79 protein-coding genes and 2 pseudogenes are annotated in these 87664 nt (G+C 65.9%); 52 read left to right on the top strand and 29 right to left on the bottom strand.

The annotated features are described in order from the left end of the window. Positions 1-110: 110 nt before the first annotated feature. The 11 genes and pseudogenes from ACYCAX_RS23060 to ACYCAX_RS23010 form a co-directional block, all read right to left on the bottom strand. A complete protein-coding gene (locus ACYCAX_RS23060; RefSeq protein ID WP_294976488.1) occupies positions 111-458 on the bottom strand; it encodes a copper-binding protein in 348 nt (115 codons plus the stop codon). Beyond that, positions 455-3607, bottom strand: coding sequence for an efflux RND transporter permease subunit (locus ACYCAX_RS23055; protein WP_294976485.1), 3153 nt, complete (start codon positions 3605-3607; stop codon positions 455-457). Before ACYCAX_RS23055 ends, ACYCAX_RS23060 begins: the two co-directional genes overlap by 4 nt. After that, positions 3604-5079 carry an efflux RND transporter periplasmic adaptor subunit gene (locus ACYCAX_RS23050; protein ID WP_294976483.1) on the bottom strand — a complete coding sequence of 492 codons (1476 nt, stop codon included), beginning with the start codon at positions 5077-5079 and terminating at the stop codon, positions 3604-3606. Before ACYCAX_RS23050 ends, ACYCAX_RS23055 begins: the two co-directional genes overlap by 4 nt. After that, positions 5076-6320: a TolC family protein gene (locus tag ACYCAX_RS23045; RefSeq protein WP_294976481.1), complete on the bottom strand. Its 1245-nt coding sequence runs from the start codon at positions 6318-6320 to the stop codon at positions 5076-5078. The genes ACYCAX_RS23050 and ACYCAX_RS23045 overlap by 4 nt, the downstream gene beginning before the upstream one ends. Before the next feature lie 690 nt (positions 6321-7010). Further along, positions 7011-7533 (bottom strand): annotated as a pseudogene (locus ACYCAX_RS23040) (transposase). A gap of 88 nt (positions 7534-7621) precedes the next feature. After that, positions 7622-8128 carry a GNAT family N-acetyltransferase gene (locus ACYCAX_RS23035; RefSeq protein ID WP_460248920.1) on the bottom strand — a complete coding sequence of 169 codons (507 nt, stop codon included), beginning with the start codon at positions 8126-8128 and terminating at the stop codon, positions 7622-7624. A gap of 222 nt (positions 8129-8350) precedes the next feature. Then, complete coding sequence (gene tssA, locus ACYCAX_RS23030; protein ID WP_460248919.1) at positions 8351-9409, bottom strand: type VI secretion system protein TssA; 1059 nt, start codon at positions 9407-9409, stop codon at positions 8351-8353. Then, positions 9406-13230 (bottom strand): type VI secretion protein IcmF/TssM N-terminal domain-containing protein, encoded by a 3825-nt coding sequence (locus tag ACYCAX_RS23025; protein WP_460248918.1) that lies wholly within the window; start codon positions 13228-13230, stop codon positions 9406-9408. Before ACYCAX_RS23025 ends, tssA begins: the two co-directional genes overlap by 4 nt. Next, entirely contained in the window at positions 13227-13997 is a 771-nt protein-coding gene (locus ACYCAX_RS23020; RefSeq protein ID WP_015477697.1) for a DotU family type IV/VI secretion system protein, read from the bottom strand. Before ACYCAX_RS23020 ends, ACYCAX_RS23025 begins: the two co-directional genes overlap by 4 nt. 12 nt (positions 13998-14009) lie before the next feature. Beyond that, entirely contained in the window at positions 14010-15338 is a 1329-nt protein-coding gene (tssK, locus tag ACYCAX_RS23015; RefSeq protein WP_294976464.1) for a type VI secretion system baseplate subunit TssK, read from the bottom strand. 56 nt (positions 15339-15394) lie between these two features. After that, entirely contained in the window at positions 15395-15850 is a 456-nt protein-coding gene (locus tag ACYCAX_RS23010; RefSeq protein WP_041712046.1) for a type VI secretion protein, read from the bottom strand. 227 nt (positions 15851-16077) lie between these two features. Here ACYCAX_RS23010 and tssB point away from each other — a divergent pair, with 227 nt between their 5' ends. The 11 genes from tssB (at position 16078) to ACYCAX_RS22955 (ending at position 28779) form a co-directional block, all read left to right on the top strand. Further along, positions 16078-16650 (top strand): type VI secretion system contractile sheath small subunit, encoded by a 573-nt coding sequence (gene tssB, locus ACYCAX_RS23005; protein ID WP_294976458.1) that lies wholly within the window; start codon positions 16078-16080, stop codon positions 16648-16650. Positions 16651-16674: 24 nt separating this feature from the next. Further along, positions 16675-18162 carry a type VI secretion system contractile sheath large subunit gene (tssC, locus tag ACYCAX_RS23000; RefSeq protein ID WP_294976455.1) on the top strand — a complete coding sequence of 496 codons (1488 nt, stop codon included), beginning with the start codon at positions 16675-16677 and terminating at the stop codon, positions 18160-18162. 73 nt (positions 18163-18235) lie between these two features. Then, positions 18236-18733: an Hcp family type VI secretion system effector gene (locus tag ACYCAX_RS22995; RefSeq protein WP_015477702.1), complete on the top strand. Its 498-nt coding sequence runs from the start codon at positions 18236-18238 to the stop codon at positions 18731-18733. 12 nt (positions 18734-18745) lie between these two features. Beyond that, positions 18746-19174 (top strand): type VI secretion system baseplate subunit TssE, encoded by a 429-nt coding sequence (gene tssE / locus ACYCAX_RS22990; RefSeq protein WP_294976452.1) that lies wholly within the window; start codon positions 18746-18748, stop codon positions 19172-19174. Then, complete coding sequence (tssF, locus tag ACYCAX_RS22985; RefSeq protein ID WP_460248917.1) at positions 19158-20984, top strand: type VI secretion system baseplate subunit TssF; 1827 nt, start codon at positions 19158-19160, stop codon at positions 20982-20984. The genes tssE and tssF overlap by 17 nt, the downstream gene beginning before the upstream one ends. Continuing rightward, positions 20948-21961 (top strand): type VI secretion system baseplate subunit TssG, encoded by a 1014-nt coding sequence (gene tssG / locus ACYCAX_RS22980; protein WP_460248915.1) that lies wholly within the window; start codon positions 20948-20950, stop codon positions 21959-21961. The genes tssF and tssG overlap by 37 nt, the downstream gene beginning before the upstream one ends. Then, positions 21961-24510, top strand: coding sequence for a type VI secretion system ATPase TssH (gene tssH / locus ACYCAX_RS22975; protein WP_460248914.1), 2550 nt, complete (start codon positions 21961-21963; stop codon positions 24508-24510). The genes tssG and tssH overlap by 1 nt, the downstream gene beginning before the upstream one ends. A 24-nt stretch (positions 24511-24534) precedes the next feature. After that, entirely contained in the window at positions 24535-25170 is a 636-nt protein-coding gene (locus ACYCAX_RS22970; RefSeq protein ID WP_294976440.1) for a hypothetical protein, read from the top strand. A gap of 86 nt (positions 25171-25256) precedes the next feature. Continuing rightward, entirely contained in the window at positions 25257-27263 is a 2007-nt protein-coding gene (locus tag ACYCAX_RS22965) for a type VI secretion system Vgr family protein (RefSeq protein ID WP_460248912.1), read from the top strand. A 10-nt stretch (positions 27264-27273) separates the two neighbouring features. Then, entirely contained in the window at positions 27274-27813 is a 540-nt protein-coding gene (locus ACYCAX_RS22960; protein ID WP_460248910.1) for a toxin-antitoxin system YwqK family antitoxin, read from the top strand. A gap of 63 nt (positions 27814-27876) precedes the next feature. Further along, positions 27877-28779 carry a hypothetical protein gene (locus ACYCAX_RS22955; RefSeq protein ID WP_460248909.1) on the top strand — a complete coding sequence of 301 codons (903 nt, stop codon included), beginning with the start codon at positions 27877-27879 and terminating at the stop codon, positions 28777-28779. 36 nt (positions 28780-28815) lie between these two features. Here ACYCAX_RS22955 and ACYCAX_RS22950 read toward each other — a convergent pair whose 3' ends face one another. Together ACYCAX_RS22950 and ACYCAX_RS22945 are read right to left on the bottom strand one after the other, a co-directional pair. After that, positions 28816-29211, bottom strand: a complete 396-nt coding sequence (locus tag ACYCAX_RS22950; RefSeq protein ID WP_015477710.1) for a DUF4280 domain-containing protein — start codon at positions 29209-29211, stop codon at positions 28816-28818. Between the two features lie 378 nt (positions 29212-29589). Further along, on the bottom strand, positions 29590-30228 hold the full coding sequence (locus tag ACYCAX_RS22945; protein WP_157883332.1) for a DUF2268 domain-containing putative Zn-dependent protease: 639 nt from the start codon (positions 30226-30228) through the stop codon (positions 29590-29592). 426 nt (positions 30229-30654) lie between these two features. On the opposite strand from ACYCAX_RS22945, the gene ACYCAX_RS22940 reads away from it, so the two are divergent. Then, positions 30655-32202, top strand: coding sequence for a GGDEF domain-containing protein (locus ACYCAX_RS22940; RefSeq protein ID WP_460248908.1), 1548 nt, complete (start codon positions 30655-30657; stop codon positions 32200-32202). Positions 32203-32321: 119 nt separating this feature from the next. Here ACYCAX_RS22940 and ycaC read toward each other — a convergent pair whose 3' ends face one another. From ycaC to ACYCAX_RS22925, 3 genes are all read right to left on the bottom strand, one after another. After that, a complete protein-coding gene (ycaC, locus tag ACYCAX_RS22935) occupies positions 32322-32948 on the bottom strand; it encodes an isochorismate family cysteine hydrolase YcaC (protein WP_015477713.1) in 627 nt (208 codons plus the stop codon). Between the two features lie 58 nt (positions 32949-33006). Next, positions 33007-33693, bottom strand: coding sequence for a hydrolase (locus ACYCAX_RS22930; RefSeq protein ID WP_015477714.1), 687 nt, complete (start codon positions 33691-33693; stop codon positions 33007-33009). A 111-nt stretch (positions 33694-33804) separates the two neighbouring features. Next, entirely contained in the window at positions 33805-34671 is an 867-nt protein-coding gene (locus ACYCAX_RS22925; RefSeq protein WP_460248907.1) for a pirin family protein, read from the bottom strand. Positions 34672-34772: 101 nt separating this feature from the next. Here ACYCAX_RS22925 and ACYCAX_RS22920 point away from each other — a divergent pair, with 101 nt between their 5' ends. The 9 genes from ACYCAX_RS22920 to ACYCAX_RS22880 all read left to right on the top strand — a co-directional run bounded on the left by ACYCAX_RS22920 (position 34773) and on the right by ACYCAX_RS22880 (position 42917). Continuing rightward, positions 34773-35678, top strand: a complete 906-nt coding sequence (locus ACYCAX_RS22920) for a LysR family transcriptional regulator (RefSeq protein WP_460248906.1) — start codon at positions 34773-34775, stop codon at positions 35676-35678. A 77-nt stretch (positions 35679-35755) separates the two neighbouring features. Beyond that, positions 35756-36439: a thermostable hemolysin gene (locus tag ACYCAX_RS22915; RefSeq protein ID WP_460248905.1), complete on the top strand. Its 684-nt coding sequence runs from the start codon at positions 35756-35758 to the stop codon at positions 36437-36439. Further along, positions 36429-37895 carry an AMP-binding protein gene (locus ACYCAX_RS22910; protein ID WP_460248904.1) on the top strand — a complete coding sequence of 489 codons (1467 nt, stop codon included), beginning with the start codon at positions 36429-36431 and terminating at the stop codon, positions 37893-37895. Before ACYCAX_RS22915 ends, ACYCAX_RS22910 begins: the two co-directional genes overlap by 11 nt. A gap of 10 nt (positions 37896-37905) precedes the next feature. Continuing rightward, positions 37906-38592, top strand: coding sequence for a TenA family transcriptional regulator (locus tag ACYCAX_RS22905; protein ID WP_015477719.1), 687 nt, complete (start codon positions 37906-37908; stop codon positions 38590-38592). Beyond that, positions 38579-39376 (top strand): SDR family oxidoreductase, encoded by a 798-nt coding sequence (locus ACYCAX_RS22900; RefSeq protein WP_460248903.1) that lies wholly within the window; start codon positions 38579-38581, stop codon positions 39374-39376. The genes ACYCAX_RS22905 and ACYCAX_RS22900 overlap by 14 nt, the downstream gene beginning before the upstream one ends. A gap of 89 nt (positions 39377-39465) precedes the next feature. Further along, entirely contained in the window at positions 39466-40122 is a 657-nt protein-coding gene (locus ACYCAX_RS22895; RefSeq protein WP_460248902.1) for a response regulator, read from the top strand. Next, complete coding sequence (locus ACYCAX_RS22890; RefSeq protein ID WP_460248901.1) at positions 40122-41501, top strand: ATP-binding protein; 1380 nt, start codon at positions 40122-40124, stop codon at positions 41499-41501. The genes ACYCAX_RS22895 and ACYCAX_RS22890 overlap by 1 nt, the downstream gene beginning before the upstream one ends. Positions 41502-41861: 360 nt before the next feature. After that, positions 41862-42239, top strand: a complete 378-nt coding sequence (locus tag ACYCAX_RS22885; protein ID WP_460248900.1) for an NUDIX hydrolase — start codon at positions 41862-41864, stop codon at positions 42237-42239. A 105-nt stretch (positions 42240-42344) separates the two neighbouring features. Continuing rightward, a complete protein-coding gene (locus ACYCAX_RS22880) occupies positions 42345-42917 on the top strand; it encodes a COG3904 family protein (RefSeq protein WP_015477724.1) in 573 nt (190 codons plus the stop codon). Here the strand turns inward: ACYCAX_RS22880 and ACYCAX_RS22875 are convergent. Together ACYCAX_RS22875 and pmrG are read right to left on the bottom strand one after the other, a co-directional pair. After that, positions 42904-43740 carry a phosphatase PAP2 family protein gene (locus ACYCAX_RS22875; RefSeq protein ID WP_294980602.1) on the bottom strand — a complete coding sequence of 279 codons (837 nt, stop codon included), beginning with the start codon at positions 43738-43740 and terminating at the stop codon, positions 42904-42906. The two genes, ACYCAX_RS22880 and ACYCAX_RS22875, sit on opposite strands and share 14 nt — an antisense overlap. Positions 43741-43757: 17 nt before the next feature. Beyond that, positions 43758-44414, bottom strand: coding sequence for a lipopolysaccharide core heptose(II)-phosphate phosphatase PmrG (pmrG, locus tag ACYCAX_RS22870; protein WP_294980605.1), 657 nt, complete (start codon positions 44412-44414; stop codon positions 43758-43760). A gap of 349 nt (positions 44415-44763) precedes the next feature. Between pmrG and ACYCAX_RS22865 the strand changes: the two genes are divergently transcribed. The 3 genes from ACYCAX_RS22865 to aceF all read left to right on the top strand — a co-directional run bounded on the left by ACYCAX_RS22865 (position 44764) and on the right by aceF (position 50532). After that, positions 44764-45735, top strand: a complete 972-nt coding sequence (locus ACYCAX_RS22865; protein WP_460248898.1) for a GGDEF domain-containing protein — start codon at positions 44764-44766, stop codon at positions 45733-45735. Positions 45736-45937: 202 nt separating this feature from the next. Continuing rightward, positions 45938-48586 (top strand): pyruvate dehydrogenase (acetyl-transferring), homodimeric type, encoded by a 2649-nt coding sequence (aceE, locus tag ACYCAX_RS22860; RefSeq protein ID WP_015477728.1) that lies wholly within the window; start codon positions 45938-45940, stop codon positions 48584-48586. Positions 48587-48597: 11 nt separating this feature from the next. Continuing rightward, positions 48598-50532, top strand: a complete 1935-nt coding sequence (gene aceF / locus ACYCAX_RS22855; protein ID WP_460248897.1) for a dihydrolipoyllysine-residue acetyltransferase — start codon at positions 48598-48600, stop codon at positions 50530-50532. A gap of 91 nt (positions 50533-50623) precedes the next feature. Here the strand turns inward: aceF and ACYCAX_RS22850 are convergent, their stop codons facing one another. From ACYCAX_RS22850 to ACYCAX_RS22830, 5 genes are all read right to left on the bottom strand, one after another. Then, complete coding sequence (locus tag ACYCAX_RS22850; RefSeq protein WP_015477730.1) at positions 50624-51487, bottom strand: MBL fold metallo-hydrolase; 864 nt, start codon at positions 51485-51487, stop codon at positions 50624-50626. Continuing rightward, a complete protein-coding gene (locus ACYCAX_RS22845) occupies positions 51484-51918 on the bottom strand; it encodes a DUF6691 family protein (RefSeq protein WP_015477731.1) in 435 nt (144 codons plus the stop codon). The genes ACYCAX_RS22850 and ACYCAX_RS22845 overlap by 4 nt, the downstream gene beginning before the upstream one ends. 3 nt (positions 51919-51921) lie before the next feature. Further along, a complete protein-coding gene (locus ACYCAX_RS22840; RefSeq protein WP_015477732.1) occupies positions 51922-52350 on the bottom strand; it encodes a YeeE/YedE family protein in 429 nt (142 codons plus the stop codon). After that, positions 52347-52676 (bottom strand): ArsR/SmtB family transcription factor, encoded by a 330-nt coding sequence (locus tag ACYCAX_RS22835; RefSeq protein WP_294980146.1) that lies wholly within the window; start codon positions 52674-52676, stop codon positions 52347-52349. Before ACYCAX_RS22835 ends, ACYCAX_RS22840 begins: the two co-directional genes overlap by 4 nt. 76 nt (positions 52677-52752) lie before the next feature. Continuing rightward, entirely contained in the window at positions 52753-52968 is a 216-nt protein-coding gene (locus ACYCAX_RS22830) for a GNAT family N-acetyltransferase (protein WP_460248896.1), read from the bottom strand. Between the two features lie 4 nt (positions 52969-52972). On the opposite strand from ACYCAX_RS22830, the pseudogene ACYCAX_RS22825 reads away from it, so the two are divergent. Continuing rightward, positions 52973-53197 (top strand): annotated as a pseudogene (locus ACYCAX_RS22825) (RimK-like ATPgrasp N-terminal domain-containing protein); the annotation flags it as partial. 89 nt (positions 53198-53286) lie between these two features. On the opposite strand, the gene ACYCAX_RS22820 reads toward ACYCAX_RS22825, so the two are convergent. Together ACYCAX_RS22820 and ACYCAX_RS22815 are read right to left on the bottom strand one after the other, a co-directional pair. After that, the gene (locus ACYCAX_RS22820; RefSeq protein WP_294980142.1) at positions 53287-54390 is read right to left on the bottom strand and encodes a WD40/YVTN/BNR-like repeat-containing protein; all 1104 of its coding nucleotides are present in this window, start codon (positions 54388-54390) and stop codon (positions 53287-53289) included. Positions 54391-54399: 9 nt separating this feature from the next. Further along, positions 54400-54669 (bottom strand): ubiquitin family protein, encoded by a 270-nt coding sequence (locus ACYCAX_RS22815; protein WP_015477735.1) that lies wholly within the window; start codon positions 54667-54669, stop codon positions 54400-54402. A 233-nt stretch (positions 54670-54902) separates the two neighbouring features. Between ACYCAX_RS22815 and ACYCAX_RS22810 the strand changes: the two genes are divergently transcribed. The 8 genes from ACYCAX_RS22810 (at position 54903) to ACYCAX_RS22775 (ending at position 63412) form a co-directional block, all read left to right on the top strand. Beyond that, positions 54903-55091, top strand: a complete 189-nt coding sequence (locus ACYCAX_RS22810) for a hypothetical protein (protein WP_015477736.1) — start codon at positions 54903-54905, stop codon at positions 55089-55091. 174 nt (positions 55092-55265) lie between these two features. Then, positions 55266-56630, top strand: coding sequence for a glutamine synthetase family protein (locus tag ACYCAX_RS22805; protein ID WP_294980139.1), 1365 nt, complete (start codon positions 55266-55268; stop codon positions 56628-56630). Between the two features lie 216 nt (positions 56631-56846). After that, entirely contained in the window at positions 56847-58160 is a 1314-nt protein-coding gene (locus tag ACYCAX_RS22800) for an NAD(P)/FAD-dependent oxidoreductase (RefSeq protein WP_294980137.1), read from the top strand. A gap of 235 nt (positions 58161-58395) precedes the next feature. Continuing rightward, the gene (locus ACYCAX_RS22795; protein ID WP_294979413.1) at positions 58396-59319 is read left to right on the top strand and encodes a LysR substrate-binding domain-containing protein; all 924 of its coding nucleotides are present in this window, start codon (positions 58396-58398) and stop codon (positions 59317-59319) included. Positions 59320-59459: 140 nt separating this feature from the next. Beyond that, a complete protein-coding gene (locus ACYCAX_RS22790; RefSeq protein WP_015477740.1) occupies positions 59460-60545 on the top strand; it encodes an ABC transporter ATP-binding protein in 1086 nt (361 codons plus the stop codon). A 56-nt stretch (positions 60546-60601) separates the two neighbouring features. Further along, complete coding sequence (locus ACYCAX_RS22785) at positions 60602-61732, top strand: ABC transporter substrate-binding protein (RefSeq protein ID WP_460248894.1); 1131 nt, start codon at positions 60602-60604, stop codon at positions 61730-61732. A 15-nt stretch (positions 61733-61747) separates the two neighbouring features. Further along, positions 61748-62584: an ABC transporter permease gene (locus ACYCAX_RS22780; RefSeq protein ID WP_460248893.1), complete on the top strand. Its 837-nt coding sequence runs from the start codon at positions 61748-61750 to the stop codon at positions 62582-62584. Between the two features lie 12 nt (positions 62585-62596). Further along, positions 62597-63412: an ABC transporter permease gene (locus ACYCAX_RS22775; protein ID WP_015477743.1), complete on the top strand. Its 816-nt coding sequence runs from the start codon at positions 62597-62599 to the stop codon at positions 63410-63412. A 109-nt stretch (positions 63413-63521) separates the two neighbouring features. Here ACYCAX_RS22775 and tusA read toward each other — a convergent pair whose 3' ends face one another. After that, positions 63522-63761: a sulfurtransferase TusA gene (gene tusA, locus ACYCAX_RS22770; RefSeq protein WP_015477744.1), complete on the bottom strand. Its 240-nt coding sequence runs from the start codon at positions 63759-63761 to the stop codon at positions 63522-63524. Between the two features lie 158 nt (positions 63762-63919). Here tusA and ACYCAX_RS22765 point away from each other — a divergent pair, with 158 nt between their 5' ends. Further along, a complete protein-coding gene (locus ACYCAX_RS22765; RefSeq protein ID WP_460248892.1) occupies positions 63920-65476 on the top strand; it encodes an alpha/beta hydrolase in 1557 nt (518 codons plus the stop codon). 113 nt (positions 65477-65589) lie between these two features. On the opposite strand, the gene ACYCAX_RS22760 is transcribed toward ACYCAX_RS22765, so the two are convergent. Together ACYCAX_RS22760 and rlmM are read right to left on the bottom strand one after the other, a co-directional pair. Beyond that, a complete protein-coding gene (locus tag ACYCAX_RS22760; protein ID WP_015477746.1) occupies positions 65590-66468 on the bottom strand; it encodes a MaoC family dehydratase in 879 nt (292 codons plus the stop codon). A 101-nt stretch (positions 66469-66569) separates the two neighbouring features. Then, a complete protein-coding gene (rlmM, locus tag ACYCAX_RS22755) occupies positions 66570-67637 on the bottom strand; it encodes a 23S rRNA (cytidine(2498)-2'-O)-methyltransferase RlmM (RefSeq protein WP_460248891.1) in 1068 nt (355 codons plus the stop codon). A gap of 316 nt (positions 67638-67953) precedes the next feature. Here rlmM and acnA point away from each other — a divergent pair, with 316 nt between their 5' ends. Next, the gene (gene acnA, locus ACYCAX_RS22750; RefSeq protein ID WP_294979390.1) at positions 67954-70686 is read left to right on the top strand and encodes an aconitate hydratase AcnA; all 2733 of its coding nucleotides are present in this window, start codon (positions 67954-67956) and stop codon (positions 70684-70686) included. 162 nt (positions 70687-70848) lie between these two features. After that, the gene (locus ACYCAX_RS22745; RefSeq protein WP_294979387.1) at positions 70849-70992 is read left to right on the top strand and encodes a hypothetical protein; all 144 of its coding nucleotides are present in this window, start codon (positions 70849-70851) and stop codon (positions 70990-70992) included. A gap of 227 nt (positions 70993-71219) precedes the next feature. Here the strand turns inward: ACYCAX_RS22745 and ACYCAX_RS22740 are convergent, their stop codons facing one another. After that, positions 71220-71927, bottom strand: a complete 708-nt coding sequence (locus ACYCAX_RS22740; RefSeq protein ID WP_367276026.1) for an alpha/beta family hydrolase — start codon at positions 71925-71927, stop codon at positions 71220-71222. Positions 71928-72049: 122 nt separating this feature from the next. Here ACYCAX_RS22740 and ccoN (ACYCAX_RS22735) point away from each other — a divergent pair, with 122 nt between their 5' ends. The 16 genes from ccoN (ACYCAX_RS22735) to ACYCAX_RS22660 all read left to right on the top strand — a co-directional run bounded on the left by ccoN (ACYCAX_RS22735) (position 72050) and on the right by ACYCAX_RS22660 (position 87565). After that, complete coding sequence (ccoN, locus tag ACYCAX_RS22735; protein ID WP_015477750.1) at positions 72050-73474, top strand: cytochrome-c oxidase, cbb3-type subunit I; 1425 nt, start codon at positions 72050-72052, stop codon at positions 73472-73474. A gap of 10 nt (positions 73475-73484) precedes the next feature. Beyond that, positions 73485-74093: a cytochrome-c oxidase, cbb3-type subunit II gene (gene ccoO, locus ACYCAX_RS22730; protein WP_015477751.1), complete on the top strand. Its 609-nt coding sequence runs from the start codon at positions 73485-73487 to the stop codon at positions 74091-74093. A 4-nt stretch (positions 74094-74097) separates the two neighbouring features. Beyond that, positions 74098-74289: a CcoQ/FixQ family Cbb3-type cytochrome c oxidase assembly chaperone gene (locus tag ACYCAX_RS22725; protein ID WP_015477752.1), complete on the top strand. Its 192-nt coding sequence runs from the start codon at positions 74098-74100 to the stop codon at positions 74287-74289. Then, positions 74286-75209 (top strand): cytochrome-c oxidase, cbb3-type subunit III, encoded by a 924-nt coding sequence (gene ccoP, locus ACYCAX_RS22720; protein WP_015477753.1) that lies wholly within the window; start codon positions 74286-74288, stop codon positions 75207-75209. Before ACYCAX_RS22725 ends, ccoP (ACYCAX_RS22720) begins: the two co-directional genes overlap by 4 nt. A gap of 334 nt (positions 75210-75543) precedes the next feature. Continuing rightward, positions 75544-76986 (top strand): cytochrome-c oxidase, cbb3-type subunit I, encoded by a 1443-nt coding sequence (gene ccoN, locus ACYCAX_RS22715; protein WP_015477754.1) that lies wholly within the window; start codon positions 75544-75546, stop codon positions 76984-76986. Next, complete coding sequence (gene ccoO, locus ACYCAX_RS22710) at positions 76986-77594, top strand: cytochrome-c oxidase, cbb3-type subunit II (RefSeq protein WP_015477755.1); 609 nt, start codon at positions 76986-76988, stop codon at positions 77592-77594. The genes ccoN (ACYCAX_RS22715) and ccoO (ACYCAX_RS22710) overlap by 1 nt, the downstream gene beginning before the upstream one ends. A 5-nt stretch (positions 77595-77599) precedes the next feature. Then, positions 77600-77791: a CcoQ/FixQ family Cbb3-type cytochrome c oxidase assembly chaperone gene (locus tag ACYCAX_RS22705; protein WP_015477756.1), complete on the top strand. Its 192-nt coding sequence runs from the start codon at positions 77600-77602 to the stop codon at positions 77789-77791. Continuing rightward, on the top strand, positions 77788-78753 hold the full coding sequence (ccoP, locus tag ACYCAX_RS22700) for a cytochrome-c oxidase, cbb3-type subunit III (protein ID WP_015477757.1): 966 nt from the start codon (positions 77788-77790) through the stop codon (positions 78751-78753). Before ACYCAX_RS22705 ends, ccoP (ACYCAX_RS22700) begins: the two co-directional genes overlap by 4 nt. Before the next feature lie 212 nt (positions 78754-78965). Next, positions 78966-80381, top strand: a complete 1416-nt coding sequence (gene ccoG / locus ACYCAX_RS22695; protein ID WP_015477758.1) for a cytochrome c oxidase accessory protein CcoG — start codon at positions 78966-78968, stop codon at positions 80379-80381. Positions 80382-80513: 132 nt separating this feature from the next. Beyond that, positions 80514-81059, top strand: a complete 546-nt coding sequence (locus ACYCAX_RS22690) for a FixH family protein (protein ID WP_015477759.1) — start codon at positions 80514-80516, stop codon at positions 81057-81059. After that, positions 81056-83533: a heavy metal translocating P-type ATPase gene (locus tag ACYCAX_RS22685; protein ID WP_460248889.1), complete on the top strand. Its 2478-nt coding sequence runs from the start codon at positions 81056-81058 to the stop codon at positions 83531-83533. The genes ACYCAX_RS22690 and ACYCAX_RS22685 overlap by 4 nt, the downstream gene beginning before the upstream one ends. 1 nt (position 83534) lies before the next feature. Continuing rightward, a complete protein-coding gene (gene ccoS, locus ACYCAX_RS22680) occupies positions 83535-83756 on the top strand; it encodes a cbb3-type cytochrome oxidase assembly protein CcoS (RefSeq protein WP_460248888.1) in 222 nt (73 codons plus the stop codon). Beyond that, entirely contained in the window at positions 83749-84474 is a 726-nt protein-coding gene (locus ACYCAX_RS22675; RefSeq protein ID WP_015477762.1) for a sulfite exporter TauE/SafE family protein, read from the top strand. The genes ccoS and ACYCAX_RS22675 overlap by 8 nt, the downstream gene beginning before the upstream one ends. Before the next feature lie 71 nt (positions 84475-84545). Next, complete coding sequence (gene hemN, locus ACYCAX_RS22670) at positions 84546-85928, top strand: oxygen-independent coproporphyrinogen III oxidase (protein ID WP_015477763.1); 1383 nt, start codon at positions 84546-84548, stop codon at positions 85926-85928. 250 nt (positions 85929-86178) lie between these two features. Further along, positions 86179-86913: a transcriptional regulator Anr gene (gene anr, locus ACYCAX_RS22665; RefSeq protein ID WP_015477764.1), complete on the top strand. Its 735-nt coding sequence runs from the start codon at positions 86179-86181 to the stop codon at positions 86911-86913. 103 nt (positions 86914-87016) lie between these two features. Then, a complete protein-coding gene (locus tag ACYCAX_RS22660; protein ID WP_015477765.1) occupies positions 87017-87565 on the top strand; it encodes an adenine phosphoribosyltransferase in 549 nt (182 codons plus the stop codon). Positions 87566-87664: the final 99 nt, after the last annotated feature.

The following is an 87664-nucleotide window of genomic DNA, read 5'->3' as shown; positions in this document are numbered from 1 at the left end:
TCTGCCGGCGGCATCGGGTGGCAGCTACTTTTTCAACAGAATCGGTCGAAAGCGGACGTTTGGCCCCTTAGGGCAGCCCAGCCGGCATACCTGCTCGACTGGACCTCATTTCAGAGTTGCTTCTTCCGAATACTCACAATTTTCGAGGCTCCCCCTTCATAGAGGAACTCGAAATCCACCTTATCGCCGATCTGCAGCCCTTTCAGTTGCTCTTCGGTCACCTTGAAGCCCATCGTCATTGGCGGCCATTTCAGTGCTGCAACGGGGCCGTGAGCGAGCGTAACGGTATGTCGCTCGACGTCGATGGCCTTGATAGTGCCTTCCGCGCTGGCAGGTGCAGCCGCCTGGCTACTCTCCATGTTCATTCCATCCATCCTCATGCCGGGCATATCTTCGGCGATCGCGGAAAAAGACAGGGCGAACATCAGTGCGCCAGCGGTAATGAGTGGGGTGCTCATGCGGTAACTCCTTTGTGGGAATGAGCGGGCTCACTGGAATGACGACGGCGCATCAGCCAGTAAGCCGCAGGGATGACGAAAAGCGAGAGCAGAGGGGCGGTGATCATGCCGCCGACCATGGGTACGGCGATGCGGCTCATCACTTCGCTGCCCGTGCCACTGCCCCACAGGATCGGCAGCAACCCGGCAACGATCACGGCAACCGTCATAGCCTTTGGGCGTACACGCTGAACCGCGCCTTCGCGGATGGCCGCGAGCAGTTCATCAGGCCCACCGGCATCCGGGCGTTCGGCCCAGGCATTCTTCAGGTAGACCAGCATGATCACGCCGAACTCCGCTGCGACCCCCGCCAGGGCAATGAAGCCGACCCCGGTGGCTACCGACAGGTTGAAGCCCATCAGGTACAACAGCCATACGCCCCCAGTCAGGGCGAACGGTAGTGTGGCCATGATCAGCACAGCCTCATCGAAACGCCTGAAAGTCAGGTACAACAGCACGAAGATGATCGCAAGCGTCGCCGGCACCACCAGCTTGAGCCGGGCGTTGGCGCGCTCCAGATATTCGAACTGGCCGGAGTAGCTCAGGCTCATACCCGGCGCGAGCTTCACATCGCGCTCCACCGCTTGGCGCAGGTCCGCCACCACCGACGCTAGGTCACGGCCGCGCACATCGACATAGACCCAACCGGAAAGGCGAGCGTTCTCGCTTTTGAGCATCGGTGGACCTTCGCTGATACGCACCCGCGCCACACTGCCGAGGGTGATCTGCCCGCCCTGGGAGGTGTATATCGGCAATTGCTGCAGCGCATCAACGGAGTCGCGCCACTCGCGCGGATAGCGCACGTTGATCGGGTAGCGGGCGAGGCCTTCGACCGTTTCGCCAACGTTTTCGCCACCTATGGCGCTGCTGACGATGGCCTGCACGTCGGCGATGTTCATGCCGTAGCGGGCCGCCGCCTGGCGGTCGATGTCGACGTCGATGTAGCGCCCGCCGGTGAGGCGTTCGGCCAGAGCCGAACTCACACCGGGAATTCCCTTAGCCACCCGCTCCACTGCCTGGGTGGCGCGGTCGATCTCGGTCAGGTCGGTGCCGGCGACCTTGACCCCGATGGGGCTCTTGATGCCGGTGGCGAGCATATCGATGCGGTTGCGAATCGGCGGAATCCAGATGTTGGTCAGGCCCGGCACCTTCACCACGCGGTCCAGTTCCTCCACAAGTTTTTCGCTGGTCATGCCTGGCCGCCATTGCTCCTTTGGCTTGAAGCGGATGGTGGTTTCGAACATCTCCAGCGGCGCCGGGTCGGTGGCCGACTCGGCGCGACCGGCCTTGCCGAACACGCTGGCCACTTCCGGCACGCTTTTGATCAGCCGGTCGGTGCTCTGCAGCAGCTCCGAGGCTTTCTGCGCAGACAGGCCGGGCAGCGCGGAGGGCATGTACAGCAGGTCGCCCTCGTCCAGCGGCGGCAGGAACTCGCCCCCCAGATGGGAAAGCGGCCACAGGCCGGTGAGGAAGACCATTGCCGCGGCTGCGAGTGTCGTCCGGGGATAGCGCAGCACCGCATCCAGCGCAGGCTGGTAAAGGCGGATCAGCCAGCGGTTGAGCGGGTTGCGCTGTTCCGAGGGCAAGCGCCCCCGAATCCAGTACCCCATCAGCACCGGCACCAAGGTTACGGAAAGTCCGGCGGCGCCGGCCATGGCGTAGGTCTTGGTGAATGCGAGTGGGCCGAATAGCCGGCCTTCCTGCGCCTGCAGGGTGAACACCGGGATGAACGACAGGGTGATGATCAGCAGGCTGAAGAACAGTGCCGGTCCGACCTCCACGGCGGCCTCGGTCATCACCCTCCAGTGCTGTTCGCCCACCAGCGGCGTACCGGGGTGGCGCTCGTGCCAAGCCTCGATGCGCTTGTGTGCGTTCTCGATCATCACGACTGCCGCGTCGACCATCGCGCCGATGGCGATGGCGATGCCGCCCAGGGACATGATGTTGGCATTGATCCCCTGGTGACGCATGACGATCAGCGCGATGAGCACGCCCACGGGCAGCGAAACAATCGCTACCAGCGACGAGCGCAAGTGCCAGAGGAAGGCCGCGCAGACCAGCGCGACGACAATGAACTCCTCGATCAGCTTGCGGCTGAGATTGGACAAGGCACGGTCGATAAGCTGACTGCGGTCGTAGGTGGTGACGATCTCCACCCCCTCGGGCAGGCTCTTCTTCAGCGACTCCAGCTTGTCCTTCACCCGTGCGATGGCTTCGCGGGCGTTCTTGCCGCTGCGCAGGACGATCACTCCACCAACCGCTTCGCCTTCGCCGTCCAGTTCGCCGATGCCCCGGCGCATCTCCGGGCCGAGCTGGACTGTGGCGACATCACCCAGGGTTACTGGGCTGCCGTTGGCGGCCAGGCGCAAGGGGATGGCGCGGAAGTCGGAAAGAGTCTCGAGGTAACCCGAGGCACGCACCATGAACTCCGCCTCGCCGAGCTCGAGCACGCCGCCGCCGGTCTCCTGGTTTGCCTTGCCGATGGCCTCGATCACCTGGCCTTGAGTAATGCCGAGGCTGGCGAGGCGCACCGGGTCGAGCAACACCTGGTACTGCCGAACCATGCCGCCGACCGTGGCAACCTCGGCGACATCCGGCACCGTCTTGAGCTCGAACTTGAGGAACCAGTCCTGCAGAGCTCGCAATTGGGCCAGGTCATGCCGGCCCGTGCGGTCGACCAGGGCGTACTGGTAGATCCAGCCGACACCGGTGGCATCCGGGCCGAGCGCCGTCTTCGCCGTGGGCGGCAGGCGCGACTGCACCTGGTTCAGGTACTCCAGCACCCGCGATCGCGCCCAGTAGAGGTCCGTGCCGTCCTCGAACAGCACGTAGACGAAGCTGTCGCCGAAGGAGGAAAACCCGCGCACGGTCTTGGCGCCGGGCACCGACAGCATGGTGGTGGCCAGCGGGTAGGTGACCTGATTCTCGACGATCTGCGGCGCCTGCCCCGGGTAGCTGGTGCGGATGATCACCTGCACGTCGGAGAGGTCCGGCAGTGCATCGACAGGCGTGCTGCGCAGCGACCAGACGCCCCAAGCGACAATGAACAGGGTGGCCAGCAGTACCAGGAAACGATTGGCTACCGACCAGCGTATGAGCTTCGCGATCATGGCTGTTGCTCCTGCTTGCGCACCTGTTCGATTACCAGCCCTGCATCTCCCTGGCTGACGCCGAAGCGGATGCGATCGCCGGGGTTCAGGCCGGCTGCCAGCTCAGGACGAGCAAGGGCGAAGGTCATGGTCATGCCGGGCATGCCCAGCGTATTGAATGGGCCGTGGCTGATGGTCATGCCCTGTGCGGTGATGTCCACGATGCGGCCATCCGCCTCATGCACAGGAGGCATCGTCATCTGCGCCTTCGATTCATCCACCGTACGCGCCTCGATGCCTTTCAGGCTGGCCTCCGAATCGATGAGGAATTGTCCTGAGGCGACCACTCGCTGGCCTTCGTCCAGACCTTGCAGCACGGCTACCAGCCCATCGTTCTCCTGGCCGAGACGGACTTCCACCGGGCGGAACCGCCCCTGGTCTTCCGCCAGCATCACCAGGTTGCGCTTGCCGGTGCGGATCACCGCTTCACCAGGGATCTGCAGCACGGCGCTCTGCCCGGCCAGGCCGAGGCTGACCTGCGCGGTCATGCCGGGGCGCAGTTGCCCGTCCGGGTTGGGTAGCTCGATGCGCAGGCGCAAGGTGCGGCTCTGCTGGTCGTTCTCCGGCAGGATGCTGGTCAGGGTGCCGCTCACCGGGCGATCGGGAAAGGCCGGCAGGCGGGCATCGACCGACTGGCCGACCTTGAGGCCCGCAGCCTGCACCTCCGGTACAGCAGCCTCCAGCCAGACGTGCCCCAGGCCATTGATCCTGGCCAGGGGCGCACCGGCCGCCAGGGTCATCCCGGGGCGCACCTCCAGCTCACGGATCACCCCGGCAATCGGGGCGTTCAGAGTGGTCACGGCCTGGACCTTGCCGCTGCGTTCTACCTGCTGCACGAGTCCGGTCGGCATGCCTGCCAGCAGCAACCGCTGGCGCGCCGCCGCCAGCAATGCCGGTTCGCCAGCATGACGCAAGGCGAGGAACTCTTCCTGCGCCGCCGCCCATTCCGGCACCAGCACATCGACAATCGGGGCCCCGGCGGCCACCACATCGCCGGGCGCGCGGGAATAGGTACGCTCGACGAAACCGCCAGCGCGGGCTTGTAGCACAGCCACGTCGCGGTCGTTGAAGGCCAGTACGCCGGTGACTTGCAGCGTGCGGTCAAGCTTGCCGCGGGTGACGCTGGCCAGGCGCACGCCGAGGTTCTGCTGGATGCCCGGCTCGATGCGCACCGCTGGCGCGCTGTCGGCGGCAGGGGCAGCCTCGGCGTACTTGGGCACCAGCTGCATGTCCATGAATGGCGACTTGCCCGGCGCATCGAAGTGCTGCTGCGGAACCATCGGGTCGTACCAGTAGAGCGGTTTGCTCTCCGGGGTGACCGAAACTGCAGGTGACTGCGCCTGGTTCTGACGGGCCAACCAATAACCGCCAGCGCCCCCCACCGCCAGGGTGAGGATCAATAGCGCTGAAGTGTTCCAAGGGAAACGGCTCATATGCGCCCCTCCTCGTAGGTGAAGTAGAGACGCGCAGCGACCTGTGCCAGGGCGCCTTGCAGGTCGATCTGTTTGAGCCTGGCCTCGACCAGTTGCCCGCGGGCACTGACGACGCCATCGAGCCCGGCCTTACCGGCGCGGTAGCCGGCGCTGGCAAGGTGCACCTTCTCCTCAGCCAGCGGCACCAGGGTGGCAGCGCTGCGCTCGACGGCGCGTTGCAAGCGCAGGTATTCGGCTAGATCGTCCTCCAGCGCCTGTTCGTGCTCGCGAGCCAGTGCATCGCGCTCGGCTTCCAATTGGCGAACCTGGGCGCGCCGTGCGGCGATCTTCGGGTCTTGGCGGGTACCGGTGAACAACGGCAGGTCGAAGCTCACCTGCAGCGTCATCATGTCGCCGAATTCGCGGCCTCGCCGCTGATAGTCAACCTCCCAGCTCCAATCCGGCTTCTTCTCCGCTACGGCCTCGCGCACCAGGGCTTCAGCTTCTCGGGTCATTGGCTCGTAGGCAGCGAGCTCCGGGTGCTGATGCAGGTGCTGCAACGAGTGGGAGGCGTCGATGGACCAATGCGGGAAGTCACCACTCAGTTCTTGCGGCGCGTCCTGGCCAATCCAGCGCTTGAGCGCTGCGCGCGCCTGGGCGGATTGGCGCAGCAGATCGTCCTTCTGCTCGTCGAGCAGGGCTGCCTCCTGACGTGGGGCTACCGCATCGACTGTGCTTGCGCTACCCCCGGCCAGACGTGCGCGAACGGTGGTATCAAGGAGGCGATTCTCGCGATAGAAGTCGTCGAACATCGCCAACTTGCGTTGCAACGTATAGGCCGCGATCCAGGCCTGGGCCGAGGCGCTGCGGACTTTCAGCCGCTCTACTTCCGCTTCGGCATCAGCGCGAGCAACGGCGGCCAGCGCGGACTCTATGCGCGCTTTGCGCTTGTCGCCGTTGGGCATCTCCTGCATCAGACCGACCACCTGCATGGACATGTTGTCGCGCTGAGTGCTCCAGCGCTCATCACCCTCAATGGGAACATTCTGCAAACCCAGGTTGAGCTTGGGGTCGGGCAACTCCCCGGCGGGAATGGCGGCACTTTTGGCTGCGGAGACTTTCTCGCTCTGTGCGAGTAATGAAGGGGCGTTGCGTTCAGCCAGCAACAGGGCGTCGTCCAGTGACAGAGACGATGCCTGCGCCGACAGACCCGGCAACAGCGCGAGCAGCAGCCAGCCGGGATTTAGTCGGACGTGAGTCACGATGAGGATTCCTCTGGAAAACCAGCGCGTGAGCGCAAGCCACCCGGCAGCCGTTGGAACTGCGGGCAGGGTTCAGGTCGAGAGAGGAATCAGACGCAGGGAGGTCGCCAGAGGTCTGCAGGTGCCTGGCTAAGTACTACATCGGTGTATGGCAATGGGCGCGGGGGAGTAGCTACGGGATGAGGCGACTTCAGAACGCTAATCTGCAACAGGCTGCTGGTCTTGCACTCTTGCCCGCTCTTACAGTCCTTCTTGCCATGCTGGGTCATATTGCCCAAGTCCTGGCAGCAGTCCTGATCCATGCCTGCCATTTGGCCCATACCCACACTCTGCATCGGGCAAGGTTCAGTGGGCGCCGCGATTCCCGCCATCCCAGTGAGAGGAAGCGTAAGGCTTAGAAGCAAAACCATGAGCAATCGAAGGCGACGGATCATGCTGGGCAGTGTATTCACACCTTTCTGAGGCGGCAACTGAATCCCAAGCGGTGCGTATCAGTCTGTAGTCTGAATCTCCGAGGTCCGCTATTGGCCGATTCTTTTGAAAAAGGCGGTTCTGCAGCAGCCAGCCGCCCAGGTGCGCCAGCATTCGAAGTGGCTGCAAGTCACTTCAAGTTGCCTTTCGGCGATTAACTGAGCGTCCGGGCTCAGGTGTGATGGTTAATTCGAGGGTTTCTGCTCGCCGCAGGCGTACCTATCCCGTGAGCGGTGGCCCTTGAGGCAAGGGCTTGGCCATGCGGCGCAGGTTCTGTACGGTCGCGGCCAAGGTGAATTCGTCAGTCGCGCCTGTCAGGCCGCGCAGCCGCAAGCGGTCGAGTTTCATGATCCGTTTGAGGTGGGCGAAGAGCATCTCCACCTTCTTGCGCTCGCAGCGGAAGACGAGATATTCCGGTGTCTTGGCGATGCGTCGCGCTACGTCGCGGGCCGCTTCATGGATGCTGCGGACGATCTTCCGAGAGGTTCAGGTGCACCTCTTCGCACAATCGACGCTCGGAACGGATGCCATAGCAGTAGCCGACGACCAGCATGCGTACCATCAATTCGGGATCGATCGAGGGGCGCCCGATGGGGCTGTAGAAATCCGCCAGGTGGGCGTGCAGGTCACTGAGATCCAGGCACTGGTCGATGCTGCGCAGGAGGTGTTGGGGCGGGACGTGCTCTTCCAGATTGAACGAATAGAACAGGCGCGCCTGCCCTCCCGGTAACTGTCCCATCATGCTGCCTGCCCCCACGCCCGCTGAGCGTGCGATTTTGCCGGAGGCATCGGGTGGCAGCTACTTTTTCAACAAAATCGGCCAGAAGCAATCATCGCCTTAGCTCCGTTTCCTCCTGTTTGAAAATGCGGAACCCGCGCGCCTGATAATTTCCAAGCGCAGCAGGATGGTCGAATGTGCATGTATGTACCCACACCCTTTCCGTACCCTGCCATTCCCATGCGGATCGAATGGCATGACTCAAGAGTGCTCCGCCGAAGCCGCACCCTAGAAACTGAGATGCCAGCCCGAAGTAACGGATTTCACTGTTGCAACCGTCGGGGCGATACAGTTCGTAATAGCCGGCGATCGCACCACGGTGATAGGCGACCCAGGTACGGTGGCAGTCCTGCTCAACGAGTGCCTGCCAATCGGCATCGCTCCAGGCATCGAGATCGCCCCACTCCCAGGGCGTGCCAACCAGCTCATAGAGAAACCGGTTGAATGCGGCCTGAGGCACTTCACATTCGATAATTTGAAGGTCATGCGGTTGTGACTTTGCCTTCAACTCGTCTGCTGAGGTCATTTCCAAGTAATAAGTGGTGTAAGTCTGCTCCATCGGTAGATTCCTCGCGTGCGCTCTGGTAACCATCAAGCAAGCATGCCAGTTGCTGCTCAATCTCGACTACACCGGATTCGTCCGCGCAGAACAGCTCCAGGCCATAGGCGGCATCTCGCGTCCTGGCTGATCCCTGCGTTCCTGACGCCAGGCGCATGCCCCCGGCTCAAGGGGTTCGCTACTCCGGGTTGCCCGGAGCTCCCGTCCCGTTCGAAACCGACGTCAGCGCAACACTCCCAGCATGACCCAGACCCGACGAGCCTCGGGGTCGGCATGGACGAGTTCGTCCATCAGCGCGCTCAAGGGCATGGCGCCCCACTCCACGGCACGGCGGATGATGTACGGCACAGGGCTATGGGGTTCGGTGCGCGCCAGGTACTCGGCAATGGCGGTGAGCTGCCGGTAGGCCTCCTCACGACTCTGCGGAGGACCGCCGGCCGGCAGCGCGGCCGGCGCCACCGCAGCGATGGAGGCCGGCTCCGCGTGGTTGTCCGATGATGCGGCGGGTGCAAATTCTTGCGGTGCCATGATCTTGCATCCCTGAATGACATTGACGAAGGTATCGATGGACTCGGTGAGCAGGTGCAGGCTTGGCGCGGCATCGCCGAGCTGGCGATCGCACCAGGCGTCCAGCCGCTTGAGGTGTTCGACGGCCAGCCCCAGCGCCGTCAGCGTGGCGGACCAACCGCCCACCGCACCGCTGCGGACGGCTTCATCCAGTCGCTTCTGTTCCTGCCGGGCGCTTTCCGCAGCAGCCTTGTCAGCCTTGTTGTCGCCTCTCTGGACTTGCCGCCGTTGCAACTCCTGCCAGGCATGCAGGGTAGTCTGCGGCCAGTCGGCACAGAGCGGCACCCGGGTGAGCAGCAGTTCGTTGTAGCGACGGACCAGCCACGCCACCGGTGCAGCGCGCCACTCCTGATCGCTGTCGGCGGCCCGCGGATGCAATTGCTCGGGGTAGGCATCGCAGAGATCGGCCAGCAAGCCGAGCGCGGCGGCAAGCCCGGACGGTCCGTCCATGATGATCCAGGCCTCGCCCAGGTAGGCGGCAATGGTCAGGTCCTTGCTGTGCTCCACCAGCAGCTCTTCGGCCAGCGCTGCCAGCGCCACCCAATCGGCACGCTTGGGCTCGGCCTGCCAGACGCCGGTCGGTAGCTGCGTATCGTCCTCGCGGCGCAGCTCGCGCAAGCGGTCCATCCGCGGGTCATAGCGCAGCGATTCGCCGCACGGCGCGTCACCCGGCAAGGGGCGCAACAGCGCCTGTAGCGCCTGGTCGGAAATCATGGCAACTCCTGGGTGCCGGCAAAGGTCGCAATGCCAACACCGCTGAAGGGCGTGCGCGGCGCGCGCACCGGAAGCGGCTGGATCGAGAGTGGCTGCTTGGCGTCCGGGGTCATCAGGGAGACTCGCAGGAACATCCGCGCCTCGGGCTCGTGGCTGTTGGGAGAGCGGATCGGCACCCGCAGCGCCAACGGGAAGTCGGTGTAGTCGGCGCTGGGCTGGCGTTGCAGGATCAGGTGCGAGCGCAGCATACGGATCAGGGCCCAGGGACCACTGTACTCCCAGCCCACTTCCAGGTCGGCCACCGCCATGCTCGCCTGCTGCGGGTCGATGTCCGGCCGCTGCGGGCTGTCCTTGGCCCAGCGCAGCAGCACCTTCACCGGCTCGCCGACATTCCAGTGCAGGCGCTGGCCATCGCCGCCGGGGAAGCTCAGCGATCGGTCGGCGGCATAGAGCGTCCAGGCGATGACCTGGTCGGCGCCACGCTCGGCTTCGCGGTCGGTGCGCCAACGCACGTCGAGATCGACACCCCGCGCTCCGCCCTTGTCACGCAGGAACAGCGGGCCCATCCAGGCCCTGGCCAGTTGCAGGCGCTGGAGGAAATCCGTCGCCGCCGTGCGGTCCACCGACTGGCTGAGTTTCAGGCCCTCCTGGGCCCGCGCGAGGTTCTGGTCGAGCAGTTCCACCAGGTGCTGCACCCGTGCCGGATCCGCATCTTCGGCTTGCAGGCTGTAGGCGAAGGGGAAGCGGTTGGCCAGGTACTGGTTGAAGTAGTCGGCAATGGCGGACCAGGCCGCGGCAGCCCCCTTCTGCTGCAACTCCAGGCAACGCTGCTGCGCCTGGCTGTGAAGACCACGGGTGAACCGCGCCACGTCGCCCTGCCCAGGGACCAGCGCCGAGGTACGCAGGATATTGGCGCAACTTGCCGCGTCCATTTCCACGAAGTCGCGGGTGACCAGCTGATCCAGCAGCATGGGCGAGCTCGTCGGGTTCTGCGCCTTGTACTTGCTCAGCTCATCGCTGAGGTTGGCGAAGCGCCGCACCTTGTCCTGATCGGCGAAGCCGAGGTTGCCCCGGTCCCTGAGCCAGGTCAGCGCGGGCGCATGTTCCTCGCTCAGGGTGAGCATGCTTTCGAACTGCTGGGCTAGGCTGCGCTTGAGGTCCTGGGTGTCGGTGGAACGATAGAGCTGCAGGCCGAAATTGCGCGAGCCGTCCCAACCGGACAGCTCCGAACGCACGCGGAACAACGGCAATGCGTCGATCGACTTCAGTACGGTGTCGACGTCGGCCAGCGCGCCACGGGTCAGGTGGATATCCAGCGCATTGGCCAGATCGTTGCGCTGCAAGGATTCCAGTGCCTGGCGCACCTGCTGCGCCGGCTCCAGCGGGACGTCGAAGGTGATTTGCGCAGCAGCCCCGCTCGATGGCACGGATTGGCTCAGGCTGCTCCACATGGCGCTGGCCGTGGCGGCGGCGGCGCTTCCGGCGAGGGCGTCGCGGTACTCGGCCGGTATCCGCGCCTGCTCCTGTTCGCTGTACTTGCGATAGCTGTCGTAGTACGCAAGCGCGGCATTCAGGGCGTGGGCGTCCAGGTTGCCGAGGCGGCGCGGATCGATTTCCTGCTCCTGCTGACGCAGGGCGGTACCGGCGAAATCCTGGCGCATCAGCGACTCGATGGCGCTGCCCAGCGCCACCACATGCTCCTGTAGCGCCAGGGTTCCGCCGGGTTGAAGTTGCAGCAGGTTATCGCGGGAACCGGCGGCGGCGATCCACTGGTCGTGGAAGGTGCGCTGCAGCTTGCTCGCCTGGCTGGTCACCGTCGCTTCCGCCGCAGGCCCGAGCAGGTAGGACTGGCGCACGTCGTCCAGCAGCGCCCGATAACCGGGGACAATCTCCTGGGCATTGCCATGACTCCAGGCGGCGTTGGTCAATGCCACCATGTTGCGCAGGGCATCGATCTGCGCGGCGGTTTCCTCCAACTCCTCCAGGCTGTTGCCTTGCCGCGCCTTGAGCTCGTTCAGGTGCAGACGCAGGAAGCCGGCCGGGCGCACGAAGTTGTCGGAGAGGAAGAACTGGTCGAGCCAGAGCCCCATCAGGTCGTCGAAATTGCGCGCCAGAGGGCCATCCCGGGGGCCGGGGTCGACCGGCGCGGGTGCCTCGGGAATGCCCTTCCCGAGTACCGACTGCAAGTAGCGGGCGTTGCGCAACGTTCCTGGTTCGAGCGTCAGGCCATAGGCCTGCTCACCCAGCCTGGCGAGGCTTTCCAGGGGATTCTTCGAGGTGCCGGTACGCAGTTCGTTGTACCAGCGATTGCGCTGCTCGAACGCCAGAACGCCGCTGGCCAGCTCGCGCGCGGCGACGAAGTTGGGCCATTGCTCCGGGCTGTCGCTCTGCACGTTGGCGCGACGTTCGCTGCTGCGGATGGCGCGCAGCCGAACCAGGTCCGCGGCCTGGGTTTGCTGCAGAGGCGTCAGCACCTCGCGCCGGGTCAGATCCCTGAGCAGTTCGTCCATCTGGCTGTCGAAACCGGAGAACCAGGAACTCGGGTACACCAGCGACCGGTAATGCCAGCGCGGCGCCCCCTGCAGCAGTGCCCAGTACGCTTGCAGGCGCAGCCGCGCGGCATCGACCGGCGCCGTGGCGCTCGCCGAGCCCTCACTCGTCCCATGCTGCATGGCCTGGATACGCTGGCCGAGGGCTTGTGCTTCACGCGAATCCTCGTGCCAGACCCACAACATCCCCAGCAGCCAGCAGACTCCGACGACGCCGGCGACGGTGCCCAGCAGGCGCTGCGAACGCTGGCCCAGGCGCAGCAGCCGTGGCACCGCCTGGGCCAGCCCGCGCTCGGCCAGCAGACGCGATTGCCAGAGCTGCCGGGTGAACAGCAATTGTGCGGGAGCCCCTTCCCGAGCGGAGAGCGCCCACTCATCGTCACTGGCCACCACCCGGAACGCGCCGCTGAAGTACAGGCCCCGCAGGCGCGGCGCCTCGCCCAGCGCATTGCCCTGGAAGACCGGCTCCAGGCGTTGGCGCAGCCCATCGCGCAAGCTCTCCAGCGTCTGTGGGAAGCGATACAACTCCTCGCTCAACTGCCCCTTGAGCACCCCTGCCTCGAGAATCGCCGCCTGCAGCGCTTGCAGCACCTGGTCGAAGCCGCGCTCCAGATGCTCGCCCTGCCAGGCCGCGTCCGCCAGCAAGGGCGAAGCCCAGCCCAGCGGCCGCTCGCGAACGTCAGCGGGCAGTGCAGCACGCAGCTCGGTGAAACCGTCGAGTTCCTCCAGCCCGGTCACCACCACGTAGACCGGCAGGCTCAATCCCAGCCGTTGCAACAGGTCATTGAAGCGACGACGCAGCAGGACACTCTCCTGGGCCAGGCTGGCCGGGTCCAGCAGGCGCTCCGCCGACACGGTCCAGATCACCCCGTCCAGGGGGCGGCGCGGACGCATCCGCAACAGCAGGCCGAGCAGCCGTCGCCAGGGTTGCAGCGACGAGGGCGTACCCTCTTCCGGCAGGAACAACGCCTGCGGCACCGCCAGCACGGCGCCGTCCTGATCGGCCCACCAACGACCGAACCACGCCGGCCGGCCGGCCGGAGTCAGGCTCCAGTCGGCGGCGAGGCGTTCGCCCAGCAAGGGATCGCCCAGCAGGAGGAACCAGGGCACATCGTAGCGATCGGCGACGTCCTGGTCCTGCTCCATCTGCCGTACCGTCAGGTAGAAGGCGCGAACCGCCTCGCCACCCTTGCTGCGCAACCAGAGAAAGACTCCCGCCGCCAGCGCCGCCACCAGCAGCAGGAACAGCGCCAGTATCAGCCAGCTGCTCACCCCATCCGCTCCGTGGCGGTAACCGAGCAGGCGAGGTCCAGCAGCGGCGTCAGCTCGCCGCGCACGTCGCTCCACAGCCAGTGACCGAGGACGATGAGCAGCAGGGTGCCGGCCGCCACCATCAGCGTCAGCCGCAAACCATCGGGCAAGGTGCGGCGCAACGGCAGGCGCAGGGCCGCGGCGCTTGCCGGGCGCGCCAGGGTCTCCAGCAGCGCCGGTGCTTCGGCGTCGCGCTGCCAGGCATGGGCGAACAGCGCATGCCGCCACTTCTCATGCAGGGCTTCGCCCTTCGGGCCGCGCAGCCGTCCGTGGAACCCCAGCAACAGGCATTGCAGGTAGACATTGGCGAGATCGCGCGTACCCGGCGCGCGCGTTTCCAGCAACCGGTGGATGGCCTGGGGAACGCGCTCCCCGGCATTGCGCGTGCCGTACAGGCGGGACTCGAGCGGCCGCTCCTGCCAGGCCGCCTGACCGTTCCAGGGATCGAACAGCAGGTTCTCGTCGAGCAGTGCAACGAAGGCGTAGACCATGCCCTTGACCTGCTCGCCGGCGGCCTCGCCGACACTGCCGAAGGCGCTACGCCACAGGCGGCGCACGACCGCCTGGGCCTCCTCGGAAACCCGTTCGATGAGCGCGTCCTGCTCGCCGACCGAGTCCCGCAGGCTGTCCCAACGCTGCCGCCAGTCCAGCCAGGCGACCTGGAACGCGTGGCTCAACGGGGCTTCGCCGAACGATGGAGGATAGATCGCCTGATTCCCTTCGGGCATTTTCGTCTTGCCTCAGGCGCCGCCGGCGCCGTCCACGATGAACAGCACCACCTGCCAGGGGCCGTTGCCAGTGCCCAGGGCGGACGCCCGCAGGCACAGGCGCTGCGCGGGATCGAACCAGTCGCCCTCGGCCTGCACGACGAACAGGTGGGTGTCCTCGCCCACGCTGTAGGCGATCTGCTCAGCGCGGCTCATGGGCAGATGTTCGAGCCCCGACATGCGTTGCCGGCCCAGTATCGCCAGGCTCGCTTCGGAAGCGACGATGCAGCGCGATAACCACTCGTGCGCCTGCTCCTCACCGCAGCCCGGCGGCATGCGCAAGCCGATGACCAGGCGCTGGACCGGCGAGCTCAGGTCCGGCAGGGCCAGGGCGAAGTCATGCCCCGAACGTTCGAAGGCCAGGCTGCGGTAGCCTGCGCGCACCCGCCCGAGGGTCACTTCCAGCCACTCGATCACTGGAGTGAAAGTACGCAGCAGTTCGTTGAAATCGAAGGTCGGGAAAGCCGGCACGCCGCCCAGCGGGTCCAGCACGCTCCAACTGCCGGCCATGCCGCACAACAGCCCGTGCAGGTGCGCCGGGCTCGCCGCGCCGCTGTAGAGCGCCGCCTCAAGCTCCGGTAGCCGTGACCAGAGCGCAGCCAGCTGGCGGCGGATTTCCTGGCTGTCCTCGGTGTTCTCCGCCTGCTGCGCCTGGCGCAGGCGGCCGGCAAGGAACACGCACTTTTCCCGCGCACGGGCGCACAGCCCCACCAGCGCCTGGCCCAGCGGTGAAGCCGGCGCGATCCGCGGTGTCGGCGCGACATAAGGCAGGCAGACGAAACCGCCGGCATCCTTGCCGATGCGCAACAGCGGCAGGCACACCGAATCGGCGCGTTGCGCCTCGGTCACCAGGCGCGGCGCCGGGCGCCAGACCACGATGGGTTCGGGATTCTCGCCACTGGCCAGGTCCGGCACCGCCGGCCCGCTGGACGACTGCAGGCGCCCCTTCAGCGGCAACACCTGGCCGCCACGAGCCAGCGGACTGAGAGCCAGGTAGAGAGTGATGCCGGCATCGACGGAACCGGTGACGGCTGCCGTGGCATCGAAGACCAGCGTGTCGCCCTGCCCCAGGCTGACCGGCAAGCCATCGGGAAGGATCGCCTCCAGCGCCAGGATGCGCACCACGCCGCCACTCAGTGCGGAAGGGTCCAGCTCCAGGTGTTCGAGCCCCCAGAACCAGGGATTGGCCGCATGGGCCAGGCGCGCGGACAACACTTCGGCGCGCAACCCCTGCAACTGGAAGTGCTGGGGAAGCAGTTGCATCCCTTCGTGCCAACAAACTGCGTCAGGCAGAACTCTCACACCACTCCCCCTTCGACATCCTGGATTGTCATGAGCCCGCCCCGGGGGACGGCGGCTCAGTGCTCGTCGGCACTCAGCAGGCGCATTTCCCTGCTGTCGAAACGCAGCCAAACGTTGGGCTGCTGCTCCAGACGCATGCGATGAGCGCCGGGAGTGTTATAGCCAGCAAAGACCAAAAGTCCAGCCGCCGGCTTGCCGGCCAGGGGGAAATCCCTGGCCTCCATGAACTGCCCCGGTACCAGCTCCAGGCTCCACACGGAGAGCTGCTTCTGGTAGTCGCGACGGTACTGTTCGCGATCGCTGAACCACTGTTTGGCGCTCATTGCCGAGAGCAGCTTGAGCAGATCCGCATCCTGTACCGCGACGAAGTCCACGGCGATGGGCGAATCGCCATTGGCCTTGCTCGCGACATCCAGGGTCAGACGGTCGACATCGACCTTCGGGCCGAACAATGAACAACCGCTGATGACTGCCAGGAGCACAGCACAGAGACAGGCTTTCGTCGACTTCATGAAACATCCTTGTGAAATGTCTGTCAGAGATTATTTTCGCATTTGCGTTTTTATCAACCTGATCTAGCGTGCTTGGGGTAGCTCGTGGACAAACGAGCCCAGATGGGATCGCCAAGGACAGGCCTGAGTAGCATGCCCCTTCCTGTCGCGTGTGATCCTGCCAAGGAGCGCGACGACAGCGACACCGCTGCGGCGTGCCCGCCTCCTACGCAGCGGAGTTCGCCAGCATGGCAGAAAGCACACAGCACAAGCTGGACCGGGTGCGCCCACCCAGGGTCCAGATCACCTACGACGTCGAAATCGGCAACGCCATCGAGAAGAAGGAACTGCCCCTGGTGCTCGGCATCCTCTCCGACCTCTCGGGCAAGCCCGACACTCCCCTGCCCAAGCTCAGCGAACGCCGCTTCACCGAAATCGACCGCGACAACTTCAATGCCGTGCTGTCCTCCATCGGCCCGCGCGTGGCGCTGCAGGTGGATAACACCCTGGCCAACGACGGCAGCAAGCTCAACGTCGAGCTGAACTTCAAGCATATCGACGACTTCGACCCGGTGAGCATCGTCAACCAGGTGGTCCCCCTGCGACGGCTGTTCGAGGCCCGCCAGCGCCTGCGCGACCTGCTCACCAAGCTCGACGGCAACGATGAGCTGGACCAGTTGCTGCAGGACGTGGTGAGCAACACCGAGGGTCTGCAGGAAATCCGCGCGACCCACCCGGTGAGTGCCGAGGCCGGTGCCGCCGACGACGCTGCCCAGGCCGCCGACGACGACGGCGAAGCACCCGCCGAACCACAAGCCTGATTCCGCCGCCAGGAGAGCACAGCAATGGCCAAACCCAGTTCGGCTGCGGCGCAAGGCGCCGAAGGCAGCACCCAGACCCTCGACCTGCTCGACCACATCATCGCCGAAGGCCGTATGGCCCACGACGACAGCCAGCAGGAATATGCCCGCGACATGCTCGCGGAGTTCGCCACCCAGGTCCTCGACGAAGGCATGACCGTCAGCAAGGACACCGTGGCCATGATCAACGAGCGCATCGGCCGCATCGACGAGCTGATCAGCGCCCAGCTCAACCAGATCCTGCACCATCCCGAGGTGCAGCAACTCGAATCCTCCTGGCGCGGCCTGCACCAGTTGGTGCAGAACAGCGAGACCGGCGCGCGCCTCAAGCTGCGCCTGCTCAACGTCAGCCAGCAGGACCTGCAGAACGACCTGGAGAAGGCCGTCGAGTTCGACCAGAGCGCGCTGTTCAAGAAGATCTACGAAGAGGAATACGGCACCTTCGGCGGCCACCCCTTCAGCCTGCTGCTGGGCGACTACTCCTTCGGCCGTCACCCGCAGGACATCGCCCTGCTGGAGAAACTCTCCAACGTCGCCGCCGCCGCCCATGCGCCCTTCATCGCCGCCGCCAGCCCGCGCCTGTTCGACATGGGCAGCTTCACCGAACTGGCGGTGCCGCGCGACCTGAGCAAGGTCTTCGAGAGCCTGGAGCTGATCAAGTGGCGCTCGTTCCGCGAGAGCGAGGATTCACGCTACGTCTCCCTGGCGCTGCCGCGCTTCCTGGTGCGCCTGCCCTACGGCCCGGAAACCCTGCCGGTGGAAGGCATGAACTTCATCGAGGACGTGGACGGCAGCGACCACGCCAAATACCTCTGGGGCAACGCCGCCTGGGTCCTGGCCCAGCGCATCACCGATGCCTTCAGCAAGTACGGCTGGTGCGCGGCGATCCGCGGCAGCGAAGGTGGCGGCGCCGTCGAAGGCCTGCCGGCGCATACCTTCCGCACCCAGGCCGGCGACCTGTCGCTCAAGTGCCCGACCGAGGTGGCGATCACCGACCGCCGCGAGAAGGAGCTCAACGACCTGGGCTTCATCGCCCTGTGCCACAAGAAGAACACCGACCTCGCGGTGTTCTTCGGTGGCCAGTCCACCAACAAGCCGCGCCAGTACAACACCAACGAGGCCAACGCCAACGCGCGGCTCTCGGCGATGCTGCCGTACGTGCTGGCGGCCTCGCGCTTCGCCCACTACCTGAAGGTGATCATGCGCGACAAGGTGGGCAGCTTCATGACCCGCGACAACGTGCAGACCTACCTCAACAACTGGATCGCCGACTACGTGCTGATCAACGACAACGCCCCGCAGGAGATCAAGGCGCAGTACCCGCTGCGCGAAGCCCGCGTGGACGTCAGCGAGGTCGCCGGCAAGCCCGGGGTCTACCGCGCCACGGTGTTCCTGCGGCCGCACTTCCAGCTGGAAGAACTGACCGCCTCGATCCGCCTGGTAGCCAGCCTGCCGCCGCCGGTCGCCGCCTGACCCAGAGGGGTCGCCCGCGCGGGCGGCCCCCTTCACCTGATCCAACTTCTTTCATGCAGCGGAGTTTTCCAACATGGATGCGATACTTCTCGACCTGGGCGACGACATCAAGGGCGACAGCCTGCTGGCCGGCTTCGAAGACAAGATCGAAATCATGTCCTACAGCCACAACGTCGCCATGCAGGTGACCAACGATGTCAGCAACTCCGAGCGCACCTCCGGCAAGCCGCATATCGGCGAGTTCACCCTGACCAAGTTCGTCGACACCTCCACCCCGACGCTCAACGAATACTGCTGCTCCGGCAAAGCCATCCCCACCGCCATCCTCACCATCGGGCGCAACGCCGCCGAAGGCGACGGCAAGGTCATGCCCTTCATCACCTACACCCTGAACAACGTGGTGCTGTCCAACGTCAGCGTCAGCGGCGGCGCCGGCGGCAAGCCGGTGGAAACCCTGTCGCTGAACTTCACCAAGATCAAATGGGAGCTCACCGCGCAGAAGGACGACGGCAGCAAGGAAGGCACCGCCGCCTCGACCTGGGACATGGCCGCCAACAAGCTGGCCAGCTAAGGGCGCCGGACCTTGCAAAGCATCGGTCGGCCTCCGCTGCTGGACCGCCTCGCCGACTCCGGAGGGGCGGACCCGACCTTCGACAGCCGCGCATTGGCGGCCTCGGTCGCGCAGGAACTGTCGCGCCTGCTCAACAGCCGCAGCCCGGCCGGCAATGGCATCGGTATCCTCGCCTACGGCATCGCCGACTGGACCGCCCTGCAAGCCCGCCGCGAAGCCGACCGCCTGCACCTGGCACGGGAAATCCGTCGCGCGGTGACCCGCTTCGAACCACGCCTGGGGCTGAGCGAAGTGGTGGTCGACGCCGACCCGCTGCACCCGCAGCGCCTGCGCGTGCGCCTGCTCGGCAACCTGCGCCAGGACACCAGCCGCGCACCGCTGCTGTTCGAACTCATCCCCGTTGGCGGAACACTGGAAGTACGCCATGAGCGACTCGATTGACGCCGAACTGCTGGATTACTACCAGCGCGAACTGACCTGGCTGCGCCACGCCGGCGCCGGATTCGCCGCGCGCTATCCCAAGGTGGCGCGACGCCTGGAACTGGGCCCCGGCGAGTGTGGCGACCCGCACGTCGAGCGCCTGCTGGAAGGCTTCGCGCTGCTCGTCGCGCGCCTGCAACGGCGCCTGGACGACGATTACGCGCAGTTCAGCGACGCCCTGCTGGAACAGCTCTACCCCCTCGCCCTGCGGCCCCTGCCCTCCTGCGCCGTGGTGCGTTTCGAGCCGGACCCGGCCAAGGGCAAGCTGAACGCCGGCTACCGCCTGCCACGCGGCACGCCACTGTTCGTCAGCGTGCCGGGCCAGGAGCGCATCGAACTGCCCGACGAGCTGCGCGGCCAGACCCTGCACTGGCGCACCGCCGACGAAGTCACGCTGTGGCCGCTGCGCATCGCCGAGGCCGTGCTGCTGGGAGCCGAAGAAGCCCAGGCCGCCACCGGCGTCGCCGGCATCCGCTCCGCCCTGCGTCTCGACCTGCGCTGCCTCGACAAGGACGGCTGGGCGGCACTGGGCATCGACAGCCTGCGCATCCACCTGACCGCCAACGCCGTCGCCAAGGCCGCCCTCTACGACCTGCTCGGCGCCCATGCCTGCGGCCTCATCGCCAAGGTCGAGGGCGCCGAACCGCAACGCCTTGCCGGCCTGCCGCAACGGGTCGGCTTCGCCGCCGAACAGGCCCTGCTGCCCGAGGACGACCGCGTCCACCCCGGCTTGCGCCTGCTCGCCGAGTACTTCGCCTTCCCCGACAAGTTCGCCTTCTTCGACGTGCCGCTGCACGGCCTGCGCGCCAGCGGCGAGCAGCTGTATCTCTACATCCTCTTCGATCGCCCCGCCCCCGCCCGCCTGACCCTGCAGGCCAGCGACCTGGCGCTGGGCTGCGTGCCGGCGATCAACCTGTTCCCGCGCACCTCCGAGCCGCTGCGGCCGGACGGTACGCGCAGCGAATACCGGCTGGTCGCCGACGCCCACCGCGAGAACTCGGTGGAAATCCACAGCATCCGCTCGCTGCGCGCCAGCACCCCGCAGGGCGTGGTCGAGGTCGCGCCCTACCACGGCACCCAGCACCGCCCCGGCGCATTCGGCCTCTACTGGCACGCACGGCGAGTCGAGGGCATGACACCCAACCGGCGCGGCAGCGACCTGTTGCTGAGCCTGGTCGACGCCGGCCTGCAACCGCTGGAAGAGACTCCGCAGTACAGCCTCAGCGCCGAACTGCTGTGCACCAACCGCAGCCTGGCCGAATACCTGCCGGCGGGCACCGAACTGTCCTTCGAACGGCCCGGCCCGGTGGCCCGCGCCACCTTGCTGCGGGCGCCGAGCCGGCAATCCCAGCCAGCCCTGGACGGCCCCTCGCGCTGGCAACTGGTCTCGCAACTGACGCTCAACCACCTATCCCTGGTGGAGGGTCCGCAGGCCCTTGACGCCCTGCGGGAAATCCTCGCGCTGCACGATTTCAGCGAAGACAAACTCGCCTCGCGCCAGATCGAGGGACTGGTGGCGCTGGATTGCGAGCGCGTGGTCGACCATGTCGGCAGCGACGCCTGGCGCGGCTGGCGCAACGGCCTGGAAGTGCGCGTGCACCTTGAACGCCAGGCCTTCGTCGGCGCCAGCGCGGTGCTGTTCAGTGCCGTGCTCGCGCAGTTCTTCTCGCTGTACGCCAACGCCAACCGCTTCGTGCGCACGGTGCTGGTGCAATCGGACCAGGAGATTTGCCGATGGCAACCCCAGGCCGGCCAGCCCATCACTCTCTGAGCCGGCGCCTGCGCGCCGAGCCGCATCGTTTCGAGTGGCTGCAGGCCCTGCTCCTGCTGGAGCACGAACAACCCCAGGCAACGCCCCTGGGCCACGGTAGCCGTCCGGATGCCGAAGCGCTGCGCCTGCGCGGGCCGCTGACGCCGGTCTTCGCCCCCAGCCAGATCGATGCACTGGAAGACGAGGACGGCCGGCCGCTGCTGAGCACCTCCATCTTCGGCCTGGGCGGGGCCGACGGCGCCCTGCCCTACGCTTACCAGGAGTGGCTGCAGCAGCGCACACGGCAGAAGGATCATGCGCCTGGCGAGTTCCTCGACCTGTTCCAGCACCGCCTGCTCAGCCTGCTCTACCGGGTGCTGCGCAAGCACCGGCTGGCCGTGGGCTTCCAGGCACCGGCAGAGGCTCCCCTGCGGCAGCCGCTGCGCGCCCTGGTCGGCCTGCTGCCTGCGGCCCTGCACGAGCGCGGCCCGCTACCCGACGCCAGCATCCTCGCCCGCAGTGCGCACTTCGCCGGCAATCGCCGCTCACTGGTCGGCTTCGCCGTCATGCTCCGCGAACAGTTCGGCATTCCCGCCCAGTGCGAAGCCTATGCCGGCGCCTGGCGCGAGATCCCCCCGGCCAGGCGCAGCATGCTGAAGCGCGGCGGCGCCAACCTCGGGCTGGGCCGCGACGCCATCGCCGGTACCCGCGTCTGGGACGAGCACGCCGGCTTCCACCTGCGCCTCGGCCCGCTGGACGAAACCACCGCCCGGCACTTCCTCCCCGATGGTGCCGCCTATCCATTGCTGGCACATCTGTGCGCGCTGTACTTCGGCCCCGACCTCGACTGCCGGCTGCGCCTGCTGGTGCGCGCCAGCGGGCCGCTCGCCCTCGGTCGCGGCAATGCCCCACGGCTGAACTGGAACACCGGCCTGCGCCGCAGCGGCGGCGCCGTGCAGCCCATCGACCTGACCCTGCGCCACGCGGAGATGCCCTGATGGACCTCGCCAACCTGATCGGCCGCCTCAATCCCGAATCCCGACGCGCCCTGGAGCGCGCCGCGCAGCGCTGCCTGCAACGCACCCATCACTACGTCGAGATCGAGCACCTGCTGCTGGAACTGCTGGACATCGACGGCGGCGACCTCGCCCGGCTGCTGCCGCGCTTCGGCCTCGAGCGCGACCAATTGGTGGGCGAGATCAACACCGCGCTGGAGCTGTTCCGCATCGGCAGCACGCGCACCCCGGCACTCTCCACGCAAACCATCGGCCTGCTGGAAGACGCGGTGGTGCAGACCAGCGTGCTCGGCCAGCCGACGATCCGCTCCGGGCTGCTGCTGCTCGCCCTGCTCGACCGCGAGGAACGCCGCGCCCTGCTGCTCAACAGCGCCTCGTCGCTGCTGCGCATTCCCCACGAAACGCTGCGGGAAAAACTCCTGGAATGGACTGAAGGCTCCCGCGAACAGCCACCCGGCGCACGCACTCCGGACAAGACGAAACCCGCCAACGCGGCGGCCCAGGACAGCGTGCTCGACCAATACACCCAGGACCTCACCGCCGACGCCCACGCCGGGCGCATCGACCCCATCGTCGGGCGCGACGGCGAGATCCGCCAGTGCGTGGACATCCTCCTGCGCCGCCGGCAGAACAACCCGATCCTCGTCGGTGCGCCCGGCGTCGGCAAGACCGCCGTAGTGGAAGGCCTGGCCCTGCGCATCGCCGCCGGGGAAGTGCCACCTCCGCTGCAAGGCGTGATTCTGCGCGTACTCGACCTCGGCCTGCTGCAGGCCGGCGCCGGGGTCAAGGGCGAGTTCGAGCAGCGCCTGAAAGGCGTGATCGACGCAGTGCGCAGCAGCGAGCAGCCGATCATCCTGTTCATCGACGAGGCCCACACCCTGATCGGCGCCGGCGGCGCGGAAGGCGGCAGCGATGCCGCCAACCTGCTCAAGCCGGCGCTGGCCCGTGGCGAGCTGCGCACCCTCGCCGCCACCACCTGGCTGGAATACAAGAAGTACTTCGAGAAGGACCCGGCGCTGGCCCGGCGCTTCCAGCTGGTGCAGGTCGAGGAACCGGACGAGGCCACCGCCGTCGACATGCTGCGCGGCGTTGCCGCCAAGCTCGAACAGCACCACGGCGTGCAGGTGCTGGACGTGGCCATCCACGACGCGGTGAAGCTCTCGCACCGCTACATCTCCGGCCGCCAGTTGCCGGACAAGGCCATCAGCGTGCTGGACACCGCCTGTGCCCGCGTCGCCCTGGCCCAGCACGACGTCCCGCCGGCACTGGAAAACCTGCGCCACCGCGAACTGGCGGCAGAAGAAGAGCTGCAACGCCTGCGCCGCGAACAGGCCACCGGCCTGGACCACAGCACGCGCATCACCAGCCTGGAACAGGAATCGGTGGACAACCTCGCCGCCATCCGCGCCCTGGAAAAACGCTGGGGCGAGGAACGCGAGGCGGTGCGCGAGCTGCTGCAATCGCGCCGCGAACTACTGACCCTGAGCGAAAGCGCCGACGCCGCCAAGCCCGACGAGGAACTCGACGGCCGCATCGATCATCTGGCCGCCGAGCTGGCGCGCCTGGAAGCCGGCCTCGACGCCATTCGCGAGGACGACCCGCTGGTGCCCGAACAGGTCGACTCGAAGACCGTGGCCGCGGTGATCGCCGGCTGGACCGGCATCCCGGTGGGCAAGATGCTCGCCGACGAGGCCCACGCCATCCGCACCCTGGCGCAACGCATGAGCCAGCGGGTGATGGGCCAGGAAGCGTCGCTGGGCACCATCGCCCAGCGCATCCAGGCCTACCGCGCCGGTCTCACCGACCCGGCCAAGCCGGTGGGCGTGTTCCTCCTGCTCGGCCCCACCGGCGTGGGCAAGACCGAAACCGCCTACGCCCTGGCCGACGCCCTCTACGGCGGCGAGCGCAACCTCATCAGCATCAACCTTTCCGAATACCAGGAAGCCCACACCGTCAGCCAGCTCAAGGGCGCCCCGCCCGGCTACGTCGGCTACGGCAGCGGCGGCGTGCTCACCGAGGCCGTGCGCCGCCGGCCCTACTCGGTGGTGCTGCTGGACGAAATCGAGAAGGCCCACCCCGACGTGCTGGAAGCCTTCTACAACGTCTTCGACAAGGGCGTGATGGAGGACGGCACCGGCCTGGTGGTGGACTTCAAGAACACCGTGATCCTCGCCACCAGCAACGTCGGCGCCGAACTGCTGCTGGACACCCCTTCGGAACAGATCGCTACGCCCACCTTCGACGAACGCCTGCGCAAGGTGCTGCTGCAAGCCTTCCGCGCCGCCTTCCTGGCGCGCATGACGGTGGTGCCCTACCGGCCGCTGGAGGAAGCGACGCTGGAAGGAATCGTCGTCGCGAAGCTGGAGAAGCTGCGCGAGCGCTACAAGGCGGCTACCGGCAAGCAATTCGACTTCGACCCGGCGATCGTCAAGGCGGTGCTCGCCAAGTGCAGTTCGGCGGGGGCGCGGGATATTGAAAATGTGTTGATGGCGGAAGTGACGGGGAAGTTGGCGGAGTGGGTGCTGGGATAACTGAAAAGCATAAGGATACGTTAAATGTGCGACAACAAGGGCTGGTCCATTCAAAGCATAAACTCAAACGTAAAACGTTATTTCTGGTTCACCCCAGACTACTGGGCAAGCTTCAAAAATGGATTTCTCGCGCCAAAAATAATAACCATACAACATCTTCAAGAGATAAATAAAAACATATATCCCGGCTTCAAAAACATGTTCTGCGCAGGTATAGGATATGCCCTCGGAGGCCAAAACGCCCTGACTTATTCCGGGTTCGGATGGTATGTCTCCAAGGTTCCATATCTCGGCCAAACAACGATAAATCGAATGGATAATGAAATAAAATCCCAAATCGTCTATCAACTAGGCGGAATGGCTTCAGCCGTAGCGATCAAATATATGGCCATGAATCACCTGGGGACACTCACTCGAGCAGCCCTGCAATTCAGGCATCCCGCTGCTTGTGCAACCGCATTGGCAGCCATCAAGTTCACCAATTACCTCAACACTGCTGGCGGGACAGTTGCCGTCATTAATCAGTACAATTTAATCCGCGAACAGAAACTTGTTAAAAGCTGCATAAAAAGCTGTGAATCATACGGCCAGGGCGAACTGGAAAAAATTCTGGAAAATGCTATCGAGGGACTTTCAAAACCTGCTCCGGGAGAGGTCTGAGCGTGTTCCGCGCAGATAGGCTCAGCAAAAACACGCACATCTGGAGCTCGATAATCCAGCAACGACATGATTAGCCAAGGACTTCGATGCCCCGTCCCACCGATACCACCACCAGCTTCTTCCTGAACGCCTCGGCGCTGGCGGATCTCTACCCGCAGCGTATTACCGGGCAGGAGGCGCTGAACGATCTCACCCAGTTGAACCTGCTTGGCTTCAGCAGCAATCCACTGGCGCTGCCCGGCGCCATAGCCAGCCACCTCACCACCACCCTGCACAACGACGCCAATCAACGCCCCCTCGACGCCCTGCTCGCCGAAATCCACCAACTCCCCGCCGACGCCACCTCCGACCGCTATCAACTGGTCCTGCGCCCCTGGCTCTGGTGGCTGACCCTGGCCAGCAACAACCGTGTCTTCCAGAACCTCGCCACCAGCGACATCGTCACCACGATCTTCAAGTCCCACGGCTTCACCGACTTCAAGCTGTCGCTGACGGGCAGCTACGAGCCCCGCGAATACTGCGTGCAGTACGCCGAGAGTGATTTCGCCTTCGTCTCGCGGCTGCTGGAGGAGGAAGGCATCTTCTGGTTCTTCACCCACGAAGAGGGCAAGCACACCCTGGTGCTGGCGGACAGCAACGATGCCTTTCCACCCATTCCCAACGGACCGAAGGTGCCCTACCTGGGCCAGGAAATCGGCGTGCGCGAGGTGCACGGCATCCGTTCGGCGCAGTACTGTCTGCAGGCGGTGGCCGGGACCTACAGCGCCACCGACTACGAGTTCACCACGCCCACCACTTCACTCTACTCGCAAGCCCAGGCAGAAGCCGGGCCGCGCACGCAGTACGAGCACCCCGGCGGCTACACCGCCAAGGCCCGCGGCGATGCGCTGACCAAGCTGCGCGTGGACGGCCTGCGCAGCCAGGAGAAGCGCCTGATCGGCGAGAGCGACTGCCGCTGGCTGGTGCCGGGGCACTGGTTCACCCTCACCGGGCATGACGACGCCGCGCTGAACATCGACTGGGTGCTGACCTCGGTGACCCATGAGGCCGACCACGACCACTACTGCAATCGCTTCGAGGCCATCCCCAAGGCCACCGCCTACCGCCCTCCCCGCACCACGCCCAAGCCGCGCATGCACGCCCAGACGGCCAAGGTGGTGGGCAAGGCCGGCGAGGAAATCTGGACCGACCAGTACGGCCGCATCAAGATCCAGTTCCCCTGGGACCTGCAGGGCAAGAACGACGAGGCCTCGTCCTGCTGGGTGCGCGTGGTGCTGCCGTGGAGCGGCAAGGGCTTCGGCATGCAGTTCATCCCGCGCATCGGCCAGGAGGTGATCGTCACCTTCATCGACGGCGACCCGGACCGTCCGCTGGTCACCGGCTGCGTCTACAACGGCGACAACGCCTTGCCCTATGCGCTGCCGGACAACCAGACGCAGTCGGGTATCAAGACCAATTCCTCGAAAGGTGGCGGCGGCTTCAATGAACTGCGCTTCGAGGACAAGAAGGACGCCGAGGAAGTCTTCCTGCAGGCGCAGAAGGACATGAAGGTGAACGTGCTCAACGACAGCGCCGCCACCATCGGCCACGACGAGACGCTCACGGTGCAGAACGCCCGCACCCGCACGGTGAAGGAAGGCGACGAGACCGTCACCCTGGAAAAGGGCAAGCGCAGCGTGACCATCCAGACCGGCAGCGACACGCTGGACGTGAAGGACACCCGCACCGTGAAGGTCGGCGCCGACCAGACCCACAGCACCGGCGGCAACTACAGCCACCAGGTCAGCGGCAACTTCGAGCTGACGGTGGATGGCAACCTCACCATCAAGGTCAGCGGCACCCTTACCCTGCAGAGCGGCGGCAGCCTGACGCTCAAGACCGACGCCGATCTTGCCGCCCAGGCCGGCGCCTCGCTGACCAGCAAGGCCGGAACGTCACTCACCAACCAGGCGGGCACCTCCCTGACCAACAAGGCCGGCACCACCCTGACCAACGACGCCGGCGTCAGCCTCACCAACAAGGCCAGCGCCGAGCAGACGGTGGACGGCGGCGGCATGCTGACCCTCAAGGGCGGCCTGGTGAAGGTCAACTGAGGACAACGACATGGCCAACAGCGGAACCCTGGACCTCAAGCGCGGCAACAGCACCCTGCAGGGCCGCCTGCAGGACGGCGAACTGGAAGGTCCATTGCGCATCAGCGAGCACGGCCGCCCCCAGGCCAGCCTCGACTATCGCGACGGCGAACTGCACGGCACCGGCACGCTCTACCACCCCAACGGCCGCATCAGCGCGCAGCTGCCCTATGTCCGTGGGCGGCTGCACGGCGAGGCGCGCTTCTTCGTCGCCGAAGGCTGGCTACAGCGCAAGGTCAACTACCGCGACGGACTGATGCATGGCGAAGCCTGCAGCTACCTGGCCGACGGCACTCTCGCCGAACAGGCTTTTTACCGTGAAGGCGTACAGGACGGCCCCTTCCGTCGCTTCCACGGCAATGGCCAGTTAGCCCAGGAAACCCGCTACCTCAAGGGCGCACCACTGGAGCAGCCGCGCGCGTTCGCCGAAGACGGCCGGCCGCTGGACGACAACGGCAAGCCAATCTCGCGGCTGCGCTGGTGGTTCGAGCGCGGAGTGCCCGAAGGATAGGCACAGTGGCCCTCGGGTACGTAACAACACCGTTGGACGACACAATGTACACCGGAGGTCGGTATGCCCAAGTTCATCGACAATTTCTCATTCATCGATGGCGACGTTATCTACGGCGATCGCGAAGACCGGAAGAAGTACAAAAATGCAGCAGAGATTCTCTATGATGCCTCCAGCACCGGTAAGGCTGCGCTGAAAGCCGTCTTTGACGATGTATGGGTCACGATCGACCAGTACAACAACACCACCTTTCTACCTTTCGACGAGAGACCAGGGGTCTTGCAGACCATTGCCGGGATAGCGGAGACGTTGCCACGAGAGCGCGCCACCCGTTACGTCAATGCATTCTTTGATCATCCCTCCTCCAGCAAACCCACCACTCTGACTTCGCAGCAACGAACAAAGGAATCCAGCATCCCCACTGCGCGAGACTACGACCTGCTGGCCCTGCAAAGAATTCGCCGCTCCTGCAAGTTCGGTGTCCTGAACCTGGCCCAGGCCCTCGGTACGCGGGCGAAGATTCACTTCGTGCTGGACAGTCTGCAAGGCGATCGCATGCGCCAGATCGTTCACAAGGAAGCCTATAAGAGCAACGACATGATGCGTGGCGGAGGCACGGCCGTTCCGGTCACGACGTCTGAACTACGTGCGGTCTATCGTGAGCAGAAACGACTGAAGACACCGGTCCTGTTCTACCGCAACCTCGAGCAGGTACCGCCTCCTTGGGAGGAGGACGCTGCGCTCTGGCAGCAATACGCCAAGGCGCGCTACCTCAAGTACAAGACCCGCATGGAGGCTTCCATGCCCGTCAACCCGACAGCAAAGGCTGCCGCGCTGAGCATGTTGCAGCGAGCACAGATCCACGCCGATGCCGATGACTTTCTGGCGGCGGTGGATCTGATCAGGGAATTCCTGCGCTTCGGCCTGGCCGTAGCAACCCCACTTCCCGACGATGACGGCCTTTAAGCAAGCCGATTATCGCGACACATGTCCTCGATCAGGTCAGGGAATCAGCATCTGCACCTGCCCCGGCATCAGCACCTTGATCACCCCGCCCCAGTTGCACATCAAGGTACCGTTCGAGTCCAGCGCCGGCATGCCCCCCAGCAGCATCGTGGGCGGGCCGCCAGGTATCCAGGGCGACGCCGTGGCCGGTATGCAGGGCATGGGCGTCAGCACGCCAAGTGCCGCCGCCGTGGCCGCCGCCACCGTCGGGTTGGCGAGACTGCTGCACATGCCGAAGGGCAGGATGTTCACCAGGGGAATGTGATCCTGCAGATTGGCCGCCGGCATGCCGCTCGACAACGTACGGTTGACCGGCAACACGTTGAGCATCGACGGCGCCACGCCGAAGCTGCACTGCAGGGTTGCACCGCTACAAACCTGGGGACAGCCCATGAAAATCACCTCACGCGACGAAAGTCCGATGTCCGCGCCCCGACGCCATGCCACGCGCTCCGAACAGCACCTGGCTGCGCAGGCAGCCCGCACGCCCATCAGCCGGGGCTTTCGCCACTCAGCCCCAGCCCCAGCCCCCACCACCAGTAGTACATACGCCCACACTACACCACCGAGAGTCACGCTCGCGACGACAGAGACAGTCGCTGGCAAGCCATTTCCTGTCTCCGATCACCTGGTTCAGGCTGCAACACACCGTTCAGAAATCCCCGTGACCGATAAGGTCAAGACTGCCGCTCGCACATCCGGCCATATGCGGACTAACGATGAGGCTTTGCCCAGGTAAGGCCATCCCCCAAATCATCCCCACTGGGAACCTCAGACTCCTTGAAGATCCATCTGGTAGAGCGCAGCCAGTCCGCTCTCAAGCACCTCATTCGCCGATACCTGTATCCATCGATGTGGCTCGGACGGGCACACCTTCTCGATCCAGTGGGCGACGATCTGGTACCCAAGGCTGTATCCCAGCCATCGAGGCCGTTGGGGGCTCGTACCGAAGAACCACGACGCGTGATCGTAGTTGGTCGAATGCAGTTCTTCTGGGCGCGGAAGGTAGCGCAGCAGCTCAGTGAGCGATATCGCGCATTCCCAGAGTTCCGGGGCGCTGGCGAATGTCCTGCTCACGAATTGGCCGGCAAGCCCCTCGCTGACCAGCGCCTCTCCCAAGGTACGCCCATAACCGGGACCAGCCATTCGATAGCAGTGATGGGCCTCATGGGCGACATGGCGGCTCAATGTGCCGTCAACCAGAGAGCTGGCGAAATTCGGATTAAGTGTGTCGACAGACAAGCTGAACAGTGACTTACGCTGGGCGACTCCCAGGACTCCGATTTCCGGAATCACTTCCCCAGCTCGTTGCTGCACCAGAATGTCCAGCGGCTGGTGTCCTGCGTGCCTGCCCAGGACTTCCTGCGCGATTCCGACGGCAGCAGTGACATCCCCCTTGATGTCTTCCAAAGGCCCTTCCGCCTCAAGCCAGTGTATTTTCCACCTGGACACTTTCATCTCCTCCATGATTCTCGAAGCGACAGTTTTGCCCCCGAGCCAGGAGGCGTAAACCCTTTTCGCGAGCATCCGTCACAGAACATTTGGACCTTGCTCTCGACTAGTGACTTCAGGTTGAGAAGACTCAATGATCGCTCCGAGCCAAAATCCGGCAAGCATGAACAAGCACATCCCCCTCACTCGCCACGTTCTCTGAAACATCCCTCATGACCATCCGCCAACACTTGCCTATGCTCTGCAAGGCGTCCCCGCATGGCGGCGCCTCCCGACCCGACCGGATCCGAGCATTTCCATGACCCAACCCGCGAACAGCGCGACAGAGACACCCGTCACCGATTTCCCCAGACTCATCAGCGCTCCGCCGGAGTGGCGAGCGGCATGATCAGGCGCCGCTCCATCACCTTGCGCGGCCTGATCCTGGTCTTCGTGCTGCTGACGACCCTGGCCACGCTGTGCAACAGCCTGCTCGTCGCCTACCGGGTGCAACGCGAGGCGCTGATCCATTCTGCGCTGGAGGCCAACAATGCCTACGCCGCGAAAGTCGCCTCCGGCATCGGCGAGTTCTTCCAGTCGGCGCACCGTCACCTGCGCTACAGCACCGAGATCCTGTCCCGGAACATGGACGACCCGGCTGTCATCCGGGCCGAGGCCGTGCGACTGCAGGCGCAGGACTCGTACTTCAACTCCATCGCCATCGTCGACGCCGACGGCCGGGTGCTGCAGGCCTACCCGGACGCGCTGCAGATCGTCGGCACCACGCTGCGCTCGGTGGGCATCCTGCAGGCGCTGAAGGAGCGCCGGCCGCTGGTCAGCCAGGCCTACGTATCGGTGGCGGGAAACCTGGTGGTATTCATCTCCCAGCCGATCATCGGCCCCTCGGGGGAGTTCCTCGGCGTGGTGGGCGGTTCGGTGTACATCCTCAAGCCAAGCGTGCTGCACTCCATCATCAGCAGCCACTTCCACCACGACGGCACCTACGCCTTCGTCACCGACAGCAACCGGCGCCTGCTCTATCATCCCGAGCACTCCCGGCTCGGCGAGGTGCTGGGCAAGAGCGCCACGGTGGATGCCGCGCTGCGCGGCGAAAGCGGCACCGCGTCGATCATCAACTACCGGGGCGTCCCGATGCTCGCCGGCTATGCGCCGGTGCCCGACGCCAACTGGGCGGTAGTGGCACAGCAGCCGCGGGAACGCACGCTCGCGCCGCTGCACCAACTGATGATCGCCATGCTCCTCGACATCATCCCGGCGAGCCTGGTGGGCCTGGTGATCATCTGGCTGGGGGTGGCGCTGATCAGCCGGCCACTGCGGGAACTGGCCAAGAGCGCGAATCACCTGTCGGCCCCGGAGACTACCGGGCAGTTGCGCCAGGTGAATGCCTGGTATGCGGAGGCCTCCGCCATACGCCAGGCGCTGCTGACCAGCGTGCAGCTGCTGCAGCAGAAGCTGGGCCGGCTCAGCCATGAAGCGCAAAGCGACCCGCTGACCGGCCTGACCAACCGGCGGGCGCTGGACACGGCACTGGCGCTGCTGCAACAGACCCAGCGCCAGTATTCGGTGCTGGCGCTGGATATCGATCACTTCAAGCGGGTCAACGACACCTACGGCCACGACGCGGGGGATGAGGCGCTGAAGCAGGTCGCGGCGGTCCTCCAGCAGTATTCGCGCAGCGAGGACCTGGCCTGTCGATCGGGCGGCGAGGAGTTCATCCTGCTGCTGCCGGACACCCCGCTGGAAACCGCGGGCGGCATCGCCGAGCGCATTCGCGGGGCCGTCGAAGCCGCCGAGGTGCCGCAGATCGGGCACCTGACCCTCTCCATTGGCGTCGCCCAGGGTGACGGCGAGCCGGATGCCGTGCTGAAGACCGCCGACGAGCGCCTGTATCGCGCCAAGCAGATGGGCCGCAACCGGGTCGTCGCCGACTGAGCCGCAAGCGCCATGAGTGCGGGGTAATAAGCTCTGGCGCTCCGGCCGGCTCTGCACAGCCGGCCGGAGCGCCGGAACCGGGCACCGCACTTGCACGTGCGGCGCCCGGAAGGGCCGCCTTACTTGTTCGCGGTCAGCGTACTGTAGGCGGTGATCAGGTTGCGGTAGTCCGGGATGTGATTGGAGAACAGCGCGGCCAGCCCTTCGATGTCGTTGCGCCAGTCGCGGTGCAGCTCACAGGCCACGCCGAACCAGGTCATCATCTGCGCGCCAGCGGCTTCCATGCGGCGCCAGGCGGCGTCGCGGGTAACTTCGTTGAAGGTGCCCGAAGCGTCCGCCACGACGAACACATCGAAGCCTTCTTCCAGTGCCGAGAGCGCCGGGAAGGCCACGCACACCTCGGTGACCACGCCGGCGATGATCAGTTGCTTCTTGCCGGTGGCCTTGACCGCCTTGACGAAGTCTTCGTTGTCCCAGGCATTGATGTTGCCGGGGCGGGCGATATAGGGCGCATCGGGGAACATTTCCTTGAGCTCCGGCACCAGCGGGCCGTTGGGGCCGGTTTCGAAGCTGGTGGTAAGGACGGTCGGGAGCTTGAAGTACTTGGCCAGGTCGGCCAGGGCCAGGACGTTGTTCTTGAACTTGTCCGGTTCGATATCACGAACCAGCGAGAGCAGACCGGCCTGGTGATCGACCAGCAGTACGGCGGCCTGGGACTTGTCGAGACGGACGTAGGGCTTGCTCATGGCGACTCCTCGTTTACAGGTGGGAAGCCCGGCGTAAGCGCCGGGCCAGGGGTTGGACTCAGCGCTGCGAGTCCAGCACTTCGTGCTCGGTCACTACCTGCTGCGCCTTCGCGTAGCTTTCGATCAGCAGCTGGTAGTGAGGGAAGATTAGGCTATAGGCTTCGGCCCATTGGGCTGCATCGGGACGATTCCAGGTACGCTGGATCTCGGAAGCCACCGCGGCGGTGTCCATCGGCACCACGCCGGCCTGCACCACGCGGGCCAGGGTGATTTCCTGGGCCGCCTTGGAGTAGGTGCCGGACGCGTCGATCACGGCGAAAACCCGATAACCGGCATTGACCGCGGCGATGGCCGGGAACGCCATGCACACGCTGGTGATGGTGCCGGCGATGACCAGGGTCTTCTTGCCGGTCTTCTCGACCGCGGCGACGAACTCGGGGTTGTCCCAGGCGTTGATCTCGCCCTTGCGCGCCACGTACTGGGCGTGCGGCGCGGCTTCGTGGATCTCCGGGATCAGCGGGCCGTTAGGGCCCTGCGGCACCGAGGCGGTGGTGATGACCGGGATCTTCGCCAGGGTGGCGATCTTCGCCAGGGTGATGGCGTTGTTGCGCAACTCGGTCATCGGCATGTCCTTGACCGTCTGGAACAGACCGCTCTGGTGGTCGATGAGCAGCATGGCGGTGTCGTCGGGATCGATCACCGGACGCTGACCGTTGAAATTGGCGATCTGAGAGAAGTTGCTCATGTTGGTTTCTCCTCGAAGGGGCCCTTCCGGCCCGCTGTGGCCCGCGCATTGCGGCGCGGAAGATGACCCAGACTAGGCGCCCGCCAAGTCTGGGATATGACACTCAGTGACTCAGTGACTCAGTTGACCGAAGCGACCTTCGCGGAAGTCGTCGATGGCCTCGCGGATCTCGCTGTCGCTGTTCATCACGAAGGGCCCGTAGCCGACGATCGGCTCGTTCAGGGCCTCGCCGCTGAGCAGCAGGACCAGGGCGTCGCTGTCGGCTTCCAGCAGCAGGCTGTCGCCGCGCCGGTCGAACAGCGCCAGTTGCCCTTCACGCAGGCTTTCAGCGCCACCCAGGCGCACGCTGCCGCGCAGGACGACCAGGGCGGTGTTGCGTCCCGGCGTGACCCGCAGGTCCAGCGGGCGGCCCGGATTCAGGCGCATGTCCCAGACATCCAGCGGACTGAAGGTATGGGCCGGCCCCGCCGCGTTGCCATAGCGCCCGGCGATCACCCGCAGGGTGCCGGCGCCATCGGGCAGTTCGATCTGCGGGATGTCCGCCGCCAGCAGCGTCTGGTAGGCCGGCGCGGTACGCTTGTCGCTCGCCGGAAGGTTCACCCACAACTGCGCCATGTGCAGCGTACCGCCCGTGCGGCTGAAGTCCGGCGAGTGGAACTCCTCGTGGAGAATGCCGTCACCGGCCGTCATCCACTGCACGTCGCCGGGGCCGATGCGCCCGCCGCCGCCACTGGAGTCGCGGTGCTCCAGTTCGCCCTGGTAGACAATGGTCACCGTCTCGAAACCGCGGTGCGGGTGCTGGCCGACGCCGCGCGGGCTGCTGCTGGGGGTGAAGTGATGGGGACCGGCATGGTCCAGCAGCAGGAAGGGGCTAAGGTGTTCGCCCAGGTTGTCGTAGGAGAACAGCGAGCGGACCGGGAAGCCATCGCCGACCCAATGCGGGCGGGGTGCGCTGTAGATACCGAGAATCTGTTTCATGGGGTGCCTCCTGTAGTGCATGGGAGACACGATAGAACTGCAACAATATTGCCGGTAGACAGCGATAATTCACCTCAGAGTTCCATCTGGAGAACACTGAAATGGAAGACCTCAACGATCTCTACTACTTCGCCCAGGTCGTCGAGCACGGCGGATTCGCACCCGCCGGGCGCGCCCTGGACCAGCCCAAGTCGAAGCTCAGCCGGCGCATCGCCTCATTGGAAGAGCGCCTGGGCGTACGCCTGATCCAACGTTCCACCCGGCACTTCTCGGTGACCGAGATCGGCCAGGAGTACTACCGCCACTGCCTGGCGATGCTGGTGGAAGCCGAAGGCGCGGCCGAGGTGATCGAGCGTCACCGCTCCGAGCCGCAGGGCGTGGTACGGCTGAGCTGCCCCACCGCCCTGCTGAACTTCTGGGTCGGGCCGATGCTGGCGCGCTTCATGGTCGAGCACCCGCTGGTGGCGCTGCATGTCGAAGCCACCAACCGCCAGGTGGACATGATCCAGGAAGGAGTCGACATCGCCCTGCGGGTACGCTTCCCGCCGCTGGAGAGCAGCGACCTGGTCATGAAGGTGCTGGGCGAGAGCCGCCAGTGCGTGGTGGGCGCGCCGGCATTGCGCGAGCGGCTGACGGCGCGGCCGATCCCCGCCGACGTGGCGGCGCTGCCGACCCTGCACTGGGGCTCGGTGCAACGCGAATACCACTGGCAGCTGGACGGCCCCAAGGGCGCCAGCGCCCAGGTGCGCCACCATCCCCGGCTGGTCACCGACGACCTGCTGGCGCTGCGCCAGGCCGCGCTGGCCGGCGTCGGCGCGGCGCACCTGCCGGCGGTGGTGGTAAGCGACGACCTCAACGACGGCGGCCTGATCAACCTGCTGCCCGACTGGGCGCCGCGCACCGGGATAGTCCATGCCGTGTTCCCCTCGCGGCGCGGGCTGCTGCCATCGGTGCGGGCGCTGCTGGACTTCCTCGCGAACGCGTTCGAGCACAGCGACATGGCGTAGACCTCGCACATCTTCAGACTGCATTCAGATTCGCCGCGAATACTCTCCCCATGAATGAGCTCCAGAGGGGGGAAGCCATGACCCGATCCGAATGGGAGTCGCTGTTCCCGTTCCGTTTCGGCCCGCGCGACACGCACCTTGCGAGTCTGCGCCTGGTCGACGGTGACGACCCGCAGCGGCACGAGGTCGAAGCGTTCGTGCATGAGCGCTTCGACCGTGTCCACCATGCCGACGTGCACCAGTACCTGCCCGAACTGCTCAGCCTGCGCGACCGCCACGGCGCGCTGGTGGCGGTCGTCGGCATGCGCCTGGCGGCGCAGGAATCGCTGTTCCTCGAACACTACCTGGATGAGCCGCTGGAAGGCCCGGTGTCGCGCATCGCCGGTTACAACGTGCCACGCCACGAGCTGGTGGAAGTGGGCAACCTGGCCGCCCGCAACGCCGGCAGCGCGCGCCTGATCATCGCCGCGGTGACCTGGCTGCTGGCCGCGCGCGGGTTGCGCTGGGTCGCCTTCACCGGCGCGGCGACGCTGATCAACAGCTTCCACCGCCTGGGACTGGAACCGACGGTACTGGCGCAGGCGGACCCGCAGCGCCTGAACGGCGACCTGGCCGACTGGGGCAGCTACTACGAGCAGCATCCGCAGGTGTTCGCCGGCAGCATCCGCTACGGCCATGAACAACTGGAGAACAGCGGGACGTACCAGCGCCTGGGCTTCCCGGCGCTGCCCTACTGCGCGAGACACGAGCATGCGGCCTGAACTGGAAGACTTCCGGCATCACCTGCGCCACCTCGCCCGCGACCAGGGCGAACGCCTGGCGCTGCGCGGCGCGACGCAGCGCTACAGCTATGCGCAGTTGCTGGAAGCCGTGGAGCTGCGCACCGCGCACCTCGCCGCGCAGCCGACCGGCGCCCTCGCCCTGGCGCTGGACAACGGCCCGGATGCGCTGATCTGGGACCTGGCCGCGCTGTTCAGCGAACGCCCCTGCCTCCTCCTGCCGCCCTTCTTCAGCCCCGCCCAGCGTGCCCACTGCCTGATGCAGAGCCAGGCGAGCCTGGCTCTGGTCGAGCCGCGCCTGGAAGACGAACTGCGCGGCAACGGCTTCAGCCACGGCGAAACCTTCTGGTACCGCCCGGCCGTGGTGGACGCCGGCCTGCCCCTGGGAACGGCGAAGATCACCTACACTTCCGGCAGCACCGGCACGCCCAGGGGCGTATGCCTGGACGCCGGCGCCATGCTCCGCGTGGCCCGCGAACTGGAGACCGCCAGCCGGCCCACCGAGCCCAGCCACTACCTGGCGATCCTGCCGCTGGCGGTGCTGCTGGAAAATCTCGGGCTGTACGCCGCCCTCTGTGCCGGCGCCACCCTGACCCTGCTGCCCGGCGAACAGTTGGGCCTGGGGGGATCGAGCAGCGTGGACTGGAAGCGCCTGCTCGCCAGCATCGCCCTGAGCGGCGCGCAAAGCCTGATCCTGGTGCCGCAACTGCTGCTCGGCCTGGTGACCGCCATCGAGCGCGGCGTGATGCGTCCCGGCCCGCTGAAGTTCGTCGCCGTGGGCGGCGCGCGGGTGGCGCCCTCGCTGCTACGGCGCGCCGCTGCCGTAGGGCTGCCGGTATACGAGGGCTACGGGCTCTCCGAGTGCGCCTCGGTGGTCTGCCTGAACCGTCCCGGCGCGGTGCGTCCGGGCAGCGTGGGCCGCCCCCTGCCCCACGTCCAGGTAAAGCTGGCCGACGATGGAGAGGTCCTGGTCAGCGGCTCATCCCTGCTCGGCTACCTCGGCGAGCCGCCGCACCTCGGCCAGTGGTGGCCCACCGGCGACCTCGGCCGCTTCGACGAGGACGGCTACCTCTACCTCGCCGGGCGCAAGAAGAACCAGTTCATCACCAGCTTCGGACGCAACGTCAACCCGGAATGGATCGAAGCCGAGCTGACGCAGAACGGCGTGGTGCTCCAGGCCTTCGTCCACGGCGAAGGCCTGCACCAGAACCTGGCGCTGCTCTGGCCGGTCGACCCGGCCTGCACCGACCAGGTTCTGGAGCAGGCGGTGCGCCAGTGCAACGAGCAGTTGCCGGACTACGCCCGGGTACACCGCTGGGCGCGACTGCCCGAACCCTTCAGCAGCGCCAGCGGCCTGCTCACCGCCAACGGTCGTCCGCGCCGCATGGCCATCCTCGAGCAGTATCGCGAAATCCTTTCCGCAATGGTTACCGAGTGAGGTTTGCCCCATGTCCTTTTTCGACACCCTGCAGTCGACCACCGCCCAGGAGCGCGAGGCGCTGTTCAGCGTCCCGGTGATCCGCGAGGCGTTGTCCGGCAGCGTCAGCCTGGAGGGCTACGTCGCCTTCCTGTCCCAGGCCTACCACCACGTCCGCCACACCGTGCCGCTGATGATGGCCTGCGGCGCGCGCCTGCCCGCCCACCTGGAATGGCTGCGCGGCGCGGTGTGCGAGTACATCGACGAAGAATACGGCCACGAGCGCTGGATTCTCGACGACATCGCGGCCTGCGGCGGCGACCCGGAGGCCGTGCGCACCGGCCGCCCTTCGCTGGCCATCGAGCTGATGGTGGCCTTCCTCTATGACCTCATCCAGCGTGGCAACCCGGTGGGGCTGTTCGGCATGGTCAACGTGCTCGAAGGCACCAGCATCGCCCTCGCCACCCAGGCCGCCGACACCATCCGCGGCAGCCTCGGCCTGCCCCCGGAAGCCTTCAGCTATCTCAGTTCCCACGGCACGCTGGACCAGGATCACATGCAGACCTACCGGCGCCTGATGAACCGCCTGGAAGACCCGGCCGACCAGGACGCGGTGATCCATGCGGCGAAGGTCGTCTACCGCCTGTACGCCGACATGTTCCGTGGCCTGCCGCGCGCCCAGGCGCAGCAGGACGAGGTGCAGCATGCGCCTGCCTGAATGCCGCGTGGTACTCACCGGCGCCAGCGGCGGCATCGGCCTGCAACTGGCCGAACAGCTCTGCGCGGCCGGCGCCCAGGTGCTGGCGGTCAGCCGTCATGCCGGGGCGCTGGACGAACTGATGCGTCGCTACCCCGAGCGCCTGCGCTGGCAGGCCGCCGACCTGCGCCTGGGCGGCGATCGCCACGCGCTGCTGGACAGCCTGCGGCGCGGCGACGGGATCAACCTGCTGATCAACGCCGCCGGGGTCAACCAGTTCGCCATGCTCGACCAGTTGGACGAGTCGCGCCTGGACGACATGCTCGAGCTGAACATAGCTGCCACCCTGCACCTCACCCGCCTGCTGCTGCCGATACTGCGTGAACAGCCCCACGCGCTGGTGGTCAACGTCGGCTCCATCTACGGCTCCATCGGCTATCCGGGCTATGCGGTCTACTGCGCCAGCAAGTTCGCCCTGCGCGGATTCTCCGAGGCCTTGCGCCGCGAGCTGGCGGACACCTCGGTAGACGTGCTCTACGTCGCCCCGCGCGCCACCCGCACCGGCATGAACAGCGCGGCGGCGATGGCGCTGAACGAGGCGTTGAAGGCCAGCACCGACGATCCCCGCGACGTCGCCCGAGCCGTGCTCTCGGCCATCGAGCACAAGCGCAGCGAGCTGTACCTGGGCTGGCCGGAAAAACTCTTCGTACGCATCAACGGTATGCTGCCCGGCATCGTCGACCGCGCGCTGCGCAAGCAATTGCCGCTGATCCGCCGTCACAGCCGCCACGGGCAGCAGCCCTGACGGCAGCCGCGGCCGCTCGACCGTGAGCGGGCACGGCACGGCGAGTTCGATGCTTTACTCAGGGAAATTCAGGCAAGACAGGACTGACCATGCGTTTGCTGTTGGTGGAGGATGACCAGGCCCTGGGCGAAGGCGTACGCACCGGCCTGCGCCAGGAGGGCTACACCATCGACTGGCTGCAGGATGGCGCCAGCGCGCTGCACGCCCTGCAGACCGAAGAGTTCGACCTGGTGGTGCTCGACCTCGGGCTGCCGCGCCTCGACGGCCTGCACGTACTCGGTCGCGTGCGCGCGGCCGGCTCGACGGTCCCGGTGCTGATCCTCACCGCCCGCGACGCCACCGAGGATCGCATCGCCGGCCTGGACGCCGGCGCCGACGACTACCTGGTCAAACCCTTCGACCTCCACGAACTCCAGGCACGCCTGCGCGCGCTGCTGCGCCGCAGCAGCGGACGGGCGCGGGCGCTGATCGAGCACGCCGGGGTCAGCCTCGACCCGTCGACCCAGCAGGTCCGCTTCCAGGGGCAGCCCGTGGTCCTCACCCCCAAGGAATACCAACTGCTGCACGAACTGCTGGCGCAGCCGGGCAAGGTCTTCACCCGCGACCGCCTGACCCAGTTGCTCTACGGCTGGGATGAAAGCGCTGAAAGCAACACCCTGGAAGTCCACATCTCGCACCTGCGCAAGAAGCTGTTCAGCGGCCTGATCCGCACCGTACGGGGCATCGGCTACCTGGTGGAAGCCTGATGGGCTCGCTGCGCAGCCGCACCCTGTGGCGGGTGATGCTCCTGTTGCTGGCAGGCACCGGTCTGCTGGCGCTGTACAACTACCACGACAGCAGCCACGAGATCGCCGAAGTCTACGACGCCCACCTGGCGCAGAACGCCCGCCTGCTGCAGGGCGTGATGAGCCTGCCGCTGGCCGGCGCCGAGCGCCAGACGCTGTACCAGGCGTTCAACGAGGCACTCAGCCAGTCCGGCGCCGGCGGCCCCGGTCACCCCTACGAAAACAAGCTGGCCTTCGCCGTCTGGAGCGAAGACGGCCAATTGCGCGTGCGCTCGGCCAGCGCGCCGGGTTTCGACACGCCACCCAAGGCTCCCGGGTTCAGCACCGAGACCCGCGACGGCCGGCAATGGCGCGGCTTCGTCCTGCCGGTGCCGGCGCAGAAGCTGGTGATCTGGGTCGGCGAGCGCTACGACGTGCGCGACGACCTGGTGGGCCGCATCGTGCGCCATACCCTGATGCCCTTCCTGGCCGGCAGCCTGGCGCTGGCGCTGCTGGTCTGGCTGGCGATCGGCCGCGGGCTGGAGCCGCTGCAGAACATGGCACGGGTCATCCGCGGGCGGCACGCCGACTCGCTGGAGCCGCTGCAACTGGTGCCTCTGCCGCGCGAGCTGGAACCCATGCAGGCCGCCCTCAACCGCCTGCTCAGCCAGGTGGAATCCCTGCTTCAGCGCGAACACCGCTTCATCGCCGATGCCGCCCATGAGATGCGTACGCCCTTGGCAGTCCTGCGGCTGCACGCGCAGAACGCCGCCCAGGCCGACAACGAACAGGAGCGGGACAAGGCCCTGGACTTCCTGATCGACGGGGTCGACCGTCTCAGCCGGGTCGTCAACCAATTGCTGACCCTGGCGCGCCTGGAGCCGGCGTCCAACCGCAGCCGCTGGAAAGCACTGGACGTGCAGGCGCTGGTCACCGACAGCCTCGCCGAGCTGACCCCCTGGATGCTGCGCCAGCAGGTCGAGCCCGACCTGGAAATCGCCAGCGGCGACTACCGCACCCTGAGTGATCGCGGGGCATTGGAAGTGGTTCTGCAGAACCTGGTCAGCAACGCGGTGAACTTCTCCCCCGCCGGCGCCACCGTGCGGGTCACCCTCGAGCGCCAGGGCGGCGACCTGCTGCTGACCGTGCAGGACAGCGGTCCGGGGATCGAGGAAACCCGGCTGGATCGGGCGTTCGAGCGCTTCTACAGCGACGGAAACCCCAATGGCGCGGGCCTTGGCCTGTCCATCGTGAGCCGGGCGGTGCAGCGGCTGGGCGGCGACGTGCGGCTGGGCAACCGTCCCGAGGGTGGCCTGGAGGCACGCGTGCGCCTGCCGGTACAGGACCAATCCCCGTCCTGAACTTCAGTCCGTGTCGAGATCCTGCACATAACCCATTCGATCGATGGAGATTTTCCCCGGGCGTCTTATGCTTATGGAAAGCGCACCCGCGCTCTGCCGTAGGGAGGAAGGTGTCATGGGAAATATTCTCAATGAACGTGTGATGGCTATCTGGCGTCTCACTGACAAGACTCCGGGGCACTCAAGACTCAGGATCTCGAAGTATGGTGCCGGGAAATTCCCTACAGACGCCTCCGTCCCCCAACCACTACCATCCGCCGACTTCATGTCCGTAACTGACTACCCCACCAAGCAATTCTTCACCCGTGGCCGTGCGTCCGAGGTTTACAGAGTTACTGGTTTTGCCGCAGAGGTGCCGTCATGGGTAAATCGCTGAAGGAACGTGCAACGGTCATCTGCCGTCTCGACGACAAGATCCTCTTCGTGCGCAAGGCCAAGTCGAAATGGAACCTGCCCGGTGGGCGTATCGAGCGGGATGAGCGGCCAGGCCAGGCAGCCTTGCGCGAACTGAACGAGGAAACCGGCCTGCAGGCGGCACAGCTCAACTACCTGGCCCCGCTGGAGCTGTACCAGACGCTGCATTACGTCTTCGAAACGCCGGTCGATCCGGCCCAGCAACCGGTGCCGCTGAACGAGATCGCCGACTGCCGCTGGTTCGCCCCGGACGAAGTGGAGCGGCGCAAGGTCAACAAGTCGGTGCGCCGGCTGCTGCGCACCTGCCTGTCCAAGGCGAGCTGAACAGCGGGTCGCGCTTCCCACGCCGCTGAGAAAGGTGCAAGACCCAGGCGCTTCGCGGTATCTTCGGCGCCTTCCGAATGCACCTTTTGTCAGGACTCCCCGCCCATGCGCCGCGTCACCCTGCTCTGCGCCACCCTTCTGTGCTCCGCCAGCGTCCTGGCCAAGGTCGAGGTGAAGCCGGTGCAACACAGCAAGGTCGGTCCGGTGCTGGCGGTGCGTATTTCCGAGGACATCGCGCCGGGCGACTACGAACGCCTGCTCAAGGGGCTGATGGGCAATCCCGGCAAGTTCGCGCGCAAGGTGGCGCTGCTCGACAGCATCGGTGGCAGCGCGGCGGAATCGATCAAGATGGGCCGTCTTCTGCGCGAGTCCGGCTTCGAGACCCTGGTGCCGACCAACGGTCTGTGCCAGGGGTCGTGCGTCTACCTGCTGGCCGCCGGCCATCGCAAGACGGTGCGCGGCTACGTCGGCCTGCACCGCCCCTACTACCCCGGCGGCGACTCGTCCCAGGCCAGCGGCGGCTACAACGCGCGCAGCTACCTGCGCGACATGGACATCCCGCTCGCCCTGGCCGACGACATGCAGAGCATCGAGCCGCAGAAAATGCGCGTGCTCTCGCCGCAGGAGCTGGAGCGCTACCGCCTGGGCGGCGCGCCCCGCAGCCTCAGCGTCCGCTGACGGAAAGCCCTTCCGACAGTCCTGGCGCGGCCGTCTCCGGCGCGTGCCGGGGAGCATCGAGCGCCGGCTGGCTCAGGCGCTCACGCCCGTAGAACGCCAGGGCGGTGCCCAGCATCGACAGCCAGACGATGATGCCCGACCAGAAAGTGTGCGACACGAAGTGCCAGCCCTGCGGCACGCGGGTGCTGCCGTAGATCATGCCCAGCGTCATCACCGCGATGAACAGCGCGCGGGCATGCCGCCAGCGGTAGCGCCGCGCCACGAAATACAGCGCCAGCAGGGTGAAACCGCTGGAGGCATGCCCACCCGGCCAGCAGCGCCCCTCGCCCGCCTCGTGCAGCAGGCTGAAGTTCTCGAACCATTCGCGCTTCTCATGAATGCCGCCGTAGAGCGTGGTTTCCACCGGACACCAGACGCTGGTGTGGCTCTTGAAGTAATGGACCATGCCGGTGGTGATGGCGAACGACACCACCAGGAAGATGAAGTCCCGCCGGTGTGCGGTAAGCCAGCGCAGGGCCGGCGCGACCCGCACGCGTTCCAGCCAGGCGCTGAAGCGCCCCTTGGGCAGCAGCGTCCAGGCGAACGACAGCAGCATCCCGATCACCGCCAGTTCCCCCGTGGTGTCGGGCAGGATGCGCGGCAGCTTGTGGGTCAGCTTCTCGAACAGACGGTCGTGCTCCAGCACGAAGGTATGCGTCAACGGATCGTAGAACTGATTGCTGATCAGCACGTCGAGCTGGGTGAGATCGAACGCGCAGAACAGCACGACCGCCAGCAGCAGCGGTACGCCGAGATTGTGCAGATAGAAGTGGGGGGCAGACATGCAGGGTCCTTGCAGGGTCAACGGATCGGTGCGACGGCGGCCCATTGGTCGGCATCCAGGTAGCCGAGCAGCTTGGGTGCGGTGTGGCCGTCGCTGATGAGGAACAGCGACGACGCGTAATCGGGCGTCTGGGGATCGGCGATGCTCACGGTGGACTCCAGGTCCTCCATGCACTCGCTGTGGGTCACCAGGATCAGGTTGCGGTGAGGCTGCTTGTGTTGCCGGGCGTCGCGCAGCATCGAGCCGCGGCAATCGAACAGCCAGTCCTGCCGCGCCGGCGTCTGACCGAACATGGAGGTGGCGGTCTGTTCGGCGCGGACCTGCGGGCTGCTGAGAATGTCGCTGTCGGCGAGGCCGAGCATGCGGAAATGCCGACCCAGGTCATGGGCCGCGGCCTGGGCGCGAACCGTGATGCCTTCGGGGGCGGACAGGCAGGGGGCGCTGGAATGGTCGCAGCGCTCGGCATGACGCACCAGGACGATCAGATCGCCGTTGCGCCAGTGCTCGCGCAGCGCCTCGAGCCGGACCGGGTCATGGGCGATGCTCTGTGCGGTTGACGGGCGGATGAGCCAGAAGCCGCTGATCAGGCCGAACGCAAGCAGCGCCAGGGGAAACAGCAGCCAGCGGCTGGCAAGGGTTCGTCGCGCTTTCCGGACGAGCAGGGAAATCGACATTTCATTTCCAGTGACGGGCAAACAAGGCTGCATCCCTGCCCCGCCCGGAGCGCCGTGGCGCGCCTCCGAGGCCCGGCCCATCCGTGGGGCTCACACCGCACTGCGGGTTGTCAGATGTCGGGCGAGGGCAACCTAGCGCCGGGTTCGTGAAGAACCCGTCATGAATTGCTGAAGATGCCGTTAGCGTCCGCAACGTCCCCCAGCGCAGCCACCCGCGAGCGCTGGCGCCGGTGGCGCCGCGACCGTCCGTCGAGAAGGCGCCCCCTGTGCATCGAACTGGCGCCTGGCGGCGTACCGGGCGCCCCGTGGGTACGGTATAAGCAAGGCACTTTGACACTAGAGAGCCACCATGCTGCACGACGCCCCGACCGACAGCGCGGTCTACAAGACATTACTCGAATCGACCCGGGCCATCCCCTGGAAGATCGACTGGAAGACCATGACCTTCGCCTACATCGGCCCGCAGATCGAAACGCTGCTGGGCTGGAGCCAGTCCAGCTGGGTCAGCGCCAACGACTGGGCCGAGCGCATGCACCCCGAGGACCGCGAGCGCGTGGTGGACTTCTGCGTGTCGCAATCGCGCAACGGCACCGATCACGAGGCCGACTACCGCGCCCTCACCGCCTCCGGCGACTACATCTGGATTCGCGACGTGGTGCATGTGATGCGCGACGGCAACGGCGAGGTGGACGCCCTGATCGGCTTCATGTTCGACATCAGCGAACGCAAGCGCGCCGAAGAACAGCTGATCCAGCTGCAGCGCCAGCTGGAGGAGTACTCCTACAAGGACGGCCTGACCGGCGTGGCCAACCGGCGCATGTTCGATTCGGTGCTGGAAACCGAATGGGCCAGCGCCCAGCGCAGCGGCCAGCCGCTGTCGCTGATCCTCCTCGATATCGACTACTTCAAGCAGTACAACGACCATTACGGCCACATCCAGGGCGACGACTGCCTGCGCAGCGTCGGCAAGGCGCTGGCCGGCGCGTTGCACCGCCCGCGCGACTTCATCGCCCGCTTCGGCGGCGAGGAGTTCGTCCTGGTGCTGCCGGAAACCGACGGCGACGCCGCGCTCCAGGTGGCCGAGCGCTGCCGCCGCCTCATCCGCGAGCAACGCATTGCCCATGAGCAGTCGAGCGTCGCCCCGCTGCTGACCATCAGCCTCGGCGTCGGCACCGCCGTGCCCCGCGCGGGCGATCGTCCGCTGGACTTCGTGGCGGCGGTGGACCGGCTGCTCTACCAGGCCAAGCAGGGCGGACGCAACCGGCTGGCCGCGGCGCAATGGTCGCGTGACGAGGGCTCGATGCGGGACGGCACACGCTGATTTGCGGCGCTGCGACCTCCTGACACGACGATCTGCCCCGACAGTCTCGGCAAGGCTGTCTAAGCTCTATCCCACACGCGCGTGCCGGCGGCAGGCAACGAGGTCCGGAATCGGACCCTGGCCTATCCGCCAACCTGGCGGTGGGACTGGCCCCGGAGCCGGCATAGCGTAGAGCCGACCCCGTAAACCAGGACCCCTGACCATGCACGATATCGACCCCGTGGAAACCCAGGAATGGCTGGACGCGCTGGAATCCGTACTGGAAAAGGAAGGTGAGGAGCGCGCCCACTACCTGATGACCCGCCTCGGTGAGCTGGCCAGCCGCACCGGCACCCAACTGCCCTACGCCATCACTACGCCCTACCGCAACACCATCCCGGTCACCCATGAAGCCCGCATGCCCGGCGACCTGTTCATGGAGCGCCGCATCCGCTCGCTGGTGCGCTGGAATGCCCTGGCGATGGTGATGCGCGCCAACCACAAGGACTCGTCGCTGGGTGGACACATCTCCACCTTCGCCTCCTCGGCGACCCTCTACGACATCGGCTTCAACTACTTCTTCAACGGCCCCACCGACGAACACGCCGGCGACCTGATCTACTTCCAGGGCCACGCGTGCCCCGGCATCTACGCCCGCGCCTATATCGAAGGCCTGCTGACGGACGAGCAACTGGTGAACTTCCGCCAGGAGGTGGACGGCAAGGGTCTCCCCTCCTACCCGCACCCGCGCCTGATGTCGCACTTCTGGCAGTTCCCGACCGTGTCGATGGGCCTGGGGCCGATCCAGGCGATCTACCAGGCGCGCTTCATGAAATACCTGGAAAGCCGCGGCTTCATTCCCGCCGGCAAGCAGAAGGTCTGGTGCTTCCTCGGCGATGGCGAAACCGATGAACCGGAATCCCTGGGCGCGATCTCCCTCGCCGGGCGCGAGAGGCTGGACAACCTGATCTTCGTGGTGAACTGCAACCTGCAGCGCCTCGACGGTCCGGTACGCGGCAACGGCAAGATCATCCAGGAGCTGGAAGGCGTATTCCGCGGCGCCAACTGGAACGTGATCAAGGTGATCTGGGGCCGCTTCTGGGACCCACTCTTCGCCAAGGACACCACCGGCCTCTTGCAGGCACGGATGGATGCGGCGGTGGACGGCGACTACCAGAACTACAAGGCCAAGGACGGCGCCTACGTCCGCGAGCATTTCTTCGGTACCCGGCCGGAGCTGCTGGAGATGGTCAAGGACCTCTCCGACGAGGAAATCTGGAAGCTCAACCGGGGCGGGCACGACCCCTACAAGGTCTACGCCGCCTACCATGCTGCGGTGAACCACACCGGCCAGCCCAGCGTGGTGCTGGCCAAGACCATCAAGGGCTACGGCACCGGCACCGGCGAAGCGAAGAACATCGCGCACAACATCCACGAGGTCGACGTCGACAGCCTGCGCGCCTTCCGCGACCGTTTCGACATCCCGATCAAGGACGCGGACCTCGCCAAGCTGCCCTTCTACCGCCCCGACGAAGGCAGTGCCGAAGCACGCTACCTGAAGGAGCGCCGCGCCTCCCTGGGCGGCTTCATGCCCCATCGCCACGGCAACAGCCAGCGCATCCCGGCACCGCCGCTGGAAACCTTGAAAGCCATGCTCGACGGTACCGGCGATCGCGAGATTTCCACCACGATGGCCTTCGTGCGGATCATCTCGCAACTGGTCAAGGACAAGGAGCTGGGCCCGCGCATCGTGCCGATCATCCCTGACGAAGCACGCACCTTCGGCATGGAAGGCATGTTCCGCCAGCTCGGCATCTACTCCTCGGTGGGCCAGCTCTACGAGCCGGTCGACAAGGAACAGCTGATGTTCTATCGCGAGGACAAGAAGGGCCAGATTCTCGAGGAAGGCATCACCGAAGCCGGCGGCATGTCGTCGTTCATCGCCGCCGGCACCGCCTACAGCAACTACCGCCAGCCGATGCTGCCGTTCTACATCTTCTACTCGATGTTCGGCTTCCAGCGCATCGGCGACCTGGCCTGGGCCGCCGGCGACAGCCTGACGCGCGGCTTCCTGCTCGGCGGCACCGCCGGGCGCACCACGCTCAACGGCGAGGGCCTGCAGCACGAGGACGGCCACAGCCACGTGCTGGCCTCGGTCATCCCCAACTGCCGCACCTACGACCCGACCTACTCCTACGAGCTGGCGGTGATCATCCAGGAGGGCGTGCGGCAGATGATGCAGGAGCAGCAGGAGGTCTTCTACTACATCACCGTGATGAACGAGAACTACCCGCACCCGCCGCTGCCCAAGGGTGTCGAGGCCGGGATCATCAAGGGCATGTACCTGCTCGACGAGGACAGGAAGGACGCGGCGCACCACGTGCAGTTGCTCGGCTCGGGCACCATCCTGCGCGAGGTCGAGGCCGCCGCGAGGATACTGCGCGAAGACTTCGGCATCGGCGCCGACGTCTGGTCGGTACCCAGCTTCAACGAACTGCGCCGCGACGGCCTGGCGGTGGAGCGCTGGAACCGTCTGCATCCGGGCCAGAAGCCCAGGCCCAGCTATGTCGAGCAATGCCTCTCCGGCCGGCGAGGGCCGGTGATCGCCTCCACCGACTACCTGAAGGTCTACGCCGAGCAGATCCGCCAGTGGGTACCGGGCAAGGAGTACAAGGTGCTGGGCACCGACGGCTTCGGCCGCAGCGACACCCGCGCCAAGCTCCGCCACTTCTTCGAGGTGGACCGTCACTGGGTGGTGCTGGCCGCGCTCGAAGCCCTGGCCGACCGTGGCGACCTCGAGCCGAAGGTGGTGGCCGAGGCCATCGCCAGGTTCGGCCTCGATCCCGAGAAACCCAACCCGCTGGATTGCTGAGGAGAGGCACGATGAGCGAGACCATCCGCGTACCCGACATCGGCAACGGCCAGGGCGAAGTCATCGAACTGCTGGTCAAGGTCGGCGACCGCGTGGAGGCCGAACAGAGCCTGCTGACGCTGGAGTCGGACAAGGCCAGCATGGAAATCCCCTGTCCCCGCGCCGGCGTGGTGAAAGCCATCAAGGTGAAGATCGGCGACACCCTCAAGGAAGGCGACGACATCCTCGAGCTGGAGGCCGAAGGCGGAGCCGCCGAAGCGCCGCCCCCCACTCCGCCCGCCGCCGCGGCTCCGAAACCGCCCGCAACGCCCGCAACACCCGAGCCCCGCCCCGCTGCCGGTGGCGGCGGCCTGGAAACCATCAAGGTCCCGGATATCGGCAACGGCCAGGGCGAGATCATCGAACTGATGGTCAAGGTCGGCGACCGCATCGAAGCCGACCAGAGCCTGCTGACCCTGGAATCCGACAAGGCCAGCATGGAAATCCCCGCGCCGAAAGCCGGCGTGGTGAAGGCGATCAAGGTGAAGATCGGCGACACGCTCAAGGAAGGCGACGACATCCTCGAGCTGGAAACCGAGGGTGGCGCGCCGGCCGCCAGCGCGCCCGCGGAACCGGCGCCGGCGGCGCAAGACACGCCCGCCGCAACACCGGCAACGGCACCCGCCCCTTCAGGTGGTGGCGTGGAAACCATCCGGGTGCCGGACATCGGCAATGGCGAGGGCCAGGTCATCGAACTGATGGTCAAGGCCGGCGACCGCATCGAGGCCGACCAGAGCCTGCTGACCCTGGAATCCGACAAGGCCAGCATGGAAATCCCCGCGCCGAAAGCCGGCGTGGTGAAGGCGCTCCAGGTGAAGATCGGCGACACCCTCAAGGAAGGCGATGCCATCCTCGAACTGGAAGTCGCCGGTGGCGCCGCGCCGGCCCAGGCTCAATCCCGGGTTCAGACGCCCAGCGCGGAGCAGCCCGTCGCCAGGGCCGAGCCGCCCAAGGCGCCGGACGTCTCCCCGGTGGGCGCGCCCAGCCGCGATGGCACCAAGGTCCATGCCGGTCCGGCGGTGCGCATGGTCGCCCGCGAGTTCGGTGTCGATCTCGCCCAGGTGAAAGGCACCGGTCCGAAAGACCGCATCCTCAAAGAGGACGTGCAGGCGTTCGTCAAAGAGCAGTTGCAACGCGGCAAGTCGGCGTCGGCCGGTACCACTGGCGGGGCTGGCATCCCGCCGATCCCGGAAGTCGACTTCAGCAAGTTCGGCGAAGTGGAAGAAGTCGCCATGACCCGCCTGATGCAGGTCGGCGCCGCCAACCTGCACCGCAGCTGGCTCAACGTGCCCCACGTCACCCAGTTCGAGTCCGCCGACATCACCGAGGCGGAAGCCTTCCGCATCGCGCAGAAAGCGGCGGCGGAAAAGGCCGGGACCAAGCTGACCATCCTGCCGATCCTGCTCAAGGCCTGCGCCCATCTGCTGCGCGAGCTGCCGGACTTCAACAGCTCCCTGGCTCCCAGCGGCAAGGCGCTGATCCGCAAGAAGTACGTGCACATCGGCTTCGCCGTGGACACCCCGGACGGCCTGCTGGTGCCGGTGATCCGCGACGTCGACCGGAAGAGCCTGCTGCAATTGGCCGCCGAGGCCGCCGAACTGGCGGAGAAGGCGCGGACCAAGAAGCTCTCCGCCGACGCCATGCAGGGCGCCTGCTTCACCATCTCCAGCCTGGGGCATATCGGCGGCACCGGCTTCACGCCGATCGTCAACGCGCCGGAAGTGACGATCCTCGGCGTCAGCAAGGCGGCGATACAGCCGGTGTGGGACGGCAAGGCCTTCCAGCCGCGCCTGATGCTGCCGCTATCGCTGTCCTACGACCACCGGGTGATCAACGGCGCGGCGGCGGCGCGGTTCACCCGCAGACTGGGTGAAGTGCTAGGGGATATTCGCAGCCTGCTGCTGTAGCGCCTTTCCGGGCGTTGTTCGCGAGCAAGCTCGCTCCTACGAAGAGCTGATCGTACATGCTCCCGTAGGAGCGGGCTTGCTCGCGAACCCATCACATCCGATCGAGCGGAATCCTCAAATAACGCACGCCGTTGTCCTCCGCCTCCGGCAGCACCCCACCGCGCATGTTCACCTGGATCGACGGCCAGATCAGCGCTGGCGCATGCAGCGTCGCGTCGCGCTGCCGGCGCATGGCGACGAAAGCCTCCTCGCCCACGCCATCGTGCACGTGCACGTTGTCCCTGCGCTGCCGCGCGACGGTGGTTTCGTACGCATGCTCCTGCCGATCCGGCGTCAGGTAGTCGTGGCACATGAACAGCCGGGTCTCGTCCGGCAGCGCGAACAATCGCTGGATCGAGCGGTACAGCTGGCGCGCATCGCCGCCTGGGAAGTCGCAGCGGGCGGTGCCGTAGTCGGGCATGAACAGGGTGTCGCCGACGAAGGCCGCATCGCCCACCCGGTAGGTCATGCACGCCGGCGTGTGGCCGGGGGTATGCAGCGCCTCGGCTTCCAGCTCACCAATGAAGAAACGCTCACCATCGCTGAACAGGTGGTCGAACTGGCTGCCGTCGCAGGGAAACGCCGCGCCCAGGTTGAGCAACCCGGCGAAGGTGTGCTGCACCGGCGCAATGGCTGCGCCGATGGCCAGCCGCCCGCCCAGTTCGTCCTTGAGCCAGGCCGAGGCGGACAGGTGATCGGCGTGCAGGTGGGTCTCCAGCAGCCACTCCACCGTCAGCCCCTGTTCGCGCACGTAGTCGCGGATGCTCCGGGCATTGCCGTAACCGATGCGTCCGGCGGCGGCATCGTAGTCGAGCACCGGGTCGACGATGGCGCAGCGCCCGGTGCCGGGGTCGGCCACCACATAGCTGTAGGTGGAGGTGGCCGGATCGAAGAAGGGTTGGAGAGTGGCGCTCATGCGGGTCTCCTCGTCGCGTCGCGTTGCCATTCGTAGCCGGCGTGCAGGCCCACGCCCGCCAGCATGGCCAGGCAGAACAGCGCGCCCTGCCAGTAGCCGGCGGCAACGGTCACCAGCGCCGGTCCCGGACAGATGCCGGCAATCCCCCAGCCGACTCCGAACAACAGGCTTCCGCCGATCAGTTGGCCATCCAGATCGCGCCGCGTGGGCAACTGCATGGCCCCACCCAGCAGCGCGCGATCATGCCGCCGCGCCCAGGCGAAGAACGGCAGCGCCACGCCGATGGCGGCCGCCATCACCAGCGCCAGCGACGGGTCCCAGCGCCCGGCGAGATCGAGGAAACCCAGCACCTTCGCCGGATTGGCCAGCCCCGACAGCAGCAGGCCGACGCCGAACAGCAGCCCGGCCAGAAACGCGACGATCTTGCCCATGTCTCAGCCTCCCAGCAGGTGACGCAGGATGAACACGGTGGTGAAGCCGGTGCCCATGAAGCACAGCGTCGCCACCAGGGAGCGGCCGGACAGCCGCGACAGGCCACAGACGCCATGCCCGCTGGTACAGCCGGAGCCGAAGCGGCTGCCGACGCCGACCAGCAACCCCGCCACCAGCAAGGTCGCCCAGCCGGCGTCGAAGCGAATCTCCGGCAGCGGCCGCAGCAGCGCCCACAGCAGCGGCGCCGCCAGCAGGCCGAGCAGGAACAGTGATCCCTCCCCGCCCCACGCGGCGCGCTTGAACAGGCCGCCGAGCAAACCGCTGATGCCGGCGATACGGCCATCGAGCACGGCGAAGAGCCCCGCCGCCAGCCCGATCAACGCGCCACCGGCCAGGGCGCTCCAGGGTGTGAAGCTGGTCCAGTCGATCATTTCGCTGCCTCCGCGCAGAACAGCCGGTACAGCGTCTCGATCACCGCCAGCGCCTGCTGGCTGGCAATGCGGTAGTAGACCTGCTTGCCCTCGCGGCGGGTTTCCACCAGTTCCTCGCGGCGCAGCACCGCCAACTGCTGCGACAGGGTCGGCTGGGCGATGCCGGTGCGGGCTTCCAGCTCGCCGACGTTCAGCTCGCCCTGGGCCAACTGGCAGAGCAGCATCAGGCGGTCGGTGTTGGCCAGCGCCTTGAGCAGCTGGCAGGCGGATTCGGCGGATTGATGCAGACGCAGCGCGTCGGCGGGGTCGAGCGTGGTGGCGGTCATGGGAACGGTCTACCAATAAATAATCTATATTTTTATATATTGTTTTTCGTGCCCTGACCAGCCCCTCGGGCCTTTCTCAGATCAGCGGCTGCTCGTACCGCCAGGCATCGGCAGCGTCTGCGTAGAACCCCCGGATATGGCCGGAGCGCCGATAACCCCGCCATTCGTAGAGGCCGATGGCAACACTGTTATCGACGCGCACTGCAAGCCGCAGCACGTTGCAGCCGTGCCGCGCGGCGAACAGTTCCGCCTGCTCCAGCAGGCCACCGCCCAGCCCCCCCTGCGCCAGCATCGACCTCGAACCGCTGCAGCCCATCGCCCGCCAGCTGTTCGAGGCCTTCCCCTGCCCGATCCTGCTGGTGGACTTCCGCCGCACCGATGCCTGGCCTATCGCCGGTGCGCCCCCCGGCGCCCTGCACTAGCTGCGGGAGAACCATCGCCGACGCCCTCGACCGCTTCAGCCGGCGCGTCTGGCGCAGCCCAACTCGCGGTGCCTGGCGCGCTATGACCTGGCCATCCTGATCGCCATCGTCGTCTTCGGCACCGCGATCAACTATTTCGACCACCGCATGAGGCCGCGCGAGGTGCGCGAGCAGGCGAAACGCAAGACTCAGCCGAAGCGCACGCAGTAGATCGGCGGCAGGTTCGCCGAGAGGCATTGCCAATGGTCGCCACCATTCTCCGACAGCCACAGCCCACCGGTGGTGGAGCCCATCGCCAGGCACACACCGTCGTCGTCCACCGCCAGGCCGTGGCGGTACACCAGGTCGAATGCCGGGCCTTGCGGCAGTCCGCCGACCAGCACCTCGAAACTGGCGCCGCCATCGCGGGTACGGGTAACCACGAAGCGGCCGTCCACCGGCACCCGGCATTCGTCCTTCACCGCCGGGACGAACCAGGCGGTATCCGGCTGGGTCGGGTGCGCCGCGACGGCGAAGCCGAAGCTGGAGGGTTTGACCGGCACATCGTGCCAGCGCGCGCCGCCATCGGCGGAGGTGAAGATGCCGTTGTGGTGCTGCACCCACAGGCGGTCGGGTTGCGCCGGGCACTGCACCAGGCGGTGCGGGTCCTGGATGGCGCCGTCCTCGCGCAGTTCCGGCGGCATGTAGTCGGCGTACATGCCCGCCGTGGTGTTGCGCCAGTTGGCGCCGCCGTCGTCGCTCTGCCAGACGCCGCCGCAGGACACCCCCACGGTCAGGTGCTGGCTGTCGCGCGGATCCACGCTGACCGAGTGGATGCCCGGCCAGTCGTAGCCGCCGCCGAACCAGCGGGCGCGCTCGGGGCGGTCCCATAGCGAACGATTCAGCTCCCAGCTGTCGCCAGCGTCGGCGCTGCGGAACAGCCCGCCGGGAATGGTCCCGGCCCAGAGCACGCCCGGTTCGCTGGCGCCGCCAGTCTCCAGGCACCAGATCTGTTGCAGGGTCCAGGGCGCGGGCGGGGCATCGCCCTCCTTCGGGGTCGGCAATGGGTCCGGCTGCGGCGGGTAGACCGGCACGGCGACCTCCTGCCAGGCCTCGCCGGGACGCTGGCGCCACAGCTTGCAGCCGAAGTGGCCGAGGTTGAGGGCGGCGTAGAGGGTTTCGTCGCGGGGATCGGCCAGCACCATGCTCAGGGGCTCGCCGATAAATTCGCGGCGCGCCTCCTGCCAGCCGTTCGCGCCACGCTGGAAGGTGAACAGCCCCTTGCGGGTCGCCACCAGCAGTCGATCGTCCATTTCCGCCTCCTAACCGCCGCTCAGGGCCTGGACCACGTAGACCTCACTGTCCGCCGCCAGCGCATCGCTGAGGCGGGCGCGGTCGCGCAGGCGCAGGCCGTCGATGAATATCGTCAGGTGCCGGCGCAGCCCGCCCTGGTCGTCCAGCAGGTAGCCGCGCAGGGCCGGCGCCTCGGCGAATACCGTCTCCAGCGCCGCGCGCAACGTCGGCGCCGCCAGCTCGCGTTCCTCCAGTGCGACGTGGCGCTGGATCGAGGGAGCGAAGACGATGCGGCACATGGGCGGGCCCGATACTGACGAACGGTGCTCCCAGTGTAAGAGAGGCACACCCCCCCATCGGAGCACGCGACCAACTGCACTCTATCCCCCGCGATACCTCTGGCACGGCGCTCGTAGCGACGGGGCCTCGGCATTCAGTTTCGATTTTTCAAAACCAAGCATCTTGAAAATCACATTTAATAAACGCATGTGCCTGTGCGAGGCTGCTTCCAACGTCAGCCAACTCGTCCCCCATGCATCTGCTCGTTTCGCCCGCACCGCTGGAACCCGTCGCCGCCCGCAAGGCCGGCAGCGTCGTCCGCCTGCCGCGCAAACATGCCCGCTGGCTCGAACTGCAACCGCTGACCCTGCCTCTCGAACTGGCCTTCTGGGCGCTCTGGCATTGCCGCCATGCGCGTCCACCGGATAGCGCCAACCGCTGACGGGCCGCCGCGCCCGAACTCCATCGACGGAACTACGCTCAAGGAAGGCCCGACGCCCTCCCCCGAACCAGACGTAGCCCGTCGCATCGCTTGCCTGCCTTTATCTCCGCACTCCAGGTGCGGCCCTGGCCTGCAGGTCGTCAGCGCATCCGGCTGGATGCTAACGAGAGCCCCATGAATTTCGCCTCCGTGCAAGAAGCCCACACCTTCCTGGCCCAGAACCCCGATATCGAGATGGTCGAGCTGTTCATCCTCGACGCCAACGGCGTGCCACGCGGCAAGCTGCTGCACCGCGAGGAACTGCTCGCCGTGTACCAGTCCGGCCGGCCACTGCCGAGCACCATCCTCGGCCTGACCGTGCACGGTGAGGATGTCGAGGATTCCGGGCTGGTCTGGGACGTGGGCGACATCGACTGCCGCGCCTACCCGCTGGCCGGCAGCCTGGTGCGCATGCCCTGGCGGCAGATTCCCACGGCGGCGGTGCAGGTCAGCATGCACCCCGAGCAAGGCAAGCCGGCGGACATCGCCGACCCGCGCCATGTCCTGATCCACGTGATCGACGGCCTCAAGGCCGCTGGCTACCACCCGGTGATGGCCTGCGAGCTGGAGTTCTACCTGCTGGACGCCAAGCGCGACGCCAACGGCCGCCCGCAACCGGCGCTGGATGCCGACGGCGGCCGCCCGCGCGCCACCCAGGTCTACGGCCTGCGCGAGCTGGAACAGATCGAGCCCTTCCTCGCCGACCTCTATGCTGCGTGCAAGGCTCAGGGCATTCCGGCGCGCACGGCAATTTCCGAATACGCGCCGGGCCAGGTGGAAATCACCCTGGAGCACGGCGACGCGCTCACCGCGATGGACCAGGCGGTGCGCTACAAGCGCCTGGTCAAAGGCGTGGCGCACAAGCACGGGATGCAGGCGTGCTTCATGGCCAAGCCGTTCGACGACCTGGCCGGCACCGGCATGCACATGCACGTGTCGCTGGCCGATGCCGAGGGCAACAACCTGTTCGCCAGCGAGGACCCTGCCGGCACGCCGCTGCTGCGCCAATCCGTGGGCGGCATGCTGAAAAGCCTGCTCGACTCGCTGCTGCTGTTCTGCCCCAACGCCAACTCCTACCGTCGCTTCCAGGCCAACAGCTATGCGCCGCTGGCGCCGACCTGGGGCTGCGACAACCGCACCGTGAGCCTGCGCGTACCCGGCGGACCGGCCCATACCCGCCACGTGGAGCACCGTATCTGCGGCGCCGACGCCAACCCCTACCTGGCTGCCGCGGCGATCCTCGCCGGCATCCATCGCGGCATCCGCGAGGAGATCGACCCGGGCGCGCCGGTGGAAGGCAACGGCTATGCCCAGGCCAAGGAACTGCTGCCCACCGACTGGCTCACCTCGCTGCGCGCGCTGGAGCGTTCCAGCTGGGCGCGGGATGCGCTGGGGCACGAGTTCCTTGGCGTGTACCTGAAGGTCAAGCAGGCCGAATATCGCCAGTTCATGGGCGAAGTCGGCGAGCAGGATTGGCGCTGGTATCTGACGCAGGCGTGAGGGCGCGCCGTTGAGCCTCGCGCTCATGAGCCCCTCACCCCAGCCCTGGCTGCGCTCCCCGCTCCTGAGGGAGAGGGGGCCGACCGTGCCGAGATGAGTTTTTCGCTCACTGAAGCAGCCGGCGATAACCGAATTTACAGCCCACACCGGACTGTCCCCTCTCCCTCTGGGAGAGGGTTAGGGTGAGGGAAAACGAACAACAACAGGAACACCGAAATGAACGCTGCACTGAACCCCGCCACGCCCGCCCCCGAGCGCGCGAAGTCCTACTACTCCGCGAGCCTCAACGAAGAGACCGGCTACCCCACGCTGCAAGGCGAGGTGAGCGTCGACATCGCCATCATCGGCGGCGGCTTCACCGGCGTCGCCACCGCCGTGGAACTGGCCGAGCGCGGCTACAAGGTGGCCATCGTCGAGACCAACAAGGTCGGCTGGGGCGCCAGCGGGCGCAACGGCGGGCAGGTCACCGGCAGCCTCTCGGGCGACGCCGCGATGGAGAAGCAGATGCGCCAGTGGCTGGGCGACGACGTCGACGACTTCATCTGGCACCTGCGCTGGCGCGGCCACGAGATCATCAAGAGCCGCGTGGAGAAGTACGGCATCCAGTGCGACTTGAAGTTCGGCCACCTGCACGCGGCGATGAAGCAGTCGCACATGGACGAGCTGAAGGCCACCTTCGACGACGCCAAGCGCCGTGGCATGGGCGACGAGATCAGCCTGCTGGACGGCGCCGGCGTGCGCGCGCACCTGGAGAGCGACCTCTACTGCGGCGCCATCAAGAACACCCGCAACATGCACCTGCACCCGCTCAACCTGTGTATCGGCGAAGCCAAGGCCGCCGCCAGCCTGGGCACGCTGATCTTCGAGCACTCCGAAGTGCTGGACATCGTCCACGGCCCGCGCCCGGCGGTAGTCACCAAGGGAGGGCGGATCAACGCATCGCAAGTCATGCTGGCCGGCGACGTCTACCACAAGCTGGAGCGCAAGCAGCTCAAGGGCATGATCTTCCCGGCCATGGGCGGCATCGTCACCACCAGGCCGCTGGGCGAGCTGGCCAAGCGCATCAACCCGCAGGACCTGGCGGTCTACGACTGCCGCTTCGTGCTCGACTACTACCGCATGACCGGAGACGGCCGCCTGCTGTTCGGCGGCGGCGCCAACTACTCCGGCCGCGACTCGCGCGACATCGCCGGCGAACTGCGCCCGTGCATCGAACGCACCTTCCCGGCGCTCAAGGGCGTGGACATCGAGTTCCAGTGGAGCTGCGCCATGGGCATTGTGATGAACCGCATCCCGCAACTGGGCAAGTTGTCGGAGAACGTCTGGTACTGCCAGGGCTACTCCGGCCACGGCGTGGCGACCACCCACATCATGGGCGAGATCATGGCCACGGCGATGACCGGCGACCTGGAGAAGTTCGACACCTTCGCCCAGTGCAAGCACATCCGCGTGCCCATGGGCGACGTGTTCGGCAACCCGATGCTGGCCGCGGGCATGTGGTACTACCAGATGATGGAGAAGCTGCGCTGATAGCAGATTGCGAGGCCAACCTGTAGGAGCGAGCTTGCTCGCGAACGGGCTCCGCAGCGGGGCGGAATTCGCGAGCAAGCTCGCTCCTACGGGGGCTTCTCCGTCACCATCGCCGCAGCGACTTGCGCATCACGAAACGCCAGGAAACAGGCGCCCAGTGCGCCCGTACCCGCAGCCACTCGACACCACCGCCGCGCTCAGGGATAAAGGCTCCACTTCGAAATTGGAGTGAGCCATGCGTTTCCCCTCGATGACCGCCCTGCGCGTGCTCGACGCCGTTGCCCGCCTGGGCAGCCTGTCCGGCGCGGCCAGCGAACTGAGCCTGACCCGCAGCGCCGTCAGCCACCAGTTGCACAGCCTGGAAGACTGCCTGGGCATCGCCCTCACCGAACGGGTCGGCCGCGGCATCGCGCTGACCTACCACGGCGAATGCTTCGCCCGCGAAACCCAGCGCGCCCTGGCGATCCTCAACGAGGCGCGGCGCTTCGCCAATGCCGAGGAAGTGGCCGGCCGCCTGTGCGTGAGCTGCACGCCGGGCTTCGCCACCTACTGGCTGTGCCACCAGATCGGCAAGTTCCAGCGCGCCCACCCGCAGGTGGAACTGAACCTGGTCTCGCCCCGGATTCCCGACGACGTCACCAACCGCGATGTCGACCTGTTCATCGCCTACGGCGTGGGCGACTGGCCGGACCTGCATGTGGAGCTGATCGCCACCCTCGACACCTTCCCGGTGTGCAGCCCGTCGCTGCTCAACTCGGTGGGCGGCCTGGACTCGCCGGAAGATCTCGCCAGCCTGCCCTTCCTGCACATGGTCGATCACTCCGACTGGCTGCTCTGGGCCGCCGCGGCCGGGGTGCGCGACCTCAACGTGCGCAACGGTATCGTCTTCTCCGACGCCCACCTGGTGCAGTCGGCGGCCATCGCCGGACAAGGCGTGGCAATGGGCGACGCACTGGTCAGCGGCGATGCGATGGCCAAGGGGCAACTGGTGCGGCTGTTCAACGTCGCCATCGAGCCGCCCAACCGCTACTACTTCGTCACCGACCCGGCGAAGACCGAACGCCCCGACGTGCGGGCTTTCAAGGCCTGGATGAAGGCCGAACTGCGCATGTCCGAGCAGTTCCGCCAGGGCGGTCGCAATGTCCTGATTGGTGAATAATTTCGAACAATAAGGGAGAAAAAACGCGATTGAAGCGGAGAGAGTTTTAACAATACTGCATTAAAAAAAGGCCGCTGATTTTTACCCCGATCCTCACCCGGCGGCTGCTCGAACAAGAACAAGAAATCGAGGTAAATGCAGTGGAGCGACAGCCCCAACTACGTGCGATCGGCATCGGCAAGAGCTACGGCAGTTTCAACGCGCTGGACAACGTGTCCATCGACATCCGCCAGGGCGAGTTCCTCACCCTCCTCGGGCCTTCGGGCTCCGGCAAGACCACCTTCCTGATGATCCTCGCCGGCTTCCAGGACCCGTCCCGCGGCAAGCTCGAAGAGGGCGGCGCCGACATCACCAAACGCCCTGCCGAGAAGCGCAACTTCGGCATGGTGTTCCAGGGCTACGCCCTGTTCCCGCACATGAGTATCGAGGACAACGTCGCCTTCCCGCTGAAGATCCGTGGCGTGAAGGCCGAGGAACGCAACCGTCGCGTGCGCCACATGCTCGAAGTGGTCGGCCTCGGCGAGCACCTGGGCAAGCGCCCCGGCGAGCTCTCCGGCGGCCAGCAGCAACGCGTGGCCATCGCCCGCGCACTGGTGTTCGAGCCAGACATGCTGCTGCTCGACGAACCCCTCTCGGCGCTGGACAAGAACCTGCGCGAGCAGCTGCAGGCCGAACTGCAGCGCATCCACCGCCAGGTCGGCACCACCTTCGTCTTCGTCACCCACGACCAGAACGAAGCCCTCGCCCTGTCCACCCGCATCGCCATCTTCAACCGTGGCCAACTGGCCCAGGTCGACGACCCGCAGACCATCTACAACCAGCCGAGCAACCGCTTCGTCGCCGAGTTCCTCGGCAAGATGAACCTGTTCCCGCTGAGCCAGGTGGGCCGCGCCGGCGAACTGGCCTGCGGACGCTTCGGCGAGGCCGAGCTGCGCGCCGGCTACTCCCCGGCCGTGCAGGCCGAAGCACCGCTGCTGGCCGTGCGTCCGGAACACATGCAGCTGCATAGCGTGCCGCCGCAGGTGAACGGCCACAACGTGGTGCAGGCGGTGCTCACCGCCAAGACCTACCAGGGCGCCAGCACCGAGCTGTGCCTGGGTGCCGGCAGCGAGGGCAAGCAACCGATGAGCCTGGCCGTGCACGCCGACCACCAGGCCTCGCGCCTGGAACAGGGCGCCAAGGTCTGGCTGAGCTGGCCCATCGAGAAAAGCCTGCTGATCGCCTGAGTCGCCGAGCGCGTTCGTCCCCTATTCGCCATCCCACCTGATCGGGAGCTGCACCCATGTTCAATCCGAAAGAGTTCAATCCTCACCAGCAAGACTGCATCGAAGTCCTCATCGAAAAGACCCGCCGCGGGCAGATCGACCGCCGCACCTTCCTCAAGGGTATGGGCCTGATGGCCGCCCTGCCGCTGGCCTTGCGCAGCGGCGTGAGCTTCGCCGCCGGCGACAAGCCGCTGGTGGTGGTGAACTGGGGCGGCGACGCCATCAAGGCGTTCGGCAAGGCCTGGACCGAGGGCTTCTCCAAGGCCACCGGCATCCCGGTGAAGATCGACGGCAGCGGCCCCACCGAAGGCGCCATCCGCACCCAGCTGTCCAGCGGCCGGGTGAGCTGGGACGTGGTCGACGCGGAAAGCTCGATCCTGCAGAACCTGGGCAAGGAAGGCCTGGTACAGGCCATCGACTACAACGTCGTCTCGAAGGACAAGGTGCTGCCCGGCTTCGCCTACGAATACGGCATCGCCGACTACATGCTCAGCTACGTGATCGCCTACGACAGCGAGCGCTTCGGCGACAAGGCGCCCAAGACCTGGGCCGACTTCTGGGACGTGAAGACCTTCCCCGGCAAGCGCACCCTCTACAAGTGGATGAACGGCATGCTCGAGGCCGCGCTGCTGGCCGACGGCGTGACGCCGGACAAGCTCTACCCGCTGGACGTGGCGCGCGCCATGAACAAGATCGAGGAGCTCAAACCCCACGTGCTGGCCTTCTGGGGCTCGGGCGCGGAGACCCAGCAACTGCTGATCGAGGGCGAAGTGTCCATGGGCGCCATCTGGAACACCCGCGCCCAGGTGATCACCGAGGACAGCGAAGGCCGCATCAAGTGGACCTTCGACAACGCCCTGCTGGGCTGCAGCAACTGGGGCGTGCTCAAGGGCAACCCGGCCGGCACCGAGGCGGCCATGAAGTTCATCGCCTACGCCCAGGACCCGCAGTCCCAGGTGGAACTGTTCAAGATGTTCGGCAACGGCCCGGCCAACCCCGCCGCCGCCGCGCTGATCCCGGACGACCGCAAGCACCTGAACTGCACCGACCCGGCCAACCTGCCCAAGCAGATCATGCTCAGCCACGAGTGGTACACCGACCACTACGCGGCAACCCTGGAGCAGTACCTGACCCACATTTCCAAGTGACGCGGAGCGCAGGTCATGGCCGATAACGCCCCCTCGCGGCTCAAGCTGGGCGCCCTGCTGCTGCCGCTGCCGGTGGTTCTGATCGTGTTCTACGTACTGCCCTTCCTCGGCGTGCTCGGCTGGAGCGTGACCCTGCCAGAGCCGGGGATCGAGCAGTACCAGCGGATCATGACGGACCCGGCGATCCACGACGTGCTCTGGCGGACCTTCCGCCTGTGCACCACGGTCAGCGTGATCTCCCTGCTGATCGCCTACCTGATGGCCTACTGCTGGGTCTACAGCCCGCCGCGCTGGCAGCGCGTAGTGGAGATCTGCGTGTTCATCCCGTTCTGGCTGTCGGTGCTGGTGCGCGCGTTCGGCTGGCTGATCGCCCTGCGCAGCAACGGTCTGCTCAACGACTGGCTGCAGTACCTGGGCATCACCAGCGAGCCCTTGCAGCTCACCCGCAACGAGATGGGCGTGGTGATCGGCATGGTGCATTTCATGGTGCCCTTCGCACTGTTCCCGCTGGTGTCGACCATGCGCCGCCTGGACCCGCGCGTGCTGCTGGCCGCGCGCGGCCTGGGCGCAGGGCAGATGCGCACCTTCTGGAGCATCTTCGTGCCGCAGACCATCCCCGGCATCCTCGGCGCCTTCATCATCGTCTTCGTGTTCTGCCTGGGCTTCTTCATCACCCCGGCGATCCTCGGCGGCGGGCAGACCGTGATGGTGGCCGAGTACGTCTACCTGCAGATGTTCCAGACCAGCAACTGGGGCCTGGGCGCCGCGCTCTCGGTGGTGCTGCTGGCGCTGGTCAGCGGGATGATCTGGGCGCTGCTGCGCATGACCCGCGTCGACAAGCTGGTGGGATAAGGAGCCGTAGAAATGAACGCACACGAAACCAAGGCCCCCAGCCGCCTGCTGGCAACGATGGCGATGATCTTCATGGTCTTCCCGCTGCTGGCGGTGATCCCGGTGTCCTTCACCAGCAAGCGCTTCCTGTCGATGCCCAACGGCAACTGGTCGCTGCGCCACTACCAGGCGCTGCTGGACAGCCCGGAATGGCTCTCGGCAATCGGCCAGAGCCTGATGGTCGCCACCGCCACCTGCATCATCGCCACCGCGCTGGCGGTGAGCTTCAGCCTCGGCATCTGGTACCTGCGCTCGCGCCTGGCGACCCTGCTGATCGGCCTGGTGCTGCTGCCCATGGCGATCCCGCCGATGATCTCGGCGATGGTCCTGTACTTCATGGAAACCAAGGTCAGCCAGTTCGCCCCCGGCCTGGGCTATGACACCCTGTTCGGCCTGACCATCGCGCACATCGTGATGGTCGTGCCCTACGGCGTGGTGACCATGCTGGTGGCGCTGAGCCAACTGGACCGGCGCATCGAGCTGGCCGCGCGCAACCTCGGCGCGAGCCTGGGCCAGACCACCTTCATGGTGGTGCTGCCGAACCTCAAGCTGGGCGTGGCGAGCACGGCGCTGCTGTGCTTTGCGCTGTCCTGGGAAGAGATCGCAGTGACCCTGTTCGTCACCAGCACCGAGGTCAACACCCTGCCGCGGCAGATCTGGTCCGGCCTGCGCGACAACATCGACCCGGCCGTGGCGGCCATTTCGGTGGTGCTGATCGCCCTGACCTTCGTTGCGCTGGTCGGGCGGATGGTTGCCCAGAAATTGGCGGCGCGGCCGGTGGGGAACTGAGGACTTGATCTGTAGGAGCAAGCTTGCTCGCGAACCAGCTTCCCGGCAGCTCTTACGCTGAGCAATTCGCGAGCAAGCTCGCTCCTACGAAAGCCTCTCTTCAGACGGATCACTCCGCCTTCTTGCGAATCCAGTACAGGTAGGTCCCCGCTTCTTCCTGCTGCTCCACCAGCTCGTGGCCGAGGAAGACGCAGAACTTGGGGATGTCACGGCGGGTGGACGGGTCGGTGGCGATCACCTTGAGCAGGCCGCCGGCCGGCAGGTCGCGCACCTTGTTGTGCAGCATCATGACCGGCTCGGGGCAGTTCAGGCCGGTGGCGTCGAGAATCGCGTCGACAGGCTGGGACATCGCTTAACTCCAGAAAAACCAATGACGTATTCTCGCGCAAAGCGCACCGTGCGGTCACCCCGCGTCCGTCCGGGTCACCGAACCTTGGTTGGGGGAAGGCGCCGCGGGTGCCGGGCATGCTGGCGCATCCGCCCCCACCCTTCCCGACAGGAGTCTCGATGCGCGCCCTTCTCTGCCTGTGCCTTGCGCTGCTCGCCGGCTGCGCCGCCCGCGACCAGGTTCCCGACTTCAACGCCAGCGCCGGCCAGGACCTGCCCGCCACCTGGTTCGAGGCGGTGATCGTCGCCCGCGACGGCACGAAGCTCTCCGCCACCGTATTCCAGCCCGCGCTGAAAACCGGCGAAACCGCCCCGCTGGTCGTCCATACCCACGGCTGGGGCGGCTGGCGGGTCACCGGGCCGGACGGTTACTACGGCAAGACCATGATGTCCGGCCGCGCCGCGCTGCGCGCCTGGAAGGCCGGCTTCTGGGTGGTCAGCTACGACCAGCGCGGCTGGGGCGGCAGCGACGGGCGCATCGAGATGATGAACCCGCAGTTCGAGGTGCAGGACGCCAGCGCGGTGATCGACTGGGCGGCCACTCACCTGCCGCGGATGGTCATGGACGGCCCGAACGATCCGCGCGTCGGCATGCTCGGCGAAAGCTACGGCGGCGCCGTGCAGTTGCTGGCCTCGGCGGACGATCCACGGATCGACGCCATCGTCCCCATCGCCACCTGGTACGACCTGGCCGATGCCCTGGCACCGGACGGCCAGTTGAAGATCGGCTGGGGCGGCGTGCTGGTGAGCCTGGGGCTGGCCACCGGCTACGACCTGGGCAAGTTCGTCCAGGCCGATTACCTGCACACCACCGGCGGGCGCATGGCCGCGCCGGTGCAAGCCGAACTGCACGCCAACAGCCTTGCCAGCTATTGCGCGGCGGGCCGCCGGCCCCACGCCGATGCCCTGCTGATCCAGGGCCTGCGCGATACGCTGTTCCCGCTGGACCAGGGCCTGCAGATCCGCCAGTGCCTGAAACAGGGCCCGGCGGACGTGCGCCTGCTGGGCATGCAGGGCGGGCACATCCTGCCACCGCCCCTGCAGGCCTGGAGCGGGCTGCCGCCGTTCAACAACGAGCCGGTGATCCACTGCGGCTCGCGGGCGATCAACCTCTACACCGGCATCGTCGCCTGGTACGAGGAAAAGCTGCGCCAGCGTCCCGGCGCCGCCGACGGCGTGCCGGACCTGTGCATCAGCCTGGACCTGGACCAGGGCCTGGCGCTGGACGACCTGCCGCCGCCCGGCCCTACCGTGACGCTGCCAGCCACGGCCATCCGCCCGGCAGTGAGCGGCCTGCTGCAACCCTCCCGCTTCATTCCCCTGCAACGTGTCAGCGAGCACAGCGCCCTGCTCGGCAGCGCCGAAGTGCACCTCAGCCAGCCGCTGGCCGGGCGCCCCGACGCGCAGGTGTTCGCGGCTCTGGCGATCCGCAGCGCGGATGGCCGTACCCGGCGCCTGGACGAACAGGTGAAACCGCTGGCGAACCAGGGCAGCACGCGGCTGAACGCCGTCAGCGCCAGCCTCGCGCCGGGGGATGAGATTGGGTTGCTGGTGAGCGGGTTCAGCGACCAGTACCTGTTCAACAGCTCCTGGCGGCTATCCCCCGTGGAATTGCAGGGTGAAGTACAACTGCCCAGCCTCGTCCCGCTGCAGCCCCGCGTTGCCGTGCACCCGTAACCGCTCTGCCGTGCGGTTCGCGAGCAAGCTCGCCTACAGGACGAGCTCGGTGCGCTCGTTGTAGGAGCGAGCTTGCTCGCGAACAGAGGCGCGCCGACGCTCCCGCATGACAACTAACGCAAAGGCCCGTCCGGCGCCTCGTCCAGCTGCGCCAACAGCATCGGCTCCCCATCCCCCTCGACTGGCAGCAACGCCCACTGCTCCTTCTGGCCCAACCGGCGATAGCTCTGCTTCACCTGGCTGCCCAGCGGCAGCGGCGCCTTGAAGTGCGCGTCCAGCCGCACGTTCTCCGCCAACCGACGGCCGGTCAGGCTGCGTGCCAGCCCCCACATGCCGTGGGCGAAGGGTTTGCCGAAGCCATAGTGCGAGGCCATCAGCCGCGACAGGTGCAACGGGTTGAAGTCGCCGCTCAGTCCGGCGTAGCGCCAGCCAACGATCTTCGGTACGCGCCACTGCACGCCCGCGTGGATCGGCGCCTCCAGGGTATGCCACTGGGCCCGCTCCGGCAGTGGGTCGGGCGCGGCGCCGGGGTCGAGGAAGTCGCCACGGCGCAGGTAGGTGGTGATCGACTGCCAGTAGAGCATGTCGTGGTGCCAGGCCTCGGTGAGTACGTCCACCTCCAGGCCCAGCGCGCTGCGCCGGCTGGTGAGGATGCGGCAGTCGAACTGCAGCGGCTCGTGCTCGTCGAGCAGGCGGTAGCGCTGGATATGGCTGCGCAAGTGGATGAGCCCGAGCACCGACAGCGGCATGCGCGAGCGGCTGAGCAGGCGCAGGTGCAACGGCAGGCTAATCACCTGCGGATAGAGCAGCGGCACGCCCAGCGCCGGATCGAGGCCGAAGTGCTCGCGGTAGGCGCGCAAGTGGCGCAGATCGAAATGCAGGGTGCGGCTGTCCATCGCCAGGTAGGGGACGCGTTCGCCCTGGCCCAGGCCACGGCGCGGCAGCAGCATGCGGCTGTAACTGCCCAGCAGGGAGGGCAACTTTCGCTTCACGAAGGTCTCCGCAAGGATTCGCGCCGCACAGCATGGGCCAAGGCGGCGCGCCGCGACAAGTCACCGAAGGTCGGGTGGCGCGGCCGGGCGACTCCGGCACGTCAGCGCTCGCCCTTCCCCAGCCGGCGCAAGTGGCAGGTCACTTCCTCGCGGTCGTGGTAGAGCTGCTTGCAGCCGACCTGCACCTTCAGGCCACGCTCGCGGAAGGCTTCCCGCAGGCGGTCGAGGATACGCCGCACCTCGGCGTAGCGCTGCTTCATCGGTAGCTTGAGGTTGACGATGGCCTCGCGGCACAGCCCTTCGCCGATCCAGGTTTCCATCATGGCCCCGGTGCGCGCGGGCTTCTCGACGATGTCGCAAACCATCCAGTCCATGTGCTGGCGCGGACGATAGGCGTAGCCATCGACACGCTGGTGCTCGACCAGCCCGGAGTACATCAGGTTCTCCGCCATCGGCCCATTGTCCACGGCGACGACACGCATTTCGCGGTTCACCAGCTGCCAGGTCCAGCCGCCGGGAGAGGCGCCCAGGTCCACCGCGAGCATGTCCGGCGCCAGGCGGCGGTCCCAGTCGGCGCGCGGAATGAAGTGGTGCCAGGCTTCTTCCAGCTTCAGCGTCGAACGGCTGGGCGCCTCGCGGGGGAATTTCAGGCGCGGGATGCCCATCGGCCACATGGCGCAGTTACGCGACTCGGCCAGGCCGACGAACGCCTCGCGGCCGGAGCGGAAGGTCAGCAGCAGGCGTGGCAGGCTGGGGTCGTCCAGCAGCCTGCCGGCCTTCACCAGGGCGGCGCGCAGGGGCTTCTCGAACTTGCGGCAGAAGGTCGAGAGCGCCTTGCCATCGTTGGTGTCGAACACCTCCAGCCAGAGGCTGCCGCACTGGGGAACGCCGGCGAGCGCCTCGAGGATCGCGCCGATGCGGTCCTGCTCCGGCAACACTGTGAAACCGACGCCACGCGCCCACTGGCGCGGGAAGATCAGCTCGGAGAAGCGCAGTTGGTACATCAGGCGCTCGGCGCCATCGGCGTCCTGGCAGACGAACTCGGCATAGGCGGCGGACGGCCTGGCCCGCGCGTAACCGGGGATTCCCAGGCGCGCGGCGTGCTCGGACAGCTCGGCGCAGACCTCGCTCTCGAAGCCCGGACGACAATGCAGTAACAGGGTATTCATCGGGGTGTCTCCTCGGTCGCGCACTATAAGAGCCTGTTCGTGAAGGTTTCATTCAGATTCGCGGGTATTCTCCGACCATGACCTGCATTTGGCAGGAACCCCTGAACCGGGCGGCCGGTCCAGAACAGATGACAAGACCCTGCACGGCGGTCTAGCTTGAGTGTTCCGGTGCACCGCCGCCGACCGGCGCCGGTGATCACCCCGCATGGCGAAGATCGACGCCAATCGTGATTTTTATGCGATGGATCAGGGCATTTTGCCCGCCCTTCGCCCAGTATCGGCCATACGCTGCCGATCCAAGCCTGAGGAGAAAGTCATGCCCGCAGTGGATAGCCTGAACAGCCTGCGTACCCTGGAGGTCGCCGGCAAGACCTATCACTACTACAGCCTGCCCGAAGCGGCGAAGAGTCTCGGAGACCTGGGCAAGCTACCGATGTCCCTGAAAGTCCTGCTGGAAAACCTGCTGCGCTGGGAGGACGACAACACCGTCACCGGCGACGACCTGAAGGCGCTGGCCGGCTGGCTGAAGACCCGCAGCTCCGAGCGCGAGATCCAGTACCGTCCGGCGCGGGTGCTGATGCAGGACTTCACCGGCGTGCCGGCGGTGGTCGACCTCGCCGCCATGCGCGATGCAATGGCCAAGGCCGGGGGCGATCCGCAGAAGATCAACCCGCTGTCCCCGGTCGACCTGGTCATCGACCACTCGGTGATGGTCGACAAGTTCGCCAGTCAGGCCGCCTTCGCCCAGAACGTCGAAATCGAGATGCAGCGCAACGGTGAGCGCTACGCCTTCCTGCGCTGGGGGCAGAACGCCTTCGACAACTTCCGCGTGGTACCGCCGGGCACCGGCATCTGCCACCAGGTCAACCTGGAATACCTGGGGCGCACCGTGTGGACCAGGGACGAGGACGGCCGCACCTACGCCTTCCCCGACACCCTGGTCGGAACCGATTCGCACACCACCATGATCAATGGCCTCGGCGTGCTCGGCTGGGGCGTGGGCGGCATCGAGGCGGAAGCGGCCATGCTCGGCCAGCCGGTGTCGATGCTGATTCCCGAGGTGATCGGCTTCAAGCTCACCGGCAAGCTGAAGGAAGGCATCACCGCCACCGACCTGGTGCTGACGGTCACCCAGATGCTGCGCAAGAAAGGCGTCGTCGGAAAATTCGTCGAGTTCTACGGCGACGGCCTCGCCGACCTGCCGTTGGCCGACCGCGCCACCATCGCCAACATGGCCCCGGAATACGGCGCCACCTGTGGCTTCTTCCCGGTGGACGAGATCACCCTGGGCTACCTGCGCCTGTCCGGCCGCCCGGAAGACGCCGTCAAGCTGGTGGAGACCTACTGCAAGACCCAGGGCCTGTGGCGCGAACAAGGCCATGAGCCGGTGTTCACCGACACCCTGCAACTGGACATGGGCGACGTCGAAGCCAGTCTCGCCGGCCCCAAGCGCCCGCAGGACCGCGTGGCCCTCGGCCACGTCAGCCAGGCCTTCGACGACTTCCTCGGCCTGCAGATCAGACCCTCCTCCACCGAGGAAGGCCGGCTACTCAGCGAAGGCGGTGGTGGCGCTGCCGTAGGCGCCTCGACGCCATCCGGCGAGATCGACTACCAGCAGGACGGCCACACCTACCGGCTGAAGAACGGCGCCGTGGCGATTGCCGCCATCACCTCCTGCACCAACACCTCCAACCCCAGCGTGATGATGGCCGCCGGCCTGCTGGCGAAGAAGGCGCTGGAGAAGGGCCTGCAGCGCAAACCCTGGGTGAAGAGCTCGCTGGCGCCCGGCTCCAAGGTGGTCACCGACTACTTCCGCGCCGCCGGCCTGACCCGCTACCTGGACGAACTGGGCTTCGACCTGGTGGGCTACGGCTGCACCACCTGCATCGGCAACTCCGGCCCGCTGCTGGAGCCCATCGAGAAGGCCATCCAGCAGGCCGACCTGACCGTCGCCTCGGTCCTCTCCGGCAACCGCAACTTCGAGGGCCGCGTGCACCCGCTGGTAAAAACCAACTGGCTGGCCTCGCCGCCGCTGGTGGTGGCCTATGCCCTGGCCGGCACCGTACGCACCGACCTGACGAAAGACCCGCTGGGCTCCGGCAAGGACGGCCAGCCGGTCTATCTGAAGGACATCTGGCCGACCCAGCAGGAAATCGCCGAGGCGATCCAGAAAGTGGACACCGCGATGTTCCACAAGGAATACGCCGAAGTCTTCCAGGGCGACGAGAAATGGCGCGCGATCCAGGTACCGGACGCCAAGACCTACACCTGGCAGGACGACTCCACCTACATCCAGCATCCACCCTTCTTCGAGCACATCGCCGAAGCGCCACCGAAAGTCGAGGATATCCAGAACGCCCGTATCCTCGCGGTGCTGGGCGACTCGGTGACCACCGACCACATCTCCCCCGCCGGCAACATCAAGAAGGACAGCCCCGCCGGCCGCTACCTCAGTGAGCACGGCGTGGCCTACGCCGATTTCAACTCCTACGGCTCACGCCGTGGGAACCATGAGGTGATGATGCGCGGCACCTTCGCCAACATCCGCATCAAGAACGAGATGCTCGGCGGCGAGGAAGGCGGCAACACCCTCCATGTACCCAGCGGCGACAAGCTGGCGATCTATGACGCGGCCATGCGCTACCAGCAGGACGGCACGCCGCTGGTGATCATCGCCGGCAAGGAATACGGCACCGGCTCCTCCCGCGACTGGGCGGCCAAGGGCACCAACCTGCTGGGCGTGAAGGCGGTGGTCGCCGAGAGCTTCGAGCGCATCCACCGCTCCAACCTGGTGGGCATGGGCGTTCTGCCGTTGCAGTTCAAGGACGGCCAGGATCGCAAGACCCTGAAGCTGACCGGCAAGGAAATGCTGAGCATCAGCGGACTGTCCGGTGAACTGAAGCCGCACATGAGCCTCAGGATCGGGGTGACGCGCGAGGACGGCAGCCAGGACAGCTTCGAGGTGCTCTGCCGCATCGATACCCAGAACGAAGTCGAGTACTTCAAGGCCGGCGGCATCCTCCACTACGTGCTGCGCAGCCTGATCTGAGTCACCGGCGGCGGCCCGCAACGGGCCGCCGCACCACGGCTGCAAAGCCAGGCACTATCCTGGCGCCACTGTCCCGACTTCTTTCCGTCACAACCATCGACCTGGCACCCCAGCAGCCGATAACCCAACCCACCGATTCGCTTCCACCGTGGACGTCCGGACATGCGCAACAACCAGTCGATCACCCAGCGTACGGCCCTGCTCAGCGAAGAGCTGACCCAGACCGCGCACCGCCAGTACTCGCGGGTGGTGCGGTTCAACCGCCGAGATGAGAGACACAAGAAAAAGCCCGTCCTTGAGACGTAATGCTGTTCACTTAAGACAAACGCCGCGACTCCTTCGCCAGGATCGCGGCGTTTCTTTGCTCCGCAGGTCGCTTCAAGCGGAGATTTTGAATGGGTTGTTCCCTCTGTGGCTCTGAAAAAGGAACAAAAAACCGATACCAGAGCACCTGGTATCGGTTTATCGGAGCTCGCGATTGTCCACTAAATGCTTAAGTGAACAGCATTACGTCCTTGAGACGGGCTTTTCATTCAGGCGGGCAAATTCCGCAGAAATTCGGCAACGCGCTCCGCCGTTGCCTTCAGATGTTGCTCATGGGTCAGGCCGGAGGCTTTCAGCGGCTTCAGATCGTGGTCGGCAGCCGCCAGCCAATGCAACCGGATAGCCGGTGACAGGGCGTAGCCGGACACCGTCGGGCGATCGCCCAGCGCGTCGCGTTCGCCCTGGATGATCAGGGTCGGCGTCTCCAGCTCGGCCAGGTGCGCCACGCGCGGCTTCTCCGGCTTGCCGACGGCGTAGAACGGGTAGCCCAGGCAGACCAACGCATCGGCATCCAGTTCGTCCGCCAGCAGGCTGGCCATGCGCCCGCCCATGGACTTGCCGCCGATGGCCAGCTTGCCCGGAATCTCGGCGCGAAGCTGCGCGTAGACCTGCCGCCAACACTCCAGCAATTGCTTCTGCGGGTTCGGCGGGCGGCGCTTTCCGTCCTCACGGCGCATAGCCATATAGGGGAACTCGAAGCGCACTACCGAGATACCTCTTTCGGCCAAGCGTGCGGCAATGTCGTCCATGAACGGACTGTCCATCGGCGCACCCGCTCCGTGCGCCAGAACCAGCGTCGCTGACCGTTCGCAGCGTGTCCGGTTCCATAGCAGCGACAAAGGACCGCAGGCGCTCGCGACAGGGGTCTCAAGTGGAAATTGATCCGAATCAATATTCCAAGAGGTGCCTTTATCCATCCTTCACTCCGCTAATTTCGAAATTAGTACCTATCCCAAGGGGGAGGGGCGGCATACGCCGTAAGCCGTAAAAAACCTTGCCGGGATGGGCATAGCCCATAACCGTGGATGGAAGCCCATAAATGAGCACAACCAATCAGACCGCTTATAACTACAAGGTGGTCCGCCAGTTCGCCATTATGACAGTGGTGTGGGGGATCGTCGGCATGGCCGTCGGTGTCCTGATCGCTGCTCAATTGGTGTGGCCGGACCTTAACCTCGGTTTACCGTGGACGAGCTTCGGGCGCCTGCGTCCGCTGCATACCAATGCGGTGATCTTCGCCTTCGGCGGCTCCGCACTGTTCGCCACCAGCTACTACTCGGTGCAGCGGACCTGCCAGACCCGTCTTTTCTCCGACACGCTCGCTTCCTTCACCTTCTGGGGTTGGCAGTTGGTGATCCTGTGCGCCGCCATCACGCTGCCGCTGGGCATGACCTCCTCCAAGGAGTACGCCGAGCTGGAATGGCCGATCGACATCCTGATTACCATCGTCTGGGTCTCCTACGCCATCGTCTTCTTCGGCACGCTGATGAAGCGCAAGACCAAGCACATCTACGTGGGCAACTGGTTCTTCGGTGGCTTCATCCTGACCGTGGCGATCCTGCACGTGGTCAACAACATGGAGATCCCGGTCAGCCTGACCAAGTCCTACTCGCTGTACTCGGGCGCCACCGACGCGATGATCCAGTGGTGGTACGGCCACAACGCCGTGGGCTTCTTCCTGACCGCCGGCTTCCTGGGGATGATGTACTACTTCGTACCCAAGCAGGCCGAGCGTCCGGTCTACTCCTACCGCCTGTCGATCGTGCACTTCTGGGCGCTGATCGCCGTCTACATCTGGGCCGGTCCGCACCACCTGCACTACACCGCGCTGCCGGATTGGGCCCAGTCTCTGGGCATGGTGATGTCCCTGATCCTGCTGGCTCCGAGCTGGGGCGGCATGATCAACGGCATGATGACCCTCTCCGGCGCCTGGCATAAGCTGCGCACCGACCCGATCCTGCGCTTCCTGGTGGTATCCCTGGCCTTCTACGGCATGTCCACCTTCGAAGGCCCGATGATGGCGATCAAGACCGTCAACGCCCTCTCCCACTACACCGACTGGACCATCGGCCACGTACACGCCGGCGCTCTGGGCTGGGTGGCAATGGTCTCCATCGGCTCCCTGTACCACATGATCCCGAAGGTCTTCGGTCGCGAGCAGATGCACAGCGTGGGCCTGATCAACACCCACTTCTGGCTGGCCACCATCGGCACCGTGCTGTACATCGCCTCCATGTGGGTCAACGGCATCACCCAGGGCCTGATGTGGCGTGCAGTGAACTCCGACGGCACCCTCACCTACTCCTTCGTCGAAGCCCTGGCCGCCGGCCACCCCGGCTTCATCGTGCGGATGATCGGTGGTGCCATCTTCCTGCTGGGCATGCTGGTCATGGCCTACAACGTCTGGCGCACCGTCGCTGCCGCCAAGCCGGCTGAAATGCAAGCCGCGGCGCAGATGGCCTGAGGAGACCGACATGAAACACGAAGTACTCGAGAAAAACGTCGGCCTGCTGGCCCTGTGCATGGCCGTCGCCGTCAGCATCGGCGGCCTGACCCAGATCGTTCCGCTGTTCTTCCAGGACGTCACCAACACCCCGGTGGAAGGCATGAAGCCCTACACCGCGCTGCAACTGGAAGGCCGTGACGTGTACATCCGCGAGGGCTGCGTAGGCTGCCACTCGCAGATGATCCGTCCGTTCCGCGCCGAGACCGAGCGCTACGGCCACTACTCCGTCGCCGGCGAAAGCGTCTGGGACCACCCGTTCCTGTGGGGCTCCAAGCGTACCGGCCCGGACCTGGCCCGCGTCGGCGGCCGCTACTCGGACGACTGGCACCGCGCGCACCTCTACAACCCGCGCAACGTGGTGCCGGAATCGAAGATGCCCGCCTACCCCTGGCTGGTCGAGAACAAACTCGACGGCAAGGACACGGCGAAGAAACTGGAAGTGATGCGTGTCATGGGCGTGCCCTACACGGACGACGACATCGCTGGCGCCAGCGACGCTGTCAAAGGCAAGACCGAAATGGACGCGGTGGTCGCGTACCTGCAGGTCCTCGGCACCTCCATCAAGAACAAGCGGTGACAGCATGGATATCGGGACCATTCGCGGCCTCGGCACCGTCATCGTGATGGCGGCCTTCGTCGGCGTACTGCTCTGGGCTTACGGCGGCAAACGCAAGGAGCGCTTCGACGAAGACGCCCTGCTGCCCTTCGCGGATGACCCGGTGGCCAAGCGGCACGCTGAGAAAGAGCAAGCTTCTAGGAGCAACAACGCATGACTACCTTCTGGAGTCTGTACATCACCGTTCTAACAGTCGGCTCGCTGATCGCCCTGCTGTGGCTGGTATTCGCCACCCGCAGCGGACAGTCCTCGAACACCACCGACCAGACCATGGGCCACGCCTTCGACGGCATCGAGGAGTACGACAACCCGCTGCCCAAGTGGTGGTTCCTGCTGTTCGTCGGCACCATCGTGTTCGCCGCCGGCTACCTGGTCCTCTACCCGGGCCTGGGCACCTGGAAAGGCATCCTGCCGGGCTACGACGGCGGCTGGACCCAGGACAAGCAATGGGAGCGCGAAGAAGCACTGGCCAAAGAGAAATATGGCCCGATCTTCGCCAAATACGCCGCCATGCCCGTGGAAGAAGTCGCGAAAGATCCGCAAGCCATGAAAATGGGCGAGCGCCTCTTCGCCACCTACTGCTCCATCTGCCACGGTTCCGACGCCAAGGGCGCTGTCGGCTTCCCGAACCTCACCGACAGTGACTGGCGCTGGGGCGGCGATGCCAAGAGCATCGAAGCCACCATCCTCGGTGGACGTCACGCCGCCATGCCGGCCTGGGGTGACGTGCTGGGCGACAAGGGCGTGCAGGACGTAGCCGCCTTCGTCACCGCCAAACTGGACGGCCGCAAGCTGCCCGAGGGCGTGACCGCGGACAACGTCGACAACGGCAGCAATCTGTTCGCCACCACCTGCGTCGCCTGCCACGGTCCGGAAGGCAAGGGCAACCCGCTGATGGGCGCCCCCGACCTGACTCATCCGGGCGCCTTCATCTACGGCTCCAGCTACGCGCAACTGCAGCAAACCATCCGTCACGGCCGCCAGGGCCAGATGCCGGCGCAGGAACAGTACCTGGGCAAGGACAAGGTGCACATCCTCGCCGCCTACATCTACAACATCTCCGGTCAGGCGAAGTAATTTCCCCTCCCCCACTCGCGCCCGTCATCGGGCGCGAGTTTTCCCGCCTCTAGCGACGAAGTGTCGCACCCTCCCCATCCCCTTTCTTCACACCCTCAGCGTTCGCGTCTAAGCTGGTTTCCATTCGCAAACCTGCAATATGACTAACCTGACCCACGCCCCAGGTTGCTACGAGCGACTCGAAACGAGCGGCGAACAACGGCCGAAAGCGCTCTGAAGCAGGCATCGAACCGGCCTTGGGCCCAGGCCCGGCGCGTTGCATTGCCTATCTGCTTTCTCCATACTTGCCGCCGTTTTTTTGTCCATAAATACTCAAAAACCGTGGAACCTTAGAATGAGCACAGCAATCAGTCCGACTGCTTATAACTATAAGGTCATCCGCCAGTTCGCCATCATGACGGTGGTCTGGGGGATACTTGGAATGGGGCTCGGTGTTTACATCGCCTCACAGTTGGTTTGGCCCCAACTGAACCTGGACCTTCCCTGGACCAGTTTCGGGCGCCTGCGTCCGCTGCACACCAACCTGGTGATCTTCGCCTTCGGCGGCTGTGCTCTGTTCGCCACCTCCTACTACGTCGTACAGCGCACCTGTCAGACTCGCCTGATTTCTGACAGCCTCGCCGCCTTCACCTTCTGGGGTTGGCAAGCCGTGATCGTGCTGGCCGCCATCACCCTGCCGCTGGGCTACACCTCCTCCAAGGAGTACGCCGAACTGGAATGGCCGGTCGATATCCTGCTGGCCATCGTCTGGGTCACCTATGCCGTGGTGTTCTTCGGCACCATCGTCAAGCGCAAGACCAAGCACATCTACGTGGGCAACTGGTTCTACGGCGGCTTCATCCTGGTGACCGCGATGCTGCACATCGTCAATAGCGCGGAAATCCCGGTAACAGCCTTCAAGTCCTACTCGATCTACGCCGGTGCCACCGACGCGATGATCCAGTGGTGGTATGGCCACAACGCCGTGGGCTTCTTCCTCACCACCGGCTTCCTGGGGATGATGTACTACTTCGTGCCGAAACAGGCCGAGCGTCCGATCTACTCCTATCGCCTGTCCATCGTGCACTTCTGGGCGCTGATTACCCTGTACATCTGGGCCGGCCCGCACCACCTGCACTACACCGCGCTGCCGGACTGGGCCCAGTCGCTGGGCATGGTGATGTCCCTGATCCTGCTGGCTCCGAGCTGGGGTGGCATGATCAACGGCATGATGACCCTCTCCGGCGCCTGGCATAAGCTGCGCACCGACCCGATCCTGCGCTTCCTGGTGGTGTCCCTGGCCTTCTACGGCATGTCCACCTTCGAAGGCCCGATGATGGCGATCAAGACCGTCAACTCCCTGTCGCACTACACCGACTGGACCATCGGCCACGTACACGCCGGCGCTCTGGGCTGGGTTGCGATGATTTCCATCGGCTCCCTGTACCACCTGATTCCGAAGGTCTTCGGTCGCGAACAGATGCACAGCGTCGGCCTGATCAACGCGCACTTCTGGCTGGCCACCATCGGTACCGTGCTGTACATCGCCTCCATGTGGGTCAACGGAATCACCCAGGGTCTGATGTGGCGCGCAGTCAACGCCGACGGCACCCTCACCTACTCCTTCGTGGAAGCCCTGCAGGCCAGCCACCCGGGCTTCATGGTCCGTGCGCTGGGCGGTGCCTTCTTCGCCACCGGCATGCTGCTGATGGCCTACAACACCTTCCGTACCGTACGCGGTTACAAGCAGGCTGAAGCCGATGCCGCCGCTCAGATTCCCGCTGTAGGAGCCCACTGATGAAGCACGAAGCAGTCGAGAAGAACATCGGCCTGCTGGCCTTCTTCATGGTCATCGCCGTGAGCATCGGTGGTCTGACCCAGATCGTCCCGCTGTTCTTCCAGGACGTCACCAACAAGCCGGTCGAAGGCATGAAGCCACGCACCGCGCTCGAGCTCGAAGGCCGTGACATCTACATCCGCGAAGGCTGCGTAGGCTGCCACTCGCAGATGGTGCGTCCGTTCCGCGCCGAAACCGAGCGCTACGGCCACTACTCCGTCGCCGGCGAGAGCGTCTGGGACCACCCGTTCCTGTGGGGTTCCAAGCGTACCGGTCCGGACCTGGCCCGTGTCGGCGGCCGCTACTCCGACGATTGGCACCGCGCGCACCTGTACAACCCGCGCAACGTAGTGCCTGAGTCGAAGATGCCGTCCTACCCGTGGCTGGTCGAGAACAAGCTCGATGGCAAGGACACGGCGAAGAAGATGGAAGCCCTGCGTACGCTGGGCGTGCCCTACACCGACGAAGACATCGCCGGTGCACGTGATGCCGTCAAAGGCAAGACCGAGATGGATGCTGTCGTCGCCTACCTGCAAGGCCTCGGCACCATCATCAAGAGCAAACGGTGACGGTGATGGATATCGGGACGATTCGCGGTGTCGGCACCGTAGTAGTGATGGTCGCCTTTATCGGCGTACTGCTCTGGGCCTACAGCGGCAAGCGCAAGGAGCGTTTCGACGAAGACGCCCTGTTGCCCTTCGCGGACGACCCGGTCGCCAAAAAGCACGTCGAGCAAGAGCAAGCTTCTAGGAGCAACAAAGAATGACAACCTTCTGGAGTCTGTACGTCACCGTACTTACCCTGGGCACCATCTTCGCCCTGGCGTGGCTGCTGTTCGCTACCCGCCGCGGCCAGCGCAGCGAAGCCACCGACGAAACCGTCGGCCATGCCTTCGACGGTATCGAGGAATACGACAACCCGCTGCCGAAGTGGTGGTTCATGCTGTTCGTGGCCACCTTCGTCTTCGCCCTCGCCTACCTGGTGCTCTACCCGGGCCTGGGCAACTGGAAAGGCCTGCTGCCTGGCTACCAGGACAAGGCCGAGTTCGCCAACGGCGAACAAGGCTGGACCGGTGTGCACCAATGGGAAAAGGAAATGGCCAAGGCGGACGAGAAGTACGGTCCGATCTACGCCAAGTTCGGCACCATGCCGATCGAGGACGTGGCCAAGGACGAGCAAGCCCTGAAAATGGGTAACCGCCTGTTCGCCTCCAACTGCTCGGTCTGCCACGGCTCCGACGCCAAGGGCGCCCACGGCTTCCCGAACCTGACCGACACCGATTGGCGCTGGGGCGGCGAGCCGAAAGACATCATCGCCACCATCGAAGGCGGTCGCCACGCGGCCATGCCGGCCTGGGGCGAAGTCATCGGCGACGCTGGCGTTCACGACGTGGCCGCCTTCATCACCACCAAGCTGGACGGCCGCAAGCTGCCCGAAGGCGTGACTGACGAGCAGGTTGCCAGCGGTCAGAAGATCTTCCAGACCAACTGTGTGGCGTGCCACGGCCCGGAAGGCAAAGGTACCGCCGCGATGGGCGCACCGGACCTGACTCACCCGGCCGCCTTCATCTACGGCTCGAGCTTCGCTCAGTTGCAGCAAACCATCCGCTACGGCCGCCAAGGCCAGATGCCGGCTCAGCTGGAACGTCTGGGCAAGGACCAGGTCCACCTGCTGGCAGCCTACGTGTACAGCCTGTCTCATGGTGAAGGTGAGAAGAGCGCCGAATAAGCCTCTGCCCTCCTACTCCAAAAGCGACCCCCAGCGGCGCCGGTTCCTACACCGGCGCCGCTCTATTTCTGGGTCCATAATTCCTTGCGCGACCAACTGTCGCACCTTTGGAGCGCCCTCCACGCCGTATCATTGTTAGGCGTGCAAGCATATCTCTGACCCTGCTCGGCATGTATCGACAGGGCGCCCTCCCGCTGCCGTGGAATACACTGATGAGCAAACAGATTCCCGTCCAAGACGTCACCCCGCCCGCCAAGGGCAAGGGTGAAAACGTCGATCTTTATGCCTCTCGGGAAAAAATCTATACCCGAGCCTTCACCGGATTCTTCCGAAAACTCCGAATGGCCGGAGGCGCTTTCCTGTTCCTCCTCTACTTCGGCACCGTATGGCTGACCTGGAACGGTCGCCAGGCAGTGCTCTGGGACCTGCCCGAGCGCAAGTTCTACATCTTCGGCGCGACCTTCTGGCCGCAGGACTTCATCCTGCTGTCCGGCTTACTGATCATCAGCGCCTTCGGCCTGTTCTTCATCACCGTATTCGCCGGTCGGGTCTGGTGCGGCTACACCTGCCCGCAAAGCGTGTGGACCTGGATCTTCATGTGGTGCGAGAAAGTCACCGAAGGCGACCGCAACCAGCGCATGAAGCTCGACAAGGCGCCCATGAGCGGCAACAAGCTGCTGCGCAAGATCGCCAAGCACAGTCTCTGGCTGCTGATCGGCCTGGTCACCGGCCTGACGTTCGTCGGCTACTTCGCGCCCATCCGCGAACTGCTGACCGACATGGTCACCGGCCAGGCCGATGGCTGGGCCTATTTCTGGGTCGGCTTCTTCACCCTCGCCACCTACGGCAACGCCGGCTGGCTGCGCGAACAGGTGTGCATCTATATGTGCCCCTACGCCCGCTTCCAGAGCGTGATGTTCGACAAGGACACCCTGATCGTCTCCTACGATCCCCGTCGCGGCGAGACGCGCGGTCCGCGCAAGAAGACCGTGGACTACAAGGCACAGGGCCTGGGCGACTGCATCGACTGCACCATGTGCGTGCAGGTCTGCCCGACCGGCATCGACATCCGCGACGGCCTGCAGATCGAGTGCATCGGCTGCGCCGCCTGCATCGACGCCTGTGACAGCATCATGGACAAGATGAACTATCCGCGCGGGCTGATCAGCTACACCACCGAGCACAACCTGTCCGGCCAGAAAACCCACCTGGTGCGCCCGCGCCTGATTGGCTATGCCATCGCCCTGTGCATCATGATCGGCCTGCTGATCACCGCCATCGCCATCCGCCCGCTGGTAGGCTTCGACGTCAGCAAGGACCGCGTGCTCTACCGCGAGAACGCCGAAGGCCGCATCGAGAACGTGTACAGCCTGAAGATCATGAACAAGGATCAGCAGGACCACACCTACGTACTCGGCGCCAAGGGCCTGGACGGCCTGATCCTGGAAGGCAAGAAGGAAATTTCGGTGGCCGCCGGCGATATCATCAGCATGCCGGTGGAACTCTCCATCGACCCGGAGAAGCTGCCCTCCACCACCAACGAAATCAGCTTCACCATCCAGTCGGTGGACAACCCGTCCATCAGCAAGGAATCCTCCAGCCGCTTCATCGGTCCGCGCGTTCGTTGAACCCCGGCTGAACGAATTGGCACCCCATGTTGCGCATGGGGTGCCAGTGCCGATCGAAGTACGTAGAATCCGCCCGCCCCGTCAACGGGTAGACCGCGTCAGCGCGGGCCATTCCAGCGAGAGAAAAAGACAATGCAAACGGCCATGAAAACGCCCGTGCAACCCTGGTACAAGCACCTTTGGCCGTGGATCATCATCGGCATGCTGGCCACCTCGGTGTTCCTCAGCCTGGTGATGGTCAACATCGCGGTGAACAACCAGGACTCCCTGGTCAGCGACAACTACTACGAGGCCGGCAAGGGCATCAACCGTTCCCTGGACCGCGAACACCTGGCGCAGCAGCTCAAGCTGCAAGCGAAAATCAGCTTCGACGAGCTGACCGGTGAAATCGACCTGCGCCTCTCCGGCGGCAGCCACCCGGACAAACTCACCCTCAACCTGCTCTCCCCTACCCTGGAAGCCCAGGACAAGCACATCGAGCTGCTGCCCAGCCCGGTCGAGCCCGGCCGCTACACCGGCAGCCTCGACGCCGCCGTCAAGGGTCGTCGCTTCATCGAGCTGCTCGGCCAGGAAAACGGTCAGGCCTGGCGTCTGTTCGAAGAAGAGAAAGTCGCCCCCGGCGGTTCGTTCGTCCTTGGCGACGAACCCCTCAAGGGAGACGAAGCCGAGCGCCCATGAGCGCCCCGCTGCCCTGCTACCACTGCGCCCTGCCGGTTCCTCCCGGCAGCCGTTTCACGGCGCAGGTTCTTGGTGAAACCCGCGAATTTTGCTGCCCGGGCTGTCAGGCCGTGGCCGAAGCCATCGTCGCCGGCGGCCTCGAAGGCTACTACCGTCACCGCACCGAAGCGGCGCCCAATCCCGACGTACTGCCCGAGCAGCTCAGCGACGAGCTGAAGCTGTTCGACCGCCCCGACGTGCAGGAACCCTTCGTCCGCCACGAAGGCGAACTGGCGGAAACCACCCTGATCCTGGAAGGTATCAGCTGCGCCGCCTGCGGCTGGCTGATCGAGAAGCACCTCAAGGGCCTGCCCGCCATCGCCGAGGCCGGCCTCAACCTGTCCAACCACCGCCTGCACGTGCGCTGGTCCGACAGCCAGATGCCCCTGAGCGCACTGCTCGCCGAACTGCGCAAGATCGGCTACGCCGCCCATCCCTACCAGCCCGACCGTGCCGCCGAGCAATTGCACGAAGAAAACCGCCGCTCCCTGCGGCAACTGGGCGTCGCCGGCCTGCTGTGGTTCCAGGCGATGATGGCGACGATGGCCACCTGGCCGGAGTTCAACATCGATCTCAGCCCCGAGCTGCACGAAATCCTGCGCTGGGTCGCGATGTTCCTCACCACCCCGATCGTCTTCTACTCCTGCCAGCCGTTCTTCCGGGGCGCCCTGCGCGACCTGCGCACCCGCCACCTGACGATGGACGTCTCGGTTTCCCTGGCCATCGGCGGCGCCTACCTGGCCGGCATCTGGACCGCCGTCACCGGCAGCGGCGACCTGTATTTCGACGCCGTCGGCATGTTCGCGCTATTCCTGCTCACCGGCCGCTATCTGGAACGCCGCGCCCGTGAGCGGACGGCTGCAGCCACCGCACAGCTGGTCAATCTGCTGCCCGCCTCCTGCCTGCGCCTGGACGAGCGCGGCCAGAGCAGCCGCGTGCTGCTCAGCGAACTGAAGCTGGGCGACCGCGTGCTGGTGCAGCCCGGCGCGGTGATTCCCGCCGACGGCCTGATCCTCGATGGCCAGTCCAGTGTCGACGAGTCCCTGCTTACCGGCGAATACCTGCCGCAACCGCGTCAGGTCGGCGACGGTGTTACCGGCGGCACGCTGAACGTGGAAGGCCCGCTGACCGTACAAGTCAGCGCATTGGGCAGCGACAGCCGGCTCTCGGCCATCGTTCGTCTGCTGGAGCGCGCCCAATCGGACAAACCGCGCCTGGCCGAACTCGCCGACAAAGCCGCGCAGTGGTTCCTCGTCGCCCTGCTGGTGCTGGCCGCCGTGGTCGGCCTGTTCTGGTGGCAGCACGACGCCTCCCGCGCCTTCTGGGTGGTATTGGCAATGCTGGTGGCAACCTGCCCGTGCGCGCTGTCCCTGGCCACGCCGACCGCACTCACCGCCGCCACCGGCACCCTGCACAAGCTCGGCCTGCTGCTGACCCGGGGCCATGTACTGGAAGGCCTGAACCACATCGACACGGTGATCTTCGACAAGACCGGCACCCTCACCGAAGGCCGCCTGACCCTGCGCGCCGTACGCCCGCTGGCGGACCTGGACAGCGACACCTGCCTGGCCCTGGCCGCCGCGCTGGAGAACCGTTCCGAACACCCCATCGCCCGTGCCTTCGGCCGCGCGCCGCAGCCCGCCGAAGGTGTCGAAAGCCATCCCGGCCTCGGCCTGGAAGGCCAGGTTGGCGAACGCCGCCTGCGTATCGGCGAACCCTCCTTCGTCTGCACCCTGAGCCAGACCGCGGCGCCGGCGCACCCACAGGAGCCCGGCCAATGGCTGCTGCTGGGCGACGAGCGCGGCGCACTGGCCTGGCTGGTGCTGGACGACCGCATCCGCGAGGACGCCTCCGCCCTCCTCGACGCCTGCCGCGCCCGTGGCTGGCGCACCCTGTTGCTGTCCGGCGACAGCTCGCCGATGGTCGGCCGGGTTGCCGCCGAACTGGGCATCGACGACTGCCGGGGCGGCCTGCGCCCCGACGACAAACTGGACGTACTGCGCCAACTGCACCAGGACGGCCACCGCGTGCTGATGCTGGGTGACGGCGTGAACGACGTACCGGTACTGGCCGCCGCCGACATCAGCGTCGCGATGGGCTCCGCCACCGACCTGGCCAAGACCAGCGCCGACGCCGTGCTGCTGTCCAATCGACTGGACAGCCTGGTGCAGGCATTCAGCCTCGCGCGCCGCACCCGCCGGGTAATCATCGAGAACCTGGTCTGGGCGGGGTTGTACAATGGCCTCATGTTGCCCTTCGCCGCCCTCGGCTGGATCACGCCCGTGTGGGCGGCGGTAGGCATGTCGATCAGCTCGCTGACCGTGGTGCTCAATGCCCTGCGCCTGACCCGGCTGCCCAAGGGCGCCGACACCCCCTCAGCGACCACCGCCCTGTCAGCCGCCCCGCTCGCGGCCCAGGCGCTGCCACGGAGTTGAAATGCCCGCACTCTACGTCATGATCCCGATCGCCGTGCTGATCGTCGGCATCTGCATCGTGATCTTCTTCTGGGCGGTGAACAGCGGCCAGTACGACGACATGGACGGACCGGCCCACAGCATCCTGTTCGACGACGAAGATCCCAAGCACCAGGCCGGCATCGACGAGGCCGAGGGCGCCGCCACCCCGGACGAGCAGCCGCAGGACAAGCGCGATGCCTGAGCTGGCGCCGCTGCTGGCATCGGCGCTGATCCTCGGCCTGCTCGGCGGCGGCCACTGCCTGGGCATGTGCGGCGGCCTGATGGGCGCTCTGACCCTGGCGATTCCGCCGGAACAGCGCGGTCGACGCCTGCGCCTGCTGCTGGCCTACAACCTGGGGCGCATTCTCAGCTATGCCTGCGCCGGCCTTCTGCTGGGCCTCGCCGGCTGGGCCATCGCCCGCACGCCGTTCGCCTCCGCGCTGCGCGTCGCTGCAGGACTACTGCTGATCGTCATGGGTCTGTACCTGGCCGGCTGGTGGAGCGGCCTGACCCGTATCGAAGCCCTCGGCCGCGGCCTGTGGAAACACATCCAGCCCTTTGCCAGCCGCCTGCTGCCGGTCGCCACCGTCCCGCGGGCGCTGCTGCTCGGCGCCCTCTGGGGCTGGCTGCCCTGCGGCCTGGTCTACAGCACCCTGCTGTGGGCCACCAGCCAGGGTTCGGCGATCGACAGCGCACTACTGATGCTTGCCTTCGGCCTGGGCACCTGGCCGGTGCTGCTGGCCACGGGTCTTGCGGCGGAACGCGTCACGGCACTGTTGCGCAAGCGCAGCGTGCGCATGACTGGCGGCATCCTGGTGATCCTCTTCGGCCTGTGGACCCTGCCTGGACCACACCAGGCCTGGATCATGGGGCACGAGATGCACGCCGGCGCGGCCGACACCCACCATAAAGCCGCTTGATACAGGTCAACAGCCCCCCATCGGACACTCCCTAGACTGCGCGGGAAAAGCTCGCCACCGGGGACCTCGGCATGCTCGACAATATTCGCTGGGATGCAGATCTGATACGCCGCTACGATCTGTCCGGCCCGCGCTACACCTCCTATCCCACGGCCGTGCAGTTCCACGAAGGCGTCGGACCCTTCGACGTGCTGCACGCGCTGCGCGATAGCCAGAAGGCGCAGCGCCCGCTCTCGCTCTACGTGCACATCCCGTTCTGCGCCAACATCTGCTACTACTGCGCCTGCACCAAGGTCATCACCAAGGACCGCGGCCGCAGCGCCCCCTACCTCGCCCGCCTGATTCGCGAGATCGAGATCGTCAGCCGCCACCTGGGCAGCCAGCAGCAGGTCGAGCAACTGCACTTCGGCGGCGGCACCCCGACGTTCCTGAGCCCTGGACAGCTACGCGAGCTGATGAGCCAACTGCGCACGCATTTCCACCTTCTCGACGACGACTCCGGCGACTACGGCATCGAGATCGACCCGCGCGAGGCCGACTGGTCGACGATGGGCCTGCTCCGCGAGCTGGGCTTCAACCGTGTCAGCATTGGCGTACAGGACTTCAACCTGGAGGTGCAACAGGCCGTCAACCGCTTGCAGAGCCTCGACGAGACCCGCGCCATCATCGATGCCGCGCGCACCCTGCAATACCGCTCGATCAACATCGACCTGATCTACGGCCTTCCCAAGCAGACTCCCGACAGCTTCGCCCGCACCGTCGAACAGGTCATCGCCCTGCAGCCCAACCGGCTGTCGGTGTTCAACTACGCACACCTGCCGGAACGCTTCATGCCGCAGCGCCGGATCAACGTCGACGACCTGCCCTCCCCCGGCCAGAAACTGGAAATGCTCCAGCACACTACCGAGCAGTTGGAGAGCGCCGGCTACCGCTATATCGGCATGGACCACTTCGCCCTGCCGGACGACGAACTGTCAATGGCCCAGGAAGACGGCACCCTGCAACGCAACTTCCAGGGCTACACCACCCACGGCCACTGCGACCTGGTGGGCCTGGGCGTTTCGGCGATCAGCCATATCGGCGACCTCTACAGCCAGAACAGCAGCGACATCGCCGACTACCAGAGCTCGCTGGACCAGAGCCAGCTCGCGCCCCGTCGCGGCCTGCACTGCAACAAGGACGACAGCATCCGCCGCGCGGTGATCCAGCAGCTGATCTGCCATTTCCAACTGGACTTCGACGAGATCGAGGAGCTCTACAACATCGACTTCCGTGGTTACTTCAACGACATCTGGCCGGAACTCGAGCGCTTTGCCGCCGATGGGCTGATCAGCCTCAGCCAACGTGGCATCGACGTCAGCGCCTCGGGCCGGCTGCTGGTGCGCAGCATCTGCATGGCGTTCGATCGCTACCTGCCGATGCAGAACCTGCAACGCTTCTCGCGGGTCATCTGATCCACCCATGACGCGACAGACGGCCGAGACTGACTGTCGCACCATTGCAACAGGATGTGTCCCTCGCCTCCACCTCGGGGAACCGCCCTGAACCGGCCCTCTTCGGACCGTCTCGAACTGTTTCGAAGCCCTCACGGGCCCCCGCCTCCATCGCTCAAATGGCCGATTCAGAGGGGCCGGCAACTGGCGTCAGATCCTTCGACTGGGGTACCCTTGGTTTTTGTGTGCCTTCCCATTCAAGGAACTCCCAATGGCCGAAACCATCAAAGTGCGCGCCCTCCCCCAAGCACACTGCAAGGATTGCAGTCTGGCGCCCCTTTGCCTGCCCCTGTCGCTGAACACCAACGACATGGATGCCCTGGATGAAATCGTCAAACGCGGTCGGCCGCTGAAGAAAGGCGAATTTCTGTTCCGCCAGGGCGACGCCTTCGGCTCGGTCTTCGCGGTCCGTTCCGGCGCACTCAAGACCTTCAGCATCACCGACGGCGGCGAAGAGCAGATCACCGGTTTCCACCTGCCCAGTGAACTGGTCGGCCTGTCCGGCATGGACACCGAGAGCTACCCGGTATCGGCCCAGGCCCTGGAAACCACGTCGGTGTGCGAGATTCCCTTCGAACGCCTGGACGAGCTCTCCGAGCAACTGCCGCAACTGCGCCGCCAGCTGTTGCGGGTGATGAGCCGCGAAATCCGCGACGACCAGCAGATGATGATGCTGCTGTCGAAGAAGACCGCCGACGAGCGCATCGCCACCTTCCTGGTGAACCTCTCCGCACGCTTCCGCGCCCGCGGCTTCTCGGCCCAGCAGTTCCGCCTGGCCATGTCGCGCAACGAGATCGGCAACTACCTGGGCCTGGCAGTGGAAACCGTCTCCCGCGTCTTCACCCGCTTCCAGCAGAACGGCCTGATTGCCGCCGAAGGCAAGGAGGTGCACATCCTCGACTCCATCGAGCTGTGCGCACTGGCCGGTGGGCAACTGGAAAGTTAACCAATCGGTCGACTTTCCGGTCATCGAAAACGGGCTCGCCAACTGGCGGGCCCGTTATACTTCCGCCCTTGAAAACTCCGCGTCCGTCAGGTGCAAAACCAGCATGATCCTCAATCAACTCGACCTGAAATCCATGATCCGCGCCGTACCCGACTTCCCCAAGCCGGGCGTGATCTTCCGTGACATCACTCCGCTGTTCCAGTCGCCGCGGGCCCTGCGCTTCGTTGCCGACAGTTTCATCCAGCGCTATGTCGAGGCCGAGTTCACCCACATTGGCGCAATGGACGCGCGCGGCTTCCTGATCGGCTCGATCATCGCCTACGAACTGAACAAGCCGCTGGTACTGTTCCGCAAGCGCGGCAAGCTGCCGGCCGACGTGTTGGCCCAGGCCTACGAGACCGAGTACGGCGAAGCCCTGCTGGAAGTCCACGCCGACAGCCTGTGCGAAGGCGACAGCGTGTTGATCTTCGATGACCTGATCGCCACCGGCGGCACCCTGCTGGCCGCCGCGCAGCTGGTGCGCCGCATGGGTGCTAGCGTGTTCGAAGCCGCCGCGATCATCGACCTGCCGGAACTGGGCGGCTCGGCCAAACTGGCCGACGCGCAGATTCCCACCTACAGCCTGACCGCCTTCACCCTCGACGAACGCTGATCGACGCTGCTGCCTTCAGACAACGGGCGCTTCGGCGCCCGTTGTCGTTTCTACCGTAAGCGTCCAGCCAAGTCACCTTCCGAACTCCAGCATTAAGGG

This window comes from Pseudomonas sp. MT3, assembly GCF_054720805.1.
This window is presented reverse-complemented; position numbering and strand designations above follow the sequence as displayed.

Bases quoted from the DNA above. Each gene is read 5' to 3' on its own strand.
- ACYCAX_RS23060 (WP_294976488.1), bottom strand. From the start codon at position 458: ATGAGCACCCCACTCATTACCGCTGGCGCACTGATGTTCGCCCTGTCT.
- ACYCAX_RS23055 (WP_294976485.1), bottom strand. From the start codon at position 3,607: ATGATCGCGAAGCTCATACGCTGGTCGGTAGCCAATCGTTTCCTGGTA.
- ACYCAX_RS23050 (WP_294976483.1), bottom strand. From the start codon at position 5,079: ATGAGCCGTTTCCCTTGGAACACTTCAGCGCTATTGATCCTCACCCTG.
- ACYCAX_RS23035 (WP_460248920.1), bottom strand. From the start codon at position 8,128: ATGGAGCAGACTTACACCACTTATTACTTGGAAATGACCTCAGCAGAC.
- tssA (WP_460248919.1), bottom strand. From the start codon at position 9,409: ATGATTTCCGACCAGGCGCTACAGGCGCTGTTGCGCCCCTTGCCGGGT.
- ACYCAX_RS23020 (WP_015477697.1), bottom strand. From the start codon at position 13,997: ATGCCCGAAGGGAATCAGGCGATCTATCCTCCATCGTTCGGCGAAGCC.
- ACYCAX_RS23010 (WP_041712046.1), bottom strand. From the start codon at position 15,850: ATGAAGTCGACGAAAGCCTGTCTCTGTGCTGTGCTCCTGGCAGTCATC.
- tssB (WP_294976458.1), top strand. From the start codon at position 16,078: ATGGCAGAAAGCACACAGCACAAGCTGGACCGGGTGCGCCCACCCAGG.
- tssC (WP_294976455.1), top strand. From the start codon at position 16,675: ATGGCCAAACCCAGTTCGGCTGCGGCGCAAGGCGCCGAAGGCAGCACC.
- ACYCAX_RS22995 (WP_015477702.1), top strand. From the start codon at position 18,236: ATGGATGCGATACTTCTCGACCTGGGCGACGACATCAAGGGCGACAGC.
- tssF (WP_460248917.1), top strand. From the start codon at position 19,158: ATGAGCGACTCGATTGACGCCGAACTGCTGGATTACTACCAGCGCGAA.
- tssG (WP_460248915.1), top strand. From the start codon at position 20,948: ATGGCAACCCCAGGCCGGCCAGCCCATCACTCTCTGAGCCGGCGCCTG.
- tssH (WP_460248914.1), top strand. From the start codon at position 21,961: ATGGACCTCGCCAACCTGATCGGCCGCCTCAATCCCGAATCCCGACGC.
- ACYCAX_RS22970 (WP_294976440.1), top strand. From the start codon at position 24,535: ATGTGCGACAACAAGGGCTGGTCCATTCAAAGCATAAACTCAAACGTA.
- ACYCAX_RS22965 (WP_460248912.1), top strand. From the start codon at position 25,257: ATGCCCCGTCCCACCGATACCACCACCAGCTTCTTCCTGAACGCCTCG.
- ACYCAX_RS22960 (WP_460248910.1), top strand. From the start codon at position 27,274: ATGGCCAACAGCGGAACCCTGGACCTCAAGCGCGGCAACAGCACCCTG.
- ACYCAX_RS22955 (WP_460248909.1), top strand. From the start codon at position 27,877: ATGCCCAAGTTCATCGACAATTTCTCATTCATCGATGGCGACGTTATC.
- ACYCAX_RS22950 (WP_015477710.1), bottom strand. From the start codon at position 29,211: ATGGGCTGTCCCCAGGTTTGTAGCGGTGCAACCCTGCAGTGCAGCTTC.
- ACYCAX_RS22940 (WP_460248908.1), top strand. From the start codon at position 30,655: ATGATCAGGCGCCGCTCCATCACCTTGCGCGGCCTGATCCTGGTCTTC.
- ycaC (WP_015477713.1), bottom strand. From the start codon at position 32,948: ATGAGCAAGCCCTACGTCCGTCTCGACAAGTCCCAGGCCGCCGTACTG.
- ACYCAX_RS22930 (WP_015477714.1), bottom strand. From the start codon at position 33,693: ATGAGCAACTTCTCTCAGATCGCCAATTTCAACGGTCAGCGTCCGGTG.
- ACYCAX_RS22925 (WP_460248907.1), bottom strand. From the start codon at position 34,671: ATGAAACAGATTCTCGGTATCTACAGCGCACCCCGCCCGCATTGGGTC.
- ACYCAX_RS22920 (WP_460248906.1), top strand. From the start codon at position 34,773: ATGGAAGACCTCAACGATCTCTACTACTTCGCCCAGGTCGTCGAGCAC.
- ACYCAX_RS22915 (WP_460248905.1), top strand. From the start codon at position 35,756: ATGACCCGATCCGAATGGGAGTCGCTGTTCCCGTTCCGTTTCGGCCCG.
- ACYCAX_RS22910 (WP_460248904.1), top strand. From the start codon at position 36,429: ATGCGGCCTGAACTGGAAGACTTCCGGCATCACCTGCGCCACCTCGCC.
- ACYCAX_RS22905 (WP_015477719.1), top strand. From the start codon at position 37,906: ATGTCCTTTTTCGACACCCTGCAGTCGACCACCGCCCAGGAGCGCGAG.
- ACYCAX_RS22900 (WP_460248903.1), top strand. From the start codon at position 38,579: ATGCGCCTGCCTGAATGCCGCGTGGTACTCACCGGCGCCAGCGGCGGC.
- ACYCAX_RS22895 (WP_460248902.1), top strand. From the start codon at position 39,466: ATGCGTTTGCTGTTGGTGGAGGATGACCAGGCCCTGGGCGAAGGCGTA.
- ACYCAX_RS22890 (WP_460248901.1), top strand. From the start codon at position 40,122: ATGGGCTCGCTGCGCAGCCGCACCCTGTGGCGGGTGATGCTCCTGTTG.
- ACYCAX_RS22885 (WP_460248900.1), top strand. From the start codon at position 41,862: ATGGGTAAATCGCTGAAGGAACGTGCAACGGTCATCTGCCGTCTCGAC.
- ACYCAX_RS22880 (WP_015477724.1), top strand. From the start codon at position 42,345: ATGCGCCGCGTCACCCTGCTCTGCGCCACCCTTCTGTGCTCCGCCAGC.
- ACYCAX_RS22875 (WP_294980602.1), bottom strand. From the start codon at position 43,740: ATGTCTGCCCCCCACTTCTATCTGCACAATCTCGGCGTACCGCTGCTG.
- pmrG (WP_294980605.1), bottom strand. From the start codon at position 44,414: ATGTCGATTTCCCTGCTCGTCCGGAAAGCGCGACGAACCCTTGCCAGC.
- ACYCAX_RS22865 (WP_460248898.1), top strand. From the start codon at position 44,764: ATGCTGCACGACGCCCCGACCGACAGCGCGGTCTACAAGACATTACTC.
- aceE (WP_015477728.1), top strand. From the start codon at position 45,938: ATGCACGATATCGACCCCGTGGAAACCCAGGAATGGCTGGACGCGCTG.
- aceF (WP_460248897.1), top strand. From the start codon at position 48,598: ATGAGCGAGACCATCCGCGTACCCGACATCGGCAACGGCCAGGGCGAA.
- ACYCAX_RS22850 (WP_015477730.1), bottom strand. From the start codon at position 51,487: ATGAGCGCCACTCTCCAACCCTTCTTCGATCCGGCCACCTCCACCTAC.
- ACYCAX_RS22845 (WP_015477731.1), bottom strand. From the start codon at position 51,918: ATGGGCAAGATCGTCGCGTTTCTGGCCGGGCTGCTGTTCGGCGTCGGC.
- ACYCAX_RS22840 (WP_015477732.1), bottom strand. From the start codon at position 52,350: ATGATCGACTGGACCAGCTTCACACCCTGGAGCGCCCTGGCCGGTGGC.
- ACYCAX_RS22835 (WP_294980146.1), bottom strand. From the start codon at position 52,676: ATGACCGCCACCACGCTCGACCCCGCCGACGCGCTGCGTCTGCATCAA.
- ACYCAX_RS22830 (WP_460248896.1), bottom strand. From the start codon at position 52,968: ATGCTGGCGCAGGGGGGGCTGGGCGGTGGCCTGCTGGAGCAGGCGGAA.
- ACYCAX_RS22820 (WP_294980142.1), bottom strand. From the start codon at position 54,390: ATGGACGATCGACTGCTGGTGGCGACCCGCAAGGGGCTGTTCACCTTC.
- ACYCAX_RS22815 (WP_015477735.1), bottom strand. From the start codon at position 54,669: ATGTGCCGCATCGTCTTCGCTCCCTCGATCCAGCGCCACGTCGCACTG.
- ACYCAX_RS22810 (WP_015477736.1), top strand. From the start codon at position 54,903: ATGCATCTGCTCGTTTCGCCCGCACCGCTGGAACCCGTCGCCGCCCGC.
- ACYCAX_RS22805 (WP_294980139.1), top strand. From the start codon at position 55,266: ATGAATTTCGCCTCCGTGCAAGAAGCCCACACCTTCCTGGCCCAGAAC.
- ACYCAX_RS22800 (WP_294980137.1), top strand. From the start codon at position 56,847: ATGAACGCTGCACTGAACCCCGCCACGCCCGCCCCCGAGCGCGCGAAG.
- ACYCAX_RS22795 (WP_294979413.1), top strand. From the start codon at position 58,396: ATGCGTTTCCCCTCGATGACCGCCCTGCGCGTGCTCGACGCCGTTGCC.
- ACYCAX_RS22785 (WP_460248894.1), top strand. From the start codon at position 60,602: ATGTTCAATCCGAAAGAGTTCAATCCTCACCAGCAAGACTGCATCGAA.
- ACYCAX_RS22780 (WP_460248893.1), top strand. From the start codon at position 61,748: ATGGCCGATAACGCCCCCTCGCGGCTCAAGCTGGGCGCCCTGCTGCTG.
- ACYCAX_RS22775 (WP_015477743.1), top strand. From the start codon at position 62,597: ATGAACGCACACGAAACCAAGGCCCCCAGCCGCCTGCTGGCAACGATG.
- tusA (WP_015477744.1), bottom strand. From the start codon at position 63,761: ATGTCCCAGCCTGTCGACGCGATTCTCGACGCCACCGGCCTGAACTGC.
- ACYCAX_RS22765 (WP_460248892.1), top strand. From the start codon at position 63,920: ATGCGCGCCCTTCTCTGCCTGTGCCTTGCGCTGCTCGCCGGCTGCGCC.
- rlmM (WP_460248891.1), bottom strand. From the start codon at position 67,637: ATGAATACCCTGTTACTGCATTGTCGTCCGGGCTTCGAGAGCGAGGTC.
- acnA (WP_294979390.1), top strand. From the start codon at position 67,954: ATGCCCGCAGTGGATAGCCTGAACAGCCTGCGTACCCTGGAGGTCGCC.
- ACYCAX_RS22745 (WP_294979387.1), top strand. From the start codon at position 70,849: ATGCGCAACAACCAGTCGATCACCCAGCGTACGGCCCTGCTCAGCGAA.
- ACYCAX_RS22740 (WP_367276026.1), bottom strand. From the start codon at position 71,927: ATGGATAAAGGCACCTCTTGGAATATTGATTCGGATCAATTTCCACTT.
- ccoN (WP_015477750.1), top strand. From the start codon at position 72,050: ATGAGCACAACCAATCAGACCGCTTATAACTACAAGGTGGTCCGCCAG.
- ccoO (WP_015477751.1), top strand. From the start codon at position 73,485: ATGAAACACGAAGTACTCGAGAAAAACGTCGGCCTGCTGGCCCTGTGC.
- ACYCAX_RS22725 (WP_015477752.1), top strand. From the start codon at position 74,098: ATGGATATCGGGACCATTCGCGGCCTCGGCACCGTCATCGTGATGGCG.
- ccoP (WP_015477753.1), top strand. From the start codon at position 74,286: ATGACTACCTTCTGGAGTCTGTACATCACCGTTCTAACAGTCGGCTCG.
- ccoN (WP_015477754.1), top strand. From the start codon at position 75,544: ATGAGCACAGCAATCAGTCCGACTGCTTATAACTATAAGGTCATCCGC.
- ccoO (WP_015477755.1), top strand. From the start codon at position 76,986: ATGAAGCACGAAGCAGTCGAGAAGAACATCGGCCTGCTGGCCTTCTTC.
- ACYCAX_RS22705 (WP_015477756.1), top strand. From the start codon at position 77,600: ATGGATATCGGGACGATTCGCGGTGTCGGCACCGTAGTAGTGATGGTC.
- ccoP (WP_015477757.1), top strand. From the start codon at position 77,788: ATGACAACCTTCTGGAGTCTGTACGTCACCGTACTTACCCTGGGCACC.
- ccoG (WP_015477758.1), top strand. From the start codon at position 78,966: ATGAGCAAACAGATTCCCGTCCAAGACGTCACCCCGCCCGCCAAGGGC.
- ACYCAX_RS22690 (WP_015477759.1), top strand. From the start codon at position 80,514: ATGCAAACGGCCATGAAAACGCCCGTGCAACCCTGGTACAAGCACCTT.
- ACYCAX_RS22685 (WP_460248889.1), top strand. From the start codon at position 81,056: ATGAGCGCCCCGCTGCCCTGCTACCACTGCGCCCTGCCGGTTCCTCCC.
- ccoS (WP_460248888.1), top strand. From the start codon at position 83,535: ATGCCCGCACTCTACGTCATGATCCCGATCGCCGTGCTGATCGTCGGC.
- ACYCAX_RS22675 (WP_015477762.1), top strand. From the start codon at position 83,749: ATGCCTGAGCTGGCGCCGCTGCTGGCATCGGCGCTGATCCTCGGCCTG.
- hemN (WP_015477763.1), top strand. From the start codon at position 84,546: ATGCTCGACAATATTCGCTGGGATGCAGATCTGATACGCCGCTACGAT.
- anr (WP_015477764.1), top strand. From the start codon at position 86,179: ATGGCCGAAACCATCAAAGTGCGCGCCCTCCCCCAAGCACACTGCAAG.
- ACYCAX_RS22660 (WP_015477765.1), top strand. From the start codon at position 87,017: ATGATCCTCAATCAACTCGACCTGAAATCCATGATCCGCGCCGTACCC.